Origin of the sequence: Pigmentiphaga humi, assembly GCF_900606115.1 — a bacterium.
GTDB classification, from domain to species: Bacteria; Pseudomonadota; Gammaproteobacteria; order Burkholderiales; family Burkholderiaceae_B; genus Pigmentiphaga; species Pigmentiphaga humi.
Genome location: NZ_UWPJ01000025.1, coordinates 1 through 111,575, shown reverse-complemented (window position 1 = coordinate 111,575; position 111,575 = coordinate 1). Strand labels below are relative to the sequence as shown.

Genomic DNA, 111,575 nt, shown 5'->3' with positions numbered 1-111,575 from the left:
TGTTACACGCGTGGCAGGCATCGCGAGTGCCGGTGAACGCCGCGAGCGTTTATCGACGGCGCGGCAGCAATGACGCCGCGCAGCGACGGGATCCGCGGCGATTGCCCATGTCCGACCGCCCGGTGCGGCCGGAAAGCAGGGCAGGCCGGGGAGCCGGAAAGCGGGTGGGGCCGGATGCGATCCGGCTACCGGACGGAATTTTAGGAGTGGTTGACCGACCATGGCGAAGACGACAGGCAAGACGCTGACTGTGAACAAATCCAAAGCTGAGGGGCAAGAACCGGCAAAGGAAAAGGCGGCGTCCAAGACGGCGGACGCCAGTGGCGTCAAGGTGACGGTCAAATCGGCCGGCCGGGCGCGCACCAAGGTGCTGGATCCCGTGGCGGCCGTACCGTCGCTCGACACCGAGCAGGCGGCGGCCGCACAGCCGGTCGAGCAGGCCAAGCCTGCCGCCAAGGCAGTGAAGGCTGCCAAGACCGCGAAGGTCGCCAAGGCGGCCACTGCCGCCGACAAGAAGAACGCCGAGAAAAAGCTCGCCGAACTGCTGGCCAAGCCGGCCGGCCGCCGGCCGGGCCGTCCGCCCAAGGATGCCAAGGCCGGCGGCGAATCCGCGTCGGGCTCCGCCGATTTCGATGACGATGGCGAGCACGAGAACGACGGCGAAGTCATTCCGGAAATCAAGATTCCCAAGGGCCGCGGCAAGCGCGGCAAGGCCGATCCCAAGGATTTGATCGCGCGCGGCCCGGTGTCGCCCGAAGAATACGAGGCGCGCCGCAACCGGCTGAAATTGCTGATCAAGCTCGGCAAGGACCGCGGCTACCTCACCTACGGCGAGATCAACGATCATCTGCCCGACGACCTGGTCGACGCCGAGGCCATCGACGGCATCATCAGCACCTTCAACGACATGGGGATCTCGGTCTACGACCAGGCGCCCGATGCCGAGACGCTGCTGCTGAACGAGAACGCCCCCGTGGCCTCGTCCGACGACGATGCCGAGGAAGAAGCCGAAGCCGCGCTGTCCACCGTGGATTCCGATTTCGGCCGCACCACCGACCCCGTCCGCATGTACATGCGCGAAATGGGTTCGGTCGAGCTGCTGACCCGCGAGGGCGAAATCGAGATCGCCAAGCGCATCGAGGACGGCCTCAAGCACATGGTGATGGCGATCTCCGCCTGCCCGACCACGATCAACGACATCCTCGAGCACGCCAACAAGGTGCGGGCCTCCGAGATGCAGATCGACGAAGTGGTCGACGGTCTGATCGATCCCACCGACGGCGAGGAATATGCCGGTTCCGGCGTGACCTCGTCGTCCGACGACGAGGACGAGGACGGCGACGACGCGCCTGCCGGCGGCATGAGCAGCAAGCAGGTCGAGGAATTGCGCGTCAAGTCGCTCTCCAAGTTCGAGAACGTCAAGACCTGGTTCGACAAGATGCGCCTGGCCTACGAGCGCGAAGGCTACAAGTCGGCCGCCTACGTCTCCGCCCAGGAAACCATCCTGGAAGAGCTGATGGGCATCCGCTTCACCGCCAAGATGGTCGAGCGCCTGGCCGATACCCTGCGCGCGCAGGTCGAGGAAATCCGCAAGCTCGAGCGCGCGATCATGCAGATCTGTATCGACCGCGCGGGCATGCCGCGCGCGCACTTCATCAAGGTCTTCCCGGGCCAGGAAACCAACCTCGAGTGGGTGATCCAGGAAGTCAACGCCGGCCACGGCTACTCCGAGACCCTGTCGCGCCAGGTGCCCGCCATCCAGGAACTGCAGCAGAAGCTGATCGACCTGCAGGCGCGCGTGGTGCTGCCGCTCAAGGACCTGAAAGACGTCAACAAGCAGATGGCCACCGGCGAGGCCAAGGCCCGCAAGGCCAAGCGCGAGATGACCGAGGCCAACCTGCGCCTGGTGATTTCCATTGCCAAGAAGTACACCAACCGCGGCCTGCAGTTCCTGGACCTGATCCAGGAAGGCAACATCGGCCTGATGAAGGCCGTGGACAAGTTCGAATATCGCCGCGGCTACAAGTTCTCGACCTACGCCACCTGGTGGATCCGGCAGGCCATCACCCGCTCGATCGCCGACCAGGCGCGCACCATCCGCATTCCGGTGCACATGATCGAGACGATCAACAAGATGAACCGGATCAGCCGCCAGATCCTGCAAGAGACCGGCGCCGAGCCCGATCCCGCCACCCTGGCGCAGAAGATGGACATGCCGGAAGACAAGATCCGGAAGATCCTGAAGATCGCCAAGGAACCGATCTCGATGGAAACTCCCATCGGCGACGACGACGACTCGCACCTGGGCGACTTCATTGAGGACACCGCCACGCTGGCGCCCTCGGACGCCGCGCTGCACGGCTCGATGCGCAACGTGGTCAAGGAAGTGCTGGACTCGCTCACCCCGCGCGAAGCCAAGGTGCTGCGCATGCGCTTCGGCATCGAGATGAGCACCGACCAGACCCTGGAAGAGGTCGGCAAGCAGTTCGACGTCACCCGCGAGCGCATCCGCCAGATAGAAGCCAAGGCCCTGCGCAAGCTGCGCCACCCTAGCCGCGCCGACAAGCTCAAGAGCTTCCTCGAAGGGCAGTAGAGGTCCCCCCCTACGCGCTTACGCGCGCCCCCCAGGGGGCGGCACTGGCGGACTGGCGGAGCCAGATCCGCTGTGCCCTGGGTGGGGTGTCGTTGTTGCGACTATAATGACGTGTCGTTCGCGCCGGCTTGGCCGCGCGGGCGTCCGTAAACGTTTACGTCAACCAACGTATCGCCAGCGGCACCCCGTGGCCGGCGGTGTGCGTTGGTTCATCCCCTCCTTCGTTCTCCGTCCTGTTCGCATGCGGTGCCGCGCTTCTCCGAAGGAGCGGCTCGATGCCGAACGTCTTGAAAGATCCCCCCTTGCGCCGATTGGTCTGGATAACCCTGGCGCTTTTCCTGAGTTACCTGGCGGTGGCGATGGCCATGCCCGCGGTGGCCGTGCACGTCTCGCACACGCTGCGGATGGGCAATGTCGCGTCCGGGCTGGCCGTGGGCATCGCCTTTCTTTCTACCATCCTGAGTCGCGGCTGGGCGGGCAGGCAGGCTGACGAACGCGGCGGCAAGGCGGGCGCGTTCCGCGGTCTGGGACTGTATGCGCTGGCCGCGCTGCTGTGCATGGCGTCGGTGCTGCCGTGGCTGGGCGGCGGCACGGCGGCCTATGCCGTGCTGCTGGCGGGCCGGCTGCTGCTGGGCCTGGGCGAGAGCCTGGTGGTCGTGGGCATGATCGCGTGGAGCATGGCGATCATGGGGCCGGGGCGTTCCGGCCTGGTCATGGCGCTGGCCGGCATGGGCATGTACGGCGCTTTCGCGGCGGGCGGTCCGCTCGGGCTGTGGCTGCTGGACGCGGCGGGTTTCGCCGGCCTGATGGCGGCATGCGTGGCGCTGCCGGCATTGGGAGCGCTGATGCTGTGGCCGTTCGCGCCGGCCATGCCTGTCGGCGGCGGGGTCCGTCCGTCGTTCGCGCAGGTGCTGGGACGGATATGGCAGCCCGGCGTCGTGGTCGGGCTGCAGGGCATAGGCTTTGCCGCGCTCGGCGCGTTCTTTCCGCTGTATTTCCTGGCGCGCGGCTGGGACGGCGCCGGGTACGGCCTGACGTGCTTCGGCGTGGGCTTCGTGCTGGTCCGCCTGGTGTTCGGCACGTTCCCGGACCGTTTTGGCGGCGTGCCGGTGGCGCTGGTTTCGCTGGCGGTCGAAGCGGCCGGGCAGGCATTGCTGTGGCTGGCGCCGTCGGCCGGCGTGGCGATGGCCGGGGCGCTGCTGACCGGCGTGGGCTGCTCGATGGTGTTTCCCGCCATGGGCCTGGTCGCGGTCAGGCGCGTGCCCGAGCATCTGCGCGGCACGGCCATAGGCGGTTTCGCGGCTTTCCAGGATCTCGCCTATGGCGCGACCGGACCGGCGGCGGGCTGGATCGCCGATAGGCTGGGCTATGCCAGCATCTTCCTGCTGGGCGCGATCGCCGCCTTGTTCGGCCTCGTCCTGGCGCTGCGCCTACGCGGGCAGGGGCGCCCGGCTGGGCAGGAGCCGGTGGGCGGATAGGGCCTGAGGCTTCGGTTGGCGGTGTCGTTTCCGTCAAAGTGCGGCCTTGCGGGTGCGGCGCCGCGCCGGCGGGGCGGGCGCGGCCGCGTCCTCCCGGCCGGCCGCGGCGGCCGGGGTGTCCAGGCCGTGTTCCTGGCAGTATTGGGCCGCTTGCGCAGTCAGCCAGCCGATGAAGGCATGGACCGGCGCGTGGTCGGATTTCCATTCCGGCAGCACCAGGTAGTAGTTCTTGTCGCGCACGGAAGGGCGATCGCACGCGACGATCAGCTTGCCCTGGGCCAGTTCGTCTTCCACCATCAGGCGCGGCACCAGCGCGATGCCCTGGCCGTGCACGGCGGCCTCGATCAGCATGGAGAACAGTTCGTAGCGCGGGCCGCTCAGGTCGTGGCCGTGGCTCACGTGCTGGGCGTCGAACCACTGGCGCCAGGCATAGGGCCGCGTACTCTGCTGCAACAGCCGGTAGGCCGAGAACTGCTCGGGCATGATGCGCTTGCGCACGCCCAGCAGCTTGGGCGAGCACACCGGAACGAGTTTCTCGGGCATCAGGAAAATGGCCTCCGTGCCCGGCCAGGGGCCGTCGCCGGCATGGAGGGCGGCATCGAAAGGCGTGCCTTCGAACAGGAAGGGGCGGCTCTGCGGCGTGATGTTGAGCACAATGTTCGGCGCCGCGCGTTCGAAGCTGGCCAGCCGGGGCAGCAGCCAGCGTGTGGCGAAGGTGGGCACCGACGCCAATTCCAGCACCCCGCCTTCGCCGCGCCGCGCCATCAAATCCAGGGTATCGCGCTCGACTTCGTCCAGGCGCCTGGCCACGACTTCGCCGTAGGACTGTCCCGCCTGGGTCAGCGTGACCCCGCGGCGGGTGCGGCGGAACAGTTTCAGTCCGAGGAAGGATTCCAGTCCGGCGATCTGCCGGCACACGGCGCTCTGGGTCAGCGCCAGTTCGGCGGCGGCCTTGGTGAAGCTCTGGTGCCGCGCCGCGGCCTCGAAGGCGGCGAGCGCGGCCGTGCTGGGAAGCTTGCGGCGCATGAGCGGGAAGAAAAAGCAGGGAGAAAGCCACCACTTTACCGCCAACAAGTGCGTAAAGCGCACAGGGAATTGCGAATAACTCGTTTGGCGGCGGCGCTGAAAGCGTATATCGTGCGTAACCAGAACAGGACGGTTGCTGCGTTGCCGGCCGGGAGCCAACCGCGGCCCGGCCCGTCGAGCCGCCATCCGGGCCCGCCGGACCGCCATTTCCCGACAACTTTTGCGAGACACGAATCCTATGCATACGCCTGCACAATTCAATTGGGCCGATCCGCTGCTGCTGGACCAGCAATTGACCGACGAAGAACGCATGGTGCGCGAAGCCGCCGCGGCGTATTGCCAGGACAAGCTGGCGCCCCGCGTGCTGGAATCGTTCCGCCATGAGCGCACCGATGCGGCCATCTTCCGCGAGATGGGCGAGCTGGGCCTGCTGGGGCCGACCATCCCCGAGCAATACGGCGGCCCCGGCCTGAACTACGTCAGCTACGGCCTGATCGCCCGCGAGGTCGAGCGCGTGGATTCGGGTTATCGCTCGATGATGAGCGTGCAGTCGTCGCTGGTCATGGTGCCCATCTACGAGTTCGGCACCGAGGCGCAGAAGCAGAAGTACCTGCCCAAGCTGGCCACCGGCGAACTGATCGGCTGCTTCGGCCTGACCGAGCCCAACCATGGCTCCGATCCCGGCTCGATGGTTACCCGCGCCACCAAGGTGGACGGCGGCTATCGCATGAGCGGCGCCAAGATGTGGATCACCAACTCGCCGATCGCGGACGTGTTCGTGGTCTGGGCCAAGCTCAAGGGCGAGGACGGCAAGGACGCGATCCGCGGCTTCATTCTCGAAAAGGGCTGGAAGGGCTTGAGCGCACCGGCCATCCACGGCAAGGTTGGCCTGCGCACCTCCGTCACCGGCGAGATCGTGATGGACGAGGTATTCGTGCCGGAGGAGAACATCATGCCCGGCGTATCCGGCCTGCGCGGCCCCTTCACCTGCCTGAACTCGGCGCGCTACGGCATCGCCTGGGGCGCGCTGGGCGCGGCCGAGGACTGCTGGCACACCGCCCGCCAGTACGTGCTGGACCGCAAGCAGTTCGGCCGCCCGCTGGCCGCGAACCAGCTGATCCAGAAAAAGCTGGCCGACATGCAGACCGAGATCACCCTGGGCCTGCAAGGCTGCCTGCGCCTGGGCCGCATGAAGGACGAAGGCACGGCGGCGGTGGAAATCACCTCCATCATGAAGCGCAACTCATGCGGCAAGTCCCTCGACGTCGCCCGTCTCGCGCGCGACATGCTGGGCGGCAACGGCATCTCCGACGAGTTCGGCGTCATCCGCCACGTCGTCAACCTGGAGGTGGTGAACACCTACGAGGGCACGCACGACGTCCACGCCCTGATCCTGGGCCGCGCCCAGACCGGCATTCAGGCTTTCTGCTAGGGGGGGACGCCCACCCCCTACGCGCTTACGCGGGCCCCCTCAAGGAGGCGGCACTGGCGGACCGGAAAGAAAGTCCACCCCATGCGGCTGCGCCGCCCCCCTCAAGGGGCGGCACTGGCGGACCGGCAAAGCCGGATCCGCTGTGCCCTGGATCAAAACCTTCGAAATACCCACGATCGCGCAAAAAAGCGCACCGCTTCAATCCAAGATACCCTACGCAGACCCAGGAAGCGGTGGATCCGGCTCCGCCGGTCCACCCGCTTCGCCCCCTGGGGGGCGCGCGTAAGCGCGTAGGGGGGGGCCTAACCTTCTCCAGAGGGTTGCGGGGCTGATGTCCAGGATTCTGCAGGCCTGCCGGCGGTCGCCGCCGCAGGCCTGCAGGACGCGCCGGATATGTTCGGCCTGGGCGGCGCGCACGACTTCTTCCAGCGGAGCCAGCCGCGAGCCGGATGCGCTTGCGGGGCCAGGCGATGAAGCATCCTCGCGCGCCGTTTCGTTCGCCGGCGTGTCGCCGCCCGTGCCCCACAATTCGGGCACGGTGATTTCCAGTTCCTGCTCCAGCTCCTTGCGGCCGATCTTGCGCCGCGCGTGCGAGACCGCGACGCGTTCCAACACGTTTTCCATTTCGCGCAGGTTGCCGGGCCAGGCGTAGCGCGCGCAGCGCAGCTTGACGAAGGCGGGCAGGCGCACGGGCCGTGCGATGCCCAGGCGCTGCTGGGCGCGCGTGTACAGGGTTTCGGCCAGTTCCTCGACGTCGCCTTCGCGGTCGCGCAGCGGCGGCACGGCAATGCGCAGGATGTTCAGCCGGTAGTAGAAGTCCTGGCGGAACGCGCCGCTGCGCACCATCGCGGGCAGGTCGCGGTGGGTCGCGGCGATGACGCGCACGTCCACCGCGACAGGCTCGAGCGCACCCACCGGCAGGACCTGTTTTTCCTGCAGGACGCGGAGCAGGCGGACTTGCAGGGCCAGCGGCATGTCGCCGATTTCGTCGAGGAAGATGGTGCCGTTGTGAGCGGCTTCGAAAAGGCCGCTCTTGCCGCCTTTGCGGGCGCCGCTGAACGCGCCCTCTTCGTAGCCGAACAGCTCGCTTTCCAGGAGCGGCTCGGGAAAGGCCGCGCAGTTGATCGCCACGAAGGGAAAGTCGCGGCGCGGACTGGCGCGGTGCATGCCCTGCGCGAGCACTTCCTTGCCTGTGCCGCTTTCGCCCTCGATCAGCACCGTGGAACTGACCTCGGCATAGAGCCGTCCCAGTTCCCGCACGCGCTCCATGGCCGTGGAGCTGCCCAGCAGGTCGTCCAATTCGTAGCGGATGCCGGTCGGGCGCACGCTGCCGCCGGTGCGCAGGTTGCGGTCGACGCGCTGAATGGCCTTGGCGTCCTGGGCGGTGACCACGGCGCCCAGCAGCTCGCCGCCGCTCTGGATGGGAATGCGGTTCACGATCAGGACTTTCTCGTTGACGCGCTGGATGGTCTCGAGCTCTTTCTGGCCGCGCTGCAACTGCCCGGCGAGCGAGATCGCCGGCGCGACGCCTTCCAGCGGCTGGCCGATGGCCTGGTCGCGGCGCACGCCCAGCAGCCGCTCCATGGGCGGGTTCATCGATTGCACGCGGCCGTGGGCATCGACGGCGGCCACGCCTTCGTTGAGGTGGAACAGCACGGTGTTCAGGTAGGCGCGCCGGCGCTGCTCGATGCGCGCCAGCCGCACGGCCTCGATGGCATCCTCCAGCGCGCCGCGGATCGAACTGCTGGAATACAGGAACACGCCGGCCAGGCCTTGCTGTTCGGCCAGATCGGAGACCAGCCCTGGTCCGACGATGACTTCCATGCCCTCGCGCTTGAGCGCCTCGACCCGCGCCGCCGCGTCGTCGACGGTGACGTAGCTGTGGCTGGGAAAATCCAGGCCGAATGCCTGTTTGAAGGCTTCGGTCTCCGGGAAGGTGGAGGCATGCGTGACCAGCGCCAGCCGGCTAGACAGGCGCCGCGCCGCGGTCAACGCGTGCATGACGTCGAAGCCCGTGACCTTGATCAGCGCCACCGGTACCTGGACGTTCTGGCGCAGGTAGGCCCCGTTCGAGCCGCCGGCCACGACGGCATCGACTTCTCCTTGCCGGGCGGCGCGGTTGATGGAGCGCGCGGCCGTCTCGAAGCCTTCGTCGACGACGCGGAAGTCGGCCAGTCCGGCATAGGCGGGCGTCAGTTCGGCAAAGGCGCGGGCCACGCGGCTGATGCCCATGGCCCAGATGACGGGGCGGCGGCCGGGGCCGGCGGGAAGGGGCGCGTCGAGTTCCATGATGGATGAAGTTCGATTGTTTCAATAATGATATTCGATCTATCAAATTTGAAATGATCGAAATAGGAAACCGATCCCACGGATTGCGCGCGGGAGCGCGGAGCGACAGCCCGCACCCGCGCAGGAGGCCGCAAACACTGGCCATGGCGCCGGACAGCTCCTTGCCGGACATGGCGTCCGGGTATCTGGCACAGTGTTTGCACTCCATAGAAAATTTACCGCTGAGAGATTTCCCATGACGCAATCCCGATCCGCGACCCCCGGCGCCTCGTTCCGCCAGGCCCTGCGCGACGAACAGCCGCTGCAGGTCATCGGCACCATCAACGCCAATCATGCGCTGCTGGCCGAGCGGGCGGGCTTCCGGTCCATCTACCTGTCCGGCGGCGGCGTGGCGGCCGGTTCGCTGGGCATGCCGGACCTGGGCATCAACACCATGGACGACGTGCTGATCGACGTGCGCCGCATCACCGACGTGTGCGACCTGCCGCTGATGGTGGACATCGACACCGGCTTCGGCCCGTCGGCGTTCAACATCGCGCGCACCGTCAAGAGCCTGATCAAGGCGGGCGCCGCGGCTTGCCACATAGAAGACCAGGTCGGCGCCAAGCGCTGCGGCCACCGCCCCGGCAAGGAGATCGTCTCCGCCGCGGAAATGGTCGATCGCGTCAAGGCCGCCGCCGATGCCAAGACCGATCCCGACTTTTTCCTGATCGCCCGCACCGACGCCATCGCCGTCGAGGGCCTGGACGCCGCCATCGAGCGCGCGCTGGCCTGCGTCGAGGCCGGGGCCGACGGCATCTTCGCCGAGGCGGCCTACGACCTGGATACCTACCGCAAGTTCGCTGCGGCCGTGAAGGTGCCGGTGCTGGCCAACATCACCGAGTTCGGCCAGACGCCGCTGTTCACCGTCGACGAATTGCGCAGCGCCGACGTGTCGATGGTGCTGTATCCGCTGTCGGCGTTCCGCGCGATGAACAAGGCGGCGGAGACGGTTTACACCGCGATCCGCCGGGACGGCCACCAGAAGAGCGTGGTCGACATGATGCAGACCCGCGAGGAGTTGTACGATCGGATCGGCTACCACGCGTTCGAGGCTCGCCTGGACGCGCTCTTTCAGAAGAAGTGACCCGCCAAGGAGCGAGACATGAGTTCAGCAGCACCGGTGCAGGACGGAAAGCAACCCCAGGCCGGCGGCCCCAAGCCCAAGAAGTCGGTGGCGCTGTCGGGCGTGATGGCGGGCAATACCGCGCTGTGCACGGTCGGCCGCAGCGGCAACGACCTGCATTACCGCGGCTACGACATCCTCGATATCGCCGACGTGTGCGAGTTCGAGGAAATCGCCTATTTGTTGGTGCACGGCAAGCTGCCCAACCGCAATGAGCTCAAGGCCTACAAGGCCAGGCTCAAGGCGATGCGCGGCCTGCCTGCCAACGTCAAGGCGGCGCTGGAATGGCTGCCCGCCGCCAGCCACCCGATGGACGTGATGCGCACTGGCGTCTCGGCCCTGGGCTGCGTGCTGCCCGAGAAGGACGACCACAACCTGCCCGGCGCGCGCGACATCGCCGACCGGCTGATGGCCTCGCTCGGGTCCATGCTGCTGTATTGGTACCACTACAGCCACCGCGGCGAGCGCATCGAGATCGATACCGACGACGACAGCATCGGCGGCCATTTCCTGCACCTGCTGCACGGCCGGCCCGCGTCCGATTCCTGGGTGCGCGCCATGCACACTTCGCTGAACCTGTACGCCGAGCACGAGTTCAACGCCTCGACCTTCACCGCGCGCGTCATCGCCGGCACGGGCTCGGACATGTACTCGGCCATCGCCGGCGCCATCGGCGCGCTGCGCGGCCCCAAGCACGGCGGCGCCAACGAGGTCGCCTTCGAGGTGCAGAGCCGCTACGAATCGCCGGACGAAGCCGAGGCCGATATCCGCCGCCGCGTCGAGAACAAGGAAGTGGTGATCGGCTTCGGCCACCCGGTCTACACGGTTTCCGATCCGCGCAACCAGGTCATCAAGGAAGTGTCGCGGCGCTTGTCCAAAGAATCCGGCAACACCCGGCTCTACGACATCGCCGAGCGGCTCGAGGCGGTCATGTGGAATGCCAAGAAAATGTTCCCCAACCTCGACTGGTTCAGCGCCGTCAGCTATCACGAGATGGGCGTGCCCACCGCCATGTTCACCCCGCTGTTCGTGATCGCGCGCACGGCCGGCTGGGCGGCGCACATCATCGAGCAGCGCATCGACAACAAGATCATCCGTCCCAGCGCCAACTACACCGGCCCCGAAGACCGCAAGTTCGTGCCGCTGGCCAAGCGCAAGTAAAGACCGGCCCGTTCCTGAATTAACCAAAACCCTTCGTTCAACCAAACCTACCGCGCAAGCCTGGCCGACCCAGGGCACAGCGGATCCGGCTTTGCCGGTCCGCCAGTGCCGCCCCCTGGGGGGCGCGCGAAGCGCGTAGGGGGGAGCCTCATGTCCAATCTTTCCAGCTCTACCGTGCGTCCCAAGCCCGACCAGGTCCTGGTCGATATCGTCGACTACGTCCTGAACAAGCGCGTCACCAGCAAGCTCGCCTACGAGACCGCGCGCAACTGCCTGATCGACACCCTGGGCTGCGGCCTGGAGGCGCTCGAGTACCCGGCGTGCACCAAGCTGCTCGGCCCCATCGTACCGGGCACCGTCGTGCCCAACGGCGCCAAGGTGCCGGGCACGCAGTTCCAGCTCGATCCGGTGCAGGCCGCCTTCAACATCGGCGCCATGATCCGCTGGCTGGACTTCAACGACACCTGGCTGGCCGCCGAATGGGGCCATCCTTCGGACAACCTGGGCGGCATCCTCGCCACCGCCGATTGGCTGTCGCGCCAGGCCGTCGCGGCCGGCAAGCCGCCGCTTTCCATGAAGGACGTGCTGACCGCGATGATCAAGGCGCACGAGATCCAGGGCTGCATCGCGCTGGAGAATTCCTTCAACCGCGTCGGCCTGGACCACGTGGTGCTGGTCAAGGTGGCGTCCACCGCGGTGGTCGGGCAGATGCTCGGGCTCACGCGCGACGAGCTGATCAACGCCGTGTCGCTCGCCTGGGTGGACGGCCAGAGCCTGCGCACCTACCGCCACGCGCCCAACACGGGCTCGCGCAAGAGCTGGGCCGCCGGCGACGCCACCAGCCGCGCCGTGCGCCTGGCGCTGATGGCCCGCACCGGCGAAATGGGCTATCCCTCGGTGCTGACCGCCAAGACCTGGGGCTTCTACGACGTGCTGTTCAAGGGCCAGCCCTTCAAGTTCCAGCGCCCTTACGGCAGCTACGTGATGGAGAACGTGCTGTTCAAGATCTCGTATCCGGCCGAGTTCCACTCGCAGACCGCGGTCGAGTGCGCGATGGACATCCACCGTCAGCTGCAGAAGGCGGGCCGCAGCGCGGACGACATCGAGAAGATCACCATCCGCACCCATGAGGCGTGCATACGCATCATCGACAAGCAGGGTCCGCTGGACAACCCGGCCGACCGCGACCACTGCATCCAGTACATGGTCGCCGTGCCCATCCTCTTCGGCCGCCTGACCGCCGACGACTACGAAGACCACGTGGCGGGCGACCCGCGCATCGATGCGCTGCGCGCCAAGATCGTCTGCGTGGAAGATCCGGCCTTCACGCAGGACTACCACGACCCCGACAAGCGCTCCATCGCCAACGCCATGACCGTCGAGTTCAAGGACGGCAAGAAGCTCAAGGAAGTGGTCTGCGAATACCCCATCGGCCACAAGCGCCGCCGCAAAGAGGGCATCCCGCTGCTGGAGGCCAAGTTCCGCACCAACCTGGCGCGGCGCTTTCCGGCCAAGCAGCAGCAGGCCATCCTCGACGTGTCGCTGGACCAGACGGCGCTGGAGGCGATGCCGGTGCAGGAGTACGTGGATCTCTACGTGATCTGACAGTCGCGGAAAGGGGAGCGCGCCCGCACGCCCCCTCCCGGACTGTGGGCTCTACGTCGGAGGGTATTCTGGGGTTTCGGCTGACTGTCGGAGGCGATGCTCGGCTCCGTGGCATGGGCGGTGGCGGACGCCGGCCTGGAGTTCTGGCCGCTGCCGTCGCCTACGCTTTCGTGCCGGCCCCCGGGCACGGGGGCTATGTGATGGCGTACGCGTTGAAGGGAAAGTGAGCTAGCGGGAATTGCATCTGGCTCGTCGGAGCGCCAGCTGTTATAAATCCTGGTCACCACACCCCTGAGAAGAACCATGCCAGAGATCAATCCAGTGCCCACAGTTCAATCCCAAGACCTGTCGAAAAACTTGCTCTACGCGCCGCCGGCACTCCACCTTCTGGGCTCGGTGGGTGATCAGACCGAATTCGATATTGTACAGCCGGGTACCGACTTCTTCACCGCCTTGTCTTCTTAAGCGCAGCGGCTGCCCCCGGGGAGTCATTGGGAGGCCCGCTGCCTGTGACGCGCAAGCGCCGAGCAGAGGTAGGGCCAATTCCGGGGAGGCTCCCGGAAGGACGCGGCCGGCACCCAATACGCCCGGGTGCCGGCTCTCCGCCACGATCAGTAGTGGATGACCGTGCGGATCGACTTGCCCTCGTGCATCAGGTCGAAGGCCTGGTTGATTTCGCCCAGCGGCAGCGTATGCGTGACGAAGGGTTCGAGCTCGATGTCGCCGCGCATGGCGTCCTCGACCATGCCGGGCAGCTGGCTGCGGCCCTTCACGCCGCCGAACGCGGAACCCAGCCAGCGGCGGCCGGTCACCAGTTGGAAGGGGCGGGTGGAAATCTCCTGGCCGGCGCCGGCCACGCCGATGATGACCGACTGGCCCCAGCCGCGGTGCGCGCACTCCAGCGCGGCGCGCATCACGCCGGTGTTGCCGATGCACTCGAACGAATGGTCCACGCCCCAGCCGGTCATCTCGACGACGACCTGCTGGATGGGCTTGTCGTGATCCTTGGGATTGACGCAGTCGCTCGCGCCGAAATGCTGGGCCAGCGGGAACTTGCCCGGATTGGTGTCGATGGCGATGATGCGGCCGGCCTTGGCCTGGCGCGCGCCCTGGATGACGGCCAGGCCGATGCCGCCCAGCCCGAACACGGCCACCGTATCGCCTTCCTGCACCTTGGCGGTATTGTGGACCGCGCCGATGCCGGTCGTGACGCCGCAGCCCAGCAGGCAGACGTGCTCGTGGTTGGCCTGGGGGTTGATCTTGGCCAGCGAGACCTCGGCGACCACCGTGTACTCGCTGAAGGTCGAGCAGCCCATGTAGTGATAGAGCGGCTGGCCGTTGTAGGAGAAACGCGTCGTACCGTCGGGCATCACGCCCTTGCCCTGCGTGGCGCGCACGGCCGTGCACAGGTTGGTCTTGCCGGACTTGCAGAACAGGCACTCGCCGCACTCGGCGGTATAGAGCGGAATCACGTGGTCGCCCGGCCGCACCGAGGTCACGCCCTCGCCGACCTCCACCACCACGCCGGCGCCTTCATGGCCCAGCACGCAGGGGAACAAGCCTTCTGGATCGTCGCCGGACAGGGTGAACGCGTCGGTGTGGCAGACGCCGGTATGGGAAATCTTGATCAGCACTTCGCCTTTCTTGGGCGGCGCCACATCGATCTCGACGATCTCCAGGGGCTTGCCGGGACCGAAAGCAACGGCGGCGCGGGATTTCATGGGGAGTTCTCCTGAGGTGACGTGTCGATGGACGGCCGGGGAGGCCGGCCGGGATTATTTGAGATACGAGCGGACCAGGCCCAGCAGTTCCTGCACCTGTTCGAGGCGTACGGCTTCCGATTCGGCGGGATGGACGAATTCCTCGCGGACGTGCGCTTCCAGGACTTCCGACATCAATCCGTTCACGGCGCCGCGTATGGCGGCGATCTGCTGCAGCACCGGGCCGCAATCGGCGCCGGCTTCGAGCGCGCGCTCCAGCGCATCGCACTGTCCGCGGATGCGCCGAACGCGCGTCAGGACGCGTTTTTTCTCTTCCGGTGTATGGGGCATGGGGCTCTCTAATACTGGGGGGTAGTATAGAGTCGAAGGCCGGACAAGGGAAGCGCGCAGCAGCGGGAGGCGCCCGGACAAGACGGTGTAGAATTGCGCCCTCGGGCCTCTAGCTCATGCCTGGTTAGAGCAGCGGACTCATAAGTCATTGTGCGATGCCGAAAACATTAATAAAATCAATGACTTACGTTTTTCCGTCTGCCGCTAGGCTACAGATTAGGCTACAGTTCAAACATGTGGTTTGATCTCCTTGCCTAGAGGATCAAAGGTTGTCTACTGGCTTAGGCACGTAGTAAGATTTTAAGTTGTTAGATTTTCGGGCCTCTAGCTCATGCTTGGTTAGAGCAGCGGACTTAAGCTGCATCGTTCTACGGTTCGCAAGGATACGAATGGTGCAAATTTGGGTTGCCTTGGGATAAGTTCACTCTGTCCCTTGGTAGAACTGCTCAAATTCGGGGAAACCTCTGCCGCTTTGGTGGTGTGGCAATCCCGAGCGAAACTCTCATACTGAGAGGACGTGTAGAGACTGTACGGGCAGGTCGTAAAGACAAGAGACAGTCCAGACCACAAACCTGAAAAGGGTGGCGAAAGCCATAGTTGGTAAGCATAATCCGTTGGTGCCGTGTTCGACTCACGGGAGGCCCACCAAATATGAGAACCGCAGTGTGCATTCACACTGCGGTTTTTTTTGCGTCTACAGGGATGGTGCCAAATTCCCGCTAAAAGCCGGAAATTGCTATGAAAAAATAGCTATGTTAAGATAGCTATATGAACGATGCCGATAAGCGACGCCAAGCCGTCCCATCCATACGCAACAGCATTGTCGCTGTTGCTCGCCGTCTCAAGCAGTCCGCCAAGTTGCAGGGCGAGAGTTGGACCAACCTCATGGTGTTGGGTGCTATAGAAAGAGATGACGGCCAAGCGACGCCAACACAAATCGCTTTTGATTTGGACTTGCGTTCATCTAACCTCGCCCAAATTCTGGGGGAGCTAGATGAGCGTGGTTTGATTGAAAAGAAATCTGATCCTGCCGACAAAAGGAAAACACGCCTGTCTTTGACTGAAACAGGGCGAGTGCTTTTGTTTAAAACCCGTTCTCAGCGAGACGATTGGTTGTTTGAGGCCATGAATGAATGCCTATCTGAGCAGGAGCGGGATCTTTTGATCGCGGCGGGCGAAATCATGCATCGCCTTTCTCTCGCACGTCATGGCAAAGGATAAAAGCAAGATTGCCTTGGATCTTTCTGCCTTGTTAAACAACAAACCAAGGAACTCATATGTCAATCCGTCGCGTTAATCACATTGTCCTTTCTGTTGCTAACCTTGACACATCAACGGCGTTTTATCGTGATGTGCTTGGTCTTGATCTCGTCGCCACCTTGCCTCCAGAGGGAAATTGGCCTGAAATGCGTTTCTTTCGGGCTGCGGGTGCATCAGCCAATCACCACGACATAGCTATCATTCCTAATGCCACACTCCCCCGTCCTGGTTGGGGTCAGCCTGCCTCTCCGGGCGTGTTCCATGTTGCTTTTGAGGTGGGAACCATTGAGGAACTTGAACACATTGGAGAACGGCTGAAAGAGGCCAATGTACTCACTGATCTGATTGATCAACCAATGCACTTGTCCGTTTATGGCAAAGACCCTGACGGCATCCCTCTGGAGATTGTTTGGCGAGTGCCTAACGTTGATTGGACGTATGAGGACCTGTGGCGTCGTCCTCTCGATTTCAACGCCGCCAAGCAGCGGTGGGGAGCTAATCTTGCAACAGGTTCTGCGGCAGGAGAGGCCGCTTAAGCACAACCCAAATGTGGCTTAGTCAAGGCTACAAGGCTACATCTCAGCGGAACCCAACGGTATCCAACGGAACCTAACAGGACTACAGTTTTCAATAAAATCAAGAGGTTAGGTTGTAAGTCGTTGATTTTGCTAGGCTCTCTAGGCTATAAATAGAGGACTCATGATCCGTTGGTGCTGGGTTCGACTCCCAGGGGGCCCACCAAAGAATCACTTATGCATTAAGCACTTAACGCCACCCTGTCCGGTGGCGTTTCTTCTTTCACGATGCCGTTTGACCAAAGTTTGACATTTTCCGCGTGCGCGTCGATCTTGCTGATCTTGGCCACCTCCCCCGGCCCTTCGCGGCTTGTCGGGTGAACACGAGGGTATCGTGCTTGTCCAGCCGCCGGCGCAGGACTGTCACCGCGTCATCGTTGAGCGGCACGGCTCGCGCCCGTTTGGATTTCGCTCCGCTGCGGTCACCCACGCCGTGCGGCGGACGATATCCACCTGAGACCACGTGAGGGAGAGGATTTCGTCCGCTCGCATGCCGGTGCTGACCACGAATAGCGCGACCCCCTTGAGGCAGTCTTGTGAAATGGCCTGGATGAGCTGTGTGATAACGGCCGGCGGCTCCCAGCGGACGCGCACGCCCGGCTCCTCGAACGCCTTGAGCTTCGGCACCCGGTCGGCGCACTCCGGGTGGCATAATTTTCCGCCCCCTTGTGCGTAACGTGCCAAAAGGTACGATTTTCATCAGGCTCGCAAGAGCTACGACCAGAAGGCCCGCCGTCATTTGACTGCGGGCTTTTTCGTTTCTCCCGGCCGTTACGCGGCGTGGGTTTTCAGCCAATCTCGCAGGGCATCATCGACACGGGATTGCCATCCGGTGCCGCGTGCCTTGAATTTCTCCAGCACATCGGGAGAAAGCCGAATCGTAACGGGCACCTTGGTTGGGGTCTTCTGCGGCCCGCGCCGACGGATTCCCAGCTTGGCCTGGATGGACTCAGGCAACACCTCGCTCGCCGGGCGTGCGCGCTTGAAATCAGCTGCGCTCCATTCCGGGTTTTCGGCGTCGATCAGTTCAGGGTTAGGACGCTTCATATCGGGTTACCTCTCTTGTGTTGATGACGTGGATCGTCTCGTCTCGGATGGTGAACACCAGCATGTGAAGGCGTTCGCCGATTCGGCCCAGAGCTTGAAAGCGCTGCTCGCCGTAATCCTTGCGAAGGTCTTCCACGACTAGTGCCGTCGCCCAGTCATCTGGATGGCAAGTTCGAACGACAGGCCGCGTTCGGCGATGTTGCGTTCATTCTTGCGCGGATCGTATGTGATACCCATAACACAAATTGTACGTACGATTTAATTTTTTGGCAAAGTATTTTGTATGTACGATTTGTGAAGCAGCACTACCATCAATACGCGCATCGCGCTCAGCCCGCCGGCAACTCCGAGCGGGCTTTTTTTCGTTCTCTCTTCGGTGACCCCTCATGCGCACGACGATCAGCGGCAGCACGGCGTGGGGCAGGCAATGGCCCTGCGATCTGTTATCTGGTGAAAGTCGGTGCAAGACCGACTCGGGGGACGTCTCCGAAGAGCGTAACCCGTACCGTACAGGATGGCTTCTGAGGCCGTGGCGACACCGCAGGGTTGCAAGATGAAAACTGGCGCAACTGGCACCTTGGGAAACCAAGGGTCGGTGGCACGCATCATCACCGAGCTTGTGTTGATCCGATCCGGCCACATCGTCCGCATGTCCGGCTCCAGCACAGTTTCCCCGTCTCCGCAATCCCGTGTCTGCATGATGTAGCAGTTTCTCGCAGAGACATATGATGGCGCTCCACCTAAAGGGGTTTTCATTATGTCTTCTGCATTATGGCTGGCCGGTACCGGGCGATGGCTCGGTTGCGCAGTGATCGCGGGGGCGATCACTGCAGCTTGCGGGGGAGATGGTTCATCCAGCCCCGCCAACTCGGGCGGTGGAGGAGGCGGTGGTGGAGGAGGAGGAACCGTAGCCAGCACCACGGTCTCAGGCGTGGCTGCCATCGGCGCGCCCATCGTCGGCGGCGCGGTGTCGCTGAGGTGCTTCGCAGGAGAGCCGATTGCCACGGTCACCGGCGCGGGCGGCGCCTGGAGCGTCCCGGTGCCCACGGCGAATCTGCCGTGCGTCGTGACCGTATCCGGCGGTACGGTCGGCAGCGGCGGACCGGGCAATACGGAAGAACTGATTTCCCTGGCGGCGGGCAGCGGTGCGGCGCTGAGGGCGAACGTAACGCCGTTGAGCGCGCTGGTGCTGGCAGGGATGGACGCGAGCGGTTTGGGCGAAGCGCTGTTCGAGCGCCACGAGACCGACGCCATCGGCCGAGTGGCCGCCGTCATGCAAGCGGCCACCGAATTGCTTGGCGCCAACTTGTCGGCCAACGGCTTTACCGTACCCTCGGGCTTCGACCCGGTAGGGGGCGCATTCACCGCCGTCGCCGGCAACGCTTATGACGACCTGCTCGAACAGATCCGGGATGCCTTGACCCAGGCGGGCAAGAGCTATGGCGAACTGTTCGACGGTTATGAGCGTAGCGCCGATTACATCGCCAGCATTCCATACGGCACGACCGCTGGCCAGACCGGCCCCATCGTGTTCGCCAAGACGGGGAACAATGCCGTCGCCGCGGATATTGCGCCGCTCGTCGGCGTATACCGAGGCCAGTTGGGGCGCAGTTTCGTGCCAGGCAACGATGTCGCCGATACGGATTCGTGCACCATCACAGTAACGGCCGATGGCAATATGACGGTGGCGGCAAATGGCCGCAGCTATAGCGCAGCGATGAATGGCGACCCTGGCGACCTGCTGCTGCAGGTGGTGGGCCTGTTCCAGGTGATGGCGAGCGACGTGGCCAATGACAAATATACGATGGTCACCGTTACGCGCGGCTATGTGACGGAGGCCGTGGCGCGCAAGGGGGGATACGGGTTTTCGGATGCGACCGACCGCGTGGAATGTGTGGTGACCGATCCGCATCCGTCCACGGTGGGTTCGGCCATGACCAGCGTGAACGTCACCAACGGTGCGACTGCCAGCGATCTCGATGCGAGTTGGGTGGGCGTCTATACCGACGGCTCGTGCACAGTCACAATCGACGACCAGGCTCATGTCCACGTCGTGCAGGGAACGGTCGATACGCAGGCCCAGCTCGGCGGCGACCAGGACGATACGATCAACCTGTTTCCGACGATTCCTGCTCAGGCTTTCTCCGCGGCCGACCGCAGGGTTGGCGGCGTCTTGGTCGAATTCGGCGTGACGCGCACTTCAAGCGGCCTGAGCGTGCAGGTCCGGCAGACCACGCCGCGTCCTTTCGTCGATATGGCATCGTGCAGCGCATTGCAAAAGACTTCTTCGTGACCTGAAGCGTGGGTCGAGGAGACGGGGCGTTGGCGTAGACTGACAGCCCCATCCCCGGAGACACGCATGGACCCGCGTTCGGAACGCTCGCATCGCCGCTACGCGCTGGCGCTGGCGGCGGCCTTCCTGCTGCTGTGGCTGGCGCTGGCCATCCGTCCGGCGGACCGCCACGACTGGGCGCTGGAGAACGTGCTGGTGGTCGGGTTCTGCGCCGGGCTGATCTGGAGCCGGCGCCGCTTCCGCTTCTCGCGGCTGTCCTACACCTTGATCTTCCTGTTTCTCTGCCTGCACGCGGTGGGCGCGCACTACACCTATGCCGGCGTGCCCTACGAGCAGTGGTGGCGGGCCTGGACAGGCCACAGTTTCAATGCCCTGTGGGGGTGGGAGCGCAACAATTTCGATCGCGTGGTGCATTTCGCCTATGGCCTGCTGCTGGCCTATCCGATCCGCGAGGTATTCCTGCGCGTTGCCGACGCCAAGGGCTTTTGGGGTTATTTGCTGCCGCTGGAGTTCACGCTGGCCACCTCGGCCACGTTCGAATTGTTCGAATGGGGTGCGGCGGAGATCTTCGGCGGGGACCTGGGCGTGGCGTATCTGGGCACGCAGGGCGATGTCTGGGACGCGCAAAAGGACATGGCCTTGGCGGTGGCCGGCGCGCTGCTGGCGATGCTGCTCACGGCGCTGGTCAATCGCCGGCTGCAACGCGATTTCTCGCGGGAATGGGCGGACAGCCTGCGGGTCAAGGATGCCCGCCCGTATGGCGACGCCGCCATCGCCCGCATGCTGCGCGCGGCGCCGACGCATGACGAGACGGGCGGCAGGCAAGGGTAAATTCCATTCGGCTCGATTCAGTCCGGCGATGTAACGGACTCGTCAAATTGCGTGCAGGTGGATACGCGCTCCTTGGGCCGTCGCCCGGGGTTCACCATCTGACGCGCTTGTATTGAATTCTCACCCCGCAACGCGGCGGCATTCGGCAAGCTCGCAGAATGCGGACGGCCATTGCCGGACGTTATGGGGAAAGATGTGTCGAGATATTGCGCCACAAGGCGCTTGGGAATGACCTTTGACCGGTTTGCCGCGCTGGCTACGCGCGCTTCCGGCAGCGCTGCGGCGTTCGGCCTTGCCTGCTGTGCCGTCATCGTCTGGGGGCTGTGCGGTCCGCTGTTCGGCTTCTCGGAAAACTGGCAACTGGTCGTGAATACCGGAACGACCATCGTCACCTTCCTGATGGTTTTCGTCATCCAGCATGGCCAGAACAAGGACAGCGCCGCGCTGCATCTGAAACTGGACGAGTTGCTGGGCGCGATGGAAGGGGCGAATTCCAAGCTGGTAGCGGTCGAGCAACTCGACGAAGAGCATTTGCGCCGTTTGAGCGAACGCTACCATGCGCTGGCAGAGCACTTTGCCAAGACCGCCGATACGCGCGATTGAGCTTATCGGGCCGGCGGATTCTTGGACTCGTCTTTTTTGGGCCCCTCTTTTTTCTTCAGAAACGGGGGCGTATCGTCCTTGGGGCCCAAGACGTCGTTCTCGGTCGGCAGGGCGTTCGGATTGCCGTCGAACTGCGTGGCGCGGTCGTTCATCGGTTCGCCGGGCGGTACGGGTTTGTTCGTCATGATGTGCCTCCGTGGAAGAGGCGCTGAAACCAGCAAGCGCCGTTCCTGCGGCGCTTCCTTCTACGCCGGTTTGCGCGCCAACAGGGTGGCGAAATGCAGGACGATAGGCTTGCCGTGTTCGTCGTTCTTGTGCAGGGAGCCGAGATTTTCGTTGTATTTGAGTAGCTCCCAACCCGTGTAATAGCCCGCCAGTTCGCCGGGCTTGAAGGTGAACGGAAAGGGAACGGGGCAGGGATGATCGGGGGTGTCCATGGCCGCCACGATGAGGTTGCAGCCGCCGGGCGCGGTGGCGCGCTGCATGTCGGCCAATAGCCCGGGAATGGTGGCCCGTTGGAGGAACATCAGGACGACGGTGCTGAGGATGAGGTCGTAGGTGCCCGGAATCCGGGCATGGTTCAGGTCAGCCTGCTCGAAGCGTATGGACAGGTCTTCCGCCTGGGCGATGCGGCGGGCGTTGTCGACGCGTTCGGCGTCCCGGTCCCAGGCCTCGACCTGGAAGCCCTGCATGGCGAGGTACAGCGCGTTGCGGCCGTTGCCGCAGCCGAGATCCAGGACCCGGCCCGCCGGCAGGCGGGATGCGGCCTCGACCACTTCGGAATGGGTGCGGGCGAGCCGGTATTTCTTGGCGAAGTAGTCTTCGCGGACGCACAGGAATTCCAGTTGGCATTCGAGATCGGGGCTGAAGCCGGCGATGCGGTGCCATTGCTCCGGTGCGATGCGCGGAGGCTGGCGGTCGGGCGTGAAAGTCCAGTGTCCGGTGACGCCGTCGTTCTCGTCGAGCGTGGCGAATTCCAGCGAGCCGCGCAGCACGGTCAATTGCGCCCAGGTGCCGGCTTGGGTGTTGTGGCGGCGCTGGAAGGCCTCGGGCAGCGTCCGGGCGTTCCAGACGGGAAGGGTTTTGTAGACGAGCAGGTCTGGCATGGAGCGTCTCCTGGCGGGATGCGTAGACGGGTCAGGCGTGAAGCGACGCGGCGTGTTCGGCCAAGGCTTCTGCCGACATGATGAGCCGATCGAGCCCGTCGGGCATCTGTACCGTGAACACCGGGCAGCGTTCAACCAGCTCCGCAATGCACGGCAGGCTTTGCGCCATGCGCGCATGGCGCTGCGCCGACAGCCCCAGGTAAAGGTTTTTCAACAGGAGCGGGATGGCCTGCGCGTTCGCCAGCCTGTCCACCCGGATGGCGCTTCGGTCCGCGATGCGCGGGCCGAGCAGGTAGATCGCGCGCAGCGGCAGTGCCGAAGCGCGGAAGAGCCCGGGCATGTCGGCAAGGTCGCGATAGTATTTTTCTCCTACGTTCGCCGTGCGTTGAAAGACGAGCGGGAGATTCTTCCAGTCCGGCCCCAATGCCTGGGCGGTGTCCGGCCACAGCCGCAGGTGCGGATAGCCGTGGTGCACCGCCATTGCGCCGGCCTGCGGATCCAGCGCGGCGATGTCGTCGGCGAGCAGCGGATGGCCTGCCGCGACCATGGCCGCGGTCGTCGACGATTTGCCCGCGCCGGAATGTCCGCAAATCACGCAGGCGCCCTCGTCCACGGCGACGGTGTTGGCGTGCAGGGCCACGGTGCCGGCCTGCGCCAGCAGCCAGCCGAATACCGGCCCCAGCAAGACGCGATGGATGTCGTCGACCAGGACGGCTTCGTCCCAGTCCACGGCCACCGAGGCGCCATCGGCGGAGATGGTGAACTCGAGACGCGATCCGTTCAGCGGATCGGTGTAGCGGAGGTGGAAAGAACGATCCCGGTCTTCCCAGACCAGTTCCCGGGTAATCGGGTCGCAGACGGCCGCAGCAGGGGCGTCAGCAAGCGGCCGGGACGGGTCCGATCGATAGGAAACGACGAAATCGGGTTTGGCGCAGGAGGCGGATTCGACGCAGGGCAGGCGGCGATTGCAGGCCAGGTGCCGGCCATAGATGCGGTAGTGGTACAGGGCTGTCATGCGCAGGCCGGTTGCTTCAGGTTTGCGACCGCTCTCGGATCGAGGAGGTCGGCGCAATCCAGCAGGCGATGCAGTTCGGCGCTCTGCGGCGTGTGCCGCCGCAGCAGGCCGATCAGGCCGAACAGCGCGAAATGGTCGAACGGCGTGTCGCGGAGCACCGCCCGCCAGCGGGATTCCAATTGGCCGGGCCGGACATCGGAAAGGCGGAGCCGGAGGGCCTCGCATCGGATGCGCTGCAACAGCTCCGCCTTGCGCGAGGGAGCCGCCCGGCTCGCCGAAGCCAGGGCGAGCGCGGCGACGTGATCATGATGGCAGGGCGCGTCGGACGCCTCGTCGGCAAGCGCGAGAACCTGTTCGTAGTCTTGCCGTTCGTACAGGATGGAAAGCGCCAGCCAGCGCGCCGCGTGGCATTGCGCGTCGGCGGCGAGCAAGCGCCGGCAATCGCGCAGTGCTTCGTCGTGCCTGCCGAGCCGGCGAGCCGCATGGGCCCGTTCCAGCAGGTTCGCCGCTTCCTCGAAGGCGTCGTTCCGCCGGTGTGGGGGAGAAGGCGGGCGGCCGCCGAGCAATGCGTGGAAGCGCCGGCGCAAATCCGAGCGGATGGCCGCGGGGCTGCGATGCCGGCCGACCCAATCGAAGGCGATTCTTGCCATATCGGAGCGCCGTGCCGGGTTGGCGTGCAGGTGGTCGAGGTGGCCGGTCAATTGCCGGGGCGTGGCGAAAAGCAGGGCGCGATCCCGGTGGGGGCCGAATACGGGATGATCGGATAGCACGGCCACTGCGCCCGCCGCGGCGTACTGGGCGAACTTGCCGTCGCTGCGGCCTCGATTGAAGCCCGTGTCCAGCAACGGCCCGAGCCCGACGTGGAGACCGCTCAGGAAATCCTGGAATGCAGGGTAGTCGCCGAACGGGCGTTGGCTGACCTGGCCCGGCGGCAGTTGGGCGAGCACCGGCCGCAGGCCGGCCTCATTGCCCATCGCCGCGAATCTGGCATCGGGATGCCGTTGCAGAAAATCCGCCAATGCAGGCGCGATGTGCAGAAGGTCATCGAGATGGGTGCTGGTTCCCGCCCAGCCGAGCACGAAGCCGTCCGGCTTGGCCGGCAGCACATCGGGAACGGGGACATAGGGATCCGCGGCCCAGCGGCGCTCGTGCACGACGGCAAAGCGCCGGGCTTGTCCTTCCGACGCGAACTGGACGGCATCGCAGGCGTGGGCATTGTTCAAGACGCGCTGCCGCCATAGCGGACTGTGGACGAGGCTGGCCGAGGGCAGCCAGTCGCCGATCTGCGAAATGTCGTCGTTGATTTCGAAGACGGTGGGACGGCCAAGGCGCTTGCGCTCCCGGATGATGCCTTCCACCGGAGGCTGGCCGAGCTGGACGATGACGAGAATGTCCGCCGCCAGCGCCCTGTCGCAGGCGTCGAGAGAGGAAAGCGGGGCGTCCGAGGCTTCGAACTCGTGGTCGTCCCGCCACAGTTCTATGGCGCGGACGACACGCTGCAGATGATTGCCATAGTTCTCTCCATGGCGACTATCGTTGTGCAGCCATAAAATATGATGCTTGGGCAATGCGGGCTTCGAAAGTGTTTCGGCGCTCAGGGAACACAGGTTCGTTTACGACGCGTACATGCCGAAATCTGTTCCGATGCCGGGAAAGCCGTTCTCTGTCATGGAAACGTCGATTTTTTCCAGCGTCGGCGTTTCGAAAGGTCGTTTGTCGAGATGCTGTTCCGCCGTGGCGCCATCAGTACGATCGTTCGGGTTCATATCAATTTCTCCGGCTAGGGGTTTATTTACGATCCATACGTATCGAAGTCGCCGTTGAACGGACCGGGACCGAGCTCTGTCATGGATACATCGACCTTCTCGAACCGGGGCGGTTCGAAAGACAGTTTCTCAGCCGTTTGTTCATTAATTGGCGTCTCGAATTCTTTATTGAGAATTTCTTTCATTATCTTGTCCTTTCAAACTCATTGAGCGGTTTTGCGCCAGAATACACCTGTCCAGTCGATAGTGCGCAATGTGTCGGCGATACCATACGCTTGCCGGAATTCGTCGACGGCCTGCCGGCAAGCCGCAAACGCGTGGTAATCGTCCACGATGACGTATCCGCCCGGCTGCACGCGCGCGTAAAGCGCGTCCAGCACGTCGCGGGTGGACCGGTACAGGTCGGCGTCGATGCGCAGCAGGGCCAGCGGTCCGGTGTCGGATCCGGGCAGGGACTGGTCGAACCAGCCGCCCAGGAAACGGACCTGATCGCTCAGCAGCTCATAGGTCCGGAAATTCTCCCGTACGGCTTTTTCGCTGATGGACAGCCAAGGGAAGCGTTGCTCGGTCAGATCCAGTTTTTCGTCGGCCGGCTCCGATGGGGGCGGCAGGCCCTGGAACGAATCGGCGACCCAGGTGCGCCGCGAGCCCTGGCCGAATGCGACCTGCAGGGCGCGCAGGTAGATCGCAGCGCCGCCCTGGCATACTCCGGCTTCGAGGAAATCCCCGGGGACGCCGTCGGCAAAGACATGGCGCGCGCAATACTCGATATTGTCCAGCCGCCGCAGGCCGACCATGGTGTGGGAATCGCGCGTGGGCTCGCCGTGCAGCACGCCGCCGACCTGTTTGCACCGGATGAGCTCCGCGTAGCGTTCCGGTTCGCGCCAGCGAATGTCGCGCAGCTCGCGGTCCCGCGCCTGGCGGGTCGGCGCTGCTTCGGCGCCGGCCAGGAAACGCATGCGCAATTCGTGTTCCGGATAGATGAGGTTGACCAGGGCGCGCTTGAGCAATTCGAGATAAGGCTGCCGCATGGAATCCCCGGAGCCGGGGGCAGGCAGGGGTTCGATCCACCCCATCGCCTCCAGCTTCGCGAAGACCGGTTCGATCGAGGCCCGGCACGTGGCGGCATCCACGGCAAACTCGTTGACGATGCGCAGGCATACGTCCTCGAGCGCGATCGGCCGCTCGAAATGCTCCAGGACGCGTTTGGAGACTTGGTTGACGGCCCAGCAGTCGTCGGTATGGTTGCGGCGGGCGGCGACGACGCGGCCTTGGGTCTCGCCGAAGAGGACTTCTTCGGGCAGGAAATAAAGCGTGGCGGGCATATTTTTTTCAGTGCGCGGATGCGCGGGGTGGTCAGGCGGCGGTAGTGCCGGCCTGGGGCGCGGTCTGGATCATGCCTTCGGCGAGCATTCTGTCGAGGAACCCCTGGACGGCGAGGGCGCATGCTTCGCCGGAGACCTCGTAGGCTTGCCCGACGAGCAGGCAGATTTCCTCGAACCGGCGGGGCGTTTCCAGGGATTCCCAGATAAAGCGGCCCGTTCCGTTCAGATCGTAGTAGCTGCCCGTGTCTATGCTCATCATCACGAGGTGGTCGCCGGAGGGGACGCCAATGAGCGAGGGATTGCGGATGAACGAGTGGGATGCGCTGGCAGACATGGCAGTGGCGGTGAAATCCGGGCGTAGGAGATTATCGGCCGGTTGTTGCGGAAGAATAGACCAGATCGACCGCCCTGCGTGCGGAGGAGACGCCATGATTCTGCCGTGATTCATAGGTGGTACGCCGGCGGCCCCGGCGTTAAGCTATTCGACAATTCAAATCCGTAATATGACGACGGTTTGCCCCCTTCCTGTCCATTCATGACCTCCCGTCCCCAGACTCCGCCGCCCGACCTCCCCCCCGTACCCTCGATTTCCGACATATTCGTCGCATTCATGAAGATAGGCCTGACCAGCTTCGGCGGCGGACTGAGCGGCTGGATGCTGCGCGAATTCGTGCAGCGCCGGCGCTGGCTGTCGGAATCCGAGTTCTTGAGCGGGCTGGCGCTGGCGCAGGCATTTCCCGGCGTCAATGTGATCAATCTGGCGATCTGGCTGGGGTTCCGGCTGCGCGGCGGATGCGGCGCGCTGGTGGGCGCGCTGGGGCTGGTACTGCCGACCATGGCGCTGGCGCTGGTGGTGGTCGGCCTGTTCGCGGCCGTGGCCAAGACCGATTCCGTGCACGTGGCGCTGGCCGGCGTCGCCGCGGCGGCGGTGGGGTTGTCGCTGCAGACGGGGCTGCGCGCGGCCAGCCGGGCGGCGCGCAGCGCACCCTCGGTCGCGGTGCTGGTGATCACGTTTTGCGGAATCTTCCTGCTGCGTCTGCCGCTGTTGTGGGTCGTGGGCGCGATGGCGCCGCTGTCCATCCTGATGGCCTACCTGAAGCTGCGTGCGAGCGAGGCGCCATGAACCTGCAAAAGCTGCTGGACGTGGTGCTGGTATTCCTGCCGCTGTCTTTCCTGACGGTGGGCGGCGGGCAGAGCATCGTGGCGGACATCCACCGCCAATCGGTTGAGGTCTATGGCTGGATGACGAACGGGCAGTTCATGGACTTGTTCGCCTTGTCCCGCATCCTGCCGGGGCCGGGAGCGCTGCTGGTGACGCTGGTGGGCTGGCAGGCGGCGGGGCTGGCCGGCGCGCTGCTGGCCTCGGCGGCGATATTCATCCCCAGTTCGCTGCTGGTTTTCGCGCTGGCGCACGTCTGGACCCGCTACAAGAACACGCTGTGCATACGCGCCATCGAGGCCGGGCTGGTGCCGGTCGCCGCGGGCATGGTGCTGGCGGCGTCGTGCACCGTTCTGCGGGCGGCCGAAGGCGGGGCGTGGGCCTGGGGCGTGGCGGCGGCGTCCACGCTGATCCTGATGTTCACGCGCATCAGCCCCCTGCTGATGCTGGGGGTCGGCGCGGGGGTGTTCCTGGTGGCGCTGTAGGCCCGCCCCAGGCGGCTGCCGCCGCTCAGTCGGCCTGGATGCCGAACTCCTTGATGACCTTGCCGTAGTAGGCGTAGTCGTCGGCGGTCAGCTTGGCCAACTGCGCGGGCGTGCTGTTCGTGGCGAAGGCGCCGAACACGCGCATCTTCTCTATCACGTCGGGCATTTTCAGCACTTCGACCATGTGGGCGTTGAGCGTGCGCACCACCTCTTCCGGCGTTCTTTTGGGCGCGTACAGGCCTTGCCAGGCCGTTACGTTGATGTTCTTGTAGCCCAGTTCCGCCATCGAGGGGGCGTCGGGGGCCAGCGGAGTGCGCTCGGCGGCGCCGTTGGCCAGGATGCGGATCTTGCCCGAGGCCAGGTAGGGTTCGACCGGACCGAAGGTCATCCAGGAGAGCTGGACGTGGCCGCCGAGCAGGTCGTTGACGGCCGGCGCTACGCCCTTGTAGGGGATGTGCGAGAGCTTGATGCCGGCGGCCTGGTTGAACACCTCGCCCAGCACGTGCATGGGCGATCCCGAGCCGGGGCTGGCATAGGTCAGGGCTTTGCCCGACTTGGCATCCTTGACCACCTGGGCGGCCGAGGTGTAGCCGGAGGCCTGGCTGGCGACCAGCAGCAGGGGCTGCGAAGCGGTTTGCGTGATGGGCGCGAAGTCCTTGACCGGGTCGTAGGTTGCGGCGGAGTCGGTCTTGACCACGTGCGTGGCCATTGCGAAGGTGCTGGGGGCCAGCAGCAGGGTGTAGCCGTCGGGCTTGGCGCGAGCGACGTAGTTGCTGCCGATGATGCCGCTGGCGCCGGCGCGGTTCTCGACCACGAAGGGCTGGCCCAGGCGGTGGCTGAGCTTTTCGCCGAACAGCCGGGCCATGGCGTCGGTGTCGCCGCCGGCGCCGTAGGCCACGATGATGGTGATGGGCTTGGTCGGGTAGCCGGCGGCCAGCGCAGCGGGAGCCACGGCCGTTGCGGCAAAGGCGGCGGCGAGTGCCACGGCGGCGCGCCTGCCCGGACAGGGGTGCGAAGAGCTCATGGTGTGTTTCAGGAATGGATTGAGGTGAGCCCGTTGCGGGGCGCCAATCGGGCGCCGGGCCGCCGGGCGGCCATGGGGCGCGGGCGGAATCGCGCCAGACCGCTTTTATACTGCAGTTGGCGCGGAGGGTCTGTTTCAAGGCGGCAGGCACGCGGGGCACGCGTGCCTGCTTCAAGCGTTGCGCCGCATGCGCCGCAGCAGCGCCGGCAGGACCAGCGCCAGGGCGGCGAGCCCGAGCATCGTGGCGGCGAACGGCGTGGACACCAGCACCACCGGATCACCCTGGCTGACAGCGAGGGCGCGCCGCAGCTGGGTTTCCGCCATCGGGCCGAGGATCAGGCCGATCAGCACCGGGGCGATGGGAAAATCGTAGACGCGCATCACGTAGCCCATCACGCCGACGCCGAACATCAGCGCGAGGTCGGTCCACGAGGTGGCTTCGCCCCAGATCCCCACCATGGCGAACACCAGGATGCCGGCATAGAGATAGGGGCGGGGAATCAGCAGCAGACGCACCCATAGCCCGACCAGCGGCAGGTTCAGCACCAGCAGCATGAGGTTGCCCACGTACAGCGAGGCGATCAGCCCCCAGACCAGATCCGCGCTGTTGGTGAACAGGAAGGGGCCGGGCTGCAAACCGTAGCTCTGGAAGGCCGCCAGCAGCACGGCAGCGGTGGCGGACGTGGGCAGCCCCAGCGTCAGCAGCGGCACCAGTATCCCCGCGGCCGCGGCGTTGTTGGCGGCTTCGGGGCCGGCGACGCCTTCGATCGCGCCTTTGCCGAACTCCTCCGGGTGCTTGCAGAGCCGCCGCTCGATGGAGTAGGAAAGAAAGGTCGGGATCTCGGTGCCGCCCGCCGGCAGCGCGCCGATGGGAAAGCCCAGCGCGGTGCCGCGCACCCACGGCTTCCAGGAACGCTTCCAGTCTTGCCGCGTCATCCAGGTGCCGCCCGCCAGCGGGTTGATCCGCGGCGGCGCCTTGCTGAAGCGGCTGGCCACGTAGAGGATCTCGCCGACCGCGAACAGGGACACCAGCACGACGGTCAGCTCGATGCCGTCGAGCAGGTCGGGCGAGCCGAAGGCCAGGCGCGCCTGGCCGGATTGGCCGTCTATGCCCACCATGCCCATTGCCAGGCCGAGGAACAGCGAGATGAAGCCGCGCACCCGCGATGCGCCCAACACCACCGCGACCGAGGTGAACGACAGGATCATCAGCGCGAAGTAGTCGGCCGGCCCGAACACGAAGGCCAGTTCGGCGATGGCGGGCGCGACGAAGCTGAGCGCCAAGGTGGACAGCGTGCCGGCGACGAAGGAGCCCAGCGCGGCGGTGGCCAGGGCGGCGGCGCCGCGGCCGCTGCGGGCCATCTTGTTGCCTTCCAGGGCCGTCATCATGGAGCCGCTCTCGCCCGGGGCGTTGAGCAGGATGGAGGTGGTCGAGCCGCCGTACATCGCGCCGTAGAGCACGCCGGCGAACATGATGAAGGCCGCCGTCGGCGCGATCTGCACGGTGACCGGCAGCAGCAGCGCGATGGTCAGCGCCGGCCCGATGCCCGGCAGCACGCCGATCGCCGTGCCCAGCAGCGAGCCGACGAAGGCCCACACCAGGTTCATGGGCTGCAGCGCGATGCCGAACCCGTCCAGCAGGGCTTGGAAGGTCTGCATCTACCACCCCGCCGGCGGAAAGAGCCCGCCCAGGCCCACGCCGAGCTTGGAAAAGCCGAACCAGCAGACCAGGCCCAGCACCAGCCCGATCGCGCAGTCGAAGACGAGGCGGCGCGAGCCGAAAGCGCGGGTGACCAGGGCGAAGGAGCCCATGGCGGTAAGCGGAAAGCCCAGCGGCTGCATGGTCAGCAGGGGCAGGGCGGCGCCCGCGGCGGCCCAGAGCAGCGCGGGCCGGGACGCGCCGGCGTCGGCCTCGACGTTCTCCGCTTCCTGTGGGGTGAAGTCTTCGCCGCGGGCGATCTGGAACAGCAGCACCAGGCCCAGCACGATCAGCGCGCCGCCGATCACGCTGACGAAGAAACCCGGGCCGAGCGCCGCGTAGCCGCCGATCTGCGGCATGGAGCCGCCTTCGTAGAGCCAGACGGCGCCGATCAGCACGACGGCGGCGCCCAGCCACCAGGGGCGCTTGCGGGAGTATGTCATTGCATGGTCTCCGATGGAGCCCGAAGGGCTCCGTGACGGACAGGCCCGCCGTCCCGGCGGGCGGGACGGCGGATGCGAAGCGGCTTACTTGACCAGGCCGACGTCCTTCAGGACTTGGGTCTGACGGGTCTTTTCCTGGGCGAGGAAGGCGGCGAAATCGTCGCCCGCCAGGTAGGCGTCGTCCCAGCCGCGATCGGCCAGCGCCTTCTTCCATTCCGGCGAGGCGTGCAGCTTGGCGAAGCGCTGCAGCCACATGTCGCGGCCGGCCTTGCTCATGCCCGGGGCGCCGATGATGCCGCGCCAGTTGCCGATGACCACGTCGTGGCCGCTTTCCTTGAGCGTGGGCGCCTCGACGCCGGGCAGGCGTTTTTCCGAGGTGACCGCGATGACGCGGATGCGGCCCTGGTCGACGTAGGACTTCAGCTCCGACAGGCCGGAGATGCCGATCTTGCCCTGGCCGCTGGCCAGCGAGGTGACGACTTCCGCGCCGCTGGTGTAGGGCAGGTAATTGATCTTGGTCGGATCGATCTTGGCGCTCTTGGCCAGCAGCGCGGCCGTGACGTGGTCGGTGCCGCCGATGGAGCCGCCCGCCACGGCGGTGCCGCCCGGATTGGCGCGCAGCGCGGCGACCGCGTCGGCCACGCTCTTGATGGGCGAGTTGGCGGCGACCACCAGCGCGCCGGCGTCGTCGGTCAGGCGCACCAGCGGCACGGTCTGGTCCAGGGTGACCGGCGACTTGTTGGTGATGATGGCGCCGATCAGGATGGCGCCCATGGACATGATGGCGTTGTCGTCGCCCTTGCCGGTGCGGACGAACTCCGCCAGCCCGATGGTGCCGCCCGCGCCGCCCTTGTTGGTGACCTGGAAACCGTCTGTGAAGATGCCGGTCTGCTGCATCACCTGCAGCGGCACCCGGGCCGCGCCGTCATAGCCGCCGCCCGGGCCGCCGGGGGCCATGACCTTGGCGGGAGCGGCCAGCACGGCCAGCGGCGCAACGGCGAGGGCGACGGCCACCGCCGCTTTCTTGACGAACTTCATGCATGTCTCCTTGCTGCGGAAGGTAAGGGCGGCCACGCCGCCCTGTGAAAAATGCCCCCACGCTTCTCCTTCGGCGGAGCTGCCCCCGAGGGGGGCGCTTTTGCCTTGGGACGGCCCGGCGGCAAAAAACCGGAGGCGGCGCAGCCTCCTCCAGCGGGGAAACCTCTCTGCGCAGAAGGCGGCAGGCGCGATGCTTTCCCGTCTTCCCGAAGGAACTGACAAGGAGATGCGCTCTGTTTCAGTTTGTCTTGAGCAAACCACCCATATATAGGAGCCAGATTACTACGATGCGCGCCAGCCGGCAGGAGCGTCGTGGCGAGTGTGGCGTAATCGCCTTTCCGCGCCATGCCGATCCGGTGCAAACTTGTCTACCGCGCGCTTTCCTGTCCACCTTCACGACGAGGCCGCCATGACCCGCAAGACCCCCATCGAGCGCTACCGGAACATCGGCATCAGCGCGCACATCGACGCCGGCAAGACCACCACGACCGAGCGCATCCTGTTCTACACCGGGGTCAATCACAAAATCGGCGAGGTCCATGACGGCAATGCCACCATGGACTGGATGGAACAGGAGCAGGAGCGCGGCATCACGATCACGTCGGCCGCCACCACCGCTTTCTGGAAAGGCATGGCGGGCAACTATCCCGAGCACCGCATCAACATCATCGACACGCCCGGGCACGTGGATTTCACCATCGAAGTCGAGCGCTCCATGCGCGTGCTCGACGGCGCCTGCATGGTCTACGACTCCGTCGGCGGGGTGCAGCCGCAGTCCGAGACCGTCTGGCGCCAGGCCAACAAGTACGGGGTGCCGCGCATCGCCTTCGTCAACAAGATGGACCGCGTCGGCGCCGACTTCTTCCGCGTGCAGCGGCAGATCGTCGAGCGGCTGAAAGGCCGGGCCGTGCCCGTGCAGATCCCGGTGGGCGCGGAAGACCATTTCGAGGGCGTGGTCGATCTCGTCAAGATGAAGGCCATCATCTGGGACGAGGCCACGCAGGGGGTGCGCTTCGAATACCGCGACATCCCCGCCGGCCTGCAGGCCGTGGCCGAGGAGTGGCGCGACAAGATGCTGGCCGAGGCGGCCGAGGCCGACGATGCGCTGATGGACAAGTACCTGAACGGCGAGGCGCTGACCGAGGACGAGATCAAGCGCGGGCTGCGCAAGCGCACCGTGGCGGGCGAGATCGTGCCCATGCTGTGCGGCAGCGCGTTCAAGAACAAGGGCGTACAGGCCATGCTCGACGCCGTGATCGACTATCTCCCGTCGCCCCTGGACGTGCCCGCCATCGAGGGCGAGGACGAGCGCGGCGGTGAGATCGAGCGGCATCCGGCGGACGACGAGCCGTTCTCGGCGCTGGCTTTCAAGATCATGACCGACCCGTTCGTCGGCCAGCTGATCTTCTTCCGCGTCTACTCGGGCATCGTCAAGTCCGGCGACAGCGTCTACAACCCGCTCAAGGGCAAGCGCGAGCGGCTGGGCCGCATCGTCCAGATGCACGCCAACGAGCGGCGCGAGATCAAGGAAGTCTACGCCGGCGACATCGCCGCGGCGGTGGGACTCAAGGAAGCCACTACCGGCGATACGCTGTGCGACCCGGAACGGCCCATCATCCTGGAGCGCATGGTGTTCCCCGAGCCGGTGATTTCCCAGGCGGTCGAACCCCGAACCCAGGTCGACCAGGAAAAAATGGGCATGGCGCTGAACCGCCTGGCGCAGGAGGATCCCTCGTTCCGCGTCCATACCGACGAGGAGTCGGGGCAGACCATCATCTCCGGCATGGGCGAACTGCACCTGGAGATCCTGGTCGACCGGATGAAGCGCGAGTTCGGCGTCGAAGCCTCGGTGGGCAAGCCCCAGGTGGCCTACCGCGAAACCGTGAAAGCCGCGGTGCGCGACGTCGAAGGCAAGTTCATCAAGCAGTCGGGCGGGCGCGGCCAGTACGGCCACGTGGTGATCGCGCTCGAACCCCTGCCGTCGGGCGGCTACGAATTCGTCGACGAGATCAAGGGCGGAGTGGTGCCGCGCGAGTTCATCCCCGCGGTGGACAAGGGCATCCAGGACACGCTGAAGGCAGGCGTGCTGGCGGGCTATCCCGTGGTGGACGTGCGGGTGCGGCTGACCTTCGGTTCGTACCACGACGTGGACTCGAACGAGAACGCCTTCCGCATGGCCGGCTCGATGGCCTTCAAGGAGGCGATGCGGCGCGCCCGGCCGGTGCTGCTCGAGCCGATGATGAGCGTCGAGGTGGAGACCCCCGAGGATTTCATGGGCAACGTCATGGGCGATCTGTCGTCCCGGCGCGGCATGGTGCAGGGCATGGAGGACATCGCCGGCGGGGGCGGCAAGCTGGTGCGCGCGGAGGTCCCGCTGGCCGAGATGTTCGGCTATTCGACCACGCTGCGCTCGCTGACGCAGGGCCGCGCCACCTACACCATGGAGTTCAAGCACTACGCCGAGGTGCCCAAGGCGGTGGCCGATGCGGTGATCGGCCAGCGGGGAGGACACCCCCCTGCGCGCTGACGTGCGCCTTTATTGCGGAATGCCCGGCACGCCGCGCCGTATCTGCCGGGAGAAGTCCGCGGCGTCGCCCGCGGCTCTCGCGCGCTCGGTGATGCGGCCGCGTTCGCGCAGTTCGTCCAGGGTATGCGAGGTGTCCAGCCCGCCTATGTCGTAGATGTAGCCGGGCAGATAGCCGGCCAGGATCAGGCGGTAGTCCAGGGGCAGGCGGGGAATGATGCGCTTGACCATGTGGTAGACGATGGTCGTGCAGTTGGCCGTGATGGTGTGGTAGAAGCGCGGCTGGGCGACGAGCCGGTTGGCCTCTTCTATGTATTGCAGGAACAGCGAACGCATCGCCGCGCGCGGCATGGCGACGCGGTAGAGGTAGACGTCTTCGCCGCGGGCGTTGGTGCGCACGCGGACGATGTCGCGTTCGTCGGCGGCGACCACGCTGGTCTCGAACTCCTTGAAGAAGCCGCCTATGGACGAGAAAGCCTCGTGGCGTTCCTTGCGGATCTCGACCGAGAACACGAGCTGGCGGCCGTCGTCGTAACCGAACGAGACCAGGGTGTGGGCGATGGGCTGTATGGTCCAGTAGGACAGGAACAGGTCTACGCTGGCCAGCCGGTCGAGGTCGTAGCTGCGCGTTTCCCAGCGCGGCGTGTAGTCGGTGCCGCTGCGCCAGTCGAAGTTGCGCACCTGCTCCAGCGTGACGACGCTGCCCTCGACCCGGCCGGTGGTCATGCGGGCGACGTCGTCCGCCCAGTCGCGCGTGTTGGAAGGCGGAATGCCGTGCCACCAGACCAGCAGCAGGCAGAACGCGGCGGCATGCGCCGCCAGCGCCCAGCCCGGCCGGCCGCGCAGCGCCAGCCACAGCATGGCCAGGCCGAACAGCGCCGCCAGCAGCGCCGCAGCGGTCTTGGCGGCCGCCGGGCCGGGAGCCTGGTAGCGCAGGGCGAACGCGCTCCACAAGGTGGTGGGGACAATGGCCAGGACGGCGAGGGCGATCGGCAGATAGGTGCGCAGCATGGCGGGCGATTGCGGGAGGCAGCCGCTAGCTTACCCGCTGCGTCCGGGCGCGTGTGCGCGAGTCCATGCCGCGGCGGGTTTTTGTCGCGGTGGACCGATGGGGCCGCGCGCTAGCTGGTACAGTTGTCGGCGACGTTCTCCGCTTCGTTCACGCGACTTTTCATGACGCCTCCCGTTTTCTCCGCCCGCCTGATGGCCAGATGGCTGCTCATCCTGATGCTGCTGGCCGGCGTGTATTTCTTCAGCGGATTCCTCGTCCCGGGGCTGGCTGCGCTGATCATCGGCCTGGCGAGCTGGCCGCTGTACCACCGCTGGGTCAGGTTCTGCGGCGGGCGCACGGCGCTCGCGGCCAGCGTCGCGCTGCTGGTCATCGTGGTGGGCCTGATCGTGCCTTTCGCCTACGGGCTGTCCTACGCCATCAAAGAGGCCAGCAACCTGATCCGCTGGCTGATGGATGCCAATCGCGTGGGTCTGCCCGTGCCGCTCTGGGTCAGCGGCCTGCCGCTGGTGGGCGAACGGCTGGCGGGCTATTGGGAGGAGCACCTGACCCAGCCGCATGCGCTCGGCAGCTGGGTGCAGTTCGTCAGCGGCGAACACCTGGGCAACATCTACCGCGTGGCGTTGTCGGCCACCGGCAACGTATTCCACCTGGCGCTCACGGTGCTGTTCATGCTGATCATCCTGTTCTTCGTCTACAAGGACGGCGCCAGGATGGTCGCGCAGCTCGACATCGTCGGCGAACGGGTGCTGCCGCAGCGCTGGACCCGGCTGTCGCGCGTCGTGCCCGCCACCATCAGCGCCACCGTTACCGGCATGGGGCTGATCGCCATCGGCGAGGCGGTCGTGCTCGGCGTAGCCTATTGGATCGCCGGCGTGCCGTCGCCCGCGCTGCTGGGCCTGGTCACCGGCTTCATGGCGCTGGTCCCCGGCGGCGCGCCGCTCGCATTCACCATGGTGTCGCTCTATCTGGTGGGATCGGGCAAGCTCGTGGCCGGCCTGGGCCTGTTCGCCTGGGGCACCCTCGAACTCTTCGTCGTCGACAAGACCCTGCGCCCCCGGCTGGTGGGCGGCCCGGTCAAACTGCCGTTCCTGCCCACTTTCGTGGGCCTGGTCGGCGGGGTGCAAACGATGGGATTGGTCGGCCTGTTCGTCGGCCCGGTCCTGATGGCCCTGCTCGTCGCCATATGGCGAGAGTGGCTATTGGTGCCGCCTGTGGAAGGCTATCCAGTGAGCGGCACAGGCGGGCCGGCAAAACGAGACCCGAGGGTTCCGGAATAAAACAGAAGAGCCCAATACCGCAAACTGAGACAGATTTCAGCCCCCAGGGCACAGCGGATCCGGCTTTGCCGGTCCGCCAGTGCTGCCCCTCGAGGGGCGCGGCGTAGCCGCGTAGGGGTGGGCTTTTCTTCCGGTCCACCCGCTTCGTCCCCTGGGGGGCGCGCGTAAGCGCGTACGGGGAGGCCTTATTTATTAATAGATGCCTTGCGCCAGCATGGCGTCGGCAACCTTCACGAAGCCGGCGATGTTGGCGCCGTCGACGTAGTTGACCGAACCATCGCCGCGCGAGCCGTGGCGCACGCAGTTTTCGTGGATGTCTTTCATGATGGCGCGCAGGCGCTCGTCGACTTCCGCGTGGTGCCAGGCCAGGCGCTGCGAATTCTGCGCCATTTCCAGGCCGGAGACGGCCACGCCGCCGGCATTGCTGGCCTTGCCGGGCGCGTACAGCGTGCCGGCCTGGGTGAAGACATCCACCGCTTCCAGCGTGGAAGGCATGTTGGCGCCTTCGGCAACGCACAGTACGCCGTTGCGCACCAGGGTTTCGGCGTCCTTGTCGTCCAGTTCGTTCTGCGTGGCGCAGGGCAGGGCGATGTCGGCCGGGATGTGCCACGGACGCTTGCCGCTCTCGAAGGACAGCTTGCGCGCCGCTGCGAAGTCCGACAGGCGGCCGCGCTGCACGTTCTTGAGATCCATGATCTCTTTGAGCAGGCTTTCGTCGATGCCGCCGGGCACGTACAGGGTGCCGTCCGAATCGGACAGGCTGATGACCTTGGCGCCCAGGTCCAGGGATTTCTCGGCCGCATACTGCGCGACGTTGCCCGAGCCCGAGATCGAGACCGTCTTGCCGGCGAAGCCGTCACCGCGGCGATGCAGCATCTGTTCGGCGAAATAGACCGTGCCGTAGCCGGTCGCCTCGGGGCGCATCAGGCTGCCGCCGTAGGCCAGGCCCTTGCCGGTGAAGACGGCCGCGGCGCTGTTCGACAGCTTTTTCATCATGCCGGCCATGAAGCCGACTTCGCGGGCGCCGACGCCGATGTCGCCGGCCGGCACGTCGGTGTCGGGGCCGAGATGGCGATAGAGTTCCAGCATCAGCGCCTGGCAGAAGCGCATGACTTCGCCGTCGCTCTTGCCCTTGGGATCGAAGTCCGAACCGCCCTTGCCGCCGCCCATGGGCAGCGTGGTCAGCGAGTTCTTGAAGGTCTGCTCGAACGCCAGGAAGCGCAGGATGGACAGGTTGACGGAGGGGTGCAGCCGCATGCCGCCCTTGTAGGGGCCGATGGCGGAGCTGTGCTGGATGCGGAAGGCGCGGTTGACCTGGGCCTGGCCCTGGTCATCGACCCAGCAAACGCGGAACTGGATGATGCGTTCGGATTCGACCAGCCGTTCGAGCAGGCCGTGCTCGGCGTAGCGGGGATGCTTCTGCAGGAAGGGCCACAGGCTGGTCATGACCTCTTTGACCGCTTGCAGGAATTCCGGCTGATGGGGATCGCGCTTGGCGACCTGGGAAAGAAAACTGTCTAGGCTGGCGTGCTTCAAAATCGGCTCCGAGATGCCCGGCGCTTGGGTCGTCCTGTCGCGATGGCCACGCCTGGCTGGAACAGCTCCGGAAGGAGGTGTCGTTTCGAGGGTGTGCCAGGGAGCGTCAGCGGTCTGCACCTGTTGCGTGCGGCGGTTCTTTTTAGTGCTGTTTCAACCACAAAACGCGGCATTTTAATCCTGTTTTTGCACCATCATGGGGGTAAAAATGCATCTTCTGCACTTATTTGATGCGATTTTTAATTAGGGACGGTCTTTCAGCGATCGGTCGGGAAGACTGTTAAAACGGGGACGCATTAACTTGTCGCTGCGCGTCCGGCGGCCCCGCCGCGCGCACAGTCGGCGGGGCGAGGGCGTATCATGCGGGGCTGATCCGTTTTGCCCTGCATGCCATGAAGACTGCCGACCCGTCCGGGCCGATAGGCATTTTCGATTCCGGCGTAGGCGGCGTCAGCGCGCTGGATGCCATCCGCCGCGCCTTGCCGCGCGAAAACCTGCTGTACGTCGCGGATAGCGGCCATCTGCCCTATGGCGAGAAAAGCCCCGCCGCCGTCATCGCGCGAGCCCTGAGCATTGCCGATTTTTTCCTCGCGCGCCAGGCCAAGGCGGTGGCCATCCCGTGCAACACCGCGACCGCCGTGGCGGTCGAGGCCTTGCGCGCGCATCATCCGGGCCTGCCTATCGTCGGTATCGAGCCGGCGGTCAAGCCGGCAGCCCGGCTGACCCGTTCGGGCGTGATAGGCGTGCTGGCCACCACCGGCACCCTGTTCAGCGAACGCTTTCACGCCCTGGTTCGGCGCCAGGCCGAAGACGTGGAGGTCCTGGTCAAGCCGTGCCCCGGCTGGGTCACGCTGGTGGAAGAGGGGGGCTGGACGCCGCAGCAGGATCACCTCGTGGCCCAGCCGCTGGCCGACCTGCTGGCGCGGGGGGCCGACGTACTCGTGCTGGGCTGCACGCATTTTCCTTTCCTGGCCGAACCCATCCGCCGCCACGCCGGGCCGGGCGTGGCCCTGCTGGAGACCGGCGAACCCTTCGCGCGGCAGTTGCATCGCCAGTTGCTGAGCCATGGCCTGGTCAACGCTGCGGGGCAGGGAACGGTCGAGTTCCTGACCAGCGGCGATCCGGCCGCGGTTGCGCGCCGCATTGCCGCGTTGACCGGTCATCCGGCCGCGGTTGCGCGCCTGCCGCAGCCGTATTGCTGACCCACGCCCGGCAGGGACTTTGCGCGCCGGGCCGGAGGCGATGGGGTATTCTCACGCCTTCGGCTGCCGTCGGATTGCCGCGGCCACGTGACGCAGGCGCCGGGGAAAACACGCATTCGCATTGGGAGCATCGATGTCGCTCGAACAGCACTACACCGCCATCCTCGAACAACTCGGCGAGGATCCGCAGCGCGAAGGGCTGCGCGATACGCCCAAGCGCGCCGCCAAGGCCATGAAGTACCTGTGCCAGGGCTACGGCCAGAAGCTGGACGACATCGTCAACGGCGCCCTGTTCTCGTCCGACTCCAGCGAGATGGTGCTGGTCAAGAACATCGAGCTGTACTCGCTTTGCGAGCACCACCTGCTGCCTTTCATCGGCAAGGCCCATGTGGCCTATCTGCCCAACGGCAAAGTGCTGGGCCTGTCCAAGGTGGCGCGCATCGTCGATATGTATGCGCGCCGCCTGCAGATCCAGGAAAATCTTTCCCTGCAGATCGCCGAGGCGGTCCAGCAGGTGACCGATGCGCTGGGGGTGGGGGTCGTGATCGAGGCCCAGCACATGTGCATGATGATGCGCGGCGTCGAGAAGCAGAACTCGTCCATGGTCAGTTCGGTCATGCTCGGCGCTTTCCGCGAGAATCCCTCCACGCGCGCGGAGTTCCTCGGCCTGATCGGCTGAAGCGCCCGGCCCCGTGCAAGGCGGGGCTCGTGTCATCCGGCGGTTGTGCGCCGGATGCACATTCTCGGGGCGCCGCGCCCTGGTTCGGTGCGAATTTTCCCTTTCTTTCCCTGCGCACGCCGGTAACAGGCTGGCGCATAGGGCCCGCTTCGTAGCCTGGCCCGGTGTTTGCTTGCCCATGTAGCAAGCATCCCCTTAGTGGTTTCCCCAGTCGCGCCTCCCAAATCGAGGCGCTATATTTTTCGCGTTGTTCCGTATATGAGATATGGTTTCGTATTTAAGACGATGCCTTATTGCTTGATCGATCGACCCTAACGCAAGGCTTTGCGTCCTGCAATCGGCAAGACCCCGCCCCAGCGGGCCGCCGCGCCGACGTTTTGGTTTTTACAGGCCCAGCACCATGAATGAAATCGAGTTCCGCCAGGTCGGCAAGCGTTTCGTGGACCGCCAGACGGGCGAGCCGCGGGCAGCGGTCACCGACGTCAACCTGAGCATCCGCAGCGGCGAGGTGGTGTCCATCATCGGCCCCTCCGGCTGTGGCAAGAGCACGCTGCTGAACATGGGCGCCGGCCTGTACCTGCCCAGCGAGGGCGAGGTCTACGTCGGCGGCCAGCGCGTCACCCGTCCCGTGCGCAAGGTGGCGTTCATGCTGCAGAAAGACCTGCTCATGCCCTGGCGCACCATTCGCGCCAACGTCGAGCTGGGCATGGAGATCGATGGCGCCCCGGCGCGCGAGCGCAAGGTGATCGCCGATGAACTGCTGGCCAAGTGCCACTTGAAAGGCTTCGAGGAACACTACCCCTACCAGTTGTCGGGCGGCATGCGCCAGCGCGCCGCGCTGGCCCGCACGCTGGCCGTCGATCCGCAGGTGCTGCTGCTGGACGAGCCGTTCTCCGCGCTGGATGCGCAGACCAAGATGGTGCTGCAGCAGGACCTGGCCAAAATGCTGTTCGAAAAGCGCAAGACCGCGCTATTCATTACCCACGACCTGGTGGAAGCCATCGCGCTGTCGGACCGCCTGCTGGTCATGAGCGAGCGTCCCGGCACCATCATCGAAGAAATCGTCATCGACCTGCCGCTGCGCGAGAATCCCCTGGAACGCCGCAAGCTGCCGCAGATCGGGCCGCTGCAAGGCCGCCTGATGGAATTGCTCAAGGTCGGCAAGGAAACCGCCGAGCTGCATTAATCCCCCACGACACGTCGCGCTCCGTTCGCGCTTACCCTGGAAGCCTCATGAAAAAAGCCCTGATCTCGTGCAGTTTCAAGCTGGCCGCCGTTGCCGTGGCCGTGGCATCGCCCTTCGCCGTGCACGCGGCGCCCGAGGAAATCGATTACCTGCTGCCCGCGCCGCCCACGCTGCCGGCCTTCGCCCCGTGGATGATCGCGCAGCAGCGCGGCTACTACGCCGATGAAAACATCAAGGTCAATTTCGTGCTGGGCAAGGGCGGCGTGGACGTCGCCAAGCAGATCGGCGCGGGCAACGCGGTGATCGGCGGCGCCATCGGCGATACGCCCATCATCGTTCGCGCCAACGGCGTGCCGGTCAAGGCCGTCGCCGTGCTGGGCGCCGGTTCGCTGTCCTCGCTGGCCGTCAAGAAGAACGGCCCGATCAAGTCGGTCTCGGACCTCAAGGGCAAGACCGTCACCGTGATCTCGTACAGCGACACCACCTACTACGCGCTGCTGGGCACGCTGAAGAAGTACAACCTGTCGAAGAACGACGTGTCCATCCAGGCCGCGGGCCCGGCCGGCGTCTGGCAGCTGTTTGCCGCCGGCAAGTCCGAAGGCATGGCCGCCACCCCCGACTGGCTGGTCGATGCCGACGAAGCCACCAACGGCAACGCCGAGTACCTCAAGCTCGACAAGCCGTTCAACAGCATGGCCCAGGCCATCATCGCCTCGGACGAGACCATCAAGAAGAACCCCGACCTCATCAAGCGCCTGGTGCGCGCCACGCTGCGCGGCATGCAGGACGTGATGAAGGATCCCAAGAGCGCCGCCGCCACCTATGCCCAGGCCGCGCCGGCCTTCAAGGGCAAGGAAGAGAAGCTCGAGCGCATCCTGCGCCTGTACAACCAGTACGTATACGCCGACCAGAAGGTGCTGGGCCAGATGGACACGGCGCGCCTGGCCGAAGTGCAGAAGTTCTACGTGTCGGAAGGCATCGTGTCCAAGGCCGCGCCGCTGACCGATCTCTATACCAACCAGTTCGTCGGGGTCGAGCGGTAATGTCCGTGCCTGCATCCAACGAGCGCGCGCCCGCCGCGGCGCGCGCGGCCGGGCCGTCCCGGCCGTTCTTCACGGGCAAGGTCGCCACCGCCGCCGGCAGCCTGCTGGTCCTGGTGGCGTTCCTGGCCGCCTGGGAATGGGGACCGGGCCTGCTCAACATGCCCGAGTTCATTCTTCCGCGCTTCAGCCGCGTGGTCCAGGAATTCGGCCTCATGTGGGAGAACAGCGAACTGCTCATGCACAGCGGCATCACCGCGTTCGAGGTGTTCGTCGGCTTCGTGCTGGGCGCCTTGCTGGGCCTGGTGGTAGGCGTGGTGCTGGGGCTGTCGCCCACCACCGAGTCCATTCTGTCGCCCTACATCCTGGCGCTTCAGATCGCCCCCAAGGTGGCGTTCGCGCCGCTGTTCGTGATGTGGCTGGGCTATACCATCTACCCCAAGATCCTGGTGGCCATCCTGATCGTATTCTTCCCGGTCATGATCAACGTGCTGTCGGCCGTGCGCACGGTGGACCCGGACATGGTCAACCTGGTGCGCACGCTCAACGCCAGCCGCTGGCAGGTGTTCCGCCTGGTCGAGTTCCCGTCGGCGCTGCCCGCGCTGTTCTCGGGCCTGCGCATCGCGTCGACCCTGGCCGTCATCGGCGTGACGGTGGGCGAACTGGTGGGCGGCAACCTGGGCCTGGGCTACCTGCTGGTCGACGGCGAAGGACAGGGCAACACCTCGGCCGTGTTCGTCACGATCGCCGTGCTCACCGTGATCGGCATCATCGCCTATGCGGCCGTGGTGTGGGCCGAGAAGAAGGTGCTGCACTATCTGCCGCGCGCGACCACTACTACGGTTTAGAGAAGCAGGGGAGTCATGTTGGATTCGAGCACTATCGGCAATCTTTTGAAGGGCCGGCGCGTCCTGGTGACGGGGGCGGCGCGCGGGCTGGGCTACGATTTCGCCATGTCGCTGTGCCAGGCGGGCGCGCAGGTGGCGATGGCGGATATCCTGGCCGATACGCTGGAGCAGTCGGTCGAGACCCTGCGCGCCAAGGGGTATCCGGTGCACGGCGTCGTGGTGGACCTGGCCGATCCGGAGTCCGTCAGGCAATGCGCGGCGCAGGCCGTGCAACGGCTGGGCGGGCTCGACGGGCTGGTCAACAACGCTGCCATCACCAACTCGGGCGGCGTCGGCGCACAGGAACTGGAGGTCGCCGTATGGGACCGCGTGATGGCGGTCAACGTGCGCGGCACCTGGCTGATGTCCGCGGCCTGCCAGCCTGCGCTGCAGGCGTCGGGCCGCGGCGCCATCGTCAATATCGCTTCCGACACCGCGCTGTGGGGCGCGCCCAAGCTGCTGGCCTATGCCGCGAGCAAGGGCGCGGTCATTGCCATGACGCGTTCGCTGGCCCGCGAATTCGGCGCCGGCAACATCACCGTCAACGCGATCGCGCCCGGGTTGACGCTGGTCGAGGCTACCGAATACGTGCCCGAGGCGCGCCATCGCCTCTACCACGACCAGCGCGCCATCCAGCGCGACCAGGTGCCGGAGGACGTCAGCGGCTCGGTGCTGTTCGCGTTGTCGGACCTGGCCCGCTTCGTGACCGGGCAGCTGCTGCCGGTCAACGGCGGTTTCGTGTTCAATTGATGCGGCCGGGTCGGCGCGGCGGGAGTCGGACGCCGGGCCGGTATCATGCGGTCCTCGAGCATTGAGTTGACGTGGTCACATGAGCAAAGCGAATCTTTCCGAAGAGGTCCAGGACAAGTATCTCGTCCCGGCGCTGGAGCGCGGTCTGCTGCTGCTGGGGCAGTTCAATCACTACGATCGCAAGCTGTCCGCGCCCGAGCTGGCGCGCCGGCTCAGCCTGCCGCGCTCGACCGTGTTCCGCCTGCTGATGACGCTCGAATCCATGGGCTTCGTGCAGCGCGAGCCCGGCGGCCACGACTATCGTCTCGGCCTGGCGGTGCTCAGGCTGGGATTCGAATATCTCGCCTCGCTCGAGCTGACGGAACTCGGCACGCCTTTGCTGGAGCGCCTGCGCGGCGAGATCGGTTTCTCGTGCAACCTGGTCGTGCGCGACGGCCGTTCCATCGTCTATGTGGCCAAGTCGTCCGCGCCCACGCCTTTCGCCAGCAGCGTCCACGTCGGCACGCGCCTGCCCGCGCATGCGACCGTGCTCGGCCGCGTGCTGCTCGAAGACCTGAGCCTGGAGGAGTTGCGCGAGCTGTTCCCCGAAGAGCACCTGCAAAGCTATTCGTCCAGTACCCCCGCCACGGTGCAGAGCCTGTACGAACTGGTGCAGGAAGACCGCGAGCGCGGCTACGTGTTGCAGGAAGCGTTCTTCGAGGCGCGCGTGTCCACGGTTGCCGCGCCGGTGCGCGACGGCACTGGGCGCATCGTGGCCGCGCTGGGCGCGACCATTCCGTCTTCGCGCTTCGAGCCCGAGCGCATCGACGAGCTGGTCGCCAAGGTGCGCAGCACGGCGCTCGAACTGTCGCGGCTGTTGAATTATTCGCCCGAGAAAATGCAGGCCCGGGGCAAGGCCTCGTGGCGTCCTTGAGGCGCGGGGCGCTGCCGTGGCGGAGGATGTGAACGCGCCGCATGCGGCGGTGGTCGGCGCCGGGCCCGCCGGGCTGATGGCGGCGGAGGCGCTGGCGGCCCGGGGCGTGCGGGTGGACGTCTACGATGCCATGCCTTCGGCCGGCCGCAAGTTCCTGCTGGCCGGCATAGGCGGGCTGAACATTACCCATTCCGAGCCGCCCGGGCCGTTCCTGGCACGCTATGGCGGCCGCGCGGCCGAGCTTGCGCCGCTGCTGCAAGCCTTCGGCGCCAGCCAGGTGCGGGAGTGGGCCGCGGGCCTGGGCGTCGAAACCTTCGTCGGCACTTCGGGCCGCGTTTTCCCCAGGGAAATGAAGGCCGCGCCGCTGCTGCGCGCGTGGCTGCACCGGCTGCGCGCGCAAGGGGTGCGGCTGCACATGCGCCACCGTTGGCTGGGCTGGGACGGCGACGGAGCGCTGCGTTTCGATACGCCAGCCGGGCCGGTTTCGCGGCGCTGCGGCGCGCTGGTGCTGGCCCTGGGAGGCGCGAGCTGGCCCCGGCTGGGGTCGGATGCCGCCTGGGTGCCGTGGCTGGCGGAGCGCGGCGTAGCCATCGCGCCGCTGGCGCCGGCCAATTGCGGATTCGAGATCCCATGGAGCGAGCATTTCCGCAGCCGCTACGCCGGCCAGCCGGTGCGCGCGGTGGCGCTGCGCATGGCCGATGCCCTGGGAACGTGGCAGCGGACCGGCGAGTTCGTCGTATCCGGCTACGGGATCGAGGGCAGCCTGGTCTATGCGGCTTCGGCCCGGCTGCGCGACGCCATCGCCCGCGACGGCCGGGCGACGGTCTACCTGGACCTTGCGCCCGGACTCGACCTGGAGCGGGTCGAGCGCGAACTGGCGTGGCCGCGCGGCAGCAAGTCCATGGCCAATCATTTGCGCGCCCGGGTGCGGATCGACGGCGTCAAGGCCGGCTTGCTGCGGGAAGCGGCGCCGGCCGGCGATTTCCACGACCCGGCCCGGCTGGCCCGCCGCATCAAGGCCTTGCCGCTGGTCCTGCGTGCCGCGCGGCCGATCGAGCAGGCCATCAGCAGCGCCGGCGGGGTGCGCTTCGAGGCGCTGGACGAGGCGGGCATGCTGCGGGCCGTGCCGGGGGTTTTCTGCGCGGGCGAGATGCTGGACTGGGAAGCGCCCACCGGCGGCTACCTGCTCACGGCCTGCCTCGCCAGCGGGCGCTGGACGGGAACGGGCGCGGCGCGCTGGCTGCGGGCTTGACCTTCCTACCGTGGCAAGGTGGATACTGCACGCATCGCTACGAAGGAGTCCGATGATGCTGCAATTCCAGGTAGAAGGCATGAGCTGCGGCCACTGTGTCAAGGCCGTCACGAACGCCATCGTGGCCGCCTATCCCGAGGCCAGCGTGGCGGTCGATCTGGCGGCCGGGAACGTCAAGGTCGAGCACGCCGGAGACGCCGCCCAGGTGGCGCGATTGATCGAAGAGGCAGGCTACAAAGTGTCCGGTTCTTCCGCTGCCGGCTGATTCCCGAACAGTGCAAGCTGTCCGTCGGCTTCGCCCAGCCGCACCCCCAGGCCCATTAGCCTGACGGGGCGCGGATTGCGGCGGAACGCGGTGTTCAACAGGATGCGGAGTTGCTCTTCGTCGAGCGCGGACCCGCCCCCTTCGGCGGTGGTGCGGTTGAAATCCGAGAAGCGCAGTTTCACGAACAGTTTCTGGATCTGCCCTTGCGCATCGGCGCGGCGCACCCGCGCATCGAGCTGGTCGAGCATGCCGCGCAGCCTGGCCTGGCATGATTCGAGGGTGGGCAGGTCGGCGGCGAAAGTCTGTTCGACGCTGATCGATTTGCGTATCCGGCTGGGCGAGACCAGCCGGCGGTCGATGCCCCGGCTCAGCTCGTACAGCCGTTCGCCGAACGTGCCGAAATGTTCGCGCAGTTGCTCGGGCTCCCACGTGCGCAGATCGGCGCAGGTCTCCACGCCCAGCGCTTTGAGCCGCGCGCCCGTCACCTTGCCCACGCCGTGCAGCTTGGCCACGGGCAATGCGGCGACGAAGGCATCGACATCCTGCGGGCGGACCACGAACAGGCCATCGGGCTTGTTCCAGTCGCTGGCGATCTTGGCGACGAACTTGTTGGGCGCGACGCCCGCCGACACCGTGATCCCGACCGCCGCCGCCACGCGCTGGCGGATCTCGCGCGCGATCAAGGTGGCGCTGCCCTGCAGGCGCTGCACGTCGGTGACGTCCAGGTAGGCTTCGTCCAGGGACAGCGGCTCGACCAGTTCGGTGTAGTCGCGGTAGATCTCCATGATCTGCGCGGAGGCCGCCCGGTATTTCTCCATGGCGGGCGGAATGATCAGTAGCTCGGGGCACAGCCGCAGCGCGCGCGCCGACGACATGGCCGAATGGATGCCGAACTTGCGCGCTTCATAATTGCAGGTGGCCACCACGCCGCGCGTCTCCGGCCGGCCGCCGACCGCCAGGGGCCGGCCGCGCAGGCCGGGATCGTCCCGCATCTCGATGGACGCGTAGAAGCAATCGCAGTCGCAATGAACGATTTTCACCCCCGGCATTCAGCCCCCCCTACGCGCTTACGCGCGCCCCCAGGGGGCGAAACTGGCGGACCGGCGGAGCCGGATCCGCTGTTTCCTGGGTAGGAAATCCAATGCGAAGGTCATTTCAGGCTCAGTTTGGCGTAGCGGTAGAAGCTGCCGGCGGCGGCGGTGGTGGCCAGCAGGAAGCCGTGGCGGCCGTCGAGGAAGCCGCGCTTGATCAGGTAGATGCGGATGAAGGTCCACAGGCCATGGCCGATGGCGGTGCCTATCGAGGCGCGTTTGCCGCGCGCATGAAGGGTCTGGGCGCTGTCGGCGGAGTAGCGGTTCATCTTGGCGATCGCCGTATCTAGGTCCGGATAGGTGTAATGCAAAAGATGCGGCGCCAACTGGCCGACGCTGCCGTCCGGCAGCACTTTCTCGTGCACCTGGTCGTCGCTGAAGCGGGCGGTGCCGCGCCGGAACAGGCGCAGCACGCGGTCGGGCCACCAGCCGCTGTGGCGGATGAAGCGGCCGCAGAAGCTCGACAGCCGTGGCATGTCGTAGGCGTCGTGACGCGGATCGCGCAGCACCTGGGCGATGGCGGCGGCCAGTTCCGGGGTCACCCGTTCGTCGGCGTCCAGCGACAGGACCCAATCGCCCGTGGCCAGCGCCAATGCGCGGTTTTTCTGCGGACCGAAGCCCGGCCAATCGGGCGCCGCCGTCACCCGGGCCCCAAAGCTGCCGGCGATGTCCACGGTGCCGTCGGTGCTGCCCGAATCGACCACGATCACTTCATCGGCAAACCGCACCGACTCCAGGCAGGCGGCGATGTTGTGGGCTTCGTTGCGGGTGATGACGATGACGGAAAGGCGCATGGCGCGGGCTCGGGCGGACGACGGCAGCCATTTTCGCACGACGCCGCCGCCGGCACGCGACGGCTGGCCGCCGTGACGCTTGCCGCGAGAAACGGCTTGCGTGCGGCGGCGGGCTTTTGGGGTAAAATCTAAGTCTTTGATTTTTCTGGGCTATTGATTCGCATCATCGTGTTGCGGGATTGGTGGTCCACCCACCATGACAGATACAGCGGTATCAGGGCCAAGTTCCTTCGCGGATTGCGGCCTGCATCCAGATATCCTGAAGGCGGTCGTCGCCACGGGATACACCACTCCTACGCCCATCCAGGCCCAGGCCATTCCCGTGGTCATGAACGGCCGCGACGCAATGGGCGCGGCCCAGACCGGCACCGGCAAGACGGCGGCCTTCACGCTGCCCATCCTGCACAGGCTGATGCCGCTGGCCAATACCAGCGCCTCGCCGGCGCGCCATCCCGTCCGCGCGCTCATCCTGACGCCGACCCGCGAACTGGCCGACCAGGTTGCCGAAAGCGTCAAGCGCTACGGAGCCTCCACGCCGCTGCGCGCCGCCGTGGTGTTCGGCGGGGTCGACATCGGGCCGCAGAAAGAGGCGCTGCGGCGCGGCTGCGAAGTGCTGATCGCCACGCCGGGCCGCCTGCTCGACCACGTCGAGCAGCGCAACGTCAACCTCGGCCAGGTCGGCATACTGGTGCTCGACGAAGCCGACCGCATGCTCGACATGGGCTTTCTGCCCGACCTCGAACGCATCATCCGGCTGCTGCCGCAACAGCGCCAGACGCTGCTGTTCTCGGCCACGTTCAGCAACGAGATCCGCAAGCTCGGCCGTTCGTATCTGAACAGCCCGGTCGAGATCGAGGTCGCGGCGCGCAACGCCACGGCCGACACCGTGAGCCAGATCGCCTACAAGCTCGAAGGCGACGCCAAGCGCGCGGCCGTCGTGCATCTGGTCAAGTCGCGCGGCCTCAAGCAGGTCATCGTGTTTTCCAACACCAAGATCGGTACGGCCCGCCTGGCGCGCCAACTCGAACGCGATGGCGTGCGCGCCGAGTCCATCCACGGCGACAAGACCCAGGCCGACCGGATGAAGGCGCTGGAAGCATTCAAGGCCGGTGAACTGGAAGTGCTGGTGGCGACCGACGTGGCCGCTCGCGGCCTGGACGTGGCCGGCGTGCCGTGCGTCATCAATTACGACCTGCCGTACAACGCCGAAGACTACGTGCACCGCATCGGCCGCACGGGCCGCGCGGGGGCGTCGGGAGAGGCGATCTCGCTGTTCTCCAGCGCCGAGGAAAAGTACCTGCTCGACGTCGAGAAACTGATCAAGCGGGAGATCCCGCGCGGCCAGCTCGAGTTGCCGACGTCGCTGCTGGCCGCCTCGCGCGGCGAGCGGCGCGAACGTGGCGAGCGCGGCGAACGTTTCGAGCGTCCCGAGCGCAGCCGGGGCAGCCGCGAGCGGCGCTATGAACCGGCGGCCGCGCCGGTCGACGAGTTCTTTCTACGCCCTTACGAGCCTTCCGCGAGCGCCGAGGCGCAGCGGCACGATACGCCGTCCACGACGACACAACGGCCTGCGGCCAAGCGCCCCCTGGCGGTGCTGCTGGGCGGCGGCAAAAAAACCGACGACGCTTCCTGATCCGCGCCTCGGGTTGAGGCGAGCTTTATCGGGTTTTCAGCGGCTCCGTTCCTGCCACCGCCGCGTGGCTTCCGCGAGGAAGCCGGCAAGGTCGCCGGCCGCGAACGGGGCGAATCCCAAGTGCCGCCAGGCGGCCTGCAACGCCGCCACCGGCTGGCCGGTGTCGATGGCCGCCGCGCCGGTCTGCTTGGATAGTTTCTGGCCCTGGCCATTGACGACCACCGGCACGTGCATCCAGCGCGGCGACGGCAGGCCCAGCATCTCTTGCAGCAGTTTCTGCCTGGGCGTCGATCCGAGCAGGTCTTGGCCGCGCACCACGTCGGTAATGCCTTGTGCGGCGTCGTCCACGACGACCGCGAGCTGATAGGCCCACATGCCGTCGGCGCGGAACAGCACGAAATCCCCCACTTCATCCGCCAGGTCCTGTTCGACCGGGCCCAGCCAGCGATCGGTGAAGCGCACCACGCCGGGCGGCACGCGTACCCGCCATGCGCGCGCGCTGCGGCCGTGCAGGCCGGCGCGGCAGGTGCCGGGATAGGGCAGTTCGCCGGCCGGCAGGCTGCCGCGCGCGCTGAGAATGGAGTCGGCGATTTCCTTGCGCGTGCAGCCGCAGGGATAGACCAGGCCGCGTTCGCGCAGCGCGTCGAAGGCCGCGCGATAAGCGGGGTGCCGGGCCGATTGGTAGACGGGCGGCGCGTCGGCATGCAGGCCGAGCGCCTGCAATTGGCCGAGGATGATGCGGTCCGCGCCTTCGGCCACGCGCGGCGCGTCCAGGTCTTCTATGCGCACCAGCCAGCGTCCCCCGTGAGCGCGGGCGTCCAGGTAGCTGGCCAGCGCCGCGACCAGCGAGCCCTGATGCAGCGGTCCGGAGGGGCTGGGGGCGAAGCGTCCGATGTATGTCGTCATGATGCGCGCAGGGTCATGTCGGCGAGCGAGTGCGGGTGGGCCAGCAGCGCGGCATGCAGCCGCGACGATTGCAGCCGCTCGAGCAGCCATTGCAGCGCCCGGCCTTCCGCGGGCGCGCGCCAGGCATAGACCAGCCGTTCGTTCAGACGGATGCCGTCCACCTTGCGGGCCACCAGCAGGCCTTGCGCCAGGTAGGGGGCCGCCATGGGCACGGGCAGGTAGCCGCAGCCTATGCCGCGCACTTGGGCGCGCGCCTTCAGTTCCAGGGTCGGCAGCGTGACCGTGTGCTGGGAGGACAGCAGGCCTTTGGTGCCGGCGGGCATGCGGCGCGAGGTGTCGGCCACGGCGACGGCCGTATGGCGGTCGATGTCGGCGGCGCTCAGCGGCTCGGGCGCCTGCGCCAGTGGATGGTGCGGCGCGACGCAGAATACGAAGGGCATGTTGCCGAGCGCGCGCGACTGGAAGCCTTCGGCGGGAGCGTCGTCGGCGTCGGCGCCGATCACCAGGTCGGCCCGTCCGGACAACAGGGCGTCCCAGTTGCCTTGCAGCACCTCGTAGGAAAAGCGCAGGCGGGTGCCCGTTCCCAGGGCCTCGAAATCCTCGATCAGTTCGAACAGCGGCGTGCAGTTGAGCACGGCGCTGACCGCCACGCGCAGTTCGGTTTCCCAGCCCGTGGCGATGCGATGCACGCGCCGCGCCAGGGCATGGAGCGCTTCCAGCAGCGGCCGGCCCTCGCGCAGCAGCTCCTCGCCCGCCGGCGTGAGCCGGGCGCGGTGGCCGCTGCGGTCGAACAGCAGGGCATCGAGTTCATCCTCGATCTTGCGCACCGAATAGGTCAGCGCCGACGGCACCTTGCCCAGTTCGCGCGCGGCCTTGGCGAAGCTGCCGTGGCGGGCGATGGCGTCGATCATCTGGAGCGACTCGGGCGAAAGGGCCTGCATGGGCGGATATCGTTCAATGAATTTGAATGATCTCCTCAAAGCATACGACACAACGCGGCGTCGCGGACGCCCACAATAGATCCAACACAGCAAGGAGTATTGTCATGTTGACTATTCGACGTAGTGAAGACCGCGGCCAGGCCGACCATGGCTGGCTCCGGAGCGCCCACACTTTCTCGTTCGCCGGTTATTTCGATCCGGGCCACATGGGCTATGGCCCGCTGCGGGTGATCAACGACGACCATATCGCCGCCGGCCGGGGCTTCGGCATGCACGGCCACCGCGATATGGAGATCATCACCTATGTGCTGGACGGCGCGATCGAGCACAAGGACAGCATGGGCAACGGCTCGGTCATCCGTCCGGGCAACGTGCAGCGCATGAGCGCCGGGACCGGCGTGATGCATTCGGAGTTCAACCCCGACGCCGCCAGCGCGACGCACCTGCTGCAGATCTGGATCGAGCCGAACCGCAAGAATGTCGAGCCGAGCTACGAAGAGCGCAATTTCTCCGAAGCCGACAAGCGCGGCAGGCTGCGCCTGATCGCCTCGCCCGACGGCGCGCAGGAGTCGGTGCGCATCCACCAGGATGCCCGCCTGTACGCCGGCGTGTTCGACGGCGCCGAGCGTGCCGAACACGTGCTGGCTCCGGACCGCAGGGCCTGGGTGCATGTCGCGCGCGGCACGGTGGTCGTCAATGGCGCGACGCTGTCGGGCGGAGACGCGGTCGCGGTCGAGGGCGTCTCGCCTATCGTGATCGAGCAGGGCGATGCCGCCGAAGTATTGCTGTTCGATCTGCACTGATAGACTGGATGCGGCGGACACGGCCATGCTGTGCCCGCCGCATCCAGGGCGGCTGGCAAGCCGATTGAAACAAGTCGGCGCGTCCTCATCTATGGAAGTATCCAGCCGGCCGGGTCCTTGACGCCGTTCCGGAGACGAGCCCGCGCCTGTCTCCGGCGCGCCGCCGCGGTCCCCGTCCGGCCCCACCTCTTGTGAGACCGCGACTATGGAGTTCAAGGATTACTACGACATCCTGGGCGTCGAGCGGGGAGCTTCGGAAGACGACATCCGCCACGCCTATCGGAAGCTGGCCCGCAAATACCACCCCGACGTCAGCAAGGAAGCCGATGCCGAAACGCGCATGCGCGACGTCAACGAGGCCTACCAGGTCCTGAAGGACGCGGAGAAGCGCGCCGCGTACGACAATCTGGCCGCCGGCGTCTCGCCGGGCGGCGATTTCCATCCGCCTCCGGGCTGGGACAGCGGCTTCGAATTCCGCGGCGGCGGCCCGGGCGACGATGCCGCCTTCAGCGATTTCTTTTCCTCCCTGTTCGGCGCCCGGCACGGCCGCGCGCAGGCCCGCGCCCAGAACATCCGGGCGCGCGGCGAGGATCACCATGCCGCCATCGAGATCGACCTCGAGGACGCCTTGCGGGGCGCCTCGCGCGATATTTCGCTGCGATCCATCGGCTACGACGAACAGGGCCGGCCCCAGCTGCAGGAACGCACGCTCGACGTGCGCATTCCTGCGGGCGTGCGCGAAGGGCAGTTCATCCGCCTGGCGGGGCAGGGCATGCCCGGCATAGGCGGCGGCGAGAATGGCGACCTCTATCTGGAGATCCGCTTCAAGCCGCATGCCCGCTACAAGGTCGACGGCCGCGATCTCTACATGGACCTGCCGGTGGCGCCCTGGGAGGCCATGCTGGGGGCGACGGTGCGCGCGCCCACGCCGCAAGGGCCGGTGGTGGAGGTCGGCGTGCCGGCCAATTCGCGCAATGGACGCAAGCTGCGCCTGAAGGGCAAGGGCATCCCGGGCGATCCGGCCGGCGACCTGTACCTGGTGCTGGACGTCGTGCTGCCGCCCGCCGATACCGAGCAGGCCAGGCAGGCATACAAAAACCTGGCGCGCGATCTGCCGTTCGATCCGCGCCGCAACCTGGGAGACTGACGATGAAGACGATAACCGTCACTGCCACGGTGGTGGGAAGCGAGCAGCCGCTCAGCGCCGGGGATCTGGCGCGGGCCTGCGGCGCGGAAGAGGCCTGGGTGGTGCAGCTGGTGCGCGTGGGCATCATCGAGGCGCGCGGGCCGGCGCCGGCCTGGCGCTTCGACAGCCAGGCGCTCCGGCAGGCCCGCGAAGCCCGCCAATTGCAGCAGTGCTTCGACGTCGAGCTGGAGGCAGCCGCCCTGATGCTCGACATGAGCCAGGAGATCCGGCGCTTGAAGGCGCGGCTGCGTGTGCTGGGCGAAGGCCGCGGCGGCTGAACTGTTTTCGCGATCATCGGGTATACCCTAGTCGCAACCAGGGTGCCGACTCGCTATAGTCCGTTCTGTTCCTTATTTGGACTGCCGTTTCAAGGGTGGAACAAAACCAGGGCTAGGACGGAATTGTGAGCCAGTTGCCGACGTCGGAATTCTCTGCTGAAAAATATAGGGTCCCGGGCCTGGAGCGGGGCCTGCGCGTGCTTTGCGAAGTCGGCCGCGGCGCCGGCATGGTCGGCGCGCCCGACCTGGCGCGCCGCCTGGGCGTCCCCCGCACCACCGTATTCCGCCTGCTCAACACCCTCGAGCAGCTCGGGTTCGTGGAGCGCGCCGATAACGGCCGCGGCTACGCGCTGGGCATGGCCGTGCTGCGCCTGGGCTTCGAATACCTGGCTTCGCTGGAGCTCACCCAGCTGGGCGCGCCGCTGCTCGCGCGCGTCCGCGACGAATTCAATCTTTCCTGCCATCTGGTCGTGCGCGACGAGACCGACATCGTCTACGTGGCCAAGGCGGCCGCCACGACGCTCATGGCCAGTTCGGTCAACGTCGGCACCCGCCTGCCTGCCCACGCCACCGTGCTGGGCCGCGTGCTGATGGCCGACATGACGCTGGAACAGCTGGCCGGGCTTTATCCGGACGGCAAGTTGGCCGTCGTCAATTCCTTCACGCCGCGCAACGTCCAGGAGCTGCACGCACTGCTGCTGCAGGATCGCCGGCGGCCCTATCTGCTGCACGAGGGATTCTTCGATTCCGGCATTTCGACGCTGGCCGCGCCGGTGCGCGAGCAGGGCGGCGCGATCGCGGCCGCCTTGGGCGTGGCCATGCCGGCCGTTCCCATCGAGCCCGCGCGCCTGCAGCAATTGGCGCGCGCCGTGTGCGAGAGCGCGGCGGAACTTTCTTCTTTACTCAATTACCGTGGGCAGGATGCCGCCTACGGATCCGATAGAAAACTGAACGGAATGGTTGCCTGATGAGCATGTATGACCTTGCCGGAAAAGTCGCCGTCGTCACCGGGGGAACCTCGGGCATCGGCCTGGCCACCGTGGGAATGTTGCTGGAGGCCGGCGCTGCGGTTGCGTTCTGCGGCCGCAGCGAGGAAAAGCTCGAGCAGGCCAAGAACGGCCTGCTCGCCCGTTTTCCCGATGCACGCATCCTGGCCTCGCGCTGCGACGTGCTCGCGCCCGAGCAGGTGCAGGCCTTCGCCGCCGAGGTGGAGCGCGAACTGGGCAAAGCGGCGATCCTGGTGAACAACGCCGGCCAGGGCAGGGTGTCCACCTTCGCCAGCACCGAGAACTCGGCCTGGCTGGACGAGGTCCAACTGAAGTTCTTCTCGGTCATCAACCCGACCCGTGCCTTCATTCCGCAGTTGGAGCAGAATGAAGACGCCGCCATCGTCTGCGTGAATTCGCTGCTGGCGATCCAGCCCGAGCCGCACATGGTGGCGACTTCCGCCGCGCGCGCCGGCATCCACAACCTGGTGCGCTCGCTCGCCTACGAGCTGAGCGCGAAGAAGATCCGGGTCAACGGCATCCTGCTGGGCCTGGTCGAATCGGGCCAGTGGCGCCGCCGCTACGAAGAGCGCAAAGACCGCTCGCTCTCATGGGAGCAGTGGACGGCCCGCATCGCCGCCGAGAAACAGATTCCGCTGGGCCGCCTGGGCCGTCCCGAAGAGCCCGCCCGCGCCATTTTCTTCCTTGCTTCGCCCTTGTCTTCCTACACGACGGGCAGCCATATCGATATTTCCGGAGGGGTTTGCCGTCATGCCTAATGCCAACCGCATCACCGTCGGCGCAGCCATTGCGCAGTTCCTGGAGAACTGCGGCGTCAAGGCGGCGTTCGGGGTCATCTCGATCCACAACATGCCCATCCTGGACGCCTTCGGCGAACGCGGCAACATCCGCTTCGTGATGGCGCGCGGCGAGGCCGGCGCCACCAACATGGCCGACGCCTATGCGCGCACCACCGGCGGCCTGGGCGTGACCGTGACCAGCACCGGCACCGCCGCCGGCAACGCCGCGGGCTCGATGGTCGAAGCCATTACCGCCGGCACGCCGCTGCTGCACCTGACCGGCCAGATCGACAGCCCCTACCTGGACCAGAACCTGGGCTTCATCCACGAGGCCAACAACCAGCTGGACATGCTCAAGGCCGTCTCCAAGGCCGCCTTCCGCATCCGCACGCCCGAGACCGCCATGGGCATCGTCAAGCGCGCCGTGCAGATCGCCATGACCGCGCCCACCGGTCCGGTCAGCATCGAGATCCCCATCGACGTACAGGCTGCGCTGATCGACGCGCCCGCCGACCTGACTCCGCTGCCCGTCGTGCCGCTGGCGCCGGCCGAAGCCGCGCTGGACGAACTGGCCAGCCGCCTGGCCGGCGCGAAGCGGCCGTTGCTGTGGCTGGGCGGCGGCGCGCGCCAGGCCGGCGAGCAGGTGCGCCGCCTGGTCAAGCTGGGCTTCGGCGTCATCACCAGCACGCAAGGGCGCGGCGTGATTCCCGAGAACGATCCGGCCTGCCTGGGCTCGTTCACCGTCGCCAAGCCCGTCGAGAACCTGTACCAGACCGTGGACGCCCTGGTCGTGGTCGGCTCGCGCCTGCGCAGCAACGAGACGCTGAAATACGCCGTCAAGCTGCCCGCCACGCGCTACCGCATCGATGCCGACGCGCAGGCCGACGGCCGCGCCTATTCCACCGATTTCTTCGTCAACGGCGACGCCACGCTGGCGCTCGAAGGGCTGGCCGACCGGCTCGAAGGCAGGATGGCGGTCGACCCCGCGTTCATCGACGACCTCCAGGCCGCCAAGCGGGCCGCCATGGCCAGGCTGCGCGATGACGTCGGCCCCTACGACAGGCTGATCGACACGCTGCAATCGGTGGTGGGCGAGTCCTTCAACTGGGTGCGCGACGTGACGCTGTCCAACAGCATCTGGGGCAACCGCCTGCCGTGCCTGCACGATTCCAAGGCCGGCGTGCACGCGCTGGGCGGCGGCATCGGCCTGGGCCTGGCCATGGGCGTGGGCGCCGCGATCGGCGCGGCCGCCACCGGATCGGGCAAGAAGACCTTCACGCTGGCCGGCGACGGCGGCTTCATCCTGAACCTGGGCGAGCTGGCCACCGCCGTCCAGGAAAAGGCCGACATGCTGATCATCCTGATGAACGACCAGTCCTACGGCGTCATCAAGAACATCCAGGACGCCGTCTACGGCGGCCGCAAGCACTACGTGCAGCTGCACACGCCGGACTACGCGCTGCTGACCCGGTCCATGGGCCTGGGCCACGCCAAGGTCGCCAGCCTGGACCAGCTCGAAGGCGCGATCAAAGAAGGCTTGGTCGTGGAAGGGCCGTTCATCGTCGAACTCGACATGCTGTCGATCGGCGGTTTCAACACCAAGTTCGCCGGCCCGCCGCTCAAGAACACGGCCGACAAGAAGGAAGCCTGAGCCATGCTGATCTCCGACAAGACGCTTCCCATCTGCATCGCCGGCGTCTGGCGCGAAGGCGGCGGCGACCGCTACGCCACCATCTACCCGGCCACCGGGGAGGCCGTGGCCTACCTGAACGCGGCCAGCCTGGATGACGTCGAAGAGGCCATCCAGGGCGCTCATCACGCCTTCCGCACCAGCGGCTGGGCGCAGCGCAAGCCGCACGAGCGCGCCGCCGTGCTCTATCGTATCGCGCAGCTGATTCGCGAGCGGGCCGAGGAACTGGCCCAGCGCCAGCGCCTGGACAACGGCAAGCCGATTTCCGAGACGCGCGTGCTGGTCGCCAGCGCCGCCGGCACCTTCCAATACTTCGCGGCCGCCTGCGAAACGCTGGAAGAAATCATCACCCCGCCGCGCGGCGACTACATCACGATGAGCGTCTACGAGCCCATGGGCGTGGTCGCCGCCATCACGCCGTGGAACTCGCCCATCGCCAGCGAGGCGCAGAAGATGGCCCCGGCGCTGGCCGCCGGCAACGCCGTCGTGGTCAAGCCCGCCGAGATCACGCCGCTGATGGCGCTGGAGCTGGCCGCCATCTGCGAAGAGGCCGGCGTCCCCAAGGGCATCGTCAGTGTGCTGCCCGGCAGGGGGTCGGTGATCGGCGACGCCATCACCAAGCACCCGCTGGTCAAGCGCGTGTCCTTCACCGGCGGCACCGCCACCGGCCGGCACATCGCCCACATCGCGGCCGACAAGATGATGCCTGTCTCGCTGGAACTGGGCGGCAAGTCGCCCACCATGGTGTTCGAGGATGCCGACCTGGACCATGCCGTCAACGGCGTGCTGTACGGCATCTTCAGTTCTTCGGGCGAAGCCTGCATCGCCGGCTCGCGGCTGTTCGTGGCCTCGTCCGTCTATGAGCAGTTCATCGACCGCCTGACCGAGCGCGCCGCGGCGCTGCGCGTGGGCGACCCGTCCGACGAGCGCACCCAGATGGGGCCGCTGATCACCGGCAAGCACCGCGAGTCGATCGAGCGCTACGTCGAACTGGGCGTCTCCGAAGGCGGACGCATCCGCACCGGCGGCCAGCGTCCCGAGGGCGGTCTCTACGACAAGGGCTATTTTTATCGCCCGACCATCATCGAGGGCCTGAGCAACCAGGCCCGCATCAGCCAGGAAGAAATCTTCGGGCCGGTGCTGGTCGCGATGCCCTTCGACAGCGAGGAAGCGCTGATCGAGCAAGCCAACGACAGCGTGTACGCGCTGGCCGCCGGCATCTGGACGCGCGACTACAAGCGCGCCTGGCGCGTCGGCCGCGCGGTGCAGGCCGGCACGGTGTGGATCAACACCTACAAGCTGTTCTCGATTTCGACGCCGTTCGGCGGCTGGCGCGACAGCGGCATCGGCCGCGAGAAAGGCCGCCTCGGCATCCTGCAATACATGGAGCAAAAGGGCATGTACTGGGGCATGAACGAATCCCCCTTGTCCTGGGCAAATTGAGGCTCCGCCTCTAGGAGTGATGATGATGGACGTATTGGGCATAGACGAAATCACCTACGGCGCGGACGACCTGGCTGCTTGCAAGAAATTCCTGAACGACTGGGGCCTGAACCTGGTCGAGGAAACCGACAAGTCGCTGGTCTACGAGAGCATGAACAAGTGCCGGGTGATCGTGAAGACGACCGATTTCCCCGGGCTGCCGCCCGCCATCGAGGACGGGCCGACGCTGCGCGAGGTGGTGTGGGGCTGTTCCGGCGACGAGGTGATCGCGCGTTTCGCCGAGAAGCTCAAGGGGCAGCCGGGCTATGTGAACGAGGGCGGCCGCGTGGGCTGCATGGATCCGAATGGCCTGGCCGTGCGCTTCCAGAAGACCCGCAAGATCGAGCTCGACCTGGACAGCCCGGGCATGAATACCTGGGGCACCAAGTCGCGCCGCAACCAGCGCAGTCCGATCTACGACCGCGCCACGCCCATCGAGGTGGGCCACGTGGTGTTCTTCGTCAAGGACGTCAAGGCTTGCGAGGCTTTCTACGCCGACAACTTCGGTTTCGTCGCTTCCGACCGCTATCCCAACCGGGGCGCCTTCATGCGCTGCGCGGCCGAAGGCGGCCACCACGACCTGTTCTTGCTGCAGCCGCCCGAGCCGCGCGCCGGCCTGAACCACGTGGCCTTCACCGTGCGCGACATCCATGAGGTGTTCGGCGGCGGCATGGCCATGGCGCGCGACGGCTGGAGCACGCAGATCGGACCGGGCCGCCATCCGATTTCGTCGGCTTACTTCTGGTACTTCAACTTTCCCGGCGGCGGCCTGATCGAGTACTACGCCGACGAGGATTTCCTCGACGCCGAGTGGGAAGCCCGCGAGTTCGAGCCCGGCCCCACGATATTCGCCGAATGGGCGATCGACGGCGGCCTGGACGGCAATACCCGCCGCCAGAAGAGCGCGAAGGCCCCGGACGGCCAGTTCCTGACGGATAAGAAGTGATCGCCGGCTAGGGCGGAGTTGGAGAAGGTAGATGGCTGAAACCGCGAATATTTTGCTCACTGTGCTGCTCAAGCACGATCAGTCCAACAATCTGGACGCGGTCCAGACCAAGCTGAAGGAAGCCGACTGGTGGGAGCGTTTTCCACCGGAAGGGGTGAGGGTGGCGTCCTGGACCGTGGCGATGGGCCTGGGGCAGATCGTGACGCTGGAGGTGCCGCCGCACCTGCTGGCGGCGGTGAACGTGGAGCTGGAGCGTTCCGCGTGGGGCGTGTTCCGTACGGAGTGCTATCCCACTTATGACTTTGTTCCCGTTCGCGAACGGATCCGCGAACGCGTACGCAATGGAGGTAAATGATGCAAGACCGCTATCTCGAGCCGCATCAGGCGCGGCGCCGCCCTCCCACGGAATGGGAAAGCCTGCTGGGCGATTCGCTGGAGCGCGCATTCGCCACCGGCATGCACGAGCTGGCTCCCATCGTGGAGTACCTGAACCGCGCCGGTCCGCCGGCTCCCAATGGCCAGGCCTGGACGGAAGTGCTGCTCCAGGCCGAACTGGCCCGCTTGGCTGCGTAACGTTCTAGGAGTCTGTCATGAGCAAGAAAATCGAGAGCCCGGACGATCTGCTGCAAGTCGGCCTGAAGGACACCTGGTACGCCATCTGTCCGTCCAGCTTTGTTGCGGACAAGCCCGTTTCGATGCGCCGCCTGGGCATGAAGCTGGTGCTGTGGCGCGACGAGGCCGGCAAGATCTACGCGCTGGAAGACCACTGCCCGCACCGCGGCGCGCCGCTGTCCAAGGGCATTCTGCTGGGCGACCGCATCGCCTGCGGCTATCACGGCGTGCAGGTGCGCAGCGACGGCGTGGTGACCAACGTTCCCGGCAGCCCCGGCTGTAGCCTGGAGGGCAAGCGCGCCGCGCGGTCGTTCCACGTGGTCGAGCGCAACGACGCGGTGTTCCTCTACAACTCGGCCGAGAACGTCGACGAGGCGCCCGATTTCACGCTGCCGGAAGAGCTGGTCTCCGACGAATACGGCGCGTTCCTGTGCTACACGGAATGGCGTTCGGACTATCGCTACGTGATCGACAACGTGATGGATCCGATGCACGGCACCTACCTGCACAAGCAGTCGCACTCGATGGCCGAGGGCTCGTCCGAGGCCGAGTTCGGCGTGCGCAATACCGAGCACGGCTTCATCTTCGAGAAGAAGGGCCAGCGCGGCGTGAACTTCGACTGGACCGAGTGGGCGGATACCGGCCTGCACTGGCTGCGCCTGGAGATCCCGTACCCGGCCACCGGCGGTCCCGGCGGCAGCTTCGCCATCGTCGGCACTTACACGCCGATCACCGAGAACCTGGCCGCGGTATTCCACTGGCGCTGCCGCAGGGTCTCGGGCTGGCAGCGGCATGCGTGGCAATTCCTCTACCGCAACCGGCTGGAAGCGCGCCACTGGACCGTGCTGGAGCAGGACCGCGAAGTGCTGGAAGTGATGGAGCCCGACGCCAATCAGCGCGAGAACCTGTACCAGCACGATGTGGGTCTGGTGCGCCTGCGCCGCCACCTGCGCAACCTGGCCGCCCAGCAGCTCGACACGCTGCAGGGCAAGGCCGCATGACGATGGCGCTGGCGCGCCGCGTGACCGCGCCGTCGGTCCCCGAAAGGGAGACCGCGACGTGGTCGAATTGCCTCGTCCTGGGCGACGAGATCGCCATGTCGGGCATGACGGCCAATCCGGAATCCAAGGCCGATGTCCCGCTGGGCACATACGAACAAACCCTGATTGTGCTGGGCAAAATCCGCGCTTTGGTCGAAGCGGCTGGCGGTGGGGTGCAAAATATTTATAAACTGGTGATCTACGTGACGGATATCCGGGACAAGGACGAGGTCGGGCGCGCCCGCAAGGCGTTCTTCCAGCCGCCGTATCCGTGCTCCACGTTGGTCGAAGTCCGTGCCCTGGTTTTCCCCGGCCTGACGGTGGAAATCGATGCTTTCGCGCGCCTCGACGTCGCCTTGCGTAACGACGCATAACCGCCTTTTTTCGACCTTTTTTCAATGAACAGCAGCTCTCTTCTTACGGTTCTGGTTCAAGCCATCCGCCTTGAAGCGCAAGGCATCATCAGCGTCGAATTCCGTTCGCCCGACGGCGCGGATCTCCCTGCGTTCGAGGCGGGCTCCCATATCGACCTGCATCTGCCCAACGGCCTGGTGCGCAGCTACTCGCTGTTCAATTCGCCGGCCGAGCGCCACCGCTACGTGGTGGGCGTACTGAACGACCGTAACAGCCGGGGCGGCTCGCGCTATGTGCACGAGCAGCTGCGTGTGGGTTCGACCATCAAGATCGGCGCGCCGCGCAACAACTTCGAGCTGGACGAGGGCGCGACCAAATCGGTGCTGCTGGCGGGCGGGATAGGCGTAACGCCCATCTTCTGCATGTACAACCGCCTGCGCAGCATCGACAAGCCGGTGGAACTGCTCTACTGTGCGCGGGCCAAGGTGGAAGCCGCTTTCGTCGACGAGCTGCTGGCCTCCGGCGAGCAGGTCAAGACGCGCTTCGACGCCGAGGCGGGCGGCCCGCCCAACCTGCGCGAACTGCTGGGCGGCCATCCCGCCGACACGCACTTCTACTGCTGCGGTCCCACGCCCATGCTGGACGCCTTCGAGGCCACCTGCAAGGAACTGGGCTATGAGAACGTGCACATCGAGCGCTTTGCCGCCGCGGGCGAAGTCGAGGCGGCGCAAGAGGGCAGCTATCAGGTGGAACTGGCCAAGTCGGGCAAGACCATCGACGTGCCGGCAGGCATGTCGCTGCTGGATGCGCTGCTGGAGGCCGGGGTGGATGCCGACTACAGCTGCCGCGAAGGGGTGTGCGGCGCGTGCGAGACGGCGGTGCTGGAAGGCACGCCCGACCACCGCGACTCGGTGCTGACCGAGCGCGAGCGCGAGGCCAACAAGACCATGATGGTCTGCGTCTCGGGCTGCAAGGGCAGCAAGCTGGTGCTGGATCTTTAAGCTACCCCTGCCCCTTCGGGCGTTCCCTCGAGAGGGCGGCATTGGTAGACCGGTGAGGCGTTCGGTCCGCCAATGCCCTGGGCGATGCGACGAGCGGCGATGCCGGATGGCCATCACGTCGCTTTTTTTTCGGCAATTTGATAAGCGTGCGTATTATCTTGATTGTTTTGATAAGCGTGCGTATTATCTGGCGCATCACATCGAGATGACGCGTCATGTCTCTTCCCGAACCTGCCTCCCATCCCAATCTTGCCGCCCGCAACGACGTCGACCGTTTCGTGGACAAACCGGGCTTCCTGATCCGCCGCGCGCACCAGATTTCGGTCGCGGGCCTGGATCGTCGGCTGCAGCCCTATGACCTCACGGTGCCGCAGATGGTCCTGCTCACGGCCTTGCATTTCCATCCCGGCGTGGACCAGGCCAGCCTGGCGGCTTCGGTCTCCGTGGACGTGGTGACCGTGGGCCGCATCGTCAAGCGTTTCGTCGAACGCGGGCTGGTGGAGCGGGTGCGTTCGGCGGTGGACGGGCGGGCGCATGAACTGCGGCTGTCCGGCGCGGGCGAGTCGCTGTTGCAGCGCATACAGCCAGAAATCGCTTCGTCGCAGAACGAAATCCTGGGCAATCTGGGCCCGGAAGAACGCCAGGCCTTTTTCACCATCATGCGCAAGATTGTGGGCCTGGCCTGACTTTTTGCGCATCGCTCCGCAGTTTCCTCTCTTGCAAGGAACCGCCATGTCGCATCGTCGTTCGTTCTGTGTTCGCGCCGCGGCCGCCGCCGCCTGCCTGACCCTCGTCCCGATGGCTGCTTTGGCCCAGAGCTATCCGGAGCGCCCGCTGCGCCTGATCGCGCCCTTCCCGCCTGGGGGCAGCGTGGACCAGTTGGCGCGGCTCCTCAGCGCCAAGCTGGCGCCGCAGTGGAAGCAGTCCGTGGTGGTCGAGAGTCGTCCGGGCGCCGCCGGGGCGATCGGCGTGGAGATGGCGGCCAAGGCGGCGCCCGATGGCTATACCTTCGTGCTCAGTTCACCCGGGGCGATTGCGATCAACCAGCATTTCCGCAAGATGCCCTACGACGCGGCCAGGGATCTGGCGCCGGTCACCATGATCGCCACCATTCCCACGGCGATCGCCGTCCATCCTTCGGTGCCGGTGCAGACCGTGGCGGACCTGGTCGCCCTCGGCAAGGGCAGCAGGCAGGGCTTGCTCTACAGTGTGTCCGGCACGGGCAGCCAGACGCATCTGGCGGGCGAGCTGCTGGCCTCGATGAGCGGCGCGAAGATGAACGCCGTGGCGTACAAAGGCACGGCGCCGGCGGCGCTGGCCATTGCCTCGGGCGAGGTCAACTTCGGCATATCGGATCTCACGACCTTGATGCCGCTGGTCCAGGATCGCCGTCTGCGCATACTCGCGGTCGTCGATGCGAAGCGGCCGACGTCGGCGCCCGATGTGCCTACCGTTGCCGAGTCGGGCTACCCGGACTATGTCGCGAGCGGCTGGGTCGCCATGTTCGCGCCCGCGGGCACGCCGCCCGACATCGTGCGCAAGGTGAGCCAAGACGTGGGCCGCATACTGAATTCGCCCGAAGGCCGGCAGGCGGTCATCCAGGGCGGCATGGAGCCGGCGCCCGGTACGCCCGAGGCGCTGCGAGCCTTCGTCGCCGCCGAGATCGACAAGTGGGGCCGCGTCATCAAGTCGGCCAACATCAAGGTCGAGTGAGCGGCTCCCATGAGGCTCGATGTGTTTTCGCATGTGTATCCGCAGCGGTTCTACGACCGCATGCAGCAGGTGCTGCCCGACGGCGGGGCGCGCGCGCGTCTGTTGTACGGCGTGCCGTCGCTCCATGACATGGACCGGCGGTTCCGGCTGATGGACCAGTTCGACGATTATGCGCAAATCGTCTGCATGTCGGGCCCGCCCATCGAAAGCATGGGCGGGCCTGCGCTGGCCTGCGACCTGGCGCGTTGCGCGAATGACGAGATGGCCGAGCTCGTTGCGCGCCATGCCGACCGCTTTCCCGGTTTCGTCGCCGCGCTGCCGATGAACGACGAAGCGGGACTCTTGCGGGAAGCCGAGCGCGCCATCCGCGACCTCGGCGCAGTGGGCGTGCAGGTCTATACCCACGTGCAGGGCCGCCCGTTGACCGCGCCAGCGACGCTGGGATTGTTCGCGCTGATGGCCGAACTCGACCGTCCCATCTGGCTGCATCCCGACCGGGAAGCCTCGCACGCCGATTACACCGCGGAGTCCAAGAGCCATTACGAGATCTGGTTCGCCATCGGCTGGCCGCACGAGACCAGCGTGGCGATGGCGCACATCGCCTTGTCCGGACTATTCGACAGGCATCCCGGCCTCAAGGTGATCGCCCACCAGATGGGCGGGACCATCCCCTATCTGGAAGGCCGCGTGACCAACGTCTGGGAGCGGCTGGGCGCACGCACGACCGACGAGGACTACCGATCGCTGCGCCAGGCCATGACGCGGCGACCGGTGGACTATTTCCGGATGTTCTACGCCGATACGGTGGGAGCGATCGGCCAGCCGCCCGTCGAATGCTGTCTGGATTTCTTCGGCCCCGGCCACATGCTGTTTGCGACCGATGCCCCCTTCGGTCCCGACCAGGGAGCAGGGTACATACGTTCGGCCATCGCCGCCGTGGAGGGACTGGAGCTGACCGCCGCACAGCGGCACGACATTTTCGAAGGCAACGCGCGGCGTTTGCTCAAGCTCGGGGAAATCGGATGAACATCTTATCGATCGCTGATCGGCCCGCGATCAGCGTGGCGGCGGACGGCAGGACGCTGCATCCCGTGTCGCGCGGCGAACTGGAGCGGCGCTGGCTGCTCGTGCGGCGGGCCATGGCCGGCGCCGGCGTCGACGCTCTGGTGGTGCAGGGCGCCAACGGCATCTCGGGAGGCGGCCATTTTCGCTGGCTGGCGGGACAGCCGCCCGGCAATTACAACCCGCGCACGCTTATTTTTCCCGCCGAAGGTTTGATGACGCTGGTGGATCAAGGCCCCTTCGATGCCGTGCTCGAGTTCGACGGCAACGACGCCGCCAATCCGGGGGTGGGCCGCCGCTGCATGGTGCCCAGCTATCCGTCGGTCGTCTACACGGCCGACTACGATGCGCAGATCGTGGTGCGCGAGATCCGCCGGCACGGCTACCGGCGCATAGGCATCGTGGCCGCGGCCAGTTCCTATTACGCTTTCGGGGCCGGCCTGCGCGAGCAATTGGGCGCGGGCGCCTGCATCGACATGACGGACGCCGTCGACGCCATCAAGGCCATCAAGAGCCCGGAAGAGATCGCGCTCATCCAGGCCGCCGCCGACATGCAGGATCGTATCGTGGTGGAAGTCGCGGCGGCTATCCGTCCCGGCATGCGCGACTTCGAGGTCATGGCCCATGCCCAGCACGTCGGACAACTGCTGGGCAGCGAACAAGGCATGTTCTTCGGTTCGTCGGCGGCGCCCGGGCAGGCGGCGGGCCTGCGGCCGCGCTTCCAGCAGGGCAGGGAGCTGCGCGAGGGGGACGTGTTCACCTTGCTGGTGGAAAATTCGGGGCCGGGCGGGATGTTCGCGCACATCGCCCGGCCGCTGGTCCTGGGCCGGGCCACGAACGAGCTGAGCGATGCGTTCGAGGCGGTGTGCGAGGCGCAGCGCGCCACGCTGGCCATGCTCGAGCCGGGAGCGTCGTGCGCGGAAGTCTTCGCCGCGTACAACGCATTCATGCGCGCACGGGGCTGGCCGGAAGAACGCCGCCTGCATTGCCACGGCCAGGGCTACGATCTGGTGGAGCGTCCGTTGATCCGGCAGGACGAAACATTGCGCATCGAAGCGGGAATGAACATCGCCGCGCACCCGGCCATCGGTTCGCCCGCGCTGTTCACGACCGTCTGCGAAAACTATCTCATCCAGCCGGAAGGGCCGCCCCGGTGCTTCCACCGGACGCCCCAGCGCATCATCGAACTCTGAGTCGCCCGCTGCATATTCATGACCATACTGATCGTCAACGCCGACGCCGACTACTATCGCCAACGCCTGGCGCGCTCCTGCCCGGACGCCGACATCCGGGCCGCCGCTTCGCCCGAGGCCGCCTGGGCGTACCTGGACGAGGCGCGCGCGCTCGTTGCCTTTGCCAGCGCGCTATCGCCCGCGATGATCGCCCGGGCGCGCCGGCTCGAATGGCTGCAGGCGCTGTCATCCGGCGTCGACCAGGTATTGGCGTGGTGCGAAGACAGGCCGGAGGTGGCCATTACCTCCACGCGCGGCGTGCAGGGACCGGCGGTGGCGGAGATGGCGTTCATGCACATGCTGGCGCTGTCGCGCGACCTGCCGCGACTGGTGGACAACCAGCGCAGGGCGGTCTGGGCGCGCTATCCGCAGCCCTTGCTGCATGGCAAGACGGTGGTGATCGTCGGTACCGGGCTCATCGCGACGGAGCTGGCTGCGCGCTGCACGGCCTTCGGCATGCGGGTCCACGGCGTGTCGGGCACGCCCCGTCCGCTCGCCGGTTTCGAGCGCGTGCACGATCGCCGCGATCTCCCCCAGGCGGCGGCGCTGGCGGATTTCCTGGTGGTGCTGACCCCTTTGTCCGACCAGACGCACCATCTGGTCGACGCCCGTGTGCTGTCGGCGATCAAGCCGGGGGCCATTCTCGTGAACCTGGCGCGCGGCGGCGTATGCGACGAAGCCGCCGTGCTGCGGGCGCTGCGGGAAGGGCGCTTGGGCGGGGCGGGCCTGGACGTATTCGAAACCGAGCCCTTGCCGGTCGGCCACCCGCTGTGGGCGCAGGAGCGGGTGTTCGTGACGCCGCACCTGGGCGGCGAATCCGACTGCTACGCGGATCAGGTGCTGCCCATACTGGAGGCCAATCTGGCGGCCTTTCTGCAAGGCCGGCCGCAGGACCTGCGCAACCGCGTGCGGTAAGGGCGGCTCGCGTTTCCCGATGCGTTCAGGACGCGGTCGCGCCGTCGGTGATCGTCATGACGTTGTTGAACAGGTCGGCCGGAAGGTGCTTGATGGCCTCATAGGTCGTGCTGATGTGCTCGGATAACAAGCGTGTGGCGCGTTCCGTGTCGCGCGCCAGTGAGGCTTCCAAGATGTTGCGGTGCTCGTCGTGCACGTCGCGGGGAATGGGCTTGCGGGTCACCGACAGCCGCCGATAGCGTTCGGCCTGCTGGTAAAGGATGCCCAGGAAGTGGTGCATCCAGCGCGAGGAACAGGCGCTGATGAGCGCTTGGTGGAACTCGCGGTTGCGTTCTTCCCATTCGTCGAAGCGGTTGACTGCGCTCGCACTCAGCCTTTCCTCGGCTCGGCTGAGCCGGTGGAAGGCCGCGATGATGCGGCTTTCCCAAACGTCGTCGCCTTCCAGGATGGCCTGGCGCAGGGCTTCGCATTCGAGCAGCATGCGGTTGCGCGTGATGTCCAGGAAGTCTTGCATCGAGATCGGCGTGACGTGGAAGCCGCGCTGGCCGTGCGAGACCACCAGCGCATCGGACACCAGCAGCGACAGCGCCTCGCGCAGCGTGCCCGCGCCTACTCCGTAAGAGTCTTTCAAGTGCTCGACGCGCAGCCTGGAGCCCGGCACGAGCCGCCCTTCGATGATGTCCCGCCGCAAAGCGGCATAGGCCGTGCCGACCAGCGTGGTCGGCGCGGCGGCATGAGCCAGGGGCGGCAGTTCGATGGTGCTGGTTGCGGGCATGCGTCGTGGGCGGCTGATGCCCCTCTCGTACGGTGGATGGGTATGGAGATTCTAGTTGATTCTTGGCAAATTCCAAGAAACCTAGGGAAATCCATAGAATCTCGATAAAAATATTCTCTTCCGATATTTTGTAGCGTATTGTCTGGCCTGCAATGCAAGGATCCGGGGCGAGTCGCCCCGCGCAGGAGATGAAGTGATACATCTACATGACATCCGCTACGTGCGGCTGGGCACGCCCGATCTGGAAGGGTCGGTGCGCTATGCAACCGAAGTCCTGGGCCTGGAAGTGGCGCGCGCGGAGGGCAAATCCGTCTACCTGCGTTCCGACAGCCGCGATCACACCCTCTGCTATTTCGAAGGCGATCCGCGCGATCACACCGCTGCGTTCGAGGTCGATTCCCCGGAAGAGCTGGACCAGGCCATGGCACAGCTGGAGAAAGCCGGCTACGCGGCGACCCGCGGCAGCGTGGAAGAATCCGAGAAGCGCTACGTGCGCGAGTTCATCAACTTCAAGGACCCGTCCGGCAACAGCGTGGACCTGGTCTACGCCGCGCATCACAGCGGCCGCCGCTATTTCCCGTCGCGCGACGCCGGCATCACCGGATTCAGCCACATCGGCCTGCGCACGCTGAATGCGCGCCGCGACGAGGAGTTCTGGACCAAGATCCTGAGCGCCAAGGTCAGCGACCGCATCGGCGAAGCGCCGCTGCTGCGCATCGACGACGTCCACCACAAGATCGCGCTGTTCCCCTCCAGCTATCCGGGCGTGCAGCACATCAACCATCAGGTGGAAAGCATCGACGACATCATGCGCGCCTACTACATCCTGCTGGAGCGGCAGATTCCCATCCGGTTCGGTCCGGGGCGGCATCCGACTTCCGGCGCGAAGTTTCTGTACTTCGAAGGACCGGACGGCATGATCTACGAGTACTCCACCGGCGTGCGCCTGATTACCGAAGAGGACGAGAAAACCTATCGTCCGCGCAATTTCCCCGCCGTGCCGTCGTCGTTCTGCATGTGGGGCGCCAAGCCCGATATTCCGGAGTTCAAGACTTGACTATCCCGCGTCCCGTTCCGACCGCCCGGCAGCAGAGCCAGGTGCGGGCGGCCGCGCGCGCCCTGGCGCGCGCCCATCTGGTCCATGCCTACGGCCATTGCAGCCTGCGCCTGGACGCCGGCCATTTCCTCGTCTGCGCCGCCAAGCCCATGGGCATGATCGCCCCGCACGAGTCCGGCACCGTGGTGCCGGTGAACGGCGAACTGCCCGAGGGCGTGCTGGGCGAAGTCCGCATCCACCAGCAGATCTATCGCGCGCGCCCGGAAGTCGGCGCGGTGATCCGCAGCATGCCGCGCGACGTGATGACGCTGTCCAGCGCGCGCGTGACGCCCGCGCCGCGCCATGGCATGGGGTCGTATTTCTCGCCGGCGGTGCCGCTGTGGGACGATCCGCAGCTCATCCGAACCGAAGAGCAGGCGGCCGGCGTGGCCGCCACGCTGGGCCAGGCCGCCGCGGTCGTCATGCGCGGCAACGGCGCAGTGGTGGCGGCGCCCAATATCGAGCAGGCCGTGGTGCTGAACTGGTACCTGGAAGACGCCGCGCGCATCGAACTGCAGCTGCGGGCGGCCGGGCTGGGCGACGGCCCCGTCCTGTCGCCGGAAGAAGCTTCCCGCCGCGCCACCGGCGCCGGCCGTATTTTCGAGCGGATGTGGGAATACCTGTGCGACGGGGATCCCGAATTCGCGGACGTGATTTGAAGCAAGAGAGAGCTCCCATGAACGAATTCAAGAATTTCATCAACGGCCAGTGGGTGACCACCGGCAAGACTTTCGAGAACCGCAATCCGGTCGACAACAGCCTGATCGGCCCGGTGTACGAAGCCGGCCGCGCCGAAGTGGATGCCGCCGTCCAGGCCGCGCGCGCCGCGCTGTCGGGCCCGTGGGCCGCCATGAAAGTGCAGCAGCGCGTGGACATGCTGCATGCCATCGTCGACGGCATCCATCGCCGCTTCGACGACTTCCTGGCGGCCGAAATCGCCGACACCGGCAAGCCGCACGTGCTCGCCAGCCACGTGGACATTCCGCGGGGCGCCGCCAACTTCAAGGTCTTCGCCGACCTGATCCGCAACGTGCCGGGCGAAGCCTTCGACATGGACACGCCGGACAACGGCTTCGCGATGAACTATTCGGTGCGCGTGCCGCGCGGCGTGATCGGCGTGGTCTGCCCGTGGAACCTGCCGCTGCTGCTGATGACCTGGAAGGTCGGCCCCGCGCTGGCCTGCGGCAATACCGTGGTCGTCAAGCCCTCGGAGGAGACGCCCGCCACCGCGACCCTGCTGGGCGAGGTGATGAACGAGGTCGGCGTGCCTCCGGGCGTGTACAACGTGGTGCACGGTTTCGGCCCGGATTCCGCGGGCGAATTCCTGACTGCCCATCCCGGCGTGGACGGCATCACCTTCACCGGTGAAACCCGCACCGGCGAAGTCATCATGAAGGCTGCCGCCAAGGGCGTGCGTCCGGTGTCGTTCGAACTGGGCGGCAAGAACCCCGGCATCGTGTTTGCCGATGCCGACTTCGACAAGGCCGTGGCCGGCATCGCCCGCTCGGCGTTCGAGAACAGCGGCCAGGTCTGCCTGGGCACCGAGCGCGTCTATGTGCAGCGCCCGATCTTCGAGAAGTTCGTCGCCGCGCTCAAGGCCAAGGCCGAGTCGTTCAAGCTGGGCGACCCGCACGACCACGGCACCAACTTCGGTCCGCTGGTGTCCATGGTCCACCGCGAGAAAGTGCTGAGCTACTACGCCAAGGCGCGCGAGGAAGGCGCCACCGTCGTCACCGGCGGCGGCGTGCCGGACATGCCCGGCGCGATGGCCGAGGGCGCCTGGGTGCAGCCGACCATCTGGACCGGCCTGCCGCAGAGCGCCGCCGTGATCCGCGAGGAAATCTTCGGGCCGTGCTGCCACATCACGCCGTTCGATACCGAAGAAGAAGTCATCAAGATGGCCAACGACACGCCCTACGGCCTGGCCGCCACGGTCTGGACGCAGAACGTCGGCACCGCGCACCGCCTGGGCAAGGCGCTGAACGTGGGTATCTGCTGGATCAACTCGTGGTTCCTGCGCGACCTGCGCACCTCTTTCGGCGGCGCCAAGCAGTCCGGCATCGGCCGCGAGGGCGGCGTGCACTCGCTCGAGTTCTACACCGAATTGCGCAACGTCTGCGTCAAGCTCTGAGGAGAACGCCATGCCCATTATCCAGGTGCAGTTGATGGAAGGCCGCACGGACGAACAACGTGCGGCCCTGATCGAAGAATTGACCGACGCCGCCCATCGCGCCATCGGCGCGCCGCGCGAGTCCGTGCGGGTGGTGCTGGTCGAAGTGCCCAAGACGAATTTCGGGATCGGCGGCAAGACAGCGAAAGCGCTGGGACGCTGAACTCTTTTCTCACGCAACCGGAGACACGCAGAATGATGATGAAGACGACGACGCTGGCCCTGGCGCTGGCAGCATCGATGGCGGCGGGCGCCGCGCACGCCGATATAAAGATCGGTTTTACCGGCGTCATGTCGGGGCCGATGGCCGCGCTGGGCCAGGATCAGTACGACGCCTTCATGCTGGCGGTCGAACAACTGGGCGGCAAGCTGGGCGACCAGCCGGTCACGGTGCTGCGCGAAGACGATCAGCTCAAGCCCGACGTGGGCGCGCAGATCGTGCAGAAATTCGTCGAGCGCGACAAGGTCAATGCCATTGTCGGCCTGGGCTTCTCCAACGTGCTGATGGCCGAAGCGCGCCGCATCAAGGATTCCGGCGTGGTGGCGCTGTCCACGAACGCCGGCCCGGCCCCGATCGCCGGCAAGGGCTGCCTGTCCAACCTGTTCGTGATGGGCTGGCAGAACGACGGCATGTCCGAAGCCATGGGCAAGTACGTCAAAGACCAGGGCTACAAGAATGTCTACCTGATGACGTCGAACTACCAGGCCGGCAAGGACAAGCTGGCCGGCTTCAAGCGCTTCTATGGCGACAAAGTGCAGAACGAGGTCTACACCCCGCTCGACCAGCTCGACTACGCCGCTGAAATCGCTGCGGTGCAGAACGCCAAGCCCGACGCGCTGTTCGTGTTCTATACCGGCGGCATCGGCGTCAACTTCGCCCGCCAGTTCAACCAGGCGGGCCTGATGGGCAAGCTGCCGTTCTTCTCGGAAAGCCTGATCGACGCCAACTCGGTCGCGGCCCTGAAAGAACAGGCCGTGGGCGCCATCTACGGCACCAACTGGGCGCCGGTGCTGGACAACCCCCAGAACAAGAAATTCGTCCAGGGTTTCGAGGCGAAGTACAAGCGTACCCCCAGCGAGTATGCCGCCAACGCCTATGACGCCGCCTACCTGCTCGATGCCTCCATCCGCAAGGTCGGCGGCAAGGTCGGCGACAAGGCTGCGCTGGCCAAGGCGGTCAAGGAGACCGGTTCGCAGTTCCCGACCGTGCGCGGCAAGTTCGGCTTCAACACCAACAACATGCCGGTCCAGAACTACTACGCCTACCAGGTCGTGCAAGAGGGCGGCAAGGTGACCTACAAGCAGCTGGCCCAGGTTCTGACGGACCACAAGGATGCCTACGCGGGCGAATGCTCGATGAAGTAGGCCCCCCCCCTACGCGCTTACGCGCGCCCCCCGGGGGGCGGCACTGGCGGACCGGCGGAGCCGGATCCGCTGTGCCCTGGGTTCAATCCCCAATATGCTGTGGGGGGATGCGCGGTTTCCCGGGTTCTGCATGTCTTGCTTCGTTGTTACGCTGGTGCCGCTCCAGCGGATGTCGGATTGGCGGTTGCGGTCCGCCGATGGGGTTCCTGGGGGGCGGGTGCGACGGGCTGGTCTTCGCGGTCGCGCTTTCTTGGCAGGGGAGCGCGTTTTCGCATGAGGACTTCGGTGGGCCGGCCGCATGCGCGGGGAAGGCTCGGCCACATGTATATGGAATGATCCATGAATAGTTCGCTGTTTTTGTCGCAGTTGCTCAACGGTGTGCAGTTGGGCGTGCTGCTGTTCCTGCTGTCATCGGGGTTGACCCTGATCTTCGGCATCATGAATTTCATCAACCTCGCCCATGGTTCGCTGTACATGGTCGGGGCGTTCATCGGGGCCGCTACCTACAACGCCAGCGGCTCCTTCGTTTTCGCGATCATCGCGGCCATCGTGGCGGCGGGGCTGGTCGGGCTGCTGCTGGAGCATCTCGTGGCCAAACCGCTGTATCGCTACGACCACCTGTACCAGGTGCTGGCGACCTTCGGCCTGATGATGTTCTTCAACGAGCTGGCCATCGTCATCTTCGGCAGCCGGCCCTACTACGCGGCGATCCCGTCCGCGCTGGAGGGCGCGGTGACGGTGTTCGGTTCGCAGTATCCGGTCTACCGCATCCTGATCATCGTGGTGGGCATCCTGGTCGCGCTGGGCGCCTGGTACCTGATCCAGAAGACGCGCTTCGGCATGCTGATCCGCGCCGGCGCGAGCAACTCGGCCATGGTGAGCGTGCTGGGCGTGAACATCGACCTGCTCAAGAAGCTGCTGTTCATGCTGGGCGCGGGCCTGGCCGGCCTGGCCGGCGCGCTGGCCGGTCCCATCCTGTCGGTGCAGTCGGGCATGGGCGAGCCGGTGCTGATCCTGGCGCTGGTGGTCATCGTGGTGGGCGGCATCGGCTCTATCCGCGGCGCACTGGTCGCGGCCATGATCATCGCCATCATCGATACGCTCGGACGCGCCTACATGCCGCACATGCTGGGTTCGTTCATGAAGCCGGCCACGGCCAACGCGGTCGGACCGGCCGTGGCATCGATGCTGATCTACATCCTGATGGCCCTGGTGCTAGCCTTCCGGCCCAACGGCATCCTCGCGCCCGCCAAGCGCTGACCCGTCCTGCAAGGTAGACGATATGAATCGCGTCAAATTCGGGGGCTGGGTGATCCCGGTCCTGTTTCTGCTCCTGGCGTGCGTGCCCTTTGCCGCCAATGCGCTGGGAGAACCCTTCTACGTCACTTTCTTCGCCCGCGTGCTGGTCTACGCGCTGGCCGCGTGCGCGCTCAACCTGGTGCTCGGATTTGCCGGGCTGGTGAGCTTCGGCCATGCGATGTTCATCGGCCTGGGCTGCTACGCGGTCGGCATCCTGAGCTTCTACGGCATCGACAACGGCTGGCTGCAATTGCTGGCGGCGGTGGTGGTCTGCGGGCTGGTGGGGCTGCTGGTGGGCACCGTCTGCCTGCGGACGTCGGGCATCGGCTTCATCATGATCACGCTGGCTTTCGCCCAGATGTTCTATTTCCTGATGGTCAGCATGACCACCTTCGGCGGCGACGACGGCCTGAACATCAACGGGGCCAGCAACTTTGGCCTGTTCGAACTGACCGGCAGCACCGAGGTGTATTGGGCGGCCTGGGCGGTGTTGCTGGCGGTCACGATTTTCCTGGCGCGCCTGAAGAAGTCGCCGTTCGGGATGGTGCTGCAGGCCACCCACATCAACCCGCGCCGCGTGAACGCCTTCGGCTATTCGGTGTTCAAGGTGCAACTGGCGGCCTACGTGATCTCGGGCGTGCTGACCGGCCTGGCCGGCCTGCTGCTGGCCAACCTGACCGCCTTCGCCTCGCCCAGCTACATGTCGTGGCCGGTGTCGGGCGACCTGATCGTCATGCTGGTGATCGGCGGCCTGGGCACCATCACCGGCCCGATCTTCGGCGCCATTGCCTTCCTGGTCATGGAAGAATTCTTCAAGGGCCTGACGCAGCACTGGATGCTGATCATGGGCCCGGTCATCGTCGTGATCGCCCTGGCGACCAGGAACGGCTTCAAGCTGTTCGAGCGCCTGCGCCCGGCGCCCGCCGCCCCGGCCGCGCCCGCTGCCGCCAAGCCTGTCGCCGTTCCCGCGGGAGAAGCGCAATGAACCCCATCGGACTGAGCACCCGCGACCTGGTCAAGCGTTTCGGCGGCCTGCGCGCCACCGACGGCGTCACGCTGGACATCGAACCGGGCGAACTGCACGCCATCATCGGGCCCAACGGCGCCGGCAAGACCACGCTGATCAATCTGCTGACCGGCGAACTGCGGTCGGACGAGGGCAGCATCCGCCTGGACGGCGAGGAGGTGGGCGGCACGCCGGTGCAGCACCGCGTCGGCAAGGGCCTGCTGCGCTCCTACCAGATCACGTCCATCTTCGATGCGTTCACGGTGATCGAGAACGTCTGCCTGGGCGCGCTGCGCAAGCAGGGCGTGCGCTGGGCGGTCTGGAAGCCGCTGTCGGCCTATGGCGAGGTGATGGCCAAGGCGCGCGACATCGTCGAGCAGTGCCACCTGTCCGACGTGGCCGACACCGTGGTCGCCAACCTGGCCTACGGCCAGCGCCGGCAGCTGGAGGTGGCCATGTCGCTGGCCGCCGATCCCCGCATCCTGTTGCTGGACGAGCCCATGGCCGGCATGAGCGCCGCCGAGGGCGCGGCTGCCATCGAGCTGCTGCGTTCGCTCAAGGGCCGCTACACCATCCTGCTGATCGAGCACGATATGAACGCCGTGTTCTCGCTGGCCGACCGCATCAGCGTGCTGGTCTACGGCAAGATCGTCGCCACCGGCTCGATCGAGGAAATCCGCAACCATCCCGAAGTCCGTCGCGCCTACCTCGGCGACGACGCGGACGCCTGAGGCAGGAGTGCACATGCTTTCTATTCAAGGACTGGCGGCCAAGTACGGCTCCTGCCAGGCGTTGTTCGATGTCGACCTGGAGGTCAAGCGCGGCGAGGTGATCGGTCTGATCGGCCGCAACGGCATGGGCCGCACGACGGTCATCAATTGCCTGTTCGGCCTGCTCAAGCCGGCGGCGGGCACGATTTCGTTCGACGGCCAGCAGCTCAACGGCCTGGCGCCGCACCGGGTCGGCCGCCTGGGTTTGTCGCTGGTGCCGGAGGGCCGGCAGATCTTCCCGACCCTGACGGTCGAGGAGAACCTGCTCGCTACGGCCAAGCGCACCGACGCGTCGTCGTGGACGCTGGACAAGATCTACGAGCTGTTCCCGCGTCTGAAGGAGCGCCGCAGCAACCTGGGTACGCAACTGTCGGGCGGCGAGCAACAGATGCTGGCCATCGGCCGCGCGCTGATGACCAACCCGCGCCTGCTGGTGCTCGACGAAGCCACCGAGGGCCTGGCGCCTATCGTTCGCGCCGAGATCTGGAGCGTGCTGGCGCGGCTCAAGGAAGAAGGGCTGACGATGATCGTGGTGGACAAGAACACCAAGGCGCTGCTGCGCCTGTCCGACCGCAATTTCATCCTCGACAAGGGGGTGACGGTGTGGAAAGGTTCGTCGCCGGAGCTGGCGGCGCGTCCAGAGTTGATCGCGCAATACGTAGGGGTCTAGGGTGTCGACGAGGTTGAAGGACAAGGTCGCGCTGGTGACGGGCGCGGCGGGCGGCATCGGCCTGGCCATTGCGCGCCGTTATAGCCGGGAAGGCGCGCGGGTGGTGCTGGTCGACCGCGCGGAGAAGGTCGAGACCGAGGCGCTGGCGCAGATGGCCGGCCCGGCCAAGGCGATGCGCGGCGACGTGACGGATCCCGCGCAGGTGGCCGAGATGGTGGCGCTGTGCGAGCGCGAATTCGGCGGGCTGGATATCTGCGTGTGCAATGCCGGGGTGATTCGCGCGGCGGAGTTCCTGGACCTGGAGCTGGAGGACCTGGATTTCGTGCTGAATGTGAACGTCCGGGGCACGTTCCTGGTGGCGCAGGCCGCGGCGAAGGCGATGGTGCGGCAGGGGCGCGGCGGCAGCATCATTACCTTGTCGTCGATGACGGCGGAACTGGCGATGTCCAACCAGATGGCGTATGGCGCGAGCAAGGGCGCGGTGCGGCAGATGACCAAGTCCATGGCGCTGGCGATGGCCCCGCACGGGGTGCGGGTCAACGCGCTGGGGCCGGGGAGCATCGAGACGGACATCATGGCGACGATCACGGATGATCCGGAGGCTTACCGGACGGTGTTGTCGCGGATTCCCATGAAGCGCTTGGGGAGCCCGGACGAGGTCGCGAGCGTGGCCTTGTTCCTGGCCAGCGAGGATGCCAATTACGTGACGGGGCAGACGGTCTACGTGGATGGCGGGCGTCTTGCGTTGAACTACACGGTGAAGGTGGATTCGCTGCCTGTTTAGTTTCTGCCGGCTTCCGGATTTTCGGCCCGGCCGTCGGAGCGACGTACGCGGGCTGCGGGAGTATTTCAAAAGAAGCGGATCTACGTGCCATGCGTAGTAATCCGCTTGGGCAAACCCATGCACCTGGCGTTTCCGGATGCGATGGCCGGATTAAGGTGGACTCCCTTTCCCCGAGCGAGTCCACCATGCAGCGCTTCCACGGCACCTTCCCCTATCCGCGGCATCCGGTCCGCCCGCTCCGAAGCCGCGTGTCCGAACCCGACACGCCGCCCTACGGCTCCCTCCAGGACGCCTCGGGTCTTGAGCGGCCCCACGCCAGCCAACCCTATACCGGCCCGCTGCTCGACCTGCGCAACGACCTGGTCTTCAAGCTCCTGTTCACCAGCGCCCCGCACCTGCTGGCTGATCTGATCAACGCCGTGCGCCACGACCAGGCGCCGATCCAGGTCGAGCGGATCCTGAACCCGCACATCGATCCCATCGAACTGCACGGCAAGGCCATCGCCCTGGACCTGCTCGCCCGCGATACCGCCGGCCACCTCTACAACATCGAGATGCAGGTGCGCCACTACGAACAATGGCCCGCCCGCAGCGCCTACTACCTGGCCCGCGCGTTGTCGGGGCAGATCGAACGCGGCCATGATTACCTCGCCCTCAAGCCCACCATCGCCATCCACTTCCTCGTCCAGGACCTGCTGGGCGATCCGGACCAGGCCGATTGGCGCTTCGAGCTGCGCGACCAGCGCCAACCCGCGGTGCGGCTGGGAGAGACGCTGCAGCTGCATATAATCGAACTGCGCAAGGCCGAACGGCTCGGCCGCCTGCCGCCGGCCCTGTCGGCATGGGTTGCGTGCCTGCAGCACGCCCAGGAGGAAGCCCGGATGAAAGACATCACCCACGAACCGGTCCATGAAGCGCTGGGCCGGCTCAAGGTGCTCACCATGGACGAGGACGCTCGCTGGCGGGCCTTCGCCCGCGAAAAGGCGATTGCCGATGAGGCCGCCGCGCTGGCTTATGCCACGCGCACCGGAGTGGAACGAGGGATGGCGCAGGGGTTGGAACAAGGCCTCGAGCAGGGTCTTCAGAAAGGCCAGGTTCACCTGCTGGAAAATCTCCTGATTCGCAAGTTCGGCCCGCTGCCCGATGCTGTCCGCGAACAACTGCGCGCCGGCACCGTGTCCCAGCTGGAGACCTGGGCCTTGAACCTGCTGGATGCCGGGACGCTGGACGAGGTATTCCGCCACGGCGCTGCCTGACTGGGGAGGCCAGCCGCATGGCGGCTGGCTCTTCTCATGACGGCGCGCGTCAGCGCGCCCAGGGCCATCAGTCCAACGAAATATTCGCCTTCTTGATCACCGGCCCCCAAACCGCGTGGTCAGCCTTGATGCGCGCCGCGAAGTCCTCGACGCTGCTGGTGTAGACGATGGAGCCGTGGGACGCATAGAGTTTTTTCATGTCGTCGCCCTGGACCGCCTTGGTGATCTCGCGGTTCAGTTTCTGCACGATGTCCTTAGGCACGCCGGTCTGGGCGACGATGCCCAGCCAGACCGTGCTTTCGTAGCCCTGGAAGCCTTGCTCGTCGAAGGTCTTGACGTTGGGCAGGCTGGGCAGGCGGTCTTTGGTGTCGATGGCCAGGGCTTTCAGGCGGCCGTCCTTGATCTGGGGTTCGACCAGGGCGGAGCCGGCCAGGTAGAGCTGGGTGCGGTCGCCGATGGTGGAGTTCAGGGCGTCGGGGCCGGATTTGAAGGGAACGTGCAGGATGTCGGCGCCGGTCTGGAGCTTGAACATCTCGAACAGGACGTGCGGGGGCGAACCCACGCTGGAGGAGGCGTAGTTCAGTACGCCGGGCTTGGATTTGGCCAGCGCGACCAGGTCCTGGAGCGAGTTGGCGGGCAGGCCGGGGTTGGCGGTCAGTACCATGGGGATGACCGCGACCGGGGCGACGGCCTGCAGGTCGGCCTGCGGGTCGTAGGGCAGTTTGTTGAACAGGTACTGGTTCCAGACGGCGTGGGCGTTGGTGACGATGGCCAGGGTGTAGCCGTCGGCGGCGCTGTTCTTCAGGTTGGTCATGGCCAGCAGGCCGCCGGCACCGGGCCGGTTGTCGATGACTACGGCCTGGCCCATGGATTGCCGCATTTTCTCGGCGATGGGACGGGCGAACAGGTCGGGCAGGCTGCCCGGGGCGCCGTTGACGATGACGTGGATGGGCTTGCTGGGGTAGGCGTCGGCGGCGTGGCCGACAGGAGCGGCGGCAAGCGCGAGCAGGCCCAGCAGCGGGGCGGCGAGACGGCGGCGTGTGAGCATGGCGTTCTTCTTCGGATATGGGTGGTTGACGGGTTGGAAGACTAGGCCAGTCGGCGGCGCGTGATCTCGACCATGACCGACATGCCCACGGGGAGCACCTTGTCGTTGAAATCGAACTTGGGGTGGTGGCACATGTGGCCGCCGTTGCCGAGGAAGAAATAGCAGCCGGGCTTTTCCTGGAGCATGTAGGCGAAGTCTTCGGAGGCCATCAGCGGCGCGATGTCGGGGTCCAGTCCTGCTTCACCCAGGACGGCGCGCGCGGCATCGCGCACGACTTGCGCCTGTTCGGCGGTGTTGATGGTCGCGGGCGAGGTCTGCAGGTGTTCGAATTCGATGCGGCAGCGGTAGGCCTGCTCGGCACCGGCGCAGATTTCGCGCAGGCGCTTGAGCACGTCGGTTTGTACGCCGTGGTCCAGCGTGCGCACGGTGCCTTCGAGCACGGCATGATCGGCGATGATGTTGATGGCGGTGCCGGCATGGAACTGGCAGATGCTGACGACGGCGGTCTGCAGGGGATCCACGGATCGGCTGACGATGCTTTGCATGCTCTGGATCAGCGCGCTGCCGATCATGATCGGGTCGATGGCCCGGTGCGGGCTGGCGGCGTGGCCGCCGACGCCGTGGATGCGGATGCGGAACAGGTCGCAGGCCGACAGGATGGCGCCGTTGCGCACGCCCACGCGGCCGGGTTCGAGCGGCGGATGGTTGTGCAGGCCGTAGACCTCGTCGCAGGGGAAGCGTTCGAACAATCCGTCGCGGATCATGGCCGAGCCGCCCTTCAGGGTTTCTTCGGCGGGCTGGAAGATCAGGTGCAGGGTGCCGCGGAAGTCGCGGTGGCTGGCGTAGTGGCGGGCCACGCCCAGCAGGATGGCGGTATGGCCGTCGTGGCCGCAGCCGTGGAACAGGTTGGCCTTGGCCGATTGATAGGGCAGGCCGGTCTGTTCCTGCATGGGCAGGGCGTCCATGTCGGCGCGCAGGCCGACGTTGCGGCCTGCGCCGAGCGTGCCGCGGATGACCCCGACTACGCCCGTGCCGCCTATGCCGGTATGGGTTTCGATGCCCCACTCGCGCAGCCGTTCGGCCACGAAGGCGGCGGTTTCGTATTCTTCGAAACCCAGCTCCGGGTTGCGGTGGATCGCGCGCCGCCACGTGGTCATGTCGTGCGCGTGGGTGTCTGGCACCTCGAGATTCATTGTGTTCCTGTGCTTCTTTCTGGGTAAATTAGGATGCTATTTCAACTATTGAAATTTGCACTAAGTATTTACCCCGGAAGGGATGGGGAACGCAAGCGCGCTTCGTCCGGGGCCGACGCGCGTCATACAATGGCGGGCTGCCGCCGTGCGAGAGAACGCCGTGACCAAGAAGCTGGAAACCTACTTCACCTACAAGCTCGACATGATCAAGAGCGAGGCGGTGCGGCAGGTCAACGAGCTGTACCGCAAGGAGCTCGGGCTGGTGGTGCGGGACCTGCGAGTGCTGCGGCAGATCGGCGATGCGCCGGGCATCGGCGTGTCGGCCCTGCAGGCGGCCACTTTCATCGAGAAGACGGTGTTGTCCAAGGTGGTGAGCCGGCTGATCGAACTCGGGCTGGCCGAACGGACGATCAGCCCGCGCGACGCCCGGGCCTTCGAGCTCACGCTGACCGCGAAAGGCCGCAAGGTCCGGGAGAAAGCCGACCGCATCGGCGCCGGCCACGAACAGGAGGTGATGTTCGGCGATTTCAGCCAGGAAGAACTGGAGTCGCTGGATTACCTGCTCGACAAGCTGATGCAGTCGTTGAAGAGAGCGCCCTCCGCGCGCTGACCTGATGCGGGACATGTCCGGCCGATTGTTACAGCCATCGTGCCGGCTGGCATCGGGGCTAAAATGCTCCCCATGTCCCAGTCCGCTTCCCCCGCCTTCGTCCATTTGCGCGTCCACTCCGAGTTTTCGGTGTCCGACGGCATCGTCCGCATCCCCGATCTGGTCAAGCGCGTGGTCGCGCTGGAGCAGCCGGCCGTCGCGCTGACCGATCTTTCCAACCTGTTCGGCCTGATCAAGTTCTACAAGGCGGCGCGGGGCAAGGGGATCAAGGCGATCGCGGGCTGCGACGTCTGGGTGTCCAACGACGCCGACCGCGACAAGCCCTATCGGATGCTGCTGCTGGTGCGCGATCGCGCCGGCTACCTGAATCTGTGCGAGCTATTGACCCAGGCGTTCCTGGTCAACCAGTATCGCGGCCGGGGCGAGATCCGGCCGGAGTGGCTGGCGACCTACGGCGCCGGCCTGATCGCGCTGTCGGGCGGGCGGCAGGGCGACGTCGGCCAGTCGCTCGAGGCCGGCAGCCACGACGCGGCGCTGGCTGCCGCGCGCCACTGGATGGCGGTGTTTCCCGGCAGTTATTACATCGAACTGCAGCGCGCCGGCCGCGAGGGCGACGAAACCTATGTGCAGGCCGCGATGAGGCTGGCGGCCGAGTGCGGCGCGCCGGTGGTGGCCACGCATCCGGTGCAGTTCCTCGAGCGCGACGATTTCCGCGCGCACGAGGCCCGCGTCTGCATCGCCGAGGGCGAGATCCTGGCCAATCCGCGGCGCCAGCGCCTCTACACGGAAGAGCAATACCTGCTGTCTTCCCAGGAGATGGCCGAGCGTTTCGTCGACGTGCCTTCGGCCCTGGCCAATAGCGTGGCCATCGCCATGCGCTGCAACCTGACGCTGGAACTGGGCAATCCCAAGCTGCCCAATTTCCCCACGCCCGAGGGCGTGACGCTGGCCGAATACCTGGTGCAGCTTTCGAAAGAGGGTCTGGAGCGGCGCATGGCGCAGCTCTTTCCCGACGAGGCCGAGCGCGCCGGGCACTGGGAGGAATACAGCCAGCGCCTGGACACGGAATGCCAGACCATTATCGACATGGGCTTTCCCGGCTACTTCCTGATCGTGCAGGACTTCATCAACTGGGGCAAGAACAACGGCGTACCGGTGGGGCCGGGCCGGGGTTCGGGCGCCGGCTCGCTGGTGGCCTTCAGCCTGGGCATTACCGACATCGATCCGATCCGCTACGACTTGCTGTTCGAGCGCTTCCTGAACCCGGAGCGGGTGTCCATGCCCGACTTCGATATCGATTTCTGCCAGGACAACCGCGACAAGGTCATCGAGTACGTCAAGCAGAAGTACGGCCGCGATGCCGTGAGCCAGATCGCGACCTTCGGTACGCTGGGCGCCAAGGCGGTGATCCGCGACGCGGGCCGGGTGCTGGACCTGCCCTACCTGTTCTGCGACGGCCTGTCCAAGATCATCCCGCATTCGCCGGCCGACCCGTGGAGCCTGGAGCGAGCGCTCAAGGAAGAGCCCGTCTTCAAAGAGCGCTACGACAACGACGAGGAAGCGCACGCGCTGATCGACCTGGCCCAGCCGCTCGAGGGCCTGACCCGCAACATCGGCATGCACGCCGGGGGCGTGCTGATCGCTCCCGGCAAGCTGACCGATTTCTGCCCGTTGTACTGCCAGCCCGGGCAGAGCCATATCGCCGTCTCGCAGTTCGACAAGGACGACGTGGAGGCCGTGGGCCTGGTGAAGTTCGACTTCCTGGGCCTGCGCAACCTGACCATTCTCGACTGGGCCGTGCGCTATGTGCGCGATTTCAACGAGGGCATGCGCGGCTTCGACGTGATGGAGTTGCCGCTGGACGATCTCGAGTCCTACAAGCTGCTCAGCGACGGCAACACCACCTCGGTGTTCCAGCTGGAATCGCGCGGCATGAAAGAGCTGCTCAAGAAGCTCAAGCCCAGCAACTTCGAAGACATCATCGCCGTGCTGGCGCTGTACCGGCCGGGCCCGCTGGGCTCGGGCATGGTGGACGACTTCGTCAACCGCAAGCACGGCCGCGCCAAGGCGGAATATTTCCACTCCGACCTGGAGGCGGTCCTCAAGAGCACCTACGGGGTCATCGTCTACCAGGAACAGGTGATGCTGATCTCGCAGATCATCGGCGGCTACACGCTGGGCGGCGCCGACATGCTGCGGCGGGCCATGGGCAAGAAAAAGCCCGAGGAAATGGCCAAGCACCGCGAGATCTTCGAGTCGGGCGCGGTCAAGAAGGGCTACGACCCCGATATCGCGGTCACGCTGTTCAACCTGATGGAGAAGTTCGCGGAATACGGCTTCAACAAGTCGCACACCGCGGCCTACGCGCTGATCGCCTACCAGACGGCCTGGCTCAAGGCGCACCATCCGGCCGAATTCATGGCCGCCACCATGTCGTCCGACATGGACGACACCGACAAGGTCCAGATTTTCTGGGCCGACACCGTGGCCAACAAGGTCAAGGTGCTGCCGCCGGACGTCAACCTGTCGGGCTACCGCTTCGAACCGGTGCTGGACGAATATTCCTCGCGCGGCCAGCCGCCGCGCACGATCCGCTACGGCCTGGGCGCGGTCAAGGGCACGGGCCAGAACGCGGTCGAGGAAATCATCCGCGCCCGCACCGACAAGGGTCCGTTCACCGACCTGTTCGACTTCTGCCGCCGCATCGACCGCCACCAGGTCAACCGCCGCGCCATCGAGGCGCTGATCAAGGCGGGCGCCTTCGACACGCTGGCCGACAACCGCGCCGCGCTGCTGGCGACGCTGGGCACGGCGATGGATGCGGCCGAACAGGCGGCGCGCGCCGCCAGCCAGGTCTCGCTGTTCGGCGGCGACGACCATGCCGACCTCTCCGGCGACCTGGCCGACGTCGAGCCCTGGGACGAGCGCGAGCGCCTGGCCCAGGAGAAGACCGCGCTGGGCTTCTACTTCAGCGGCCATTTGTTCGATGCCTACCGCACCGAGGTGCGGCGCTTCGTGCGCGGCCCGCTGGCCAATCTGCAGCCCAGCCGCGACCTGCAATGGATGGCCGGCATCCTGTCCGCCGTCCGCACCCAGATGACCCGGCGCGGCAAGATGGTGTTCGCCGTGCTCGACGACGGTTCGGCGCAGGTCGAGATCTCGGTGTTCAACGAGCTGTACGAACGGCACCGCGCGCGCCTGCGCGAAGACCAGTTGCTGATCGTGTCGGGCAAGGTCAGCAACGACGAGTACTCGGGCGGCATGCGCATCGTCGCGGACGATCTCTACGACCTGCAGATGGCGCGCGAGTCCAAGGCGCGCGCCTTGTCCATCCGCCTGAACGGCAACGCGCATGCCGGGTCGCTGCGTGAGGTGCTCAATCCCCACCGGGCCGATCCGGAGAATGGCTTCCCGGGCACGCCGGTCGAGATCGTCTACAACAGCGGCGATGCGCGCTGCGTGGTGCGGCTGAGCGAAGACTGGCGGGTGCGCGTGCCCGAGGTGCTGTTGCAGCAGCTGGCCAAGCTGACCGGGCAGCCTACGGACGTGGGCCTGGAGTATTGAGGCCGGGAGTCATGCCGGGCTCCGGGGCTGCTCGGGGCGTACCGCCAGCGCCACCAGCAGCGCGGTCATGACGCCGTAGAAAGCCGCGACCAGCGACATGGCGAACATGACCTCGGTCAGGCCGGAGGCCAGGAAGCCCACGGCCAGCACCAGGCCCATGGCGGCCGCCACCCGCTGGGCCCGCGTGCCGCGGCGCGCGGCGCGCAGGAATACCCAGGCGGGCGCCAGGTAGACCGCAAGCATGCCCAGGCCGCCCAGCGCGCCCAGCGTGGCCAGGTTGTACATGAACTCGTTGTGGGAATGCCGGAATCCGGAGGCCTCCTGCGTGATGACGCCCGCCTGGGCCGCTTCCTTCATGGCCGCGGCGTAGCCTTGCCGGCTGACGCCCAGCAGCGGATGGGATTCGAAGGCTCGCCATGCCGCGCCCCAGAGCTGGAGGCGGTTGCCCACGGAACTGTCCAGTCCACGCCCCGCCTGATAATCGACGATTTCGGTGCGCACTTCGTCGATCCGTTGCTGGACCCTTTCGCTGGAGTAGTAGACCGCCGCGAGCGCGCCGGCCAGCAGGACGGCGGCGAGCACCTTGGCGCCCAGGCGCACGGGCGCCAGGCAGACCAGGACGGGAACGACGGCCATCAGCGCTACCCAGCTGCCGCGCGCGCCGGACGCATACGAAACGTAGAAACCGGCAGCCGCGCCCAGCAGCTTCAGCGCAATCGCGAGCTTGCCGGCCAGGGCGGCCCGCCGCGACCAGCCTATCGACAGCAGGGAGAGCAGTCCCAGCAGCAGCGCGATATTGGTGAATGGCAGCAGGTTGGAAAACAGGATCTGCGTCGGGCGTCCGTCTTCGGACAGGCCGATCTGCCGGTGCAGGATCAGCGCGGCAGCCAGTGCCCCGGCTACGCATCCCCATTGGAATTGCCGCAGCCAGCGCGCCGGGACTTGCAGCAGCAGCCACAGGACCGGGGCGAACAGGGCGAGCCGCAATGGCGTATCGAGCACGCTGAGCTGCTGCAGGACTTGCGGCGTCCGCATGCCGGCGGCGAGCGTGCTCAGGCAGGCGGCAACGAAGGGCAGGGCGAGGGCGGCGCACAGCAGCCACCACTGCCGGACGGTCGCGCCGAACCGGGACGCGGGCGGCAGCCGGCCGCGCCAGGCGGTGGCGGCGATGGCCAGCAGCACCAGCAGGAACATCAGCGCGTTCGCGCTGCCGCGCACCCATAGCGCCAGGGCGGGCTGCAGGGCCGCGGCGCAGGCCGCGAGCCAGAGCAGGGCGGAAGGAAGCAGGTGGGGGGAGGTATCCAGTGCGATGCGGGTCATTGGGCTCGGGACAGGGGCGGCACGGCCTGCCAGCGCGCCAGCAGCGCTTCGACGTGGGCACGGACGCCGGGAAGGTAGTTCAGGTGATCCAGCGGTTGGACCAGGCGGGCCCGGCTCTGGCGCACGCGCGCCACGGCCTGCGAGACCGCATCGGCCAGCGAGTCGGGGCGATCGACGTCGAAGCCCAGGCAGGCGTCGGCGGACAAGGTTTCGGTGCTGCCTATGCCGCGGGGCAGCACGGTCGGGGTGCCGCACAGCACCGATTCCGGCCCCACCAGCCCGAAGGGCTCGTAGCGTGATGCCAGGATGGTGAAGTCGACCGCCCGGTAGCAATCGTGGAGGTCTTGCCGGTAGCCGATGTAGCGGATGCGCGGCGACTGCGACTCCACCGGGCGGCCGGCCACCAGCAGCGATACCGGCAGTTCGCTGGCGGCAAAGCAGGCCTCCAGCAGAGGATAGCCCTTGCGTTCGTGCCCGGTGGACGGGAACAGGAAGGCGACCGTGCCGTCGGGGATGGCCAGCGCGCGGCGCAGCGCCGCGCGCTTTTCGCCGTCCACGGGGCAGAACGTGCCCGGGTCGACCGGCGGATACAGCACTTGCAGGCGCTCGTCGGGCACGCCGTAGAAGCGCCGCAATTCGTCCGCCATCAACTGCGAGTGCGCCACCACGACATGGGCATGGGCGTAGTGCGCGCGCTCCAGCGCCACTTGCCAGCGATCCCAGCGCGTGGCCGGGCGCCCGGCATGCCGCAGATGCCCCAGGTGGGTGCCGCCGCAAATGGCGATGTCGGAAGCAACGGTGCGGCTGCACCCGATAAGCACGTCCACGCCGTGGCGCGCCTTCAGCGCCCGGACTCGCGCGGAGACATAATGGTCGCGGACCTTGCCGGGCAGCGCCCAGACGGCGATGCGCACCGGTTCGATCGACTGGTACTCGGGGATGGCGGTGTCGAAGCTGCGCGCGAAGACCACCGGCCGGATGCCGAGTTCGCGCAGGCCCTTGACCAGGTCCATGGTGTAGCGCTCCATCCCGCCACCGTAGCCGAAGCGGTGGCAGGCGATGCCCAGCTTCATACGGCTGCCTCCGTGGCCGCGTCCGCTGCCGGGGCGGGAAGCAGGCGCAGGGCTTCCGCTACGACGGTGCCGGCGGGAAGCTCGTCCAGGCAGGCGCTGCGGCTGGCGTGATGGCGGTCGCAGCCCTCGTTGCGGCACGGGATGCAGGGTTTGGAGGCATGCTGCAGCATGACGACGTTGCCGCGTACCTGGCGCGGCGCCGACTTGAGCCACGGCTGGTCGAGGCCGGCGGCGGGGCTCGGGCCCCACTGGCATGGATCGGTGGGGCCGAACAGCGCCAGCGTCGGTGTGCCGCACGTGGCCGCCAGGTGGGTCGTGGCGGTGTCGGGGCCGACATAGAGGCTGGCATGGCGCAGCAGGTCGGCCAGTTCGGCGAGGCTGAGGCGGCCGTGGATACGCAGCACGCCGGCGCGCTCCCGGGCATCGAGCCCGTCCATGAGTTCGTCGAGATAGCCGGCCTCGGCCGCGCCCGGCCCGCCGCTGAGCAGCACTTGCAGTCCCTGGTGCTGCAGCGCGGCCACCAGCGCGCGCCATCCCTCGGCATGCCAGCGCTTGTAGTGCCACCGCGGCGAAGGGTGAACGATGGCGAAGGGCCGCAGGATGTCGAAAGCCGCCGCGGGACCGGCACCGGTCAGGCGCGCGGGCCAGGCGTGCACGGCGGTGTGCGCGGTGGGCGGGACGACGGTGCGCGCGGACGCGATGCCGAGCAGGGCGGCCACGCGCTCGTTCTCGTGGATGCGGTGCGCCTGTTCGTCGACCAGCAGCGGACGGCGCAGCGACAACCGCTTCCACCAGGCATGGCTGGCATGGGGCGGCACGAGCCCGAGCCGCAGGCGCGCGGACGTCAGTCCGAACAGATGGGGCTTGTCGCCCGGCTGGGGCACCAGCGCGACGTCGTAGCGCCGCCAGAGGCGCCGCAGCATGGCGCGCATTTCCTCGCGCTTGGGCCGCTCGGCGATCGTGAATACCTCGCGTATGTCGGGATTGTTCTGCAGCATGCCCTCGGTGCCGCGAAAGACCAGCATGTCGATCTGGCAGCCGGGGTAATGGGCGCGCAAGGCGTGGGGCAGCGCGGTGGTCAGCAGCACGTCGCCCAGATACCTGAGGGCGATGACCAGCACTTGCCTGGGAGGGGCTGCAAGCATGGCGTTCATGAGTCGGCGCCGGCCATCAGCCGCTGGACGGCGCCGAGGACTTCGGGCAGGGCCGGCCATTGTCCCTCGGCGCCCAGGCATACCGCATCGGGCGACCAGGGGCCGGTGCGCTCGCGGCGCGTGACGCCGAATAGCGTGACCTGGCGAGCGCCGGCGGCGGCCGCCACGTGGGAGGTGCCCGAATCGTTGCAGACGACCGCGCCGGCGCGCGTGGTCAGCGCCGCGAAGGCGCCCAGGCCCAGCGGCGGAAGCAGGGTCGCGGCGGGCACGGCGTCGCGGGTTTCGGCGATCTCGTGCGGCGGCGGGCAGGCCACGCAGGCGACGCCCTGTTCGGCCAGCGTGCGCGCCAGTTCGCCGAACAGCGGCCAGGCCTTGGATTTGCCATGGTGCAGACCGGTGGCGATCGGGGCCAGCAGCACGAAAGGGCTGTTCATGCCGGCCTGCGCCAGCACTTGGGCGGCGGCGGCATGGTGCGCCGGCGTCAGGGGCAGCGCCAGGCGCGCTTCCGGAACGGGCGGGAATTCGCGTTCCGGCTGCCAGCGCAGCAGCGTGGCGTGGGCCAGGCGATAGAACACCTCCACTTCGTGGACCTCGCGCGGCTTGGGAAGGGCCCAGCGCAGCAGCAGCGAGCGGCCGTCGCCGCGGTAGCCGGCGGCGGCGATGCCGGCCAGGCGGAACAGCGCGGCGCTGGACAGGGAATTGGTGAACACCAGGCCGCGCACGTTGCGCTGGCCGGCAGCGGCCTGACGCAGCGCCTGGCGGTTTTCGCCGAAGCTGCGGCCCAGTTCCACGAAACCGGCGGGCGCCAGGCCGGCCAGCAGGTCGCGCGCCCAGGGGCGGCCGCAAAGGGCCAGCCGGCAGCCTGCACGCTGGAGCAGGCGCAGGGCGGGCAGGCACATGCAGGCATCGCCTACCCAGTTGGGCAGCCGGACATAGACGGGATCGGCGGATGACATGGAGGGGTTCGGTTGGGCTGGCGCCGGCTGCGCGTACAATCGGGAACCCTGTATTGTATGCGGGCCACGAGGCCATGGGTGTGTCGATGCGGCATGCCGGGCTGGCCCAGGAAGAACACCGCGTGAATTCCCATCCCGTCAACGCCGACCTGTGGCGCCGCGTCTATACGCGGGTTCTCAAGTACTGGAAAGCGCTCGCGCTCGCCATGCTGTTCCTGATCGGGGTCGCCGCCTCCCAGCCGCTGTTGGCGATACTGATGAAGCCGCTGCTGGACGGCGGCTTCAACGGTCAGAATCCGGACTACGTCTGGATGATTCCGCTCGCCATCATCGGGATCTTCCTGGTGCGCGGGGTGATGAACTTCCTGAGCGACTACCTGATGGCATGGTCGGCCAACCACGTCCTGGCCGACCTGCGCATAGACATGTTCGACCGCCTGCTGCGCCTGCCCGACGCGTATTTCAAGCGCATGGGCTCGTCGCTGCTGCTCAATCGCTTCGTCTCGGACGCCGCCTCGGTCATGCAGCTGGCGACCGAGGTCATCACCGTGCTGGTGCGCGAGACGCTGATCGTCGTATCGCTGGTGTGCGTGCTGCTGTACCTGTCCTGGCAGCTCACGCTGATCGCGCTGATCGCCTTTCCGCTGTCCACCTTCATCATGCGGGCGATCGCCCGGCGCATCCGCGGCATCAACCGCGAGACCATCGTGATGAACGCCGAGCTCACCCGCGTGGTCAGCGAAGCGATCGACGGGCAGCGGGTGATCAAGCTGTTCAGCGGCTATGAGCACGAGGAAAAGCGCTTCTTCCATATCAGCGGCAGGCTGCGCCGCTTCGCCATGCGCAATACCGTGGCGGGGGCGGCCTCGGCGCCCATTACCCAGGCCATCTCCGCGGTGGCGCTGGCCGTCGTGGTGGCGACGGCGCTGGGACAGTCCGGCGCCAACCAGATTACCGTAGGCGGTTTTGCGGCCTTCGTCACCGCGATGATCCAGATGCTCGATCCGCTCAAGCGCCTGGCCAACATCGCCAGTCCCATGCAGCGCATGCTGGTTGCCGCCGAGAGCGTGTTCGCGCTGATGGACGAGCTGCCCGAGAGCGATACCGGCACGCGCACGCTGCCGCAGCCCGTGCGCGGCCATATCGAATTCGAGCACGTGTCCCACCGCTTCCCCGAAGCGGGCCGGGACACCCTGGCCGACATCTCGCTCGAGGTGGCACCGGGCCAGACCGTGGCCTTCATCGGCCGTTCCGGCAGCGGCAAGACCACGCTGGTCTCGATGCTGCCGCGGTTCACGCTGCCGTCGGCGGGGACGATACGGGTGGACGGCGTGCCCGTCGATGAACTGACGCTGACCAGCCTGCGCGATTCGATTTCGCTGGTCAGCCAGGACGTGGTGCTGTTCGACGACACCATCGCCGCCAACGTGGGCTACGGCGCCAATAGCGAACCGTCCGAGCAGGCGATTCGCCAGGCATTGGCCGACGCCAACCTGCTGGAGTTCGTCGATTCGCTGCCGCAGGGCATCCATAGCCAGGTGGGCGAGAATGCCGCCCGGCTGTCGGGCGGGCAGCGACAGCGCCTGGCGATCGCCCGCGCGCTGATCAAGGACGCCCCCATTCTGATTCTGGACGAGGCGACGTCCGCGCTCGACAATGAATCGGAGCGGCAGGTCCAGGCCTCGCTGGAGCGGCTGATGGCGGGCCGCACCACCCTGGTCATCGCGCACCGGCTGTCCACGGTGCAGAACGCGGACCGCATCGTCGTGCTGGACCAGGGGCACATCGTCGAGCAGGGCCACCATGCCGACCTGCTGGCCGCCGACGGGCTGTACGCCGCGCTCTACAAGATGCAGTTCAACGAGGGCGCGGCGGCGCAGGGCGGGGAATAAGCGCCGGCCCTACATGCCCTCGGGCGGCGCGAAAGCGGCGGGGATGGGGAGGTTCTTGCGCAGCCGCGCGAAGGCGCGCGCCGCCCGCCCCGGCGTCAGCGTGTATTTCCAGATCCTTTCCTTCAGCCGGCCCGCGGGGATGTAGGCGCTGCCGATCACCACCCGGCCGGGGCCCCAGTCCGGGCGCCAGGTCTGGGCGCTGCCCAGGCGCTTGAACAGCGACAGCGTGGGGATGTGCAGGCTGGAGGCGAGGTGGCCGATGCCCGAGTCGTTGCCGATGAACCAGCCGGACTCGAACATCCACGCGGCGACGTTGTCCAGCGCGCCCAGGTCGGGCAGCCCCAGGCCGAGATCCTGGACGTGCTCCCACTGCGGCCGTTCGGCCGGACTGACGATGAATTGCGGATCGAAGCCGGCGCGGCGCAGCTTCAGGCCGAGCGCGGTGAAGCGCTGCGGCAACCAGCATTTGTCCAGCGTGCTGGCGGTCGGGTGGATGGCGATCCGGGTGGCGTGGCGGCGATAGCCGAGGCCCGCGGGCGGCACGATGCCGTTGTACTTGCCGGCCTGCGGCAGCCCGAGTTCGTCGCGGCTGAACTCGGCCAGGCGCTGCGCCATGGATTTGGGGGAGCGCTGCCGGCACAGGTGTTCGAGCACGATGGCGCGCGGGTGCAGGCTCGCCAGATCGACGAAGGGCCGGTCGTCGTGCAGCTGGATGACCAGATCGAAACCCGCCAGGCGTTCGCCGGCCGAACCGGCCGCCAGGGCAGGCTCGATGGGGATGCCGGGAAACCAGTTGCGCAGCGTGTGGACGTGGGGGCCGAAAACGGTGACCGCCACGCCGTGCCGGCGCAGGTTGTGGGCGACCGTCATCAACAGCAGCGAATCGCCGATGGCGGGGAAGGTGATCAGGGCGACGTTCTTCGGGCGATGGGACGTGGGCAGCACGGTGTTCCTGCAAAATGGGGCGCGCGGCCGGCGTGCGCCGCGCGAGCCAGATTATAGGGACATGGGCGGTGCAGCGCGGTCCGGGCCCGCAGGCAGGGGCATGGCCGCCTGTCTCAGGGCTGCGCGGCGGACGCCGCCGGCAAGGCCGCGCTCCAAGGCGGCGGGGAGGGCTGCGCCGCCTCGCGGGCCCGCAGCTGCGCGAAGGCCCGCGCCACCCGTCCCGAAGTCAGGGCGTACTTCCACAGCTTTTCCTTGAGCTTGCCGGTAGGAATGCCCGTGCTGCCCACCAGCACGAGACCGGGACCCCAATCGGGCCGCCAGGTGCGTGCGCCGCCCTGGCGCATGAACAGCGACAGCGTGGGGACGTGCAGGTTGGAGGCGAGATGGCCGATGCCCGAGTCGTTGCCGATGAACCAGCCGGACTCGAACACCCACGCGGCGACCTTGTCCAGCGCGCCCAGGTCGGGCAGCCCCAGGCCGTGCGACCGTACGTGCTCCCATCGAGGGCGTTCGGCCGGGCTGACGATGAATTGCGGATCGAAGCCGGCGCGGCGCAGCTTCAGGCCCAGCGCGATGAAGCGCCCGGGCAGCCAGCATTTGTCCGGGGTGCTGGCGGTGGGATGGATGACGACGCGTTCGGCATGCCGGCGGTGCGTCAGCCCGGAGGGCGGAACGATGCCGTTGTACGTGCCGGCCTGGACGAGCCCCAGGCCGCTGCGGCTGAATTCGGCCAGGCGCTGCGCCATGGATTGGGGCGAACGCCGGCGGCACAGTTCTTCCAGCACGATGGCGTTCGGATGCAGCCCGGTGAAATCCGGCAGCGGGCGGTGGTCGTGCAGCTGGATGACGGTGCGAAAGCGCGACAGCTGCGCCGGCGCGTCGGCCGCAGCCGGCGCGGGCTGGATGTCCAGGCCGGGGAACCATGCGCGCAAGGCGTGGATGTGGGGGCCGAAGACCGTCACCGCGGCGCCGTGGCGGCGCAGGTTGTGGGCGACCGTCATCAGCAGCAGCGAATCGCCGATGGCGGGCGAGGTAACGAGGGCGGTGCTTTCCAGCCGGGTTCGGTCGGGCAACACGGAGGCTCCGATCAAAAGAAAGCGGGCCGCAATGGCCCGCGATGTCGCCCTATTGTATGAAAAGCGGCGGCGCGCCGGACGCGCCGGCGCGTCCAGCCGTTACTTCATCTGGCATTCGCCGGCGAAGGAATCCTTGCTGCGCTCGAAGATCACGCCCTTGGTGACGAACGCGGCCTTGCCGTTGGCGTCCTTGGCCACGTCCACGCGGTAGAACGGCGCGATCGGGAACTGGTTGGTGTTGAAGGCGAAATAGCCGCGCACGGAGTCGAACTTGGCCTCGCGCAGGGCGGCGCGGAAGGCGGCCTTGTCGGCGACGTTGCCCTTGGTCTTGGCGAGGGCCGAGGCGATCAGGTTGGCCGCATCGTAGGACTGGGCGGCGTAGATGGAGGGCTCGCGGTTGTACTTCTTGCGGTAGGCTTCGGCGAATTTCTTGTTGGCGGCGTTGTCCAGGTCCGGCGAATACGGGGCCGCCGTGACCGCGCCCAGCGCGGCGTCCTGCAGCGCCGGCAGGGTCGAGCCGTCGATGGTGGACGAGGACAGGATGGGCATCTTGTCGAACATGCCTGCCTGGCGGTATTGCTTCACGAAATTCACGCCCATGCCGCCCGGGTAGAAGGTGTAGATGGCCTCGGGCTTCTCGGCGGCGACGGCGGAGATCTCGACCGAGTAGTCGGGCTGGTTGACCTGGGTGAAGGTCTCGCCGATGACCTGGCCCTTGAAGGTGCGCTTGAAGCCTTCCATGGCGTCCTTGCCGGCCTGGTAGTTGGCCGCCAGCAGGTGCACCTTCTTGACGCCCATCATGTTGGCGAGCTGGCCGCCGGCCTCGTGGAGCTGGTCGTTGTTCCACGACGTGGAGAAGAAGTACGGCGAGCAGCCCTTGCCGGTGATGGGGGTGGGACCGGCGTTCGAGCCGATCAGGAACACTTCCGCGCTGGTGATGGGGCGGTGGACCGCCATCATCACGTTGGAGTAGATCAGGCCGGTAATGATGGGGGCCTTGTCGCGCTGCAGCAGTTCGCGCACGACCTGCAGCCCGACCTCGGGTTTCATCTGGTCGTCCTGCTTGATGACTTCGACGTCGACGCCGCCGAGCTTGCCCTTGCCCTGCTCGACGGCCAGCATGAAGCCGTCGTACTGGTCCTGGCCCAGCACCGAGCCGGGGCCGGACATCGTGGAGACGAAGCCGATCTTGACGGCGGCGACGGCGGAAGCGGCGAACGCCGTTTGCAAGATCACCGCGACGGCGATCATTTTCATGGATTTCATCGATAGACTCCTTCTGACTCCTGGCTTGCCTGGTGGATGGCCGAAGCGGACCCCGGCCCCGGGTGGAAGCGGGCGCTGTCGCCCCTGCCTGCGGGATTAGGAAAGCGAATAGTGTTGCATTTGGACTGACTTCGCACTGAGGGGAAGTTCTGCTTGACCGCCATCCTTCGAGGGTCTACACGTTTTAGATCTAAAGTATTTTTTGCGCTTCGGCCCGGCGTCCTTGCCTGTTGCGCCGTTCGCCGACGCAGCAGGCGGCGCGTCTATGCCTCGACCGGCGCGGCCTTGCCCGGATGCACGGTGCCGCACGAGGGGCAGCGGCGCTTGGCTTCGTCGGTGTAGAAGGCCTCGAACAGCGGCGGCAGGTCGGTGACGATGTTCTTCAGCTGGACTTCGACGCGGTGCACCAGGTGGTTGCAGTGCAGGCAATACCATTCGAAGCCGTCCAGCAGCCCTTCGGGGCGCTGGCGCTCGATCACCAGACAGGCGCTGCCGGTTTCGGGGCGCTGCGGCGAGTGGCGCATGTGCGGCGGCAGCAGGAAGATGTCGCCTTCCTTGAGGTCCACGCGCTCCTGTTTGCCGTCCACCAGCACCTTCAGGTACGCGTTGCCGCGGATCTGGTAGAAGAATTCTTCCAGCGGGTCGTCGTGGTAGTCGGTGCGATGGTTGGGACCGCCCACCACGGTGACGATGAAATCCGAGTCCTGCCAGATTTGCTGGTTGCCCACGGGCGGCTTGAGCAGATGCTCGTTGTCGTCGATCCACTTCTGGAAATTCAGGGGCAGGCCGTATTTGTACATGTCGGTCTCGTCTGGCGTCGTTGAAGGCTGCGTCCAGTCTATGTGAGGCACGAATCGCGCGACAAATAGAAGTTGCGGCCGGGGGTATTCGATTCGGCTATGGGGGAGCCGTCCTTCCCGCCGCCACCGCATGCAGATAGTCGACCAGATGCTGGCTGGCCGGGGTCGGCGTCCGGTTGGACCGCACCGAATAGCCGACGCGGCCGAACAATCCGAACTCGGCCAGCGGCAGCCGCGCCAGCAGCCCATGGTCGAGGAATTGCTGCGCGGCGTCCTGGGGCATCAGCGCGATGGCCTCGCCGCGCAGCAGGATGCCCAGATTGGTGAGCAGTGAGAGCGACTCGATGTGGCGCGCCGGCAGGCCCAGGCTACTGCGGTGGAAGGTCTGCTCCACCGCGGTGCGCAGCGGCGACTCGGCGCTCGGCAGGATCCAGAGCTGGTCCATCAGGCGCGGCAGGTCCAGCTGCTCCTCGCGGGCGAGCGGATGATGCGCGCCGACCACCGCCAGCAGGGGTTCTTCGTAGAGCGTGTGGTGGGTCAGGGGCAGCGCGTAGCTCAGCGCGATGTCGCGTTCCGGCAGCCGGCCCACGACGATGTCCAGGTCGCCCGTGGCCAGCGCGGGAAACAGCTGCGAGGAAGGCCCTTCCGAAATCGTCACGCGTATGCCGGGATGGTCGCGCATCAGCAGCGAGATCGCCTCCGGCAGCAGCTTGGCCGAGGCCGCGATCAGCGTGCCGACGATGACGTGGCCGCTCTCGCCCGTCAGCGCGGCATTCAATTCGTCGGTCATATAGCGCAGCTCCGCCATCAGCGTCTTCACGCGGCGGCCCAGCAAATGGGCCAGCTCGGTGGGAACGACGCCGCGGTTGGAGCGCTCGAACAGCGGCGCGCCGACGAATTTTTCCAGCTCGTAGATCGCCTTGGTGACGCTGGGCTGCGTCAGGTTCAGCTCATTGGCCGCGCGCGACAGCGAACGGCGTTCGAGCACGCGCTCGAAAACCTGCAGCTGGTGCAGCTTGAGCTTGTGACCCAGCGCATTGGGAGTGAGGCGGAAGTTGGACATGGCAGCGAGAGTTGCCCGATTATCGCCCATTTGCGACCGGTTGGACGCACCCGCACAGGACACGGCCTTGACCTCACGCAAGCAAGTGCCCTAACCACGGGCACAGCGGATCCGGCTCTGCCGGTCCGCCAGTGCCGCCCCCTGGGGGGCGCGCGTAAGCGCGTAGGGGGGTCACAACTTTATGCAGACGTTGGTGGGCTCGGTGTAGAAGTGCAGCGAATGGCGGCCGCCTTCGCGGCCGATGCCCGACAGGCCGCTGCCGCCGAACGGCGTGCGCAGGTCGCGCAGGAACCAGCAATTGACCCATGCCAGGCCGACGCTCATGGCCTGCGCCACGCGGTGGCCGCGGTTGAGGTTGGTGGTCCAGACCGCGGCGGCCAGGCCGTATTCGGTGTCGTTGGCCAGCCGGATGGCTTCTTCTTCGGTATCGAAGGGCGCGATATGGCAGACCGGGCCGAACACTTCTTCCTTGATGCAGCGGGCATCCTCGGCCAGGCCGGTCCAGATGGTGGGCTGGATGTAGGCGCCCTGGTCGCGCTCGTCGCCGAAGGCCGGCACGCTGCCGCCGGTGACGACGGTGGCGCCTTCTGCCACCGCCAGCTTCAGGTAGGACAGCACTTTCTCGCGGTGCTCGTGCGAGACCAGCGGACCCATGGTGGTGGCGCTATCCATCGGGCGGCCCAGCACCAGTTTTTCGGCTTCCTGCTTCAGCGCGGCCACGAAGCGGTCGAAGATCGGACGCTGCACGTAGACGCGCTCGGTGCACAGGCAGACCTGGCCGCAGTTGGCGAATACCGAGCGGGCCACGCCGGCCACGGCGGCGTCGAAATCGGCATCCTCGAATACCAGCGCGGCGTTCTTGCCTCCCAGTTCGAACGAGACCGGCTTCACGCCCGGGGCGACAGCCTTCATGATGGTGCTGCCGGTGGCCGATTCGCCGGTGAAGGTGATGCCGTCGATGTCGCGGTGGGTCGTGATGAATTCGCCGGCGGAGTTGGGGCCGAAGCCGTGCACGACGTTGAACACGCCTTCGGGCAGGCCGGCTTCGGCGGCGACCTCGGCCAGCAGCGTGGCGGTGGAGGGCGTCACTTCCGAGGGCTTGGCCACCACGGTGTTGCCGAAGGCCAGCGCCGGCGCGACCTTCCAGGTAAACAGCAGCAGCGGCAGGTTCCAGGGCGAGATCACGCCGACCACGCCCAGCGGCTTGCGGTAGGCATAGTTCAGCGCCTGGCGGCCGTCCGGCGTGTCGGTCATGAAGCTTTCCATGTCCAGCGTGCGGGCGATCTCGGCGAAGGCGCGGAAATTGGCCGCGCCGCGCGGAATGTCGATCTGGCTGGCCCAGCCCACCGGCTTGCCGGTGTCGCCCATCTCGGCGGCGAGGAATTCGTCGAAGCGGCGCTCGATGCCGTCGGCCAGCGCATACAGATAGTCCGTGCGCCGGTTCACCGGCAGGGCGGCCCAGGCAGGCAGCGCCCTGCGCGCGGCGGCCACGGCGGCATCCACCTGCTCGCGGCTGGCCTCATGGACGCGGGCGACCAATTCGCCGTTGGCCGGGTTGATCTTGTCGAAGGTGCGGATGCCGTCTTCGAAGCGGCCGCCGATGAAGTTGCGCAGGGATTTGACCGACATGGCTCTGGATTCCGTGGAAGGTTTAGTACGTATACGACATAATGGTAATGGAACCCGTTACCGCCGGCCAGATCGCGGGCCATAATAAATTCGGCGCCTGCCATAGCCGGCGCGAAGACCCGCGGCCGCCGGCATCCCGCATGTGCGGGGAAGGGCGGCAGTTCAGTTAAGATTCCACGTCATACTTGCCTGCCATCATGAACGCTTCCCCCGCCGATCCCCGCCGTTCCGCCACGTCCGACGTCCCCGAGACGCCCGGCGCCGAAGCGGTGCGCGATTTCGAGCTGACCGACGTGGTGTCGCACCTGCTGCGGCGCGCCCATTTCCGCGCCGAGGGGCTGTTCATGCAGGCGTTCCACGACGAAGACCTCACGCCGCGCCAGAAGGCCTTGCTGATCACCGTCTGCAAGCATCCGGGGGCGACCCAGAACCAGCTCGCCGAGGACATCGCGCTGGACCGCAACTCGTTGGCCGACATGATCGGCCGCCTGGTGCGCAAGGGCTACCTGAAGCGCCGCCGCGCGCCCGCCGACAAGCGCGCCTATTCCGTCACCATCACCCCGGCGGGCGTGGACGTGCTGGAGCGCGTGCTGCCGCGCGACAAAGAGGTCGAGGACGCCATCATCGGCATATTGCCGCCCGAATATCGCGCATTGTTCGTCAAATGCCTGAAATTGATGGCCGGGGTGGCATCCGAGCCGCCCGCCGGGCCGGGGGGGCGGCCCGACGTTGTCTAGCGCATGGTTTCTCCCGTATATTTGTACGTATACGGCATAAATGGTGTTTTTCCATCAACTTCCATCAACTCTAGAACAGGACTGACTACCCATGGGGCAGATAGGACAAGGAGGCGTTGCCACCGAGGCGATCGCCGGGCTTGCGCAGCGCTTGCGCAACGCCCATGAAAGCCGCACCGGGATCGACCCGATCCGCGGTCAATTGCCGGAAGGCGATCTGGACGCGGCCTATGCGGTGCAGCAGGCGAATACCGATTACTGGGTCCAGCAGGGCCGCCGGCTGGTGGGCCGCAAGATCGGCCTGACCTCCAAGGCCGTGCAGAAGCAGTTGGGCGTGGACCAGCCCGACTACGGCATGCTGTTCGCCGACATGGCGGTCTGCGACGGCGAGGAAGTGCCGCTGTCCAGCCTGATCCAGCCCAAGGTCGAGGCCGAGATCGCGCTCGTCATGGAACGCGACCTGACCCAGCCGCTGGCCACGATGGCCGAGCTGATCTCGGCGGCGGCCTATGCGCTGCCGGCCATCGAGATCGTCGACAGCCGCATCGCCAACTGGAAGATCGGCATCGTCGACACCATCGCCGACAACGCCTCGTCGGGCCTGTTCGTGCTGGGCAACCGTCCGGTCAAGCTGGGCGATTTCGATGCCCGCCTGTGCGGCATGGTCATGGAGCGCAACGGCGACCAGGTCTCGATCGGCGCCGGCGCGGCGTGCCTGGGCCATCCCTTGAACGCAGCCCTGTGGCTGGCGCGCAAGATGGCCGAGCGCGGCAACCCGCTGCGCGCGGGCGACGTGGTGCTGACCGGCGCGCTGGGTCCGATGGCCGCGGTGCAGGGACAGGAAATTCTGGAAGCGCGCATCGAGGGCCTGGGCTCCGTGCGCGCCGCTTTTGGCGCTAAGGAGCAAGCATGACCGGTTCGCTGATGACCCTACCCGACGTGGCGCGGGAACTGGACGAAGGCGCCACCCTGCCGCGCGAGGTCGAGCAGTTCGTCGAACGCCGCCCGATGACCCTGGCCGACGCCTATGAAGTGCAGCGCATGCTGATCCAGCGCCGCCTGGATCGCGGCCAACGCCGCATCGGCATGAAAATGGGCTTCACCAGCCGCGCCAAGATGATCCAGATGGGCGTGCACGACATGATCTGGGGCCGTCTGACGCACGACATGCGCGTGGACGAGGGCGGCGAACTGAGCCTGGCCACCCGCGTGCATCCGCGCGTCGAACCCGAGATCGCCTTCCTGCTGCGCAAGCCGCTATCCGGCGTGGTGTCGGCCATCGAGGCGCTCGACGCCGTCGAAGCCATCGCCCCGGCGCTGGAAGTCATCGATTCGCGCTACAAGGCATTCAAGTTCTCGCTGGAAGACGTGGTGGCCGACAACGCCTCCTCGTCCGGCGTGGTGATCGGCAACTGGCACAAGCCCGACATCGATTTCTCCAATCTCGGCTTGATCATGTCGTGCAACGGCAAGGCCCAGCAGGTCGGCACCACCGCCGCCATCCTGGGCCATCCGCTGCGTTCGCTGGTCGCCGCCGCGCGCCTGGTGGCGCAGGCCGGCGAGATCCTGCCGGAAGGGTCCATCGTGATGGCGGGCGGCGCTAGCGCCGCCGAAGCGCTGGTGGCCGGCACCTGGGTCGAGCTGGAAATGCAGAACCTGGGCCGGGTCGGCTTCCACGTGACGGAGTAAGGTCCCACCCCCTACGCCCTGCGGGCGCCCCCTCAAGGGGGCGATGCGTGTGGACCGGCGGAGCCGGATCCACCGCATCCTGGATCATTTCCCGGTTTGCGCAGAGCGCATTTTTTTGGGGAGATTGATGCAACAAACATGCATATGCAATAGAGTTGCATTTAAATGATTTCCAGGTGAGAATGCAGCCTCTTTGCCGGGCGGCGGCCATGCGCGCCGTCCGGCTCTCTCATTCGTCGAGATCCAAAAGGGGGAACCGTTCTATGCCGGGAAGGCTGAATCCGCTCGTCGTAGCGCTGCTGGGAATTGCCTGGGGGGGGCTGCCGGGAGCCGTGTCGGCCCAGCAGGCCGGCAGCGGCCAGGTGCCGCAGACGCTGCGCGAGATCTCCGTGTCCGCCGTGCCCTTGTCGCACGGCAATGACGACCTGGCTGCGCCGGCCACGGTGCTGGACGAAGAGGCGCTGCTGGACAAGCGCAGCGCCACGCTGGGCGAGACGCTGGAGCAGGAGCCCGGAATCACGGCCACGCATTTCGGCGCTGGCGCGAGCCGGCCCATCATCCGCGGCATGGACGGTCCGCGCGTGAAGGTATTGTCCGACGGCGCGGAGGTGCAGGATGCCTCGACCATGAGCCCGGATCATGCGGTGGGCCTGGAGCCCATGCTGTCGCGGCGCATCGAGGTGCTGCGCGGCCCGGCGACGCTGCTGTATGGCGGCGGGGCGATCGGCGGCGTGGTCAACGTGCTCGACAACAAGATTCCGACGGCCATTCCGGAGGGCGTGGAAGGCAGCGTGGAGCTGCGCGGCGCGACGGGCCCGCGCGAGACTTCGGGCGCGTTCGAAGTGACCACCGGCGTGGGCGGCGGCCTGGTGCTGCATGCCGAGGGACTCAAGCGCGACTCGGGCGACTATGCCGTGGGCCGCGGCTGGTCGGGCGGCAAGCGGGTCGAGGGGTCGTACAACGACACCCAGACCGGCAGCGTGGGGCTGTCCTGGGTGGGCGAGCGGGGCTATCTCGGCCTGGCCTACACCCACCAGCAGAACCGCTACGGCCTGCCCGGGCACAATCACAGCTATGAGGGATGCCACACGCACGGGGCTCACCTCCATTGCCCGGACGACGGCCATGGCCATGACGACGATGACGACCACGATCACGACGACGACCATGATCATGATCACGCCCACGACCACGCGCATGGCGTGCCCTTCGTCAAGCTGCGCAGCCAGCGCTGGGACGTGCGCGGCGAATTGCGCGATCCGTTCGCGGGATTCTCGCGGCTGCGCGTGCGGGCTGGCCTGACCGACTACCAGCACGACGAAATCGAGGAAGAGACGGTTGCGACCACGTTCCGCAACAAGGCCTACGATGCGCGCGTCGAACTGGAGCACCAGCCCCTGGGCGGCCTGCGCGGCGTGATCGGCGCGCAGGTGGCGCGCCGGGACTTCAGCGCGCTGGGCGAGGAAGCCTACGTGCAGCCGACGGTGACCCGCAGCAACGGCCTGTTCGCGCTGGAGGAGTACACCTGGGGCGCGTGGCGTTTCGAAGGCGGGCTGCGCCAGGACTGGCAGCGGGTGGAGGCGTCGGCCGGGCTGCCCGATACCCGTCATCGCGGCACCTCGGTATCGGGCGGCGCGGTGTGGCGCTTTGCGCCGCAGTATTCGCTCGGAATGTCGGTGTCGCGTTCGCAGCGCATGCCCACGGCCGAAGAGCTGTACGCAAACGGTCTGCACATGGCGACCTCCACCTACGAAGTCGGCAATGTCGGTCTCAAGAAGGAAACCTCGAACAATATCGATCTGACGCTGCGCAAGTTCGACGGTCCGACCACTTTCTCGGTCTCGGTATTCCGCAACAAGGTCGACAACTACATCTACGGCCGTACCCTCGACGTGCATGAAGGACTGCAACTGCTCGAGTACACCCAGCACGATGCCACGCTGACCGGCCTGGAGGCGCGCGTGCGCCATCAGATCGACAAGGTGTTCGCGGTGACGCTGCTGGGCGACTATGTGCGGGCGCGCCTGGACGGCGGCGGCAACCTGCCGCGCATACCGGCCTATCGGGTGGGAACCCGCCTTGATGCGCGCTGGCAGGCCTGGAGCGCCGCGGCCGAGCTTTCTTTCGTGGGACGCCAGGACAAAGTGGCCGAGTTCGAGACGCAGACGCCCGGCTATGCGATGGTGAACCTGGCCGCGGCCTACGAGGGCCGGCTCGCCGGTAACCGCTACCAGCTCTATGCGCGCCTGAACAACCTCACCGACAAGCTCGCCTACCGGAGCACGTCCTTCATCAAGAACGCGGCGCCGCTGATGGGACGCAGCCTGATCGTGGGGGTGCGGCTGACGTTCTGAACGGCTCGCGGCCGGGGTGTCCAGGTGTAACGCCTGTATGCTGCGGTCGAGCCCCGCCGGCGGCGCAGCCTCGCAAACCGGCACTGCGCCGCCGGGCGCTTGTAGGAGGTCGAGAGCTGTTGTTACAGCCTTGCCCGGCGCCGATGCCTATCCTGAGTCTCTGATTATCCTTGCCAAGGAGAAGGACATGGACCAGGCAGTCAAGCCGGGCGAGACGGGGGCCCACAAATTCTCGATCGATCTCGATGCCGTTCGCGCCAACGCCCGCGAGCACCTGGACGACGGTGCCGTGACCGAGGACTACGGGGCCGACCGCAAGGCCGTGCTGGACATGTTGAACGAAGCGCTGGCGACCGAGCTCACCTGTGTGCTGCGCTATAAGCGCCACTATTTCATGGCCCGCGGCATCCACGCCGATCCCGTGGCGGCCGAGTTCGCCGAGCATGCGACCCAGGAACAGGAACATGCCGACCAGCTCGCCCAGCGCATCGTGCAACTGGGCGGAGAGCCCGATTTCTCGCCGCAGGGCATGATCGCGCATAGCCATTCCCAGTACGTCGAAGCCGATACGCTGGAAAACATGATCAAGGAAAACCTCGTGGCCGAGCGTATCGCCATCGAGAGCTACCGGGCCATGGTCCGCTATCTGGGCGACAAGGATCCGACCACGCGCCGGCTGCTGGAAAGCATTCTCGCCGTCGAGGAAGAGCACGCCGACGATATGTCCGACCTGCTGGCGCGCGGCTGACCGCGGCGTTCAATAGCGCTTGCCGAGCTCCAGTTCTTCCAGCAGGCGCCGGTAGAGCGCGTGGCGTGGCGGGGCGATCCGTCCCGCTTGCAAGGCCTCGAGCACGGCGCAGCCGGGCTCGTGGACGTGCGTGCAGTTGTAGAAGCGGCATTGGCCCAGGTAGGGCTCGAACTCCGGGAAACCGTGCACCAGCTGCGTGCCGTCCAGGTGCTGCAGCCCGAAAGCCTGGAAGCCGGGAGAATCGATCAGGTCGGCGCGCTCCGCCACCTCGGCCGGCACGTGGTAGAGGCGGGTACTGGTCGTCGTATGCTTGCCTGCGCCCAGCGCCTGTGAATGCTCGCGGGTCGCGGCCCCGGCATCCGGCACCAGGGCGTTGAGCAGCGTGGACTTGCCCATGCCGCTCTGGCCGAGCAGCAGGCTGGTGCGCCCGGCCAGCAGCGGCGCGAGCGAGGCGCGGGTGGCGTCGGCTCGATGGGCGCTCAATTCCAGGACCGTGATGCCCAGCGCCGCAATGGGCGCCAGCCTGGCGCGCGCGGCGGGCAGCCCGGCGGGCAGATCGGCCTTGTTCAGCAAGACGACGGGTTCGATGCCGGCGTTGCGCGCGCCTACCAGCGCCCGTCCTACCAATTCCTCGGAAAATTCCGGCTCGGTAGCTACAACGATCAGCAACTGGTCGACGTTGGCGGCGAACTGCTTGGTGCGCATTTCGTCGGAACGGTAGAGCAGGTTGCGGCGCGGCACGACGGATTCGATGGCGCCTTCGGCCGGCCCCTCGGGAGCGACGACGACCCAGTCGCCCACCGCGGCCGTGCCCTTCTTGCCGCGGGGATAGCACTGGCGGGTGCTGCCGTCTTCGAATTCCACCGTGAAATGCCGGCCGAAGGCGGCGATGACGCGTCCCTGCAAAGTGGCGGCGCCGCCGCGGCGGGGCGGCTTCGTGCGCGGGCCGGCCATCAGGCGGCCGCCCGGGCGTGGAGGCGCAGCCGGCCGATGCGCTCGCCGGCGGGCGGATGCGAATCGTAGAACGCCGAGTGGAGCGGGTCCGGCGTCAGCGTCGCGGCATTGTCGTCATAGAGCTTGACCAGCGCCGAGGCGAGTTCGGCGGCGTCGGCCTGTTCGCTGGCATAACGATCGGCCTCGAATTCGTGCTTGCGCGAGTACCAGCTGGCCAGCGGAATGAAGGCAAAGGTGAACACAGGGGCGACCAGGAAGAACAACAGCAGCGCGAGCGCGTCGTTGCGGCCGCCCAGCGTGGGCACCGTGCCCAGGCCGGTATAGAACCAGGCTTGCTGCGACAGCCAGCCGAGCAGCGCGAAGAACGCCAGCGATATGCCGAAGCTGAACGCCAGCCGCTTGGCGATGTGGCGCAGCTTGAAATGCCCCAGTTCGTGCGCCAGCACGGCCTCGACCTCTTGCGGCGCGAGCCGCGACAGCAAGGTGTCGAAGAACACGATGCGCTTGCTTCTGCCCAGGCCGGTGAAATAGGCGTTGCCGTGGGCCGAGCGCTTGGATCCGTCCATGACGAACAGGCCGCCCAGCGCGAAACCGGTGCGCCGAGCGAGCGCCTCGATGCGCGCGGCCAGGGCCTGGTCGGCCAACGGCGTGAAGCGGTTGAACAGCGGGGCGATCACGGTGGGCAGCAACAGCATGATGACCAGGCTGAACGCGACCCACAGCCCCCAGCCGGCGACCCACCAGAGCGGCCCGGCGCTGGCCATCAGCCATAGCATGGCCGATACCAACGGCACGCCGAATACCACCGCGAGCATGACGCCCTTTGCGGTATCGGCGGCGAACAGCCGGAGCGTCATGCGATTGAAGCCGTAGCGGGCTTCCAGCACGAATTGCCGCCATAGCGTGAAGGGCAGCTCCAGCAATGCCAGCAGGGCGGCGACCATGGACACCAGCAGCAGCTGCCTGCCGAAATCCCCGCCGGTCAACGCGGCGGCCAGCTCGTTCAGCGCCTGCAGGCCGCCCAGCAGAGTGAGGCCGATCAGCACCGCGGTATCGAACAATAGCGCGCTCATATCGAGGCGCAGGCGCTCGACGTTATAGTCCGCCGCGCGCTGGTGGCTGGCCAGGCTGATGCGGTCGGCGAATTCCGGCGGGACGCGGTCGCGGTGGCGGGCGACGTGGCGCGTCTGGCGGCTGGCCAGCCAGAGCCGGGCGGCGACGCTGGCCAGCAACAGGAAGATGAACAACAGGGTGAACACGATATCGGCCCGCCGAAAAACCGGGCGTCCGCGCCGCCCCGGAGACGGGTCGAGCCGCTTCCGGCGGGCGGGACGCCGGCCTGTGAGAAAATCGCCATTTGCGCCCGCGCCGCCTTTCCTGGCGCCGCGCGGGCCTGTGCATAGCTCCGGAGCACCGATTATATGGCCTTGAACGAAAACAACCTGGTCTGGCTGGACATGGAAATGACCGGCCTGGACCCGGAAAAAGAACGCATCATCGAAGTGGCGGTGGTGGTGACCGACCCGCAGCTGATGGTGATCGCCGAAGGTCCGGTATTGGTGGTGCACCAATCCGACGAACTGCTGGACGCGATGGATGCCTGGAACAAGGGCACCCATGGCCGCAGCGGCCTGATCGACAAGGTCAAGGCATCCACGCTGACCGAATCGGAGGCGGAAGATACCCTGCTGGCATTCCTCGCCCAGCACGTGCCGCCGGGCAAATCGCCGCTGTGCGGCAATACCATCAGCCAGGACCGCCGCTTCATGGTCCGCTACATGCCGCGCCTCGAAGCCTTCTTCCACTATCGCAATCTCGACGTCAGCACCTTGAAGGAGCTGTGCCGCCGCTGGCGGCCCGAGATCTACAAGGGCTTCGAAAAGAAGAGCCGGCACGAGGCGCTGGCCGATATCTACGAATCCATCGCCGAGCTGGAGTACTACCGCGAGCACTTCCTGAAGGTATGACCGGGCCGGGCGCGCGGGGCGGAATCCTCGTGGACGCCTAGGCGGAGGCGGACGGCTGCGCCGGCGTCGCCCGGCCGGCCACGCGCCAATAAACGCATTGCAGCAGCAGCGCGGAGACGGCCATGCTGAGCGCGGCCATCAGCCACATGGTGCCGGCGCCCACCGGGGCGCCCGGCAGCAGCGTGCCGATCAGGCCCGACAGCGCGCCGGCGGCGGGGCCGAACGCCAGCCACCAGCCGCCCAGCAGGCCGATGCCCCATAGCGCACCCGCCTGGATCAGCATGGGGCCCACGGCCACCTTGTAGGCGCGCAGCAGGTAGCTGGTCATGCACTGCATCGCATCGGACAGGTGGAACAGCGCCAACAGGCCGAGCAGGCCGGACGCCACGGCGCCTACCCCCGGATCGGCCGTATAGGCGCGCACGATGGGGTGGCGCGCGAGCATGATGACGGCGATGGTCAGCAGCGCGCCCGTGACGGCCAGCGCCAGCCCGGCCGTGCCGATGCGGCGGGCGCGCATCGGATACCCCGCGCCTATGGCCTGGGCGACCTGGGCGCCGGTGGACACGCCCAGCGCAAGCGGCATCATGAAGCACAGCGCCACCACATTGGCCATGATCTGGTGGCCGCCGGTGGCGTAGATGCCTTCGCGCGCCACCAGCAGGGCCATGAAGGTGAAGGAGGTGACCTCGATCAGGTAGGAGGCGCCCATCGGAACCCCCAGCCGCAGCAGTTCGCCCAGCGTTTTCCAGTGCGGGCGGCCGATGCGCAGCAAGAACTGGCGGTAGAACGGATCGCGGCACAGGATCAGCGCGCTGACCGCGATGCTGAGCCAGAACACCAGGGCCGTGGACAGGCCGGCGCCGACGGCGCCCAGCGCGGGCAGGCCGAGCTTGCCGTAGATGAACAGCCAGTTGAAGAACGCCTTGAAGCCGATGCCGGCGATGTTGATCGCCATGATCATCTTGGGCCGGGAAATCGCGGTGTTCAGCGCATAGACGGTGCGGAAAAGCAGCGCCGCGGGCAGCGCCAGCGCCAGCATGGACAGATAGCCGGCCACCTGGGCGCGGACGGCGGGATCGACGTTGCCCGACATGGCGAGCCAGGCGTCGGGGAACATCATCGCCAAGGCGCCCAGCATGGACAGCCCGAGCGATAGCCAGACGGCCTGGCCCCAGGCGTGGCCGATCGCCGGCAGGCGGCGGGCGCCGAAGTGCTGGGCGGCGATCGGGATCAGCGCGTGCAGCACGCCGGTCAAGCCGATGAAGACGGTAATGTAGATGGAGACCGACAGCGCCATCGCCGCCAGCGCGACCGGCGAGGCATGGCCGGTCATGGCCGTATCGAGCACGCCGAAGGCCATGCTGGCCCACTGGCCCACCAGTACCGGCCAGCCTTGTTGCAGGATGCGCCGGGGAATGGTGGCGCGGCCGGACAGCAGGGCGCGGCTCACGATGCGGCGGCTCCCGGCGGGCGCTGCCGGATCAGCATGAAGTATTCGCGCGAATCGGGCGCACGCCGGAATTCGGCGGCGCGGGTTCCTTCCCAGAGGATGCTGGCGTGCGCATACTCGCCCCGGCGCACGATGTTCCACAGTACGCTGGCATTGCCCTGCAGCAAGACCAGCGGGCAGCCGCCCGAGGTTTCGAAGACCAGGCCGTCGAAGACCGCGAAGGAGGCGCGCTGCGACAGGCCCAGGCCGACACTGCGCACGCATTCGCGCCGGCCGGTGCGCGCCTGTTCCTCGGCCAGCGACAGCGCCAGGCCCTGCGACACGAGGCGATAGCTCTTGTTGTAGTTGATCGAGGGCAGCCAGAGGGTCATGATCAACAGCCAGCAGGCCACCACGCCGCCGGCCGACAGCACGGTGCCGCGCCACAATCCGGTGGGGCGGTTGCGGAAGCGCCAGGCGATCAGCGCGATCCAGGCCGCGCTCGCCGCCAATGCGGCAAGAAAGGCAAACAGCGAAAAGTCGACGTCGAAGCCCGGGGTCTGGCGCGCGATGTTGCGGGCCAGCTTGGGCGGCACGCCGGTCATCATGGCGATCCATCCCACCCAGACTACGCAGGCGGCGGTGGAGAACACCATGACGGCAAACCAGTCCAGGGCATTGATCAGCCCGCGGCGCAGGGTGGGCAGCGCGAGCGCGGCGAGCATGGCGCCGGGAGTGACCAGCGCCAGGTACTCCGCATCGACCGGTGCGCGCGTGCCGAGCAGCACGAGCAACGCGGCCAGCATCAGCGCGACCGGAATCTGGATGTGGGGCGCGCGCAGGTAGCTGCGCCAGCGCCACAGCGCGAGCAGCGCCAGCGGGCCGGTGGGCCACAGGAACCAGGGCATGTTGCGCACCGCGCTGGACAGGCCTTCCGCGGTCAGGAAGCCGAATACGCTGGCGTTCCAGGCCCACCAGCCGCTCATCCAGTAAGGCTTGAGCAGTGCGGTGGGCAGCCACCAGGCCAATCCCAGCAGCAGCGCCAGCGGTACGCTCAGCAGGGCGATACAGCGTAGCGCCGGCCGCAGGGCCTGGCTGCGCCAGGCCAGGGCCGCGATGGCCAGCGCCAGCGGCGCCACGGCCGGAAAGCCGCGCGCGAGGAAGGCGCCGCCCAGCGCCAGGCCGAGCGTGAGAGCGCCGGCGCGGGGGTGGTCGAGCATGCGCGCCAGCGAGTAGAAGGCCAGGGCGTGGAAGGCCAGGCTGGCCGGCTCGGCGGAGGTTTCATGGCTGCGCCACAGGACGCCCAGGGTCGCGAGCAGCAGCAGCAGCGCGGCATCGGCCAGCATGCGGCCGTAGTCGCGCGGCTCGGGCTGTCCGCCGAAGGGCAGCGCCAGGGGCTGGGCTTCGGTCCGCCGGCCGAGCAGGTAGGCGCCGTACCACAGGCTGCTGCTGGCGATGCCGAACCAGATCAGGTTGGGGACGCGCCCGGCCAGGATGGTGCCGAAGAGCGGAGAGAACAGCCACATGCACAGGGCGCCGACCCACGTGGCGATCGGCCCTTCCTGCGAGACGGCCACGCCCGCGGTTTCGGGCGCCAGCCATTGCTGCCAGCCGCCGTCGTAGGCGGCCCACATCTGCGACAGGCCGATGACGTCTTCGCTTTTCCACGGTTCGCGCATGACCAGGCCGACGACGATGTAGAGCAGGCACAGGGCGAGCAGTCCCCAGCGCGGCAGCTTGGCCGCTGCGTGCGAGGTGAGCCGGGCCGGGGTGGGCGGCAGTACCGGAGCGGAGAAGGGGGAAGGCAGGCGAGTGGGCATCGAACCGCGGATTTACCTGTCAGGCGACAAGTCGCATTCTAGCCATTGCGGCGCGCGTCTCGGGCGAGGCGGGGCGCGATGGCGGCCATGGATAAAAAAAGCAGCCCTGAGGCTGCTTTGTTCCTGGGCAGGGTCCGGCTCAGGCGGACGTCTTGCCGGTGGTGCGGGCAAAGCGGGCGCGGAATTTTTCGACGCGGCCGGTTTCGACGATGCGGGTCTGGGCGCCCGTGTAGAACGGGTGCGATTCAGAGGTCACGTCGCACTTGAAGAGCGGGTAGGTCTTGCCATCGAGTTCGATGGTTTCGCGGGAGTTCAGGGTCGAACGGGTGATGAATTTGTTGCCCGTTTGCAGGTCCTGGAACACGACGTCGCGGTATTCGGGGTGGATGCCTTCTTTCATGGTCTTCCTTGGTTGGTGCGGGTCGCCAGCCGAGACAAGCGAGGAAACCGCCAAAGCGCGGATATCCGGTCCGACAACGTGCCCAATTTCGATAGCTAAGCTGTCTATTATCGCTGGGGATGGCGAGGAATGCAATGGGGTGTTGGTTGGAGGCCTTTTTGCTTGCCTCGAATGGGGTTCCTGAGCCGGCGCCGGGGGCGGGGCGGGCGCGGGGGGGGGGGGGGGGGGGGGGGGGGG

At 66.7% G+C, this 111,575-nt stretch carries 107 protein-coding genes; 64 read left to right on the top strand and 43 right to left on the bottom strand.

Features of this window, described 5'->3' with window-relative positions:
* The first annotated feature begins 220 nt into the window (after positions 1-220).
* Positions 221-2,593, top strand: a complete 2,373-nt coding sequence (gene rpoD, locus PIGHUM_RS16720) for an RNA polymerase sigma factor RpoD (protein WP_124080702.1) — start codon at positions 221-223, stop codon at positions 2,591-2,593.
* Between the two features lie 275 nt (positions 2,594-2,868).
* Positions 2,869-4,071 carry an MFS transporter gene (locus tag PIGHUM_RS16715; protein WP_124080701.1) on the top strand — a complete coding sequence of 401 codons (1,203 nt, stop codon included), beginning with the start codon at positions 2,869-2,871 and terminating at the stop codon, positions 4,069-4,071.
* Between the two features lie 33 nt (positions 4,072-4,104).
* On the opposite strand, the gene PIGHUM_RS16710 is transcribed toward PIGHUM_RS16715, so the two are convergent.
* Positions 4,105-5,097, bottom strand: a complete 993-nt coding sequence (locus PIGHUM_RS16710) for a LysR family transcriptional regulator (protein ID WP_124080700.1) — start codon at positions 5,095-5,097, stop codon at positions 4,105-4,107.
* 238 nt (positions 5,098-5,335) lie between these two features.
* Between PIGHUM_RS16710 and PIGHUM_RS16705 the strand changes: the two genes are divergently transcribed.
* The gene (locus PIGHUM_RS16705; protein ID WP_124080699.1) at positions 5,336-6,529 is read left to right on the top strand and encodes an acyl-CoA dehydrogenase; all 1,194 of its coding nucleotides are present in this window, start codon (positions 5,336-5,338) and stop codon (positions 6,527-6,529) included.
* A 213-nt stretch (positions 6,530-6,742) separates the two neighbouring features.
* On the opposite strand, the gene prpR is transcribed toward PIGHUM_RS16705, so the two are convergent.
* Positions 6,743-8,818, bottom strand: a complete 2,076-nt coding sequence (prpR, locus tag PIGHUM_RS16700; protein ID WP_124080698.1) for a propionate catabolism operon regulatory protein PrpR — start codon at positions 8,816-8,818, stop codon at positions 6,743-6,745.
* 235 nt (positions 8,819-9,053) lie between these two features.
* On the opposite strand from prpR, the gene prpB reads away from it, so the two are divergent.
* From prpB to PIGHUM_RS23940, 4 genes are all read left to right on the top strand, one after another.
* Positions 9,054-9,944, top strand: a complete 891-nt coding sequence (gene prpB, locus PIGHUM_RS16695; protein ID WP_124080697.1) for a methylisocitrate lyase — start codon at positions 9,054-9,056, stop codon at positions 9,942-9,944.
* An 18-nt stretch (positions 9,945-9,962) separates the two neighbouring features.
* Entirely contained in the window at positions 9,963-11,144 is a 1,182-nt protein-coding gene (gene prpC / locus PIGHUM_RS16690; RefSeq protein ID WP_124080696.1) for a bifunctional 2-methylcitrate synthase/citrate synthase, read from the top strand.
* Positions 11,145-11,294: 150 nt separating this feature from the next.
* Positions 11,295-12,749 (top strand): bifunctional 2-methylcitrate dehydratase/aconitate hydratase, encoded by a 1,455-nt coding sequence (locus PIGHUM_RS16685; RefSeq protein ID WP_124080695.1) that lies wholly within the window; start codon positions 11,295-11,297, stop codon positions 12,747-12,749.
* Positions 12,750-13,052: 303 nt separating this feature from the next.
* Positions 13,053-13,214: a hypothetical protein gene (locus tag PIGHUM_RS23940; RefSeq protein WP_160142322.1), complete on the top strand. Its 162-nt coding sequence runs from the start codon at positions 13,053-13,055 to the stop codon at positions 13,212-13,214.
* Positions 13,215-13,360: 146 nt separating this feature from the next.
* Here PIGHUM_RS23940 and PIGHUM_RS16680 read toward each other — a convergent pair whose 3' ends face one another.
* Together PIGHUM_RS16680 and frmR are read right to left on the bottom strand one after the other, a co-directional pair.
* On the bottom strand, positions 13,361-14,470 hold the full coding sequence (locus PIGHUM_RS16680) for an S-(hydroxymethyl)glutathione dehydrogenase/class III alcohol dehydrogenase (protein WP_124080694.1): 1,110 nt from the start codon (positions 14,468-14,470) through the stop codon (positions 13,361-13,363).
* A gap of 54 nt (positions 14,471-14,524) precedes the next feature.
* On the bottom strand, positions 14,525-14,800 hold the full coding sequence (frmR, locus tag PIGHUM_RS16675; RefSeq protein ID WP_124080693.1) for a formaldehyde-responsive transcriptional repressor FrmR: 276 nt from the start codon (positions 14,798-14,800) through the stop codon (positions 14,525-14,527).
* A gap of 768 nt (positions 14,801-15,568) precedes the next feature.
* Between frmR and PIGHUM_RS16670 the strand changes: the two genes are divergently transcribed.
* Positions 15,569-16,021 (top strand): MarR family winged helix-turn-helix transcriptional regulator, encoded by a 453-nt coding sequence (locus PIGHUM_RS16670; RefSeq protein ID WP_124080692.1) that lies wholly within the window; start codon positions 15,569-15,571, stop codon positions 16,019-16,021.
* Between the two features lie 56 nt (positions 16,022-16,077).
* Positions 16,078-16,596 carry a VOC family protein gene (locus PIGHUM_RS16665; RefSeq protein ID WP_124080691.1) on the top strand — a complete coding sequence of 173 codons (519 nt, stop codon included), beginning with the start codon at positions 16,078-16,080 and terminating at the stop codon, positions 16,594-16,596.
* A 402-nt stretch (positions 16,597-16,998) separates the two neighbouring features.
* Here the strand turns inward: PIGHUM_RS16665 and PIGHUM_RS16660 are convergent, their stop codons facing one another.
* The 3 genes from PIGHUM_RS16660 to PIGHUM_RS24255 all read right to left on the bottom strand — a co-directional run bounded on the left by PIGHUM_RS16660 (position 16,999) and on the right by PIGHUM_RS24255 (position 17,818).
* A complete protein-coding gene (locus PIGHUM_RS16660; protein WP_160142321.1) occupies positions 16,999-17,262 on the bottom strand; it encodes a tyrosine-type recombinase/integrase in 264 nt (87 codons plus the stop codon).
* A gap of 144 nt (positions 17,263-17,406) precedes the next feature.
* Positions 17,407-17,682, bottom strand: a complete 276-nt coding sequence (locus tag PIGHUM_RS16655) for a BrnA antitoxin family protein (protein ID WP_124080689.1) — start codon at positions 17,680-17,682, stop codon at positions 17,407-17,409.
* Positions 17,669-17,818, bottom strand: a complete 150-nt coding sequence (locus PIGHUM_RS24255) for a BrnT family toxin (RefSeq protein WP_246013258.1) — start codon at positions 17,816-17,818, stop codon at positions 17,669-17,671. Before PIGHUM_RS24255 ends, PIGHUM_RS16655 begins: the two co-directional genes overlap by 14 nt.
* 795 nt (positions 17,819-18,613) lie before the next feature.
* Here PIGHUM_RS24255 and PIGHUM_RS16645 point away from each other — a divergent pair.
* The 3 genes from PIGHUM_RS16645 to PIGHUM_RS16635 all read left to right on the top strand — a co-directional run bounded on the left by PIGHUM_RS16645 (position 18,614) and on the right by PIGHUM_RS16635 (position 21,409).
* A complete protein-coding gene (locus PIGHUM_RS16645; RefSeq protein ID WP_124080688.1) occupies positions 18,614-19,975 on the top strand; it encodes a hypothetical protein in 1,362 nt (453 codons plus the stop codon).
* Positions 19,976-20,041: 66 nt separating this feature from the next.
* Entirely contained in the window at positions 20,042-20,806 is a 765-nt protein-coding gene (locus tag PIGHUM_RS16640) for a DUF2238 domain-containing protein (protein WP_124080687.1), read from the top strand.
* Between the two features lie 228 nt (positions 20,807-21,034).
* Complete coding sequence (locus PIGHUM_RS16635) at positions 21,035-21,409, top strand: low affinity iron permease family protein (protein WP_425466735.1); 375 nt, start codon at positions 21,035-21,037, stop codon at positions 21,407-21,409.
* A 2-nt stretch (positions 21,410-21,411) separates the two neighbouring features.
* Here PIGHUM_RS16635 and PIGHUM_RS16630 read toward each other — a convergent pair whose 3' ends face one another.
* The 8 genes from PIGHUM_RS16630 to PIGHUM_RS16605 are packed head-to-tail and all read right to left on the bottom strand — an operon-like array spanning position 21,412 to position 26,955.
* On the bottom strand, positions 21,412-21,594 hold the full coding sequence (locus PIGHUM_RS16630) for a hypothetical protein (protein WP_124080685.1): 183 nt from the start codon (positions 21,592-21,594) through the stop codon (positions 21,412-21,414).
* Between the two features lie 60 nt (positions 21,595-21,654).
* Entirely contained in the window at positions 21,655-22,515 is an 861-nt protein-coding gene (gene tehB / locus PIGHUM_RS16625; RefSeq protein ID WP_124080684.1) for an SAM-dependent methyltransferase TehB, read from the bottom strand.
* Positions 22,516-22,546: 31 nt separating this feature from the next.
* Positions 22,547-23,530 (bottom strand): phosphoenolpyruvate carboxykinase (ATP), encoded by a 984-nt coding sequence (locus PIGHUM_RS16620; protein WP_124080683.1) that lies wholly within the window; start codon positions 23,528-23,530, stop codon positions 22,547-22,549.
* Positions 23,527-25,098 carry a glycosyltransferase gene (locus tag PIGHUM_RS16615; protein ID WP_124080682.1) on the bottom strand — a complete coding sequence of 524 codons (1,572 nt, stop codon included), beginning with the start codon at positions 25,096-25,098 and terminating at the stop codon, positions 23,527-23,529. The genes PIGHUM_RS16620 and PIGHUM_RS16615 overlap by 4 nt, the downstream gene beginning before the upstream one ends.
* Before the next feature lie 45 nt (positions 25,099-25,143).
* The gene (locus PIGHUM_RS23935; protein WP_160142320.1) at positions 25,144-25,296 is read right to left on the bottom strand and encodes a hypothetical protein; all 153 of its coding nucleotides are present in this window, start codon (positions 25,294-25,296) and stop codon (positions 25,144-25,146) included.
* A 26-nt stretch (positions 25,297-25,322) separates the two neighbouring features.
* Positions 25,323-25,481: a hypothetical protein gene (locus tag PIGHUM_RS23930; protein ID WP_160142319.1), complete on the bottom strand. Its 159-nt coding sequence runs from the start codon at positions 25,479-25,481 to the stop codon at positions 25,323-25,325.
* Between the two features lie 18 nt (positions 25,482-25,499).
* Positions 25,500-26,621: a PqqD family peptide modification chaperone gene (locus PIGHUM_RS16610; protein WP_222929267.1), complete on the bottom strand. Its 1,122-nt coding sequence runs from the start codon at positions 26,619-26,621 to the stop codon at positions 25,500-25,502.
* A 31-nt stretch (positions 26,622-26,652) separates the two neighbouring features.
* Positions 26,653-26,955 carry a PqqD family protein gene (locus PIGHUM_RS16605; RefSeq protein ID WP_160142318.1) on the bottom strand — a complete coding sequence of 101 codons (303 nt, stop codon included), beginning with the start codon at positions 26,953-26,955 and terminating at the stop codon, positions 26,653-26,655.
* 201 nt (positions 26,956-27,156) lie between these two features.
* On the opposite strand from PIGHUM_RS16605, the gene PIGHUM_RS16600 reads away from it, so the two are divergent.
* Both PIGHUM_RS16600 and PIGHUM_RS16595 read left to right on the top strand, forming a co-directional pair.
* Positions 27,157-27,744: a chromate transporter gene (locus tag PIGHUM_RS16600; RefSeq protein WP_124080680.1), complete on the top strand. Its 588-nt coding sequence runs from the start codon at positions 27,157-27,159 to the stop codon at positions 27,742-27,744.
* On the top strand, positions 27,741-28,265 hold the full coding sequence (locus tag PIGHUM_RS16595; protein WP_124080679.1) for a chromate transporter: 525 nt from the start codon (positions 27,741-27,743) through the stop codon (positions 28,263-28,265). Before PIGHUM_RS16600 ends, PIGHUM_RS16595 begins: the two co-directional genes overlap by 4 nt.
* A 25-nt stretch (positions 28,266-28,290) precedes the next feature.
* Here PIGHUM_RS16595 and PIGHUM_RS16590 read toward each other — a convergent pair whose 3' ends face one another.
* The 4 genes from PIGHUM_RS16590 to PIGHUM_RS16575 all read right to left on the bottom strand — a co-directional run bounded on the left by PIGHUM_RS16590 (position 28,291) and on the right by PIGHUM_RS16575 (position 32,469).
* Entirely contained in the window at positions 28,291-29,289 is a 999-nt protein-coding gene (locus PIGHUM_RS16590) for a Bug family tripartite tricarboxylate transporter substrate binding protein (protein ID WP_124080678.1), read from the bottom strand.
* 171 nt (positions 29,290-29,460) lie between these two features.
* The gene (locus tag PIGHUM_RS16585) at positions 29,461-30,948 is read right to left on the bottom strand and encodes a tripartite tricarboxylate transporter permease (protein WP_124080677.1); all 1,488 of its coding nucleotides are present in this window, start codon (positions 30,946-30,948) and stop codon (positions 29,461-29,463) included.
* Positions 30,949-31,431: a tripartite tricarboxylate transporter TctB family protein gene (locus PIGHUM_RS16580; protein ID WP_124080676.1), complete on the bottom strand. Its 483-nt coding sequence runs from the start codon at positions 31,429-31,431 to the stop codon at positions 30,949-30,951.
* A gap of 84 nt (positions 31,432-31,515) precedes the next feature.
* Positions 31,516-32,469 carry a Bug family tripartite tricarboxylate transporter substrate binding protein gene (locus PIGHUM_RS16575; RefSeq protein ID WP_124080675.1) on the bottom strand — a complete coding sequence of 318 codons (954 nt, stop codon included), beginning with the start codon at positions 32,467-32,469 and terminating at the stop codon, positions 31,516-31,518.
* Between the two features lie 409 nt (positions 32,470-32,878).
* Here PIGHUM_RS16575 and fusA point away from each other — a divergent pair, with 409 nt between their 5' ends.
* Positions 32,879-34,996: an elongation factor G gene (gene fusA, locus PIGHUM_RS16570; RefSeq protein WP_124080674.1), complete on the top strand. Its 2,118-nt coding sequence runs from the start codon at positions 32,879-32,881 to the stop codon at positions 34,994-34,996.
* A 9-nt stretch (positions 34,997-35,005) separates the two neighbouring features.
* On the opposite strand, the gene PIGHUM_RS16565 is transcribed toward fusA, so the two are convergent.
* On the bottom strand, positions 35,006-36,004 hold the full coding sequence (locus PIGHUM_RS16565; protein ID WP_124080673.1) for an Lnb N-terminal periplasmic domain-containing protein: 999 nt from the start codon (positions 36,002-36,004) through the stop codon (positions 35,006-35,008).
* 162 nt (positions 36,005-36,166) lie between these two features.
* Between PIGHUM_RS16565 and PIGHUM_RS16560 the strand changes: the two genes are divergently transcribed.
* Positions 36,167-37,282 carry an AI-2E family transporter gene (locus PIGHUM_RS16560; protein WP_124080672.1) on the top strand — a complete coding sequence of 372 codons (1,116 nt, stop codon included), beginning with the start codon at positions 36,167-36,169 and terminating at the stop codon, positions 37,280-37,282.
* A gap of 192 nt (positions 37,283-37,474) precedes the next feature.
* Here PIGHUM_RS16560 and gdhA read toward each other — a convergent pair whose 3' ends face one another.
* Complete coding sequence (gene gdhA / locus PIGHUM_RS16555) at positions 37,475-38,818, bottom strand: NADP-specific glutamate dehydrogenase (protein WP_124080671.1); 1,344 nt, start codon at positions 38,816-38,818, stop codon at positions 37,475-37,477.
* Between the two features lie 392 nt (positions 38,819-39,210).
* Between gdhA and murI the strand changes: the two genes are divergently transcribed.
* The 9 genes from murI (at position 39,211) to PIGHUM_RS16510 (ending at position 46,992) form a co-directional block, all read left to right on the top strand.
* A complete protein-coding gene (gene murI / locus PIGHUM_RS16550; RefSeq protein WP_124080670.1) occupies positions 39,211-40,020 on the top strand; it encodes a glutamate racemase in 810 nt (269 codons plus the stop codon).
* A 133-nt stretch (positions 40,021-40,153) separates the two neighbouring features.
* Positions 40,154-40,699, top strand: coding sequence for a GTP cyclohydrolase I FolE (gene folE / locus PIGHUM_RS16545; RefSeq protein WP_124080669.1), 546 nt, complete (start codon positions 40,154-40,156; stop codon positions 40,697-40,699).
* A gap of 400 nt (positions 40,700-41,099) precedes the next feature.
* Complete coding sequence (locus tag PIGHUM_RS16540) at positions 41,100-41,885, top strand: ABC transporter ATP-binding protein (RefSeq protein ID WP_124080668.1); 786 nt, start codon at positions 41,100-41,102, stop codon at positions 41,883-41,885.
* Between the two features lie 47 nt (positions 41,886-41,932).
* Positions 41,933-42,928, top strand: a complete 996-nt coding sequence (locus PIGHUM_RS16535) for an ABC transporter substrate-binding protein (RefSeq protein WP_124080667.1) — start codon at positions 41,933-41,935, stop codon at positions 42,926-42,928.
* Positions 42,928-43,773, top strand: coding sequence for an ABC transporter permease (locus tag PIGHUM_RS16530; protein ID WP_124080666.1), 846 nt, complete (start codon positions 42,928-42,930; stop codon positions 43,771-43,773). The genes PIGHUM_RS16535 and PIGHUM_RS16530 overlap by 1 nt, the downstream gene beginning before the upstream one ends.
* A 15-nt stretch (positions 43,774-43,788) precedes the next feature.
* Positions 43,789-44,562, top strand: a complete 774-nt coding sequence (locus tag PIGHUM_RS16525) for an SDR family oxidoreductase (protein ID WP_124080665.1) — start codon at positions 43,789-43,791, stop codon at positions 44,560-44,562.
* Between the two features lie 79 nt (positions 44,563-44,641).
* Entirely contained in the window at positions 44,642-45,475 is an 834-nt protein-coding gene (locus PIGHUM_RS16520) for an IclR family transcriptional regulator (protein ID WP_124080664.1), read from the top strand.
* A gap of 28 nt (positions 45,476-45,503) precedes the next feature.
* Complete coding sequence (locus PIGHUM_RS16515; protein WP_124080663.1) at positions 45,504-46,727, top strand: TIGR03862 family flavoprotein; 1,224 nt, start codon at positions 45,504-45,506, stop codon at positions 46,725-46,727.
* A gap of 52 nt (positions 46,728-46,779) precedes the next feature.
* Positions 46,780-46,992 (top strand): heavy-metal-associated domain-containing protein, encoded by a 213-nt coding sequence (locus tag PIGHUM_RS16510; RefSeq protein ID WP_246013257.1) that lies wholly within the window; start codon positions 46,780-46,782, stop codon positions 46,990-46,992.
* Here the strand turns inward: PIGHUM_RS16510 and dinB are convergent.
* Positions 46,959-48,041 carry a DNA polymerase IV gene (dinB, locus tag PIGHUM_RS16505; RefSeq protein WP_124080662.1) on the bottom strand — a complete coding sequence of 361 codons (1,083 nt, stop codon included), beginning with the start codon at positions 48,039-48,041 and terminating at the stop codon, positions 46,959-46,961. The two genes, PIGHUM_RS16510 and dinB, sit on opposite strands and share 34 nt — an antisense overlap.
* 101 nt (positions 48,042-48,142) lie before the next feature.
* Entirely contained in the window at positions 48,143-48,877 is a 735-nt protein-coding gene (locus PIGHUM_RS16500; protein ID WP_124080661.1) for a glycosyltransferase family 2 protein, read from the bottom strand.
* Positions 48,878-49,073: 196 nt separating this feature from the next.
* Here PIGHUM_RS16500 and PIGHUM_RS16495 point away from each other — a divergent pair, with 196 nt between their 5' ends.
* The gene (locus tag PIGHUM_RS16495; RefSeq protein ID WP_124080660.1) at positions 49,074-50,510 is read left to right on the top strand and encodes a DEAD/DEAH box helicase; all 1,437 of its coding nucleotides are present in this window, start codon (positions 49,074-49,076) and stop codon (positions 50,508-50,510) included.
* 36 nt (positions 50,511-50,546) lie between these two features.
* Here PIGHUM_RS16495 and gluQRS read toward each other — a convergent pair whose 3' ends face one another.
* Together gluQRS and PIGHUM_RS16485 are read right to left on the bottom strand one after the other, a co-directional pair.
* Positions 50,547-51,416, bottom strand: coding sequence for a tRNA glutamyl-Q(34) synthetase GluQRS (gene gluQRS / locus PIGHUM_RS16490; protein ID WP_124080659.1), 870 nt, complete (start codon positions 51,414-51,416; stop codon positions 50,547-50,549).
* Complete coding sequence (locus tag PIGHUM_RS16485) at positions 51,413-52,357, bottom strand: LysR family transcriptional regulator (RefSeq protein ID WP_124080658.1); 945 nt, start codon at positions 52,355-52,357, stop codon at positions 51,413-51,415. The genes gluQRS and PIGHUM_RS16485 overlap by 4 nt, the downstream gene beginning before the upstream one ends.
* Before the next feature lie 104 nt (positions 52,358-52,461).
* On the opposite strand from PIGHUM_RS16485, the gene PIGHUM_RS16480 reads away from it, so the two are divergent.
* The 18 genes from PIGHUM_RS16480 (at position 52,462) to PIGHUM_RS16395 (ending at position 68,457) form a co-directional block, all read left to right on the top strand.
* Positions 52,462-53,160 (top strand): pirin family protein, encoded by a 699-nt coding sequence (locus tag PIGHUM_RS16480; RefSeq protein WP_124080657.1) that lies wholly within the window; start codon positions 52,462-52,464, stop codon positions 53,158-53,160.
* Between the two features lie 205 nt (positions 53,161-53,365).
* Positions 53,366-54,307, top strand: coding sequence for a DnaJ C-terminal domain-containing protein (locus tag PIGHUM_RS16475; protein WP_124080656.1), 942 nt, complete (start codon positions 53,366-53,368; stop codon positions 54,305-54,307).
* Between the two features lie 2 nt (positions 54,308-54,309).
* Complete coding sequence (locus PIGHUM_RS16470; RefSeq protein ID WP_124080655.1) at positions 54,310-54,624, top strand: chaperone modulator CbpM; 315 nt, start codon at positions 54,310-54,312, stop codon at positions 54,622-54,624.
* 125 nt (positions 54,625-54,749) lie between these two features.
* A complete protein-coding gene (locus PIGHUM_RS16465; protein ID WP_425466734.1) occupies positions 54,750-55,592 on the top strand; it encodes an IclR family transcriptional regulator in 843 nt (280 codons plus the stop codon).
* A complete protein-coding gene (locus PIGHUM_RS16460; RefSeq protein WP_124080654.1) occupies positions 55,592-56,389 on the top strand; it encodes an SDR family oxidoreductase in 798 nt (265 codons plus the stop codon). The genes PIGHUM_RS16465 and PIGHUM_RS16460 overlap by 1 nt, the downstream gene beginning before the upstream one ends.
* Positions 56,382-58,061, top strand: a complete 1,680-nt coding sequence (locus PIGHUM_RS16455) for a thiamine pyrophosphate-binding protein (RefSeq protein ID WP_124080653.1) — start codon at positions 56,382-56,384, stop codon at positions 58,059-58,061. Before PIGHUM_RS16460 ends, PIGHUM_RS16455 begins: the two co-directional genes overlap by 8 nt.
* A 3-nt stretch (positions 58,062-58,064) precedes the next feature.
* Positions 58,065-59,543, top strand: coding sequence for an aldehyde dehydrogenase (locus PIGHUM_RS16450; protein WP_425466733.1), 1,479 nt, complete (start codon positions 58,065-58,067; stop codon positions 59,541-59,543).
* A 25-nt stretch (positions 59,544-59,568) separates the two neighbouring features.
* The gene (locus PIGHUM_RS16445) at positions 59,569-60,528 is read left to right on the top strand and encodes a VOC family protein (protein WP_124080721.1); all 960 of its coding nucleotides are present in this window, start codon (positions 59,569-59,571) and stop codon (positions 60,526-60,528) included.
* Positions 60,529-60,559: 31 nt separating this feature from the next.
* Positions 60,560-60,883, top strand: a complete 324-nt coding sequence (locus tag PIGHUM_RS16440) for a hypothetical protein (RefSeq protein ID WP_124080652.1) — start codon at positions 60,560-60,562, stop codon at positions 60,881-60,883.
* Positions 60,880-61,101, top strand: coding sequence for a recombinase-like helix-turn-helix domain-containing protein (locus PIGHUM_RS16435; RefSeq protein WP_124080651.1), 222 nt, complete (start codon positions 60,880-60,882; stop codon positions 61,099-61,101). Before PIGHUM_RS16440 ends, PIGHUM_RS16435 begins: the two co-directional genes overlap by 4 nt.
* A gap of 17 nt (positions 61,102-61,118) precedes the next feature.
* Complete coding sequence (locus PIGHUM_RS16430; RefSeq protein ID WP_124080650.1) at positions 61,119-62,141, top strand: aromatic ring-hydroxylating oxygenase subunit alpha; 1,023 nt, start codon at positions 61,119-61,121, stop codon at positions 62,139-62,141.
* Positions 62,138-62,554, top strand: coding sequence for a RidA family protein (locus tag PIGHUM_RS16425; protein ID WP_222929266.1), 417 nt, complete (start codon positions 62,138-62,140; stop codon positions 62,552-62,554). The genes PIGHUM_RS16430 and PIGHUM_RS16425 overlap by 4 nt, the downstream gene beginning before the upstream one ends.
* A 24-nt stretch (positions 62,555-62,578) precedes the next feature.
* Positions 62,579-63,535: a PDR/VanB family oxidoreductase gene (locus PIGHUM_RS16420; protein WP_124080649.1), complete on the top strand. Its 957-nt coding sequence runs from the start codon at positions 62,579-62,581 to the stop codon at positions 63,533-63,535.
* Between the two features lie 215 nt (positions 63,536-63,750).
* Positions 63,751-64,221 carry a MarR family winged helix-turn-helix transcriptional regulator gene (locus PIGHUM_RS16415; protein ID WP_124080648.1) on the top strand — a complete coding sequence of 157 codons (471 nt, stop codon included), beginning with the start codon at positions 63,751-63,753 and terminating at the stop codon, positions 64,219-64,221.
* Positions 64,222-64,267: 46 nt separating this feature from the next.
* Positions 64,268-65,248 (top strand): Bug family tripartite tricarboxylate transporter substrate binding protein, encoded by a 981-nt coding sequence (locus tag PIGHUM_RS16410; RefSeq protein ID WP_160142317.1) that lies wholly within the window; start codon positions 64,268-64,270, stop codon positions 65,246-65,248.
* A 9-nt stretch (positions 65,249-65,257) separates the two neighbouring features.
* Positions 65,258-66,274, top strand: coding sequence for an amidohydrolase family protein (locus tag PIGHUM_RS16405; protein ID WP_124080646.1), 1,017 nt, complete (start codon positions 65,258-65,260; stop codon positions 66,272-66,274).
* Complete coding sequence (locus PIGHUM_RS16400) at positions 66,271-67,503, top strand: M24 family metallopeptidase (RefSeq protein ID WP_124080645.1); 1,233 nt, start codon at positions 66,271-66,273, stop codon at positions 67,501-67,503. The genes PIGHUM_RS16405 and PIGHUM_RS16400 overlap by 4 nt, the downstream gene beginning before the upstream one ends.
* A gap of 18 nt (positions 67,504-67,521) precedes the next feature.
* Entirely contained in the window at positions 67,522-68,457 is a 936-nt protein-coding gene (locus PIGHUM_RS16395) for a D-2-hydroxyacid dehydrogenase (RefSeq protein WP_124080644.1), read from the top strand.
* 25 nt (positions 68,458-68,482) lie between these two features.
* On the opposite strand, the gene PIGHUM_RS16390 is transcribed toward PIGHUM_RS16395, so the two are convergent.
* Positions 68,483-69,232, bottom strand: a complete 750-nt coding sequence (locus PIGHUM_RS16390; RefSeq protein ID WP_124080643.1) for a GntR family transcriptional regulator — start codon at positions 69,230-69,232, stop codon at positions 68,483-68,485.
* A 193-nt stretch (positions 69,233-69,425) separates the two neighbouring features.
* Between PIGHUM_RS16390 and PIGHUM_RS16385 the strand changes: the two genes are divergently transcribed.
* From PIGHUM_RS16385 to PIGHUM_RS16335, 11 genes are all read left to right on the top strand, one after another.
* The gene (locus PIGHUM_RS16385) at positions 69,426-70,289 is read left to right on the top strand and encodes a VOC family protein (RefSeq protein ID WP_124080642.1); all 864 of its coding nucleotides are present in this window, start codon (positions 69,426-69,428) and stop codon (positions 70,287-70,289) included.
* Positions 70,286-70,987 (top strand): class II aldolase/adducin family protein, encoded by a 702-nt coding sequence (locus tag PIGHUM_RS16380; protein WP_246013254.1) that lies wholly within the window; start codon positions 70,286-70,288, stop codon positions 70,985-70,987. The genes PIGHUM_RS16385 and PIGHUM_RS16380 overlap by 4 nt, the downstream gene beginning before the upstream one ends.
* A gap of 17 nt (positions 70,988-71,004) precedes the next feature.
* Positions 71,005-72,459 (top strand): 2-hydroxymuconic semialdehyde dehydrogenase, encoded by a 1,455-nt coding sequence (locus tag PIGHUM_RS16375; RefSeq protein WP_124080641.1) that lies wholly within the window; start codon positions 71,005-71,007, stop codon positions 72,457-72,459.
* A gap of 10 nt (positions 72,460-72,469) precedes the next feature.
* Positions 72,470-72,661 (top strand): 2-hydroxymuconate tautomerase, encoded by a 192-nt coding sequence (locus PIGHUM_RS16370; RefSeq protein ID WP_124080640.1) that lies wholly within the window; start codon positions 72,470-72,472, stop codon positions 72,659-72,661.
* A gap of 35 nt (positions 72,662-72,696) precedes the next feature.
* Complete coding sequence (locus PIGHUM_RS16365) at positions 72,697-73,863, top strand: ABC transporter substrate-binding protein (RefSeq protein WP_124080718.1); 1,167 nt, start codon at positions 72,697-72,699, stop codon at positions 73,861-73,863.
* A 339-nt stretch (positions 73,864-74,202) separates the two neighbouring features.
* Positions 74,203-75,123 carry a branched-chain amino acid ABC transporter permease gene (locus PIGHUM_RS16360; RefSeq protein ID WP_124080639.1) on the top strand — a complete coding sequence of 307 codons (921 nt, stop codon included), beginning with the start codon at positions 74,203-74,205 and terminating at the stop codon, positions 75,121-75,123.
* Positions 75,124-75,145: 22 nt separating this feature from the next.
* Positions 75,146-76,147 carry a branched-chain amino acid ABC transporter permease gene (locus tag PIGHUM_RS16355; protein ID WP_124080638.1) on the top strand — a complete coding sequence of 334 codons (1,002 nt, stop codon included), beginning with the start codon at positions 75,146-75,148 and terminating at the stop codon, positions 76,145-76,147.
* Positions 76,144-76,899, top strand: coding sequence for an ABC transporter ATP-binding protein (locus PIGHUM_RS16350; protein ID WP_124080637.1), 756 nt, complete (start codon positions 76,144-76,146; stop codon positions 76,897-76,899). The genes PIGHUM_RS16355 and PIGHUM_RS16350 overlap by 4 nt, the downstream gene beginning before the upstream one ends.
* 13 nt (positions 76,900-76,912) lie before the next feature.
* Positions 76,913-77,608 (top strand): ABC transporter ATP-binding protein, encoded by a 696-nt coding sequence (locus PIGHUM_RS16345; RefSeq protein WP_124080636.1) that lies wholly within the window; start codon positions 76,913-76,915, stop codon positions 77,606-77,608.
* A 1-nt stretch (position 77,609) separates the two neighbouring features.
* Entirely contained in the window at positions 77,610-78,392 is a 783-nt protein-coding gene (locus tag PIGHUM_RS16340; protein ID WP_246013252.1) for an SDR family NAD(P)-dependent oxidoreductase, read from the top strand.
* 155 nt (positions 78,393-78,547) lie between these two features.
* Entirely contained in the window at positions 78,548-79,648 is a 1,101-nt protein-coding gene (locus PIGHUM_RS16335; RefSeq protein ID WP_160142316.1) for an Rpn family recombination-promoting nuclease/putative transposase, read from the top strand.
* Positions 79,649-79,715: 67 nt separating this feature from the next.
* On the opposite strand, the gene PIGHUM_RS16330 is transcribed toward PIGHUM_RS16335, so the two are convergent.
* Positions 79,716-80,696: a Bug family tripartite tricarboxylate transporter substrate binding protein gene (locus PIGHUM_RS16330; RefSeq protein WP_124080634.1), complete on the bottom strand. Its 981-nt coding sequence runs from the start codon at positions 80,694-80,696 to the stop codon at positions 79,716-79,718.
* Positions 80,697-80,737: 41 nt separating this feature from the next.
* Positions 80,738-81,889, bottom strand: a complete 1,152-nt coding sequence (locus tag PIGHUM_RS16325; protein WP_246013250.1) for a M20 aminoacylase family protein — start codon at positions 81,887-81,889, stop codon at positions 80,738-80,740.
* A 160-nt stretch (positions 81,890-82,049) separates the two neighbouring features.
* Here PIGHUM_RS16325 and PIGHUM_RS16320 point away from each other — a divergent pair, with 160 nt between their 5' ends.
* Both PIGHUM_RS16320 and dnaE read left to right on the top strand, forming a co-directional pair.
* Entirely contained in the window at positions 82,050-82,499 is a 450-nt protein-coding gene (locus PIGHUM_RS16320; protein ID WP_160142315.1) for a MarR family winged helix-turn-helix transcriptional regulator, read from the top strand.
* Between the two features lie 72 nt (positions 82,500-82,571).
* Positions 82,572-86,063 carry a DNA polymerase III subunit alpha gene (gene dnaE / locus PIGHUM_RS16315; RefSeq protein ID WP_124080632.1) on the top strand — a complete coding sequence of 1,164 codons (3,492 nt, stop codon included), beginning with the start codon at positions 82,572-82,574 and terminating at the stop codon, positions 86,061-86,063.
* 9 nt (positions 86,064-86,072) lie between these two features.
* On the opposite strand, the gene PIGHUM_RS16310 is transcribed toward dnaE, so the two are convergent.
* From PIGHUM_RS16310 to PIGHUM_RS16295, 4 genes are read right to left on the bottom strand one after another with little or no spacing between them, the layout of a single operon-like run.
* On the bottom strand, positions 86,073-87,383 hold the full coding sequence (locus PIGHUM_RS16310; RefSeq protein ID WP_124080631.1) for an O-antigen ligase family protein: 1,311 nt from the start codon (positions 87,381-87,383) through the stop codon (positions 86,073-86,075).
* Positions 87,380-88,456: a glycosyltransferase family 4 protein gene (locus tag PIGHUM_RS16305; RefSeq protein WP_124080630.1), complete on the bottom strand. Its 1,077-nt coding sequence runs from the start codon at positions 88,454-88,456 to the stop codon at positions 87,380-87,382. The genes PIGHUM_RS16310 and PIGHUM_RS16305 overlap by 4 nt, the downstream gene beginning before the upstream one ends.
* A complete protein-coding gene (locus PIGHUM_RS16300; RefSeq protein WP_160142314.1) occupies positions 88,453-89,610 on the bottom strand; it encodes a glycosyltransferase family 9 protein in 1,158 nt (385 codons plus the stop codon). The genes PIGHUM_RS16305 and PIGHUM_RS16300 overlap by 4 nt, the downstream gene beginning before the upstream one ends.
* On the bottom strand, positions 89,607-90,566 hold the full coding sequence (locus PIGHUM_RS16295) for a glycosyltransferase family 9 protein (protein ID WP_124080628.1): 960 nt from the start codon (positions 90,564-90,566) through the stop codon (positions 89,607-89,609). Before PIGHUM_RS16295 ends, PIGHUM_RS16300 begins: the two co-directional genes overlap by 4 nt.
* A 74-nt stretch (positions 90,567-90,640) precedes the next feature.
* Between PIGHUM_RS16295 and msbA the strand changes: the two genes are divergently transcribed.
* Positions 90,641-92,458, top strand: coding sequence for a lipid A export permease/ATP-binding protein MsbA (msbA, locus tag PIGHUM_RS16290; RefSeq protein WP_246013248.1), 1,818 nt, complete (start codon positions 90,641-90,643; stop codon positions 92,456-92,458).
* A gap of 9 nt (positions 92,459-92,467) precedes the next feature.
* On the opposite strand, the gene PIGHUM_RS16285 is transcribed toward msbA, so the two are convergent.
* From PIGHUM_RS16285 to PIGHUM_RS16260, 6 genes are all read right to left on the bottom strand, one after another.
* Positions 92,468-93,403, bottom strand: a complete 936-nt coding sequence (locus tag PIGHUM_RS16285; protein ID WP_246013246.1) for a glycosyltransferase family 9 protein — start codon at positions 93,401-93,403, stop codon at positions 92,468-92,470.
* Between the two features lie 113 nt (positions 93,404-93,516).
* A complete protein-coding gene (locus PIGHUM_RS16280) occupies positions 93,517-94,479 on the bottom strand; it encodes a glycosyltransferase family 9 protein (protein ID WP_246013244.1) in 963 nt (320 codons plus the stop codon).
* Positions 94,480-94,578: 99 nt separating this feature from the next.
* Positions 94,579-95,745 (bottom strand): ABC transporter substrate-binding protein, encoded by a 1,167-nt coding sequence (locus PIGHUM_RS16275; RefSeq protein ID WP_124080627.1) that lies wholly within the window; start codon positions 95,743-95,745, stop codon positions 94,579-94,581.
* Between the two features lie 263 nt (positions 95,746-96,008).
* Complete coding sequence (locus PIGHUM_RS16270; RefSeq protein WP_124080626.1) at positions 96,009-96,545, bottom strand: 3-hydroxyanthranilate 3,4-dioxygenase; 537 nt, start codon at positions 96,543-96,545, stop codon at positions 96,009-96,011.
* 97 nt (positions 96,546-96,642) lie between these two features.
* Entirely contained in the window at positions 96,643-97,608 is a 966-nt protein-coding gene (locus PIGHUM_RS16265; protein WP_124080625.1) for a LysR substrate-binding domain-containing protein, read from the bottom strand.
* Between the two features lie 171 nt (positions 97,609-97,779).
* Entirely contained in the window at positions 97,780-99,237 is a 1,458-nt protein-coding gene (locus PIGHUM_RS16260; protein WP_124080624.1) for a 2-hydroxymuconic semialdehyde dehydrogenase, read from the bottom strand.
* 197 nt (positions 99,238-99,434) lie between these two features.
* Here PIGHUM_RS16260 and PIGHUM_RS16255 point away from each other — a divergent pair, with 197 nt between their 5' ends.
* The 5 genes from PIGHUM_RS16255 (at position 99,435) to PIGHUM_RS16235 (ending at position 104,765) form a co-directional block, all read left to right on the top strand.
* Positions 99,435-99,974 (top strand): MarR family winged helix-turn-helix transcriptional regulator, encoded by a 540-nt coding sequence (locus PIGHUM_RS16255; RefSeq protein ID WP_124080623.1) that lies wholly within the window; start codon positions 99,435-99,437, stop codon positions 99,972-99,974.
* A 91-nt stretch (positions 99,975-100,065) separates the two neighbouring features.
* On the top strand, positions 100,066-100,887 hold the full coding sequence (gene mhpD / locus PIGHUM_RS16250; RefSeq protein ID WP_124080622.1) for a 2-keto-4-pentenoate hydratase: 822 nt from the start codon (positions 100,066-100,068) through the stop codon (positions 100,885-100,887).
* Entirely contained in the window at positions 100,884-101,663 is a 780-nt protein-coding gene (locus PIGHUM_RS16245) for a 2-keto-4-pentenoate hydratase (RefSeq protein WP_246013243.1), read from the top strand. The genes mhpD and PIGHUM_RS16245 overlap by 4 nt, the downstream gene beginning before the upstream one ends.
* Before the next feature lie 263 nt (positions 101,664-101,926).
* Positions 101,927-104,017 (top strand): TonB-dependent receptor domain-containing protein, encoded by a 2,091-nt coding sequence (locus tag PIGHUM_RS16240; protein WP_124080621.1) that lies wholly within the window; start codon positions 101,927-101,929, stop codon positions 104,015-104,017.
* A gap of 187 nt (positions 104,018-104,204) precedes the next feature.
* The gene (locus PIGHUM_RS16235) at positions 104,205-104,765 is read left to right on the top strand and encodes a ferritin-like domain-containing protein (protein ID WP_124080620.1); all 561 of its coding nucleotides are present in this window, start codon (positions 104,205-104,207) and stop codon (positions 104,763-104,765) included.
* Positions 104,766-104,774: 9 nt separating this feature from the next.
* Here PIGHUM_RS16235 and rsgA read toward each other — a convergent pair whose 3' ends face one another.
* Together rsgA and PIGHUM_RS16225 are read right to left on the bottom strand one after the other, a co-directional pair.
* Positions 104,775-105,719 carry a ribosome small subunit-dependent GTPase A gene (gene rsgA, locus PIGHUM_RS16230; protein ID WP_124080619.1) on the bottom strand — a complete coding sequence of 315 codons (945 nt, stop codon included), beginning with the start codon at positions 105,717-105,719 and terminating at the stop codon, positions 104,775-104,777.
* A complete protein-coding gene (locus tag PIGHUM_RS16225) occupies positions 105,719-106,978 on the bottom strand; it encodes a M48 family metallopeptidase (RefSeq protein ID WP_124080618.1) in 1,260 nt (419 codons plus the stop codon). The genes rsgA and PIGHUM_RS16225 overlap by 1 nt, the downstream gene beginning before the upstream one ends.
* 162 nt (positions 106,979-107,140) lie before the next feature.
* On the opposite strand from PIGHUM_RS16225, the gene orn reads away from it, so the two are divergent.
* Positions 107,141-107,686 (top strand): oligoribonuclease, encoded by a 546-nt coding sequence (orn, locus tag PIGHUM_RS16220; RefSeq protein ID WP_124080617.1) that lies wholly within the window; start codon positions 107,141-107,143, stop codon positions 107,684-107,686.
* A 37-nt stretch (positions 107,687-107,723) separates the two neighbouring features.
* Here the strand turns inward: orn and PIGHUM_RS16215 are convergent, their stop codons facing one another.
* The 3 genes from PIGHUM_RS16215 to PIGHUM_RS16205 form a co-directional block, all read right to left on the bottom strand.
* On the bottom strand, positions 107,724-109,139 hold the full coding sequence (locus tag PIGHUM_RS16215; protein ID WP_246013242.1) for an MATE family efflux transporter: 1,416 nt from the start codon (positions 109,137-109,139) through the stop codon (positions 107,724-107,726).
* Positions 109,136-110,938, bottom strand: a complete 1,803-nt coding sequence (locus PIGHUM_RS16210; protein ID WP_187697802.1) for an ArnT family glycosyltransferase — start codon at positions 110,936-110,938, stop codon at positions 109,136-109,138. Before PIGHUM_RS16210 ends, PIGHUM_RS16215 begins: the two co-directional genes overlap by 4 nt.
* A gap of 139 nt (positions 110,939-111,077) precedes the next feature.
* Positions 111,078-111,338, bottom strand: coding sequence for a type B 50S ribosomal protein L31 (locus PIGHUM_RS16205; protein WP_124080616.1), 261 nt, complete (start codon positions 111,336-111,338; stop codon positions 111,078-111,080).
* Positions 111,339-111,575: the final 237 nt, after the last annotated feature.

Coding starts and splice junctions, on each gene's coding strand:
- PIGHUM_RS16325 (WP_246013250.1), bottom strand. CDS start 81,889: ATGAATCTCGAGGTGCCAGACACCCACGCGCACGACATGACCACGTGG.
- PIGHUM_RS16300 (WP_160142314.1), bottom strand. CDS start 89,610: ATGAACGCCATGCTTGCAGCCCCTCCCAGGCAAGTGCTGGTCATCGCC.
- PIGHUM_RS16275 (WP_124080627.1), bottom strand. CDS start 95,745: ATGAAATCCATGAAAATGATCGCCGTCGCGGTGATCTTGCAAACGGCG.
- PIGHUM_RS16620 (WP_124080683.1), bottom strand. CDS start 23,530: ATGACAGCCCTGTACCACTACCGCATCTATGGCCGGCACCTGGCCTGC.
- tehB (WP_124080684.1), bottom strand. CDS start 22,515: ATGCCAGACCTGCTCGTCTACAAAACCCTTCCCGTCTGGAACGCCCGG.
- PIGHUM_RS16455 (WP_124080653.1), top strand. CDS start 56,382: ATGCCTAATGCCAACCGCATCACCGTCGGCGCAGCCATTGCGCAGTTC.
- PIGHUM_RS23935 (WP_160142320.1), bottom strand. CDS start 25,296: ATGAACCCGAACGATCGTACTGATGGCGCCACGGCGGAACAGCATCTC.
- PIGHUM_RS16680 (WP_124080694.1), bottom strand. CDS start 14,470: ATGAAATCCCGCGCCGCCGTTGCTTTCGGTCCCGGCAAGCCCCTGGAG.
- PIGHUM_RS16575 (WP_124080675.1), bottom strand. CDS start 32,469: ATGAAGTTCGTCAAGAAAGCGGCGGTGGCCGTCGCCCTCGCCGTTGCG.
- PIGHUM_RS16445 (WP_124080721.1), top strand. CDS start 59,569: ATGGACGTATTGGGCATAGACGAAATCACCTACGGCGCGGACGACCTG.
- PIGHUM_RS16705 (WP_124080699.1), top strand. CDS start 5,336: ATGCATACGCCTGCACAATTCAATTGGGCCGATCCGCTGCTGCTGGAC.
- PIGHUM_RS16235 (WP_124080620.1), top strand. CDS start 104,205: ATGGACCAGGCAGTCAAGCCGGGCGAGACGGGGGCCCACAAATTCTCG.
- PIGHUM_RS16665 (WP_124080691.1), top strand. CDS start 16,078: ATGTCAATCCGTCGCGTTAATCACATTGTCCTTTCTGTTGCTAACCTT.
- PIGHUM_RS16470 (WP_124080655.1), top strand. CDS start 54,310: ATGAAGACGATAACCGTCACTGCCACGGTGGTGGGAAGCGAGCAGCCG.
- PIGHUM_RS16415 (WP_124080648.1), top strand. CDS start 63,751: ATGTCTCTTCCCGAACCTGCCTCCCATCCCAATCTTGCCGCCCGCAAC.
- PIGHUM_RS16480 (WP_124080657.1), top strand. CDS start 52,462: ATGTTGACTATTCGACGTAGTGAAGACCGCGGCCAGGCCGACCATGGC.
- PIGHUM_RS16265 (WP_124080625.1), bottom strand. CDS start 97,608: ATGTCCAACTTCCGCCTCACTCCCAATGCGCTGGGTCACAAGCTCAAG.
- PIGHUM_RS16370 (WP_124080640.1), top strand. CDS start 72,470: ATGCCCATTATCCAGGTGCAGTTGATGGAAGGCCGCACGGACGAACAA.
- murI (WP_124080670.1), top strand. CDS start 39,211: ATGAAGACTGCCGACCCGTCCGGGCCGATAGGCATTTTCGATTCCGGC.
- PIGHUM_RS16560 (WP_124080672.1), top strand. CDS start 36,167: ATGACGCCTCCCGTTTTCTCCGCCCGCCTGATGGCCAGATGGCTGCTC.
- PIGHUM_RS16440 (WP_124080652.1), top strand. CDS start 60,560: ATGGCTGAAACCGCGAATATTTTGCTCACTGTGCTGCTCAAGCACGAT.
- PIGHUM_RS16520 (WP_124080664.1), top strand. CDS start 44,642: ATGAGCAAAGCGAATCTTTCCGAAGAGGTCCAGGACAAGTATCTCGTC.
- PIGHUM_RS16355 (WP_124080638.1), top strand. CDS start 75,146: ATGAATCGCGTCAAATTCGGGGGCTGGGTGATCCCGGTCCTGTTTCTG.
- PIGHUM_RS16345 (WP_124080636.1), top strand. CDS start 76,913: ATGCTTTCTATTCAAGGACTGGCGGCCAAGTACGGCTCCTGCCAGGCG.
- PIGHUM_RS23940 (WP_160142322.1), top strand. CDS start 13,053: ATGCCAGAGATCAATCCAGTGCCCACAGTTCAATCCCAAGACCTGTCG.
- prpR (WP_124080698.1), bottom strand. CDS start 8,818: ATGGAACTCGACGCGCCCCTTCCCGCCGGCCCCGGCCGCCGCCCCGTC.
- fusA (WP_124080674.1), top strand. CDS start 32,879: ATGACCCGCAAGACCCCCATCGAGCGCTACCGGAACATCGGCATCAGC.
- PIGHUM_RS16670 (WP_124080692.1), top strand. CDS start 15,569: ATGAACGATGCCGATAAGCGACGCCAAGCCGTCCCATCCATACGCAAC.
- PIGHUM_RS16565 (WP_124080673.1), bottom strand. CDS start 36,004: ATGCTGCGCACCTATCTGCCGATCGCCCTCGCCGTCCTGGCCATTGTC.
- folE (WP_124080669.1), top strand. CDS start 40,154: ATGTCGCTCGAACAGCACTACACCGCCATCCTCGAACAACTCGGCGAG.
- PIGHUM_RS23930 (WP_160142319.1), bottom strand. CDS start 25,481: ATGAAAGAAATTCTCAATAAAGAATTCGAGACGCCAATTAATGAACAA.
- PIGHUM_RS16605 (WP_160142318.1), bottom strand. CDS start 26,955: ATGTCTGCCAGCGCATCCCACTCGTTCATCCGCAATCCCTCGCTCATT.
- PIGHUM_RS16375 (WP_124080641.1), top strand. CDS start 71,005: ATGAACGAATTCAAGAATTTCATCAACGGCCAGTGGGTGACCACCGGC.
- PIGHUM_RS16585 (WP_124080677.1), bottom strand. CDS start 30,948: ATGCAGACCTTCCAAGCCCTGCTGGACGGGTTCGGCATCGCGCTGCAG.
- rsgA (WP_124080619.1), bottom strand. CDS start 105,719: ATGGCCGGCCCGCGCACGAAGCCGCCCCGCCGCGGCGGCGCCGCCACT.
- PIGHUM_RS16435 (WP_124080651.1), top strand. CDS start 60,880: ATGATGCAAGACCGCTATCTCGAGCCGCATCAGGCGCGGCGCCGCCCT.
- PIGHUM_RS16530 (WP_124080666.1), top strand. CDS start 42,928: ATGTCCGTGCCTGCATCCAACGAGCGCGCGCCCGCCGCGGCGCGCGCG.
- PIGHUM_RS16245 (WP_246013243.1), top strand. CDS start 100,884: ATGACCGGTTCGCTGATGACCCTACCCGACGTGGCGCGGGAACTGGAC.
- PIGHUM_RS16310 (WP_124080631.1), bottom strand. CDS start 87,383: ATGACCCGCATCGCACTGGATACCTCCCCCCACCTGCTTCCTTCCGCC.
- PIGHUM_RS16305 (WP_124080630.1), bottom strand. CDS start 88,456: ATGAAGCTGGGCATCGCCTGCCACCGCTTCGGCTACGGTGGCGGGATG.
- PIGHUM_RS16410 (WP_160142317.1), top strand. CDS start 64,268: ATGTCGCATCGTCGTTCGTTCTGTGTTCGCGCCGCGGCCGCCGCCGCC.
- PIGHUM_RS16360 (WP_124080639.1), top strand. CDS start 74,203: ATGAATAGTTCGCTGTTTTTGTCGCAGTTGCTCAACGGTGTGCAGTTG.
- prpB (WP_124080697.1), top strand. CDS start 9,054: ATGACGCAATCCCGATCCGCGACCCCCGGCGCCTCGTTCCGCCAGGCC.
- PIGHUM_RS16450 (WP_425466733.1), top strand. CDS start 58,065: ATGCTGATCTCCGACAAGACGCTTCCCATCTGCATCGCCGGCGTCTGG.
- PIGHUM_RS16635 (WP_425466735.1), top strand. CDS start 21,035: ATGACCTTTGACCGGTTTGCCGCGCTGGCTACGCGCGCTTCCGGCAGC.
- PIGHUM_RS16535 (WP_124080667.1), top strand. CDS start 41,933: ATGAAAAAAGCCCTGATCTCGTGCAGTTTCAAGCTGGCCGCCGTTGCC.
- PIGHUM_RS16390 (WP_124080643.1), bottom strand. CDS start 69,232: ATGCCCGCAACCAGCACCATCGAACTGCCGCCCCTGGCTCATGCCGCC.
- PIGHUM_RS16460 (WP_124080654.1), top strand. CDS start 55,592: ATGAGCATGTATGACCTTGCCGGAAAAGTCGCCGTCGTCACCGGGGGA.
- PIGHUM_RS16405 (WP_124080646.1), top strand. CDS start 65,258: ATGAGGCTCGATGTGTTTTCGCATGTGTATCCGCAGCGGTTCTACGAC.
- PIGHUM_RS16430 (WP_124080650.1), top strand. CDS start 61,119: ATGAGCAAGAAAATCGAGAGCCCGGACGATCTGCTGCAAGTCGGCCTG.
- PIGHUM_RS16365 (WP_124080718.1), top strand. CDS start 72,697: ATGATGAAGACGACGACGCTGGCCCTGGCGCTGGCAGCATCGATGGCG.
- dinB (WP_124080662.1), bottom strand. CDS start 48,041: ATGCCGGGGGTGAAAATCGTTCATTGCGACTGCGATTGCTTCTACGCG.
- PIGHUM_RS16350 (WP_124080637.1), top strand. CDS start 76,144: ATGAACCCCATCGGACTGAGCACCCGCGACCTGGTCAAGCGTTTCGGC.
- mhpD (WP_124080622.1), top strand. CDS start 100,066: ATGGGGCAGATAGGACAAGGAGGCGTTGCCACCGAGGCGATCGCCGGG.
- gluQRS (WP_124080659.1), bottom strand. CDS start 51,416: ATGACGACATACATCGGACGCTTCGCCCCCAGCCCCTCCGGACCGCTG.
- PIGHUM_RS16420 (WP_124080649.1), top strand. CDS start 62,579: ATGAACAGCAGCTCTCTTCTTACGGTTCTGGTTCAAGCCATCCGCCTT.
- PIGHUM_RS16400 (WP_124080645.1), top strand. CDS start 66,271: ATGAACATCTTATCGATCGCTGATCGGCCCGCGATCAGCGTGGCGGCG.
- PIGHUM_RS16610 (WP_222929267.1), bottom strand. CDS start 26,621: ATGCCCGCCACGCTTTATTTCCTGCCCGAAGAAGTCCTCTTCGGCGAG.
- dnaE (WP_124080632.1), top strand. CDS start 82,572: ATGTCCCAGTCCGCTTCCCCCGCCTTCGTCCATTTGCGCGTCCACTCC.
- PIGHUM_RS16655 (WP_124080689.1), bottom strand. CDS start 17,682: ATGAAGCGTCCTAACCCTGAACTGATCGACGCCGAAAACCCGGAATGG.
- PIGHUM_RS16510 (WP_246013257.1), top strand. CDS start 46,780: ATGATGCTGCAATTCCAGGTAGAAGGCATGAGCTGCGGCCACTGTGTC.
- msbA (WP_246013248.1), top strand. CDS start 90,641: ATGGGTGTGTCGATGCGGCATGCCGGGCTGGCCCAGGAAGAACACCGC.
- frmR (WP_124080693.1), bottom strand. CDS start 14,800: ATGCCCCATACACCGGAAGAGAAAAAACGCGTCCTGACGCGCGTTCGG.
- PIGHUM_RS16590 (WP_124080678.1), bottom strand. CDS start 29,289: ATGAGCTCTTCGCACCCCTGTCCGGGCAGGCGCGCCGCCGTGGCACTC.
- prpC (WP_124080696.1), top strand. CDS start 9,963: ATGAGTTCAGCAGCACCGGTGCAGGACGGAAAGCAACCCCAGGCCGGC.
- PIGHUM_RS16595 (WP_124080679.1), top strand. CDS start 27,741: ATGAACCTGCAAAAGCTGCTGGACGTGGTGCTGGTATTCCTGCCGCTG.
- PIGHUM_RS16475 (WP_124080656.1), top strand. CDS start 53,366: ATGGAGTTCAAGGATTACTACGACATCCTGGGCGTCGAGCGGGGAGCT.
- PIGHUM_RS16525 (WP_124080665.1), top strand. CDS start 43,789: ATGTTGGATTCGAGCACTATCGGCAATCTTTTGAAGGGCCGGCGCGTC.
- PIGHUM_RS16425 (WP_222929266.1), top strand. CDS start 62,138: ATGACGATGGCGCTGGCGCGCCGCGTGACCGCGCCGTCGGTCCCCGAA.
- PIGHUM_RS16685 (WP_124080695.1), top strand. CDS start 11,295: ATGTCCAATCTTTCCAGCTCTACCGTGCGTCCCAAGCCCGACCAGGTC.
- PIGHUM_RS16715 (WP_124080701.1), top strand. CDS start 2,869: ATGCCGAACGTCTTGAAAGATCCCCCCTTGCGCCGATTGGTCTGGATA.
- PIGHUM_RS16205 (WP_124080616.1), bottom strand. CDS start 111,338: ATGAAAGAAGGCATCCACCCCGAATACCGCGACGTCGTGTTCCAGGAC.
- PIGHUM_RS16640 (WP_124080687.1), top strand. CDS start 20,042: ATGGACCCGCGTTCGGAACGCTCGCATCGCCGCTACGCGCTGGCGCTG.
- PIGHUM_RS16210 (WP_187697802.1), bottom strand. CDS start 110,938: ATGCCCACTCGCCTGCCTTCCCCCTTCTCCGCTCCGGTACTGCCGCCC.
- PIGHUM_RS16255 (WP_124080623.1), top strand. CDS start 99,435: ATGAACGCTTCCCCCGCCGATCCCCGCCGTTCCGCCACGTCCGACGTC.
- PIGHUM_RS16270 (WP_124080626.1), bottom strand. CDS start 96,545: ATGTACAAATACGGCCTGCCCCTGAATTTCCAGAAGTGGATCGACGAC.
- PIGHUM_RS16495 (WP_124080660.1), top strand. CDS start 49,074: ATGACAGATACAGCGGTATCAGGGCCAAGTTCCTTCGCGGATTGCGGC.
- PIGHUM_RS16540 (WP_124080668.1), top strand. CDS start 41,100: ATGAATGAAATCGAGTTCCGCCAGGTCGGCAAGCGTTTCGTGGACCGC.
- rpoD (WP_124080702.1), top strand. CDS start 221: ATGGCGAAGACGACAGGCAAGACGCTGACTGTGAACAAATCCAAAGCT.
- orn (WP_124080617.1), top strand. CDS start 107,141: ATGGCCTTGAACGAAAACAACCTGGTCTGGCTGGACATGGAAATGACC.
- PIGHUM_RS16710 (WP_124080700.1), bottom strand. CDS start 5,097: ATGCGCCGCAAGCTTCCCAGCACGGCCGCGCTCGCCGCCTTCGAGGCC.
- PIGHUM_RS16240 (WP_124080621.1), top strand. CDS start 101,927: ATGCCGGGAAGGCTGAATCCGCTCGTCGTAGCGCTGCTGGGAATTGCC.
- PIGHUM_RS16295 (WP_124080628.1), bottom strand. CDS start 90,566: ATGTCATCCGCCGATCCCGTCTATGTCCGGCTGCCCAACTGGGTAGGC.
- PIGHUM_RS16485 (WP_124080658.1), bottom strand. CDS start 52,357: ATGCAGGCCCTTTCGCCCGAGTCGCTCCAGATGATCGACGCCATCGCC.
- PIGHUM_RS16395 (WP_124080644.1), top strand. CDS start 67,522: ATGACCATACTGATCGTCAACGCCGACGCCGACTACTATCGCCAACGC.
- PIGHUM_RS16630 (WP_124080685.1), bottom strand. CDS start 21,594: ATGACGAACAAACCCGTACCGCCCGGCGAACCGATGAACGACCGCGCC.
- PIGHUM_RS16500 (WP_124080661.1), bottom strand. CDS start 48,877: ATGCGCCTTTCCGTCATCGTCATCACCCGCAACGAAGCCCACAACATC.
- PIGHUM_RS16260 (WP_124080624.1), bottom strand. CDS start 99,237: ATGTCGGTCAAATCCCTGCGCAACTTCATCGGCGGCCGCTTCGAAGAC.
- PIGHUM_RS16330 (WP_124080634.1), bottom strand. CDS start 80,696: ATGCTCACACGCCGCCGTCTCGCCGCCCCGCTGCTGGGCCTGCTCGCG.
- PIGHUM_RS16600 (WP_124080680.1), top strand. CDS start 27,157: ATGACCTCCCGTCCCCAGACTCCGCCGCCCGACCTCCCCCCCGTACCC.
- PIGHUM_RS16580 (WP_124080676.1), bottom strand. CDS start 31,431: ATGACATACTCCCGCAAGCGCCCCTGGTGGCTGGGCGCCGCCGTCGTG.